Raw genomic sequence first — 114,676 nt, forward strand, 5'->3', positions numbered from 1 at the left:
GTCGGCGGCATTCGTGACGACATGGGGCCGCGGGTTCTCGTGATTCCCGACCAGATCATCGATTACACCCACGGTCGTCTGAGCAGCTTCTGCGATGTCGAAGGTGCCGAAGTGCAGCACGTGGATTTCACCGAACCGTACACGTCGGCGTTGCGCGAGGCACTGCGCGAGGGCGCTTCGCGCGCAGGAGTGACGGTGGTTGATGGCGGCTGCTACGGCGCGACACAGGGGCCCCGTCTGGAAACGCGCGCTGAAATTGCCCGCATGCGTCGCGACGGTTGTGACCTGGTCGGCATGACCGGCATGCCCGAGGCGGTATTGGCGCGGGAGCTCGAACTCCCCTATGCATGCCTGGCGCTCGTGGCGAACTGGGCGGCCGGTTGCGGCGATGCCGTTGAAATCAGCCTGGAAGAGATTTTCGCGCATCTCGATGCGGCCACGGCCCACGTTCCGAAAATACTGGCTACATTGCCGTAAATGACCGGAATAAAATGAAAATGCCCGAACAGCGATAAAGTCGATCGGATTTTTTGCCGAATACCTGCATGTTTCCCACTTGCGCCAAGTGTGGAAACGTGGTGATACTGCATAGGTGTTGCGTTCGGGGCGTGCCGGGGGGTACGTGGGACGTAGCGCTTCCGGTTCATTCGAGAGGTTCGAGCAATGCGTTTTGGTACGGTGAAATGGTTCAATGACGCCAAGGGTTTCGGCTTTATCGCACCCGAGGACGGCGGGGAGGACGTATTCGTCCATTATTCGGCGATCGCGGCAGAAGGCTTCCGAAGCCTGAAGGAAGGTCAGCGAGTCAGCTTTGAAGTGGTGGAGGGTCCCAAGGGCGCGCAGGCGTCCGGAGTCACGGAAGCGGTTTGACCGCACCGGTACAACGACACCAAATGCTTGAAACCCCGCGCATGGCGCGGGGTTTTTTTATGCCGGAGCTTGCGCCTCGGGGGCCGTAGATCAGGCGGCGAACTGCAGTCGTGCCAGTTCGGCGTATAGCCCGCCTTCGCGCAACAGGCTCTCGTGTGTGCCCTGGGCGATGATGCGCCCGCCATCCATCACCACGATGCGGTCGGCGCGTTGCACGGTCGCCAAGCGATGGGCGATGACCAGCGTGGTGCGTCCCTTTTCCAGATGCGCCAGAGCTTGCTGGATGGCCGCCTCGGACTGTGCGTCGAGCGCCGAGGTGGCTTCGTCCAGCAGCAGAATGGGCGCATCGCGGAGGATCGCGCGGGCGATGGCCACGCGTTGGCGCTGCCCGCCGGACAGGCGCACGCCGCGCTCGCCGAGTTCGGTGTCGTAGCCGTCCTCGAGTTCGCGCAGGAAGCTGTCGGCCTCGGCGGCGATAGCCGCTTCGCGCACGGCCTCGTCGCTGGCGCCGGCGCGGCCGAAGCGGATGTTCTCGGCCGCGCTTCCGCCGAAGATAACGGTTTCCTGCGGCACCAGCGCAAACGCGCCGCGCAGATCGGGCAGGGCCAGCGCGCGCAGATCCACGCCGTCCAGGGTGATACGACCGCGTTGCGGATCGTAGAAACGCAGCAGCAGCGCGAATACGGTGCTCTTGCCGGCTCCGGACGGCCCGACCAGCGCAACGGTTTCGCCGGGCTGCACCTGGAGATCGAAATCGTGCAGCGCGATGGCGTCAGGGCGGGTCGGATAGCGGAATTCGATGTCCTGCATGTGCAGCGCGCCCTGAGCGCGTGGGCTCGGTAAGGGCGTGGGGGTCGGAGGCGAACGCACTTCGGGGATTTCGTCGAAGAGTTCGCCGATGCGCTCCATGGCGCCGGAGGCGCGCATGACCTCGCCCCACACGCCGCTGACCGAACCGACCGATCCGGCGGCGAAGATCGCATACAGCACGAACTGTCCCAGCACACCGGCGTTGAGTTCGCCGGCCAACACGTCGCGCGCGCCGGCCCACAGCACCAGTGTGATGGCGCCGAACACCAGGGTGATGACGGCGGCAGTCAGCCCGGAACGCATGCCGATGCGCCTGCGGGCCGTGGTCAGGGCGCGCTGGATCGCACCGCCGTAGCGTTCGCTCTCGATCTCCTCGCGCGCGTAGGCTTTCACGGCCTGGGCAGCGTTGAGGGTCTCGTTGGCAATGGCGGCGGCGTCGGCCAGACGATCCTGGCTGTGGCGCGACAGACGTTGCACACGGCGGCCGAAAATCAGGATCGGCAACATCACCGCAGGGATCACCAGCGCGGTCAGGCCGGCCAGGCGTGGACTGGTGATGATCATGGCGACGGTTGCGCCGATCAGCATGACCACCGAACGCAGCGCAACGGAGATCACGGATCCGACCAGCGTCTGCACCAGTTCGGTGTCGGTGCCGAGGCGCGAGATCAGCTCGCCGACGCGTGATTTCTCGTAGAAACCCAGATCCAGTCGCACCAGATGGTCGTAGAGCTTGCTGCGCATGGTCGCCAGCGAGCGCTCGCTGAGCAGGGTGATGCAGTAGAAGCGCATGGCCGTCGCGATGGCGATGACCAAGGCGACGCCGAACAGCGCCATGAACGTGCGGTTGATAACCTGCGGGTCGGCTCCGTTGAAGCCGTGGTTGATCATGTGGCGCACGGCCACCGGCAGGGTCAGGTTGGAGCCGGAGGACAGGCCGAGAAAGATCAGCCATCCGACCACCAGTCGCCAATGAGGACGCATGAACGGCCACAGTCGGCGTAGCGATCCGAGATGGCCGCGTCTGGTTTTCTTCTCGTCACGATTCGGGGAGGGAGTCGTATTCATGGGGTGTCGCGATTCCTTTCGTCGAGATGCCGTACGCGGCTCTGACCGCGGCTGAGATCGGCCAGCAATACTTGCAATGCATCGAGATGGCGCGTCGCCACCTGTGCGGTCACGGTGACGCGTTCGGGGCCGAAGTCCTCGTGCTCGATGCCCAGATGCCAGTCTTGTACACGAGCCTTGAACAGCGGAAGTTCGGCATAGCCCAATTCGAATTCTACTTGTGTGGTGTCCACGATCGGCGTGCGCGAAGCCTGGCGCAGGCACTCGGCTGCGGTGCCGCCGTAGGCGCGGATCAGACCGCCGACGCCCAGCTTGATGCCACCGAACCAGCGTGTGACCACGGCGACCACGCCGTCCAGCTCCTGTCCTTCGATGGCTTGCAGGATCGGCTTGCCCGCACTGCCGCCCGGCTCGCCGTCGTCGCTGAAACGGTAGTCCTGGCCGATGTGGTACGCCCAGCAGTTGTGGTTGGCCGTCGCATCGGACACGCGTTCGATGAACGCGATGGCGGATGTCACGTCCGAGATGGGCGCGACCTGGGCAAGGAATCGGCTCTTGCGAATCTCGTCCTCGTGCCGATGCTCACTGGTCAAGGTGAAAGTGTCGCTCACTGGGGTTCGGTACCGTTGGACGGGCTGGGTGCGTACGGTACAAGATCGGACGGCAGCGGCGCTCCGGGGAAGCGTTCGGTGATGGCGCGCACCAGCTGGCGGGCGCGGCTCTTGTCGTTGCGTGCGAGGGCCAGTCGGGCCTCATCGATCAGCCGTTTCGCGGCAGGAGGCGTTGTCGCTTTTTTCGGCGATGCCGTGCCGGGCAGGATCTCAGACTGCGTCCGTCCGGCGACCTGTGGCTCGGCGGAAGCCGTGGGTGCGGGTTGTGCGATCGCAGCGGCCTGCCGCGACGTTTTGTCGGCCGGAAGAACCCGCACCGGGATGACCAGCCGCTCTTCCATCGCATCGGATGCGGCCATCGTGGACGGCGTGGGCGCGCGATCCGCAGCGTTGCTTTCACGCCCGCGTGGAACCTGGTTCGCCAAGACCTTGGCCTTGGGCGCGGCCGCTGCGGGAGGTGGAGGCGCTGCGGCCGGTGCGTGACGCTCGCCGGGCAGGATGCGAACGGCGATGACCTGACGCTTCGAATCCGCCGCGCCCGCCGCTGTCGGTGCCGCAGGTTTGGCGGCTTTCTCCTGCAAGGCGGCCGGGGCTTGCGTCCTCGTGACGGTGTCCTGGCCGTTCGAATGCATGTACCAAGTGAGTCCGGCTGCCATGACCAACGAGGCCGCGCTGCCGAATGCAACGAACAGACCGCGATAGGTCCGCCGCTGCGGCTTGGGCGCCACGGCACGACGCGCGGCATCGAGCACGCGCGCGTCCAGCGCCGCATCGGGTTCGATGGCGGGGAGTTGCCGATACAGCGAGGCCAGCTCGCGCTCTTCGCGGTCCAGCATCGGGTCGCTGTTCGGTGGCGTTGGCGTGCTCATGGTGTGACCAGTTCGCGAATGCGTTTGAGGGCATAGCGAAGGCGCGATTTTGCAGTTTCGCGCCCACAGCCCGTTATGGTGGCAATTTCCTCCAGACCAAGTCCCTTTTCCATGCGCAGCAGGAAAACCGTGCGCTGTTCGTCGGGCAGGTGTTCCAGCGCGCGTTGCAGGCGACGCCGCTGTTCGAAGGTGGACAGCGCCTGTTCCGGCTGTTCGCCCTCGTCCGCGACCTGCATCCGCAGAATCCGTTCGTTCTCCTCGCCGGAGGCCTGCGGCCGCTTGCGGCGGTAGCTGTCGATGACCAGGTTGTGCGCGATCTGGTAAAGCCAGGTCCGGAACTGCGCTTTGGGCCGGTAGCGCTCGCGTGAGGCGATGACTCGACTCCAGGTTTCCTGGAACAGTTCATCGGCCGTATGCCGCGTGTCGACGCGGTACAGGATGAAGCGATACAACCCGCCGCGATGACGTTCGTAGAGGATTCGGAATGCCTCTGCATCGCCCGCGACATAGGCTTGCATCAGTGCGTGGTCATTGTCGCGGCGTTCGTCCATGAACGCCGAGGGTACGGTATTTGCGAGCAAGCGGCATCCGCTCCTAGCGATACATGACTGCGGTTCGGACGGTTCCAGTATCCGTGTCTTGCGGCGTGGCTGCGGTGGTCTGAAGGCCTTCGGCCAGTTCGACCAGGCGCACGAAGCCGGCGCGGTCCCCGCGCGGATCGTCGCCGCGTGCGGCGCGGGCGAGGGCGGCGATGTCGTGGAGCGTGTAGCCATCGAGTTGCTTGCCGCCGCGCAGCGCATCGGCGAAGGCAGCCACGGCGGCGGCGAAGCGTAACCGTCGACTGGCCTGCCCATGCACGTCGCGGTCCGTGATCGGGCGCTCGATCAAGCGACTGCGGGTCTGTTCCGGCTGCTTGTAGCGCAGGCGGAGCCAGGCGATTTCGCGACTGCTGGCACGCGTTTCGCGATCCTGTGGCGCGTAGCGCAACGGATCGATGCGCGCGGCCACGCTCCCGGTGGGTGTGATCTCGTACAGTGCGGTGACGTTGGCTCCGGCACCAATGTCGCCGGCATCGACCTTGTCGTTGTTGAAGTCTTCGCGGCGCAGCTTGCGCTTCACGTAGCCGATCAGGCGGTACTCGGACACGCGCGCCGGGTTGAACTCGACCTGCACCTTCACGTCCTTGGCGATGGTCAGCAGCGTCTGCGCCATCTCGTCGACCAGCACGCGCCGGCCTTCGCCGAGCGAGTCGATGTAGTGGTGGCTGCCGTTGCCAGCGTCGGCCAGGCGCACGGCCATGGCATCGTTGTAGTTGCCGGTGCCGAAGCCGAGTGTGCTCAGGGCGATGCCACTGCGGCGCTTGTCGGCGATCTCGTCGGTCAGCGCCTGCACGCCGGTCCGGCCGACATTGAAGTCGCCATCGGTGGCCAGGATCACCCGGTTCACGCCGCCCTTGATGAAGCCCTGGCGCGCCTGTGCATAGGCCAGTTCGATGCCGGCCTGGCCGTTGGTCGATCCGCCCGGCTGCATGGCGTCGATGGCGGCGAGGATGCGTGCGTGCTGGTCGCCAGGCGTGGAGGGCAGAGCAATGCCCGCGCTGCCGGCATACGTGACGATGGCGACACGATCGCGATGGCGCAGCTTCGGCACGATCTGGCGCAGCGAGGCCTTCAGCAGCGGTAGCTTGTCGGGACTGGTCATCGAACCCGAGGTGTCGACCAGGAACACCAGGTTCGCGGCCGGGATGTCTTTCGCCGGCACGCGATAACCCTGCACGCCGACCAGCAGCAGCTGGCGCTCCGGGTTCCACGGGGCGGGCGCGATCTCGGTGGTCACACTGAACGGCTGGCTCCGGTTCTTCGGTGGCGTGTAGCCGTAGTCGAAGTAGTTGATGAATTCCTCGGCGCGCACGGCGTCGTGCGGAGGCAGGCGCCCCTGTTCGATCATGCGCCGCACGTTGGTGTACGAACCGGTGTCGACGTCCAGGCCGAAGGTCGAGACGGGGTGCTCGGCGACGCGCTGTACGGGGTTGTCTTCGTAGTGCGCGTAATGCTCGCGGTTCTGCATAGCGGGCGGCTGCCAGCCGTATACGGGCGGGGTAGCCATGACATTCGTTCGCAAAGCGCGTTGCGGCATCGGTACGGCGGGAGCGATGGCGTCAGCTTGCATCTCCGCCACCGGCGGCGGAGGCGGCGGCGCCACGGCATCGGCGACGTTGGCGGCGGGTGGGGTCGGCTTGAGTTGAGCCGTCTTGTCACGTTCCGCCGCGGACGGCGGGCTGGTGGTCGAGCAGCCGGTCAGCACGACCAGCAGGGCAGTCAGCAACAGGTAGAGCATCGATTTCGCGTTCATGGCGCATGGCCTCCGGTGCAGGTCATGGAGTGGAACGCACGATGCCGCGTAACGGGGTTAAGCGAGGTCGAATCGACCGAGGACGGACTGGCCGACGGATGATAGGGCGGTCCGACAGGTCATAAAAAAACCGGCGCACCGCGATGGGTGCGCCGGTCGGTGTGATGCACGTGTGTCGAACTCAGGCGTCGCGGATGACCATCAGGCGCAGTTCGCTCATGTCCTCCATGGCGTACTTGATGCCTTCGCGGCCCAGGCCGGAGCGCTTGATGCCGCCGTAGGGCATGTTGTCGACGCGGAAGCTGGGGATGTCGCCGATCACCACGCCGCCCTGTTCGAGGCGGTCCCAGGCGCGCATGGTGCGGGTCAGATCGTTGGTGAACACGCCCGCCTGCAGGCCGTAGTCGGAGTCGTTGACGCGGTCGATGGCCTTGTCGAAATCGCTGAACGGTTCGAGCAGGGCGACCGGGCCGAAGGCCTCCTCGCAGCTGACCTTGGCGTCGTGCGGGACGTTCTCCAGCACGGTGGCGTCGAGCATGCTGCCGTCGCGCTTGCCGCCGCACAGGACCTTGGCGCCATGTTCCTTGGCCTCGTTGATCCAGCCATGCAGGCGCTCGGCGGCGTCTTCGGTGATCATGGGGCCGAGGAAGGTGTCCTTCTTCTTCGGGTCGCCGGCCTTCAGTTTCCGGGTTTTGGCGACGAATTTGCGCTTGAGCTGGTCGTAGATGGATTCGTGCACGAGGATGCGCTGCACGCCGATGCAGCTCTGACCGGATTGGTAGAACGCACCGAAGATCAGCCGGTCGACGACGAAGTCGAGGCGGTCGGTCTGATCCTCGTCGACGATGCAGGCGGCATTGCCGCCCAGTTCCAGCACGACTTTCTTGCGGCCGGCCTTGGCCTTCAGGTCCCAGCCGATCTGGCCGCCGGTGAACGACAGCAGCTTCAGGCGTTCGTCCTCGACGAACGGCGCGGCCTTGTCGCCGGTCACGGGCAGTACCGAGAACGCGCCCTTGGGCAGATCGGTTTCGGCCAGCACCTCGCCGATGATGAGTGCGCCGACCGGCGTCTTCTCCGACGGCTTGAGCACGAACGGGCAGCCTGCGGCGATCGCCGGCGCGACCTTGTGCGCGACCAGGTTGAGCGGGAAGTTGAACGGCGTGATCAGCGACACCGCGCCCAGCGGCATGCGCTTGGTGAAGCCGCGGTAGCCCTTGGCGCGTTCGGAGATCTCAAGATTGATGACCTCGCCGCCGATCTGCGGCGCCAGTTCCGCGGCGATGCGGAAGGTGTCGATCAGGCGCGTGACTTCGCCCTTGGCGTCATGGATCGGCTTGCCGGCCTCGACGCACAGCGCCTTGGCCAGTTCGTCGCTGCGCTCGGTCATGCGCTTCACGCAGTGATTGAGTACGGCCTGGCGCTGATAGGGCTTGAACTCGCGCATCGGCTTTTCGGCCTTCACCGCCGCAGCGATGGCCTTCTCGATGGCCTTGTCGTCGGGCAGGGCGACGCGCGTGGCGATGCGGCCGGAGAACTTGTCGCGGACTTCCAGATCCGCGTTCGGCTGCATCGGTTTGTTGGCGAGGTAGTAGGGGTAGCGTTTCTGCATGGGGAATCTCCTTGAATGCAAAACGGGGGATGCGTTGCGGGGCGCGCGCGATGTGTGGACCGCGCGCGCTTCGATGGGATATCAGGCTTTGAGCTTGGCCGAGCGCTTCTTGATCTCTTCGTCGAGCACGGCGTGGTTGACCGAGTAGTCGATGGCCAGATCGACGACGTGCACGCCGCCCTCGCGGAAGGCGCGTTCGAGCGTCGGCGCGAATTCGTCGGCGCTGGATGGGCGATGACCCCTGGCGCCGTGGGCTTCGGCGAAGGCGACGAAATCGGGGTTGCCGAATTCCATGCCGTATTCGTCGAAACCCATGTCGGCCTGTTTCCAGCGGATCATGCCGAAGCCGTTGTCCTGCAGGATCAGGATCACCAGGTCCATCTTCAGGCGCACGGCGGTTTCCAGCTCCTGCGCGTTCATCATGAAACCGCCGTCGCCACAGATCGCCATCACGCGGCGATCCGGGTGCACCATCTTCGCGGCCATCGCCGAAGGCAGACCGGCGCCCATCGAGGCCAACGCGTTGTCCAGCAGGATGGTGTTGGACTGGCGTGCGCGGTAGTAGCGCGCGAACCAGATCTTGTACATGCCGTTGTCGAGACAGATGATGCCGTCGTCCGGCATGACCTTGCGCACATCGTCGACGATGCGCACCGGATGCACCGGGAAGCGGTCGTCCTCGCGGTGTTCGGCGAGCTGTTTGTTGAAGGCGTCGCGCACGGTGTCGAAGAAACTGAAGTCCCAGCGTTTCTGCGGCTCCAGCGCTTCGGTCAGGCGCTCGACGGTGTGCGCGATGTCGCCGACCACCTCGATCTGCGGGAAGTACACCGCATCGACCTCGGCCGAGGAAAAGTTGATGTGGATGACGGTGCGCTTGCCGCGGCGCATGAAGAACGGCGGCTTTTCCACCACGTCGTGGCCGACGTTGATGATGGTGTCGGCGGCGTCGATGGCGCGATGCACGAAGTCGCCGTCGGATAGCGCGGCGTTGCCCAGCCACAGCGGGTGTTCCTCGTCGACCACGCCCTTGCCCATCTGCGTGGTGAAGAAGGGAATGGACAGTTTGTCGATGAAGGCGCGCAGGGCCTTGGCCGTGCGCTGACGGTTTCCGCCGGCGCCGATCATCAGGACCGGATGCCTGGCCTGGGTGATGGCCTCGGCAGCCTGTACCAGCGCGGCCTCGTCGGCGGATGGACGACGTGCGTACTCGGTGGGCAGCAGGATCGGGTCTTCGATGTCGTCGCGGGCGACGTCCTCGGGAAGCTCCAGGTGCACGGCGCCGGGCCGCTCTTCCTCGGCTTGGCGGAAGGCCTCGCGAATGCGCGCCGGGATGGTCTGGCCGGACACGATCTGCGTGGTGTACTTGGTCAGCGGATGCATCATGTCGACCACGTCGACCAGCTGGAACATGCCCTGCTTGTGTTGGCGGATCGGTTTCTGGCCGGTCAGCATCAGCATCGGCATCGCGCCCAGCTGGGCGTAGGCGGCGGCGGTGACCAGGTTGGTCGCGCCGGGGCCGAGGGTGGACATGGCCACGCCAGCCTGGCCGGTCAGGCGGCCGTAGGTGGCGGCCATGAAGCCGGCGGCTTGCTCGTGGCGGGTGACCACGAGACGGATGGAGGAATCACGAAGGGATTCGACGATGTCCAGGTTCTCTTCACCGGGAACACCGAAGATGCACTGGACGCCTTCGGCTTCCAGCGCTTTGACGAATAGGTCCGAGGCTTTCACGCGCGCTCCTTTCCGGAGATATCCGGAGGACGGCGTCCGGCCCGGATCGTGCCGGGCGCCTGGTTACTTGGGGATGTGCTTCACCGGCAATATGCCGTCGCGAAGTCGAACTTCAAGTGTGGCATCCGGCGCCACACTCTGCACTGAACGCACGGTCTTGCCGTGTTCGTCGAACACGATTGCATAGCCGCGGTCGAGCGTGGCCAGCGGGCTGACGGCGTGCAGGGCGCGGCGCATGGACGCGCAGTCGCGCTGCGTGCGCTCGAGTCGATGCAGCATGCCGGCCTGCAACCGGCGATGCTGTTCGTGCAGGCGCTGTTCCAGAAGCGGAATCTGCCGGCGCGGATGCTGGGTGCGCAGACGCAGGGCGGCATGTTCGACCTGCTGTTCGGCATCGTGCAGGGAACGCTGCATGCGCTGCGTCAGGCGTGCACGCACGGCGCGCAGGCGCTCCTGTCCTTGCTCCAGACGTGCCTGCGGCCGTTGCGCCTGCATGCGCGTCATGAGCTGGTCGAGCTGCTGCGTCGCGGTCTGCAGATGTCGTGCGAACAGTAGCTGCAGGCGTTCGCGCTGCCGGTGCAATGACTGCAGCAGATCGGCTCGGTCGGGCACCAGCAGTTCGGCCGCAGCCGACGGCGTGGGGGCGCGCAGGTCGGCGACGAAGTCGGCGATGCTGAAATCCACCTCGTGTCCGACGGCGGACACCACCGGTACCGCGCTGGCATGGATGGCGCGTGCCACGGCTTCGTCGTTGAAGGCCATCAGGTCCTCCAGCGAGCCGCCGCCGCGGGTCAGCAGGACGACGTCGTAACGTTCGCTGGCGGAGGCCTTGCGCAGCATCGCCGTGATGGCCGGCGGTGCTTCGCGGCCCTGTACCGGCACCGGCAGTACGTCGACGCTGGCCAACGGGAAACGGCGTTCGAGCACGCTGAGCACGTCGTGGATGGCCGCACCGCTGGCCGAGGTGATCACGCCGATGCGGCGCGGGAAGCGGGGCAGGGCACGTTTGCGTGCCTCGGCGAACAGACCTTCGGCCTGCAGTTTCGCCTTCAGCTCCTCGAAGGCCCGGCGCAGCGCACCTTCGCCGGCTTCCTCCATGTGTTCGACGATCAGCTGATAGTCGCCGCGCGGTGCGTACAGACTGACGCGGGCGCGCAGCAGCACATGCATGCCGGCTTCCGGGCGGAACTTCAGCCAGGTGCTCTTGGGCTTGAACATGGCGCCACGAATCTGCGCGCCGGCATCCTTCAGCGTGAAGTACAGGTGGCCGGACGCGGGTCGCGCGACATTGGACAGTTCGCCCTCGATCCAGATGCGCGGCAGGGCGTCTTCCAGCAGGTCGCGCACGAGCTGATTCAGCGTCGTGGGCGTGAGTATCTCGGAAGCGGAGCCGGGGCGTTGAGTGGGCATGCGGGGGACGGCGGCGATGCGGGAACGGGGCCGCTCACCCTAGCATGGTGCGTCGTCGTCGGCGTCGATCAGTTGTTCCTTGCGCCGCTGTCGATACAGGCGATATCCGCGTGTCGCCAGGCCCAGCCCGAGCCAAAGAAGCATCAGTGCCAACGGCCACCCGAGCACGGCCGGCCAGATCAGGGATACGACACCCAGCAGCATCAGGGTTGCGGCGCCGATGATCAGCGGCGTGGCCTCGGCACTGCCCAGTACCCGGCGTTCGGTCAACGCGGCGCCGACAGTGTTGGCCAGACGCAGGCTGGCGGCGGCGGCCCGTCCAGAGCTGCCGCCGGGGCGGCGTGGCCGGCGCGGTCGTTCGGATTGCTCATGCACACGCGTGCCGCGGCGGCGGCGACGCGGGGCGAGCACGATCTCGGTGGCGTTCTCCAGATCCTTCTCGTAGCGCTCCTGCATCTGTGCGGCGAACGTCTCGTCCTCGACCGCAACGTCGATTTCGCAGTTACCCAGCCAACTGGCCAGATTGAGATTGGACGAGCCGACCCGCGCCCACTGACCGTCGGCGACGGCGGTCTTGGCGTGCAGCATCGAACCGTTCCATTCGAACACGCGCACGCCGGCCTCCAGCAGCGGGCGATAGCCGGCGCGCGAGAAACCCGCGACCAGGGGGATGTCGCTGGAGCCGGGCACAAGCAGGCGTACGTCGACGCCATCGCGTGCTGCCGCGGCGAGTTGCTGCACGTACGGTGCGATGCCGACGAAATAGGCATCGGTCAGCCACAGGGTCTCGCGGGCCATGCCGGCGATGGTCTGGTCGAGCCGGTAGACACCGGCCGTGGCCGGACGCGTCGCGATGATGCGCAAGCTGGTGTCGCCACTGCGTGCTATAGCGTCGGTGTCGCCGATCAGGGTTTCGTCCAGCGGTATGCCGAGCGTGCGCCAGTTGTCGGCGAAGGCGCGCTGAAGGGCGGCCAGCGCCGGTCCTTGCAGGGCGACGCCGGTATCGCGCCAGGGCGGCACGTTGCGTCCCGGCTTGCCCAGCCATTTCTCGCTGATGCAGACCCCGGACAGAAAGCCGATGTCGTCGTCGATGCACAGCATCTTGCGGTGGTCGCGGCTGAGCATGGCGAGCGGGCGTGTCCACTGCGGCGGCGCGTAGACGCGCACCTGGCCACCGGCCGCGATCAGCGGACGCCAGAAACCCGACCGCGATTGCCCAAGGCAGCCGAGCCAGTCGCGGATCACGTGCACGGCGACGCCGGCTTGGGCGCGTTCGATCAGCGCATCGCGCAGCATGCGGCCGATACGGTCGTCGCGGATGATGTAGTTCTCCAGCAGGATCGAGCGCCGGGCGCGTCCGATGGCCTCGATCCAGGCATCGAAATGCGCCGCGGCGTCGATCAGCAATTCGATGCGGTTGCCGTCGATGCGTTGCGCGCCGGCCGCGCGACTGAAGGCACGCTCGGCCATGTGGCGCACAGCGTTGGAGGCGGCAGTCGAAGACGTGGACATGGCAGGAGTCTACCGCGAGCGACGCGAGTGAGAGAGCGCTGTGGGGCAGACGGCGTGCGCATGCTTGAACCGTGTCGCGGCCATGCCATGATGGATGCCCCGCGAATGGATCACGTTCATGACCCAGCCCGAGACCGTCGAAAGCGTCGAGTCCTGCGTCGAGCACATCCTGCAGCGTTGCGGCATGCATTGGCGCGTGGCGGCGCCGCTGGGGCTGGGCAAGCCCAATGCGCTGCTCAATGCGCTCTACCAGCGCGCGTGCGCGGACGAGCGCCTTTCGCTGACGCTGTTCACGGCGTTGTCCCTGACCCGGCCCGATGCGGGCGATGGCCTGCAGGCGCGATTCCTGAAACCGTTTCTTTCGCGTCATTTCGGCGATGACTATGTCGACCTCGACTACGCGCTCGACATGTGCCGCGGGCGATTGCCCGGCAATGTCCGTGTGCATGAGTTCTATCTGCAGTCCGGCGCCTATCTGCGCGCGGACAGCGTGCAGCGCGAGTACATCAGCCAGAACTACACCCATGTCGCGCGGGATCTGGTGGCGCGTGACATCAATCTCGTCGTGCAGCTGGTCGCTGTGCGCGCCAGCGGCGATGGCGTGCGCGTGAGTCTGGGTAGCAATCCGGATGTCACGCTTGACCTGCTCGATCGGCTCGATGCCGCCGGCCGCCCGCGACCGATGCTGGTTGCAGTGGCGCATCCGGACATGCCGTTCACCGGCGGCGGCGCCGAAGTGCCGGCCTCCATGTTCGATCTGCTGCTGCGCGAAGAAACGCCACAGCCGTGTCTGTTCGCCTTGCCGCGCGAGCCGGTGGACGACACCGAATATGCCATCGGCATCCATGCCAGCGGGCTGGTTCGCGACGGCGGCACGTTGCAGATCGGCATCGGCTCGCTGTCCGACGCGCTGGTACAAGCACTGACGCTGCGCCAGCGCGAGAATGATCGCTACCGCGCCATGCACGCTGCGCTGGACGCTGGCGGCGAAAGCCGCGCGCTGGCGCAGTCGCTGGGTGGATTGTCGCCGTTCGAGTTCGGTCTGTACGGCGCCAGCGAGATGGTCATGGACGGCTTCATGCAGTTGCACCGGGCGGGCATTCTCGGGCGGCGTGCCTACGACGACATGGCGCTGGAGCAGGCGGTCGCCGACGGTCGTGTCGCTTCGCCGCTGCCGCCGCATGCCGCCGATGCTTTGCACGAAGCCGGCGTGCTGCCGGACCGCATCGACGAGAAACAGATGGCGCGTCTGAAGCGCTTCGGCCTGCTGCCGTTCGAGGCGCAGCTGCAGGCCGACGACGTGATGTGTCCGGATGGCCGTCGTCTGCCGCGCCGGCTCGACACGTCCGACGCGCGGGTCGTCTGGAGCCGCATGCTCGAAGGGCGGACGTTGCGAGATGGTCGTTATCTGCGCGGGGCGTTTTTCCTCGGTTCGCACGATTTCTACGCCTGGCTGCGCGCGCTGGACGGTGAGGACTGGCACGGACTGGACATGACGCGCGTGTCCGACGTCAATCAACTCTACGGCGGGCGCGAGAAATTGGATGCGCTGCAGCGACGGCATGCGCGTTTCTTCAACATCTGCATGATGGCGACGCCTTTGGGCGCGGTGGTGTCCGATGCGCTTGAGGACGGGCGCGTGGTCAGCGGCGTGGGCGGCCAGTACAACTTCGTCGCCATGGCGCACGCGCTCGACGATGGCCGTTCCGCGCTGATGCTGCGCAGCACGCGTACCGCGCACGGCCGGCTGCATGCCAACATCCGCTGGAACTACGGGCACACCACGATTCCCCGGCATCTGCGCGACCTGGTCATCACCGAATACGGCATCGCCGATCTGCGCGGACGCTCGGACGAGGAGTGTGTCCGCGCCATGCTGGCAATCAGTGACGCGCGCTTCCTGGACGGCCTGGTCGCCGAGGCGAAGGCAGCGGGCAAGCTGCCGCGGGATTTCATCGTGCCCGATGCCTGGCGGCGCAACACGCCCGAACGACTGCGCGATGCATTGCGTCCGTTCCATGCCGAGGGGCTGCTGCCGACCTTTCCGCTGGGCTGCGACTTCACCGAGGTCGAGCAGCGGCTGCTGCCGGCGCTGGGCTGGCTGCGCGATCATGCTGAAGGTTGGGGCAATCGTCTGCGTCTGCTCCGGGCGGTGCTGGCGCCGGGCAAGGCTGTGGCCGGTGAGGCCGAAGCGCTCCAGCGCATGGGCTTCATGCAGGGTGGCGGCATCGGCGAACGCCTGCAGCGGCGCTTGCTGCAGACGGCGTTGCGGCGAAGCGGCCGGGACCAGGCTTCCCGCCCTGGATGAGTCGCTGGGTTCCTGCTTGTGCAGGAATGACGGGGGGATTCTGCTCGGGAGGTGCGGTCAGGCCATGTGTGGCGAGGGTTGGGTGCGCTGCGCGATACCTGAGTTCCTGTTTAGCGCAGGCATGACGAATTGCAACCGGCGCAGTAAGCGGCACGAGGGCGTCATCCCGGCGAACGCCGGGAACCGGCGCCTGTCTGACGACATGTGCGGAGCGCGGACAGGATTTTCGGATCTGCCGCAGGTATCCGGGCGATCGGCCGCGTCGCCGCATCGGTTATCCTTGGCGTCCTCGCATACTTCGATTCCGACCATGTCCGCCGTCCCCGAGCATTCCTCCGAAATCACGCCCCGCAACGCCGAGTCCGAGCCGCGCCGTCACAGTGTCGGTGTACGCATCGGTCCAGTGCAGGTCGGCGGTGGCGCGCCGGTCGCGGTGCAGTCGATGACCAATACCGACACCGCCGATGTACAGGGCACGGCGAAGCAGGTGGCGGAGTTGGCGCGCGCCGGTTCCGAGCTGGTGCGCATTACCGTGAACAATCCCGAGGCGGCCGCTGCGGTACCACGTATCCGCGAACGCCTGGACATGATGGGCGTGTCCGTGCCGCTGGTCGGCGATTTCCACTACAACGGCCACCAGTTGCTGGAAGCCGAGCCGGCCTGCGCCGAGGCGCTGGCGAAGTACCGCATCAATCCGGGCAACGTCGGCTTCGGCAAGAAGAAGGACTCGCAGTTCGCCGCGATCATCGAGAAGGCGCTGGAATACGACAAACCGGTGCGCATCGGCGCCAACTGGGGTTCGCTGGACCAGTCCATGGTCGCCGTGCTGATGGACGAGAATCACCAGCGCGCGAAGCCGTGGGACGCCGCGCACGTGGCGCGCGAGGCACTGATCCGCTCGGCACTGGATTCGGCTGCGCGGGCCGAGGAACTCGGTCTGTCGCGCGACCGCATCATCCTCTCGGCCAAGGTGTCGGGTGTGCAGGAGCTGATCGCCGTCTACCGCGATCTGGCCGCGCGTTCGGACTATGCGCTGCACCTCGGTCTGACCGAGGCCGGCATGGGCTCGAAGGGCATCGTCGCCTCCAGCGCCGCGCTGGCGGTGCTGCTGCAGGAAGGCATCGGCGACACCATCCGCATCTCGTTGACGCCGGAACCCGGGCAGTCGCGCACGCAGGAAGTCATCGTCGCGCAGGAACTGCTGCAGACCATGGGCCTGCGCGCCTTCACGCCGCTGGTCACGGCCTGTCCGGGCTGCGGGCGCACCACCAGCACGGTGTTCCAGGAGCTGGCCAAGGCCGTGCAGGAGCATGTGCGCGCGAAGATGCCGGAATGGCGCGTGAAGTACGACGGTGTGGAGAACATGACGCTCGCTGTCATGGGCTGCGTGGTCAACGGGCCGGGCGAGTCCAAGCACGCCAATATCGGCATCTCGCTGCCGGGTACGGGCGAGGCGCCTTCGGCGCCGGTGTTCGTCGACGGCAAGAAGACCGTGACCCTGCGCGGCGAAGGCATCGCGCAGGAGTTCATCGGTATCGTCGAGGACTACATCGGCACGCATTACACCGCACGCGGCGATTGAGTCGCGGTCCGACATGGATGAGGAAACCCGCATCCGCGCGCTCTGGGACGCCAACGCGGCGGCCTGGACCCACGCGGTGCGCAGCGGCGGCATCCGCAGCCGCCGCGTGGCGACGGATGGCGCGATCCTCGACGCCGTGCTCGCGCGGCATCCCCGCACCGCGCTGGATATCGGCTGCGGCGAGGGATGGCTGGTGCGCGCACTGGCAGCCCTGGACATCGACGTGCTGGGTGTGGATGGCGCCCGCGCGCTGATCGAACAGGCACAGGCGGCCGGTCCCGGCCGGTATCGGGTGCGGACCCAGGAAGCTCTGGGCGAGCATGGGCTGGACGCGCGCTTCGACGTGGTGACGTGCAATTTCGCCTTGTTCGGCAAGACCGTGGTCGAGCGTCTGTTCGAACGCGTGCCGGAATGGCTGCAACCCGGCGGGGCGTTGATCATCCAGACACTGCATCCCGACTCGGTCTGCGACGGCGCGGAGGCCCGGGACGGCTGGCGCAGCGGGTCGTGGCAGGGTTGCGGCGACGGATTCGGCGATGCGCCGCCGTGGTACTTCCGCACACTTGCGAGCTGGACAGCGTTGATCGAGGCCAGCGGGCTGCGCGTGGTCGAGTGTCGAACGCCTCGCGACCCCGAGGGTGGCCGGGCGCTGTCGCTACTGCTGGTGGCCGAGGCGGCCTGATCGCCGCGCCGACGAGATTTCGATAGAGTGTCTTGTTGGTGTGTGTCAGGGAGATGCGCGCCGACGTCGCGGTGCGCCGCGATCGGACAAAACAACAGGGGGGAATACGGATGTTGAAGCGTGCACTTTTCGGACTGGTCGTGCTCGGGGCTTTTCTGCTCTGGCATTTCGGCAGGAACGCGACCATGCCCTCGCTGGCCGAGGAAGCTCAGATGGCTCCGCCCGCACAAGCCACGTCGGTCACATTCAAGAAGGATTCCTGGGCGTGCACCGCCGAGGAGTTCAAGCATCAGGTGCTTCAGGACAAGAGCTACTACGCCAGTCCGGTGGTGATCAAGATCGTTGGCGGCGCACCGCAGTTCTGCCGCGAGATCAACACGAGCCACGGATATACGCTGGTGAAGAGCGACGCGGCGCCCGGCCCGTGTCCCGATCACAGTTGCGTTGCTTTCAGAGCGGAGGTTCGGTTCAAGGGGCGTACCTACCCCTGGGTGCTATATGCGCCCAATAGCTTCATTGCATCGTCGAACTGAGACGTCTTCCGGGTACGGATGCGTCGCGAGCCGCCGCGATTGCCGTGCGCGCGGTCACGGGTTGGATTTCGCCGTTCGCAGCAGGTCGTCGGCGAGGCGCGGTGGAGTCGGGCGCCAGATGTCCGCAGTGAGCGGTTGCGACGCCAGCGCTTCGGCACGGGCGACGAAATCCTTGCGTGGCCATTCTTCCGCGCCGAGCGAAAGCAGGTGCGGGTTGCTCACTTGCGCGTCGAGCAACGGTGCGCCGCCTTCACGCAGCAGTGCGGCGAGCGCGCACAGCGCCATTTTCGAGCCGCCGCTCTGTGCGCTGAACATCGACTCGCCGCAGAAAAGCCGGCCCACGGCCACGCCGTATACGCCACCGACCAGGGCGTCGTCGTCCCATACTTCCATGCTGTGGGCGTGGCCGAGGCGGTGCAGGACGCTATAGGCCTGGATCATCGCAGGGCCGATCCAGGTGCCGTCCTGACCGGGGCGTGGAGCGGCGCAGGCTTCGATGACCCGGTCGAAGGCCTGGTTCACGGTGATCCGCCAGCCTTTGCCGCGGACCTGGCGCCGCAGACTGCGGTTGGGACGCAGGCGTTCGGTACGGAACACACAGCGTGGGTCCGGCGACCACCACAGAATCGGATCGCTCTCGCTGAACCAGGGAAAGATGCCGTGGCGATAGGCGGCCAGCAGGCGCTCCGGACGCAGGTCGCCGCCGACGGCGAGCAGGCCGTCGGGGTCGCGCAGTGCGCGAGAGACGGGCGGGAAACGCGGTGGCGAACCGGGTTCGATGAATGTGAGCGGAAGGCGCGTCATGACACCGTCATGGTGCCACGACGCGGAATGGTGCGCTTCAGCTACGGCGCACGAAGCTGCGCATGGTCAGTCCCTGCGTGGTGCGGAACTGCGTGGGTCGCGCCATGCCCGGATCGGCGGCGATGAACACGAAACGGTCGTCGTCCAGTTGATAGCTGGCCAGGATCGGCTGGCCGGCCTCTTCGCCGATGGCGTCGACCCAGGTGATGGACTTGGGCGTGGTCGTGGCGTCTAGCGTGAAGGTGCCGTGCAGCATGAGTGTGCCATCTGGAGAGCGAGCTTCGAAACGATGGCCGTCGATGAGGTTGATGACACCTGCGCCACCATAGGTATCCGGCGGGTCGATGACGCCATTATCCTCGACGCCGACCTGCACCCATTCGCCTTGCAGCAGGGCAAGGTCATGTTCGCTGGCATTCGAATGATCGTTTTTGTTCTCTTCGTTCATGCTCATGATGCAATCAGTCCTTGAAATGTACGGCGCATTCTATGCTTCGGCGTACGGACTGTGTGCGCGCAGCTCCTCGGCATAGACCTGCATCTCCTCGTCTTCCTCACGCAAGGCACGCGCCACGGCCGCGCGGAATCCCTCGTGGACCAGGAAATGGCGTGAGTGCGTGCGGGTGGGCATGAAGCCGCGCGCCATCTTGTGGCGGCCCTGTGCACCTGGTTCGAAACGTTGCAGTCCGTGCGCGATGGCGTGTTCGATGCCGAGGTAGTAGCACAGTTCGAAGTGCAGGCCGGGTACATCGACGCGGGTGCCCCAGTAGCGGCCGTACAGCGTGTTTTTGCCGCGAAGGAACAGCGCCATCGCGAGGATGTCGTCGCCGTGCCGCGCCAGCGCCACCTGCACGCTGTCGCCGAGCGAGGCTGCCAGATGGCGGAAGAAGTCGAGCGTCAGCGCGGCGTGGTTGCCTTTCTCGTCGAAGGTGGCTTGGTAGAGCGCGTGGATCTGCATCCATTCGGCGTCGCTGAGGCGGTTGCCGGCGACCATCGCGCAATCCAGTCCGCTGTCGGCGACCTGGCGGCGCTCATGGCGGATGTTCTTGCGCTTCTTGTGCTTGAGCGCGGCGAGGAAATCCGCAAAGTCGCCGTAGCCGCGGTTGTGCCAGTGGTACTGGATGTCGTGGCGCGGCAGCCATGCATCGTCGAAGGCGTCCAGGTCATCGTCGGTCAGGAAATTGGCGTGTGCCGACGACAGACCGTGGCGGCGCGCTTCCTCGGCGAGAGCGTCGATCAGCGCGCGGCGCAGGGCCGGCGCTTCGTCGCCGTCGGCGACCAGCAGGCGCGGCCCGGGGATGGGCGAGTAGGGCACGCCCAGCAGCAGTTTCGGGTAGTAGTCGCCACCGGCCTGTTCCCAGGCATGCGCCCAGCCCCAGTCGAACACGTATTCGCCGTGCGAGTTGCCTTTCAGGTAGACCGGGGCGGCGCCGATCAGGCGCTCGCCGTCGTGCAGGGTCAGGTGATGCGGTTGCCAGCCCCACTCGCGACGAATGCAGTCGTGGCGTTCCAGTCCGGCGAGGAAGGCGTGCGAGACAAACGGGTTCGCCGCGCCGGCTAGCGCATCCCAGGCCGAGGCCTCGATGTCGTCCAGGGAATCGTGGAAGCGGGCCGTGAGCATGCGGTCAGGATAGCGGGACCGACCGGCGCATCGTGATGCGCCGGTCGGTCGACAGACGGCGGATCAGCCGTTGAGGTTCTGCTGATCCAGCCAGCGCTCGGCGTCGAGCGCCGCCATGCAGCCGAAGCCGGCCGAGGTGACGGCTTGACGGTAGACCTGGTCAGCCACATCGCCGGCGGCGAACACGCCGGGCACCGAAGCCATCGTGGCCATGCCGGCCAGACCGCTCTTGATGGTGATATAGCCGTTCTTCATGTCCAGCTGACCGTCGAAGATGCCGGTGTTCGGGGTGTGGCCGATGGCCACGAACATGCCGGTGACTTCCAGGTCGCGGGTGCTGTCGTCCTTGGTGCTGCGCACGCGCACGCCGTTCACGCCGGAATCGTCGCCCAGCACTTCGTCGACGGTGTGTTCCCAGACCATCTCGATCTTGCCGGCGTTGACCTTCTCGAACAGCTTGTCCTGCATGATCTTTTCGGCGCGCAGCGAGTCGCGGCGGTGCACCAGGTAGACCTTGCGGCAGATGTTGGCCAGGTACAGCGCTTCCTCGACCGCAGTGTTGCCGCCACCGATGACCGCCACGTCCTGTTCGCGGAAGAAGAAGCCGTCGCAGGTGGCGCAGGCCGACACGCCCTTGCCCTTGAAGTGCTCCTCCGAGGCCAGTCCGAGGTACTTGGCGGTGGCGCCGGTGGTGATGATGAGCGCGTCGCAGGTGTACTCGCCGCTGTCGCCCTTGAGGCGGAACGGGCGCTGGGTCAGGTCGGCGGTGTGGATGTGGTCGAAGATCATCTCGGTCTTGAAGCGCTCGGCGTGCTCGGCCATGCGCTGCATGAGTTCCGGACCCTGCACTCCATTCTGGTCGCCGGGCCAGTTGTCGACGTCGGTGGTGGTCATCAGCTGGCCGCCCTGTTCGAGACCGGTGACCATTGTCGGCTTCAGGTTGGCGCGGGCGGCGTAGACCGCGGCGGTGTAGCCGGCGGGGCCGGAGCCGAGGATCAGAAGACGGCTGTGCTTGGGGGTGCTCATGTATAATCCTTGGGGTTTGGTACGGCGTATCGGGTCGTGCCCGCCAGCTCCATTCGGAGCGCTTTCCGCCATGCTTCCACGGTGCCTTCGACGGTACCGCGGCGTTGCGGGTTGGTGCTGCGGAGTGAAACAGAATGGGGAAGGCGGCGCGGCGATTCAAGACGTACCGGTCGGTGCGCAGCGCGAACCCGCGCGGCGCGTCCTTTTTCAGCAGAAGTTCTTGCGAGGTTGTTCGTCCCATGCGTATCGGCATTCCTTCCGAAACCAAGACCCTCGAGGGCCGTGTCGCCCTGGTGCCCGCCGCGGCCGGCGATCTGGTCCGTCGTGGCCACGAGGTCTTCATCCAGTCCGGCGCGGGCGAGAAGAGCGGCTTCTCGGACGAGGCCTACACCCAGGTTGGCGTGCAGATCGCGGCCGACGCCGCGGCGCTGTATGCGGCCGGCGAACTGATCGTCAAGGTCAAGGAGCCGATCGCGGGCGATCTGGAGCATCTGCAGAAGCATCATCTGCTGTTCTGCTACCTGCACCTGGCCGCCGAGCCGGCGCTGACCGAGCGTCTGCTCGAGATCGGCCTGACCGGTGTGGCCTTCGAGTCGGTGGAAGAGAACGGTTCGCTGCCGCTGCTGACGCCGATGTCGATCATCGCCGGTCGCATCGCCACCCAATGCGGCACCACCCTGCTGCACCGCCCGAACGGCGGCAAGGGCAAGCTGCTGGGCGGCCTGGCCTCGGCCGAGCGCGGCAAGGTGGTGGTGCTGGGCGCTGGTGCGGCCGGCGGTGCATCCGCTGCGCTGGCGGCGCAGGCCGGCGCCAACGTGGTGGTGTTCGATAAGCGCCAGGACCGCATGGCCGAGATGATGGCGCTGGGCCACAACGTGACTGCGCTGTATGCCTACGAGCAGGCCGTGGCCGAGCACGTGGCCGACGCCGACCTGGTCATCGGCGCGGTGCTGATCCCCAGCGCCAAGGCGCCGCGCGTGGTCACCGAAGACATGGTCAAGACCATGGAGAAGGGCAGCGTGCTGGTGGACATCTCCATCGACCAGGGCGGTTGCTTCGAGACCTCCAAACCGACCACCTGGGCCGAGCCGACCTACGACGTGCACGGTGTCACGCATTTCGCCGTCACCAACATGCCGGGTGCGGTGCAGCAGACCTCCAGTCAGGCCATTTCGGCGGCGATCCTGCCGTACGTGCAGCGCCTGGCGGCCGGCGTCAGCTGGCGTGAGCATGAACCGCTGCGTGCGGGCATCAATGTCGAAGGCGGCGAAATCGTGCATCCTGCCTTGAGGGCCGATGCGTAACGCCCGTGTCCCGCGCTGGGCCGGTGTGTCTGCCACGCGGCACCGGGTTCGGCGCGGGCGATTCGGGGCATGAACAAGTGCGCAGGACGTGCTATAACGTTTCCTGAAATTTCATGCAGTTGCCCTGATTTCTTGAGGTAGTACACCACGTGGCACGCAAGACCAGCGCCAAGGCCAAGGGGAAAGCGCAGGAACCGGAGAGCGGTCTCAACGAGGACCTGCGCCGGCGTCTGCGCGAAGCCGGCGTCCTGTTGTTGGTGCCACTGGCGGTGTATCTGCTGCTGTGTCTGGCGACCTACAGCGCACAGGACCCGAGCTGGTCGCACGCGTCCGAGGTTGACGACATTCACAATCTGGGCGGCATGGTCGGCGCGTGGATCGCCGACCTGCTGCGCTATCTGTTCGGTGTCGTCTCCTACGCCTTTCCGCTGCTGTTGCTGGCGCTGGGCCTGAAGGTTCTGCGCCGCGACGTGAACGCGGAGTCGGTGACGCCGTACGAGCCGGCGCTTCGTCTGGTCGGTTTCGTGCTGTTCTTCATCGTCGGGCCGGGGCTGGCGGCGCTGAACTTCGGTCACTACCGTGCCGCGCCGGCTGGAACCGGCGGTGTGCTCGGCGAGGCGGTCAGTCATGGTCTGGGCAGTGCCTTCGGTCAGGGCACGCCATTGTTGCTGTTCGCGCTGCTGTTGATCGCGATCACGCTGGCAACGGGCCTTTCGTGGTTCCGTGTGATGGATGTCATCGGCCGCGGTGTGCTGGCGTTCGGTGCCTGGCTGGGTGCGCGTCTGCGCAAGGCGCCGGACATGCTGGCGGCCCGTGCGGCTCGCGCCGAGCGCACGGCGGTCAAGAAGGTCGAGGCGGTGAAGCAGGCCAGGCGCGAACCGATCCGCATCGAGCCGATCGAGCCGCGCGTGGAGAAGAGCGAGCGCGCCACGCGCGAGTCGCAGATTCCATTGTTCAAGAGTTCCTCTGCGAAGGGCGAACTGCCGCCACTGTCGCTGCTGGACGAGCCGCCGCCGCAGGGGCCGGGCTACAGCGAGGAAGCGCTGGAAGTGCTTTCGCGCCAGGTCGAGCTGAAGCTGAAGGATTTCCGCATCGAGGCGCGCGTGGTCGGGGTCTATCCCGGTCCGGTCATCACCCGTTTCGAGCTGGAACCCGCGCCGGGCGTGCGCGGCAGCCAGGTGTCCAATCTGGACAAGGACATTGCACGCGGCCTGTCCGTGGTCAGCGTGCGCGTGGTCGATGTGATCCCGGGCAAGAACGTGATCGGCCTGGAGATTCCCAACACCAAGCGCGAGATCGTCTATCTCTCGGAGATCCTGCGCTCGAAGGAATACGACGCCGCCAAGAGTTCGTTGTCGCTGGCGCTGGGCAAGAATATCGGCGGTCGGCCGGTCGTGGTGGATCTGGCCAAGATGCCGCATCTGCTGGTGGCCGGCACCACCGGTTCGGGCAAGTCGGTCGCCGTCAACGCCATGGTCCTGTCGCTGCTGTACAAGGCCAGCAAGGACGACGTGCGCCTGATCATGATCGATCCGAAGATGCTGGAGCTGTCGGTCTACGAGGGCATTCCGCATCTGTTGGCGCCGGTGGTCACCGACATGAAGGAGGCCGCCAACGCGCTGCGCTGGTGCGTGGCCGAGATGGAGCGCCGTTACAAGCTGATGGCCGCGGTCGGCGTGCGCAATCTGGCCGGATTCAACAAGAAGGTCAACGAGGCCGAGAAGGCGGGGCAGCCCTTGCTGGACCCGTTGTTCAAGCCCAATCCGGAACAGCCGGAACTGACCGCCGACCCGCTGCAGCCGCAGCCGCACATCGTGGTCATCATCGACGAATTCGCCGACATGATGATGATCGTCGGCAAGAAGGTCGAAGAGCTGATTGCGCGTCTGGCGCAGAAGGCGCGTGCCGCCGGCATCCACCTGATCCTGGCCACGCAGCGCCCGTCGGTGGACGTCATCACCGGCCTGATCAAGGCCAACATTCCGACTCGCATCGCGTTCCAGGTCTCGAGCAAGATCGACTCGCGCACCATTCTCGACCAGTCCGGCGCGGAGACGTTGCTGGGCCACGGCGACATGCTGTATCTGCCGCCGGGCACGGCCACGCCCGAACGCGTGCATGGCGCCTTCGTCGACGATCACGAGGTGCATGGCGTGGTCGAGTGGCTGAAGTCGCAGGGCGAGCCCGACTACATCGAGGGCGTGCTGGAAGACGTGCAGACGCTGGGCGATGGCAAGGTCATCAGCGAGTCCGGTTTGCCGCAGGATGCCGATGAAGGCGGTGGCGGCGACGCGGCGCTGTACGACAAGGCCGTGGCCATCGTCACGCAGACGCGCCGCGCGTCGATTTCTGGTGTGCAGCGGCATCTGCGCATTGGCTACAACCGCGCCGCGCGGCTGATCGAACAAATGGAGGCCGACGGCGTGGTCAGCGCGCCGCAGCACAACGGCACCCGCGAAGTGCTGGCACCGCCGCCGCCGCGCGATTGAGGCGCTTCAGCCTCGCTTCAAATCATTTCGCTCAAGCTGAACGCATCCTTCTTGTTTCTGCAGGTTCGTCCATGAAGATTCGCTTCGCCATGCTGCTGTTGATCCTGTGCCTCGCGCCGTTCGCTGCGCAGTCCGCGCAGACCGCCCGGGCCCGTCTGGACGCCTTTGCGCACAATCTGCATGCCTTGCGCGGGGACTTCACGCAGACCCTGACCGACGCCAATGGTCGAACCGGTCAGACCAGTCGCGGCACCGTGGCGTTGCAGACGCCGCGATTGTTCCGTTGGCAGACCAAGACGCCGTATCAGCAGTTGATCGTCGCCGACGGCAGTCGCGTGTGGACCTACGACCCGGACCTTGAACAGGTCACGGTGCAGCGGCAGAGCCTGCGCGAAGCGCACAGTCCGCTGACGGTACTGACCGATCCGTCGCGCGTGGACAAGGAATTCACGGTGACCGAACTGGGCACACGCGACGGCCTGCAATGGTTGCAGCTCAGCCCGCGGGACAGCGCGCAGAATATCCAGTCGGCGCAGCTCGGTTTCGATGACAAAGGGCTTGTGGAGATGCGCTTCACGGACCGTCTGGGCGCGGAATCGGTGATTCGCTTCAGTCATTGGCAGCGCAATCCGTCGCTGCCTTCATCGTTGTTCACCTTCACCCCGCCGAAGGGCGCGGACGTGGTCGGCGACACCAGCGGCATTCCCGAAGTGCGTCCGCTGGGTGGCTCCTGACCCGGTTCCGGGACGCACGTACAGGGGAGTGCGATGATTCGCCGTCTGCCGCGCTGGGTCTGGTTCGGGGGCACGCTGCTGGCGCTGCTGGCCGGCATGGTCAATGCCGTCGGCTATCTCAGCTTCGATCACCAGGCGGTCACGCACATGACCGGCACGACGACGCTGGTCGGCGTCAGTGCGGTGGAAGGCAATCATGCCGGCCTGATTCGCTACCTGGGCGCCATGCTGGCATTTCTGACGGGCGCGGCGACCAGCGGCATGATCGTGCGCGACACATCACTGCAACTCGGACAGCGCTATGGCGTCGCACTGGTGATCGAGTCGCTGCTGCTGTTCGCCGCGGTGCCCCTGATCCATGCACACGCAAATGCGGGGTTATGGGTCGCTGCAGCGGCCTGCGGACTGCAGAACGCGATGGTCACCACGTTCAGCGGCGCCGTGGTGCGGACCACGCACGTCACCGGGATTCTCACCGACCTCGGCTTGCTGATCGGCCATCGTCTGCGCGGATTGGCGATCGACAATCGCCGGTTGCGTCTTTACCTGCTGTTGTTCGGGGGCTTTCTCAGCGGTGGTTTCGTGGGCGCGTATGCATTCGGTTTCTGGCGCGAGCGGACGCTTTTTTTGCCGGCAGTCCTCGCGGCGCTGATCGGGTTCGGTTACATCCTCCACCGTCGTCGCAGTCTTCGCGCTGCACGCAGACCGAAGATCTCCAAACGCTGAAAGCGACTCGTCAGGAGGCGGCCTTGCAGCGATTGCGGCCGCTGTCCTTGGCTGCATAGAGCGCTGCATCGGCCCGTGAAATCCACTGCTGCAGCGACTCGCCTTCGCGCAGCGCCGCGACACCGATGCTGACGGTCACGGTGATCTTGCTTCGCTGGTGGTGAATGGATGTCTGCGCCAGCGTCTCGCGTATGCGTTCGGCCATCTGCATGCTCTGTTCCAGCGAACTGTCCGGCAGACAGATCACCAGTTCTTCGCCGCCGAAGCGAGCCGCAAGATCGGTTTCGCGGCAATGTGTACGGATTACGCTGGCGACTGCGCGGATCGCGGCGTCGCCGGCAAGGTGTCCATAGGTGTCGTTGACTTGCTTGAACCGGTCCAGATCGAGCAGGACCATGCAGGCGTGTCCCGATTCGGCCTTCGCGCGCACTTCTTCGGCCAGTTCCAGGAAGCGGCGACGGTTGTACAGGCCGCTGAGTTCATCGGTGCCGGCGAGCTGGTCCAGACGGAGGTTCGCAGCTTGCAGGTCGCGGGTGCGTTCGTCGACCTGCTGCTGCAGCCGTTGCGCCTGACGGCGCAGATACAGCGTGCGCAGATGGACCAGCACGAAGATCAGGAGCAGCGCCAGCACCGCAATGGCCAGTCGGAATGGCAGCGTTTCGTACCAGAGCGGCCTGACCACGACCGGGAACGAAGTCGTTACGACATGGGGGTACATGCCGTGTGTCCGGGCGCGCAATTGCAGGGTGTACCGGCCATGAGGGAGGTTGGTGTAGATCGCGGCTGGCGGCGTTCCCTTCGGCGTGTGCGTCCAGGTTTCGTCGAACCCCTGCATGCGATAGCTGTAGGCGGTTTCGCGTGGCGCATGGTAGTCCAGCAGGGCGAATTCCGCGCGCAGGCTGCGACCACTGCGGTCCACGGTCAGGGTCTGGCCGCTGTGCGGCAGTTCGGCCGGCGGCACATCGTGTCCGTTGAGCGTGGCGGCGGTGATCGACAATCGTCCCTGTGCGCCGTCATCGGATTGCACCCGCGGGCGCACTACGCTCAACCCGCCCAGTCCGCCGAACAGCAGTCGACCATCCGCCTTGGCGGCGGCGATGTAGATGTAGCTGGCGATATGCAGTCCGTCGCGAATGCCGAGATTGCGCGCATGGCCGGTATCGGGATCAATCTTCGCCAGCCCGTTGGACATGCTGACCCAGGCCGCGCCATCGTCGTCGATCAGCACGGCGTTGATCTTGTCGCTGGCCAGGCCCTGAGCCTGATTGATGACACGGAAGTGGACCGGCGCGTTCGGCCGATAGTGATCGATGACGGCCAGACCGCCGAATGTGCTCACCCAGATCCGCCCACGCGCATCGCGTGCGATACCGCCCACGTAGTTCTGCGGCAGGCTCTCGGCGTCTCCGTCGTGGTGTCGCAATGAACGAAAGCCGGTGTCCGCTCCGGCGCTCTTCGCGATGCTGATGCCGCGCGTGGTGGCATACCAGATCTCGTCGCCCACCTGCACGATCTGACGGACTGTGTCACTGGCCAGGCTATGCGGGTCGTTCGGCTGATGCATGAAGTGTGTCAGCCGACCGTTGCGAAAATCGTAGCGGTAGACACCTTCGTAAGTGCCGATCAGCAGATAGCGGCCGGCACGCAGCAGCGTCAGTACCGGTTTGTTGTCGAGCTCCGGCAGTACGGAATCGTGCACGGCGAACGTCTTCGGATCGATGCGTGCCATGCCCTGGGAACCGACCCAGATGCTTCCATCCGGTCCCTCCGCGAAGGCCTGCACGTCGCGATGCGCCTGACTGCCTCCGAGATGCAGGTGGCGAAGATGCTCGCGGTCCGCGGGGATGAGATCGATCTTGCCCATACCCAGGCCGAGCCATACCCGGTTCTGGTTGTCGACATAGATGCCGTGGACGTTGGGGTCCGCCAGTGCACGGGGTTGAAGCGGCGACGAAAGAACCGCGAAAGCGGTGCGCGCATGTCCGTTGCTCCGCGCCACGCCGAGGTCGGTCGCGACCCAGCGATTGCCGGTCGCGTCCTCCAGCAGTCCGCGCACGGTGTTGCCAGGCAGGGAAGAGGCGCGTGCGGGGTCGTGATCGATATGCTGGCTGGTGGCCGCGCCTACGCGATAAGCGACAATGCCGGCGCCATCGGTGCCGATCCACATCGTGCCGTCGTCGGTTTCGAGCATGGCGCGTACGGTCGGGCGGCGTGCGCCGGCATCGTAGCCGCTGAAATCGGGAACGGGGTGCCAGCGTCCACTACGGTCGCGGTAGACCGCGCCGGACTGCCCGCTGCCTGCCCAGATGCGACCTTCGCGGTCCTCGGTGATCGACCAGATCTGATCGTCGAGCACGGTCGTCGAGACGGCATCGTCGTTCGCGCTTGGCCGCACGAACTTGCGCGTGCCGGCCATGCGTTCGAACAGTCCCCGGTCGTTGCCGACCCAGAGGTTTCCGGCACGGTCCTCGAATACGCTGAAGTTGCGCGGCGCCAAACGCTTGCCGAGCGGGACGTGACGAATCGTATCGGTATGGGTGTCGAGGCGGTCCACGCCGCGATCGGTGGCGATCCAGACGATGCCGTCCCGGCCCTGCGAGAGGTCGTAGATCTTGGCGTCGGAGGTGCCGTTCGGACCGATCGGGTAGGTGTGGAACGCATTGGTGGCGGGATCGAAAACGGCCAGGCCGCCGGCGTTGGTGCCGACCAGGATGCGTCCATCGGGCAGCGCGAGCAGGCTGCGCACGTAGCTGTCCGGAAGCGCCGACGCCTTCTTTCCGTCGGTATCGAAACGTTGCATCCGGTAACCGTCGTAGCGCACCAGCCCACCCATGGTGCCGATCCATATCAGTCCGTTGCGATCCTGGGCGACGGCAGTGGTCACCGAATGCGGCAGGCCCTCGTCGATGCCGATATGGGTGAACCAGGGCGTATCGAAGGCCGACCAGGACGCGGCAGGCGCCGCCATCGCCATGCCGGCACGGCACAGCAACAGCCAGCCGGTCAGGGCCAGCAGGAGAAATGTGCGCATGGGGGAATTCATGCTGCGCCCATGTGCGAACAACAGGCGCGAACGCGGGTTGTATCGGCCTTCAAGCGAATGAATCCCCGGCTTTCTTGACGAATCGAGTCCCCGCATCATACAGGGGCGAGGGCGCGCCCACACTGTCTGTGCCATGGCCTACAGGCCGTGTTGAGCGAACGCGTAAGGTGCGCTCGTCTTCGCGGCGAAGACGTCAGGGGGCTGAGCGATGACGATCAATGACATCTTCGGACACGCGGATGGTCGCGGTGCTGCGGTCGAATCTCTATGATGCCGCCATGGTGCAGCACAAAACGCCCTCGATGCCGGGCCTGTTCGCCGAGCCGGAAGGCCTCAAACCCCTGGCCGAACGCATGCGGCCGCGTTCCCTGGACGAGATCGTCGGCCAGCGTCGTCTGGTGGGCAGCGACAGCGTGCTGCGGCGAGCTCTGGAAGAGGGGCGCGTGCACTCCATGGTGCTGTGGGGGCCGCCAGGGTGTGGCAAGACCACGCTGGCGCTGCTGGTGGCGAAATACGCCGATGCCGAATTCCGCGCCATTTCCGCAGTACTTTCCGGTCTTCCGGACGTGCGCAAGGCGCTGGCCGAGGCCGAGGGCCATTTCGCGCAGGGGCGCCGGACGGTGCTGTTTGTCGACGAGGTCCATCGTTTCAACAAGGCGCAGCAGGACGCTTTCCTGCCGCATATCGAGAAGGGCGTGATCCTGTTTGTCGGCGCGACCACCGAGAATCCGTCCTTCGAGCTGAACTCGGCACTGCTGTCGCGTTGCCGCGTGCATGTGCTGGAAGCGGTCGCGCAGGACGACATCGTGCAGGCGCTTCGGCACGCGTTGGACGACGAGGAACGTGGCCTCGGCACGCAAGCGCTCGACGTCGAGGACGACGCGCTGCGGATGATCGCGCAGGCTGCGGATGGCGATGTGCGTCGCGCGCTGACCCTGCTCGAGATCGCCGCCGAACTGGCCGAGGACGGTCGCATCGGGGACGCCACGCTGAAACAGGTGCTGGCCGATCGCACGCGTCGTTTCGACAAGGGCGGCGAGCAGTTCTACGACCAGATTTCGGCGTTGCACAAATCGGTGCGCAGCTCTGACCCGGACGCGGCCGTGTACTGGCTCACGCGCATGCTCGACGGCGGCTGCGACCGCAGCTATCTGGCCCGGCGCATGACGCGCATGGCGGTCGAGGACGTCGGTCTGGCCGATCCGCGCGCCTGGCGCATGGCGCTGGATGCGTGGGATACCTACGAACGTCTGGGCACGCCGGAGGGCGAGCTGGGGCTGGCGCAACTGGCGATCTACCTGGCCATCGCGCCGAAGAGCAATGCGGCCTACAAGGCCTACAACCAGGCGCGCGCCGCGGTGGGGGAAACCGGCACGCTGGAAGTGCCGATGCATCTGCGCAACGCGCCGACCAAGCTGATGAAGGGGCTCGGTTACGGCAAGAACTATCAGTACGACCACGATGCCGAGGGCGGCGTGGCGCTGGATCAGCAGTGCCTGCCCGATGCGCTGGACGGGACGGCCTTCTATGAGCCGGTCGAGCGCGGGCTGGAAATCAAGGTCAAGGAACGGCTGGATGCGCTGCGCGAGGCGCGGCGCAAGGCGCGCGGCGGCTGACTGCCGTCACCGAAACGGTCAGGGCGCGTTTCCCGCTCGCGCCGCTGTCGATGCGTTCCGGGTGGCATCGGGGGTCAGGGTGATGTCGCCAAACCAAGCGTGCGCGTTGCCGCCGGTGTTGTCCGAATCCGCGGCCAGCGCAATGCCTGTGATGGGCGGGGCCTTGTGCCCGAACGCCGCGCGGAAGTCCGCAGCGAGGTCGCGCGTCTCGGGCTGCCAAGCCCCGGCATGGCGATTGCCGCTCTGCAGCACGATCGTGCGCACACCGCTGAAGAACGGACTGGGTGCAATGGTGCCGACGGCATGGCGGTTGTCCCACACATAGCACAGCGCGGCGGTGGGCAGTGGATGGCCCAGGACATGCTCGGCCAGGCTGAGTTTCATGCGCTGATACAGCGAGAGGCTGCTTCGCGGCACGGCGAAGAACACGTATACGCGCGCGGCGGAGTCATCGCCGGAGCGCCGCGTCATGTCGGCGGCGGCGACGCTGTGGTCGACCTTCCAGCGCCAGCTCAAAAGGGTGGAGGCGGGCAGATCGAGTTTGTGGGCGACGGCGGCGGCATTCTTGTCGGTGTCGATGCTGAGTACAGTTTTTCCGTTCTCCCGCATCAGCGTGGTCGGCGCGGCCGGACGATGCCGCGACATGGCGTAATCGCGCCATCCCGAGGGAAGCGCTGTGCCGGGTGCATCGGTGGAGAAGCGCAGGGCGGCGCCGGCATGGGGCGCGGGAGTCAGTGCGACCGACGTGCCAAGCAGCAGGGAAAACAGGATCTTCAAGCGTTTCTCCGGGAGGATGCGTGGGTTCGCGCCGAATCGTGCGGTTGGGTGACTGCCCCCTCATCGTGCCGGCTGGCGCGTGCATGCGCGGTGAATGGTAACGCGGCCATCGCCGTGACGACTTTTTGCAGCGCGCAAGGTTTGCGCGATCCCTTGGCCTGCCGCGATAATCGTCGTTCCTGCGATAGGTAAAGGATGTTCCCATGCTCGATCCGGTGCTGCTGCGCTCGCAGCTTGCCGAAACCGCTGCGCGCCTGAAGTCGCGCGGCTTCGATCTCGATACGGCTGCGGTGGAGGCCCTGGAGGCCGAACGCAAGCAGTTGCAGACGCGCACCCAGGAACTGCAGGCCGAGCGCAACACGCGTTCGAAGAGTATCGGCAAGGCCAAGGCCGCCGGCGAGGACATCGCGCCGCTGCTGGCCGAGGTGGCCGGGCTGGGCGATCAGCTCAAGGCCAACGAGCAGGCTCTGGCGGATGTGCAGGCGCGGTTGTCCGACATCGCGCTGGGCATTCCCAATCTGCCCCATGCCGCCGTGCCGGAGGGCAAGGATGAAAACGACAACGTCGAGCAGTCGCGCTGGGGCGAGCCGCGCGCGTTCGATTTCGAGGTCAAGGACCATGTCGAACTCGGTGAGCGTCACGGCTGGCTGGACGGCGAGGCCGGCGCCAAGCTCTCCGGCGCGCGTTTCACCGTGATGCGTGGCCAGCTGGCGCGCCTGCATCGCGCGCTGGCGCAGTTCATGCTCGATGTGCAGACCGAGCAGCATGGTTACCTCGAATGCAACGTGCCGGTGCTGGTGAACAGTGAGAGCATGCTGGGCACGAGCCAGTTGCCTAAGTTCGAGGAAGATCTCTTCGTCACGCAGGTCGGCGACTCCAAGCGCTACCTGATTCCCACCGCCGAAGTGCCGCTGACCAATCTGGTGCGTGACAGCATCGTCGACGCCGACGCGCTGCCGATGCGCATGACCGCGCACACGCTGTGCTTCCGTGCCGAGGCTGGCAGCTACGGCAGGGACGTGCGCGGCATGATCCGCCAGCACCAGTTCGAGAAGATCGAGATGGTGCAGGTGGCGCATCCGGCGCATTCCTACGATCAGCTCGAGGAGATGGTCGGCCATGCCGAGAAGATCCTGCAGCTGCTGGATCTTCCCTACCGCAAGATGCTGCTGTGCACGGGCGACATGGGCTTCGGCTCGGCCAAGACCTACGACCTCGAAGTCTGGCTGCCCAGTCAGCAGGCCTATCGCGAAATCTCCAGCTGCTCGAACTTCGAGGATTTCCAGGCACGCCGCATGCAGGCGCGCTGGCGCAATCCCGAGACCGGCAAACCGGAGCTGGTGCATACCCTCAATGGTTCCGGTCTGGCGGTCGGCCGCTGCCTGATCGCGGTGATGGAAAACGGGCAAAATGCCGATGGTTCGATTACCATTCCCGAGGCCCTGCGTCCGTACATGCGTGGCGCATCGACCATCACGTAAGTCAAAGAAGAAATCATGGAGACCAAGGATCGCTGGCAGCAGGGATTGGCTATTGCGGAGCTGGCGGTCATGATCGCGGGCATCCTGCTGTATTCGCAGCTCTGTGGATTCGCGCAGCCGTGGCAGTTCCTCGGTTTTCTGGTCGGCCTGGGGATTCTGGCGCTCTGGGTGCGTCTTTCGCGGGTCAAGCTTCGGCGTCAGCTCGCGGTCGTGCTGCTCCTCGCGGCATATGCATCGTTCGTGCCGATGCTGCTCGGCGGGGAAGTCTCGCGCCGGGTGTTTTTCTTCGGCATGATGCTGCCGACGACGGTGTTCGGCGCAGCGATCTACTTCGGCGCCTTGCGCAGGGTACAGCGCAAGCGCCCGCTGGGGCCGCCGAACGACTGATCGGCACAGGCCGATGTTTCGGCCCGGCATCGCATGACATATGAAGTCGTGCGATGCCTCGACAATGCAAACGGTGAGGTGGCCGAGCGGTTTAAGGCACCGGTCTTGAAAACCGGCGTGGTAGCGATACCACCGTGGGTTCGAATCCCACCCTCACCGCCATCGATGCAAGTCGCTGATTGCCTGTCTCGAAAGGAACGCATGAAAAAGCCGCGGCGGACATGGGGCCGCCACGGCGAGGCACGTGTGTTTGCAGCCAGAATCAGGCCGCGCGGCGCGTGAGGCCGTGAATGGTGTTGCGGGCCTGCTCGAGGGCCTTCTGTTTCTGTTCCGGTCCCATGGCAATGCCTTCGGCACGCACGATGTCGATGTCGGTGATACCGATGAAGCCCAGGAAGCCGCGCAGATAGTTTTCCTGGAAGTCCATGGCGGCGGCAGGGCCTTCGCTGTAGATGCCACCTCGCGAGGACGCGATGATGACGCGCTTGCCGCCGGCCAGTCCTTCGGGGCCGTTTTCGGTATAGCGAAACACCTTGCCGGGTACCGCGATGCGGTCGATCCACGCCTTGAGCTGGGTGGTGATGCCGAAGTTGTACATCGGTGCACCCATCACCACGATATCCGCGTCGAGGAATTCGTCGAGAATCTCTTCGCCCAGCGAACTCGGTTCGCGGCTGACATCCACCACTGGCTGCCAATGCGGGATCGGGTCGGCGGCCAGGTCGCGGTAGACGATGTTGGCGTCGGGATGGGTGTCGCGAAGGCTGGCCACGATGTCCGCTGTCAGTTGGCGGCTTACCGAATTTGCGCCGAGGGCGCTGGCGTCCAGATGCAGAATGTTCATGGAATGACTCCGAGAGGAAGTGGGTTCTATCTGCGAACTATTCTGGTATCTGGACAATGACTCCGGAAGAGGGCATAAACGAACATATCGTTCATCAAGGAGAACAGTCGTGGAAGACCGCGACGGTGCACTGCACGACCTCAACGACCTGTATTTCTTCGCCGCGGTCGTCGAGCATGGCGGTTTTTCGGCCGCCGGGCGCGCATTGGGGATACCCAAGTCGCGCCTGAGCAAGCGAGTGTCGCAACTGGAGGATCGGCTGGGTGTGCGTCTGCTGCAGCGGACCACCCGCCGCTTCGTGGTCACCGAGGTCGGCGAGCGCTTCCACGCGCATTGCCGCGCGGTGTTGGAAGAGGCTCAGGCGGCGCAGGACGCCATCGACGAACTGCGCAGCGAGCCGCGCGGCGTCGTGCGCGTGACCTGTCCGATCTCGCTGTCGCAGACGGTGATGGCGAAACTGCTTCCCGAATTCATGAACCAGTATCCGAAGGTCCAGGTTCGCCTGATCTCCACGGATCGCCGGGTGGACCTGATTGGCGAGGGCATCGACATTGCCGTCCGCGTGCGTGCCAAGCTGGACACTGATGCGACGCTGGTGATGCGCACGTTCGGCGAGTCGCGCATGCTGGCCGTGGCCAGCCCGAAACTGCTCGATGAGCTGGGGCGTCCGCAGCGTGCGATGGATCTGTCGAAGCTGCCCGCATTGTCGCCGTTCGAGCATGATGCGCCGCAAGTCTGGCCGTTGACGGACGGCAGCGGAGCGAGTATCGACGTGCCTATGCAGGCGCGACTGATCACCGGCGAATTCTCGGTCCTGCTCGCGGCAGCTTGCGCCGGCATGGGCGTGACCATTCTGCCGGAGTGGATCGTGGCACCGGCCATGGCTCGCGGCGAACTGGAAGCCGTGCTGCCGGGCATGGGCACCGTGCCCGGCACCATGCATTTCGTCTATTCCAGTCGACGCGGGCTGCTTCCGGGCGTGCGTGCGCTGGTCGATTATCTTGCCGAACGTCTGCCCAAGGCGGCCGAGCAGAACCACATGGACTGCCGCAAGATGCGCGCCGGATAGGGCGTACGGAGCGTCCTTCGGCATACGGGACGCATGCTAGTATCGATAGCATTTCGGTCCTTCGCAGAGACGTTCAGCGCATGCATATCGAGACCCGGTTGCCGAAGGTCGGTACCACCATCTTCAGCGTCATGAGCCAGCTGGCGCTGGAGTACAAGGCCGTGAATCTGGGGCAGGGGTTCCCCGATTTCGAGCCGCCTGATGCGCTGTGCGAGGCGCTGACGCGCGCGATGCATGAAGGCCATAATCAATACGCGCCGGGTATCGGCGTGGCTCGTCTGCGTGAGCAGATCGCGCGCAAGACCGAGCGTTCCTACGGTCGTCGGGTCAGCGCCGATACCGAAGTCACCGTGACCTCGGGCGCGACCGAGGCGATCTTCGCCGCGATTGCCGCGACGGTGCGTGCCGGCGATGAAGTGATCGTGTTCGACCCGGCCTACGACTGCTATGAGCCGGCGATCAATTTGCAGGACGCGCGCGCCGTGCATCTGCCGTTGTCGTTGCCGGATTTCTCCATCGACTGGCAGCGCGTACGCGATGCGATCACGCCGAAGACGCGCATGATTATCGTGAACACACCGCACAATCCCAGCGGCGCGATCTTCAGCGAGGCCGATCTCGACGCGCTGGCCGACGTGGTCCGCGATACCGACATCGTGGTGCTTTCCGACGAAGTCTACGAGCACATCGTGTACGACGGCGCGCTGCACCAGAGTGTGCTGCGCCATCCGGAGCTGGCTGCACGTAGCTTCGTGGTCAGTTCGTTCGGAAAGACCTGGCACTGCACCGGATGGAAGGTGGGCTACTGCGTGGCGCCCAAGCCGCTGTCAGTGGAGTTCCGCAAGGTGCATCAGTATCTGACGTTCTGCACCTTCAGTCCGGCGCAGTTCGCGTTCGCCGAGGTGCTCGAGAAGATGCCCGAGCATGCCGACCAGCTGTCGGCGTTCTATCAGGAGAAGCGCGACCGTTTCCGCGCACTTCTGGCCGGTTCTCGACTGAAGCTGCTGGACGTGCCGGGCGGCTATTTCCAGCTGGTGGACTATTCCGAGATCCGCGACAGCGACGACATCAATTTCAGCGAGTGGCTGGTGCGCGAGTGCGGTGTGGCGGGTGTTCCGCTGACGCCGTTCTACGAAACACCGCCGTCGTCGCGCTTGTTACGGCTGTGTTTTGCCAAGAACGACGCCACGATGGAAGCCGGCGCCGAGCGGCTGTGCGCGCTGTGAGCATGCAGCCGCTGCGCCTGACGCTGGTGCAGGCCGATACGCGCTGGCACGATGCCGCGTCCAATCGCGCCTACTACCGCGAGTTACTGCACCGCCATGGTGAAATCGGCGATCTGGTGGTGTTGCCGGAGATGTTTCTGACCGGTTTCACCAATGAGACCGATTCGCAGGCCGAGCCGCTGGAAGGTCCGGGGCTGGACTGGATGCGCGCGCGGGCGGCGGAATGTGACGCGGTGGTGACCGGGTCGCTGGTGATCCGCCGCGAGGACGGCCAGAGCGTGAACCGGTTGCTCTGGGTGCGGCCGGACGGCTCGTTCGCGCAGTACGACAAGCGGCATCTGTTCCGCATGGCGGGCGAACATCATCACTACGCGGCCGGCGCTTCGCCGTTGACGGTCGAGTTGCACGGCTGGCGTGTGCGGCCGCTGGTCTGCTACGACCTTCGCTTTCCGGTGTGGTCGCGCAATCGGCGCTGCGCCGGCGCGCGCGGCGGCATGGATTACGATGTGCTGCTGTACGTGGCCAACTGGCCGGCGCCGCGGCGCACGGCATGGCGCACGCTGCTGCGCGCGCGGGCGATCGAGAATCTCGGGTATTGCGTCGGCGTGAACCGGGTCGGCACGGACGGCAACGATGTTCCCTATGCCGGCGACAGCGCCGCGATCGATCCGCTGGGCGAGTCCCTTGTGGATCTCGGTGAGCAGGAGTTGGTGGTCACGGTGTCGCTGGATCCCGAGTCGCTGATGTCGCATCGCCAGCGCTTCCCGGCCTGGATGGACGCCGATACGTTTGCTCTGGGCGATCCGGTGGGAACCGACGGCGATACGACAAGCTAGTCCAGAAGCGCGAGCACGTTTTCCGGCGGCCGCCCCAGGGCGGCACGATTTTCCTTGAGCACGATCGGTCGTTCGATCAGGATCGGATGCTCGACCATGGCGGCAATCAGCGCTTTGCGATCCAGGGTCGTGTCGTCGAGCCCCTGTTCGGCATAAGCGCTCTCGCCGGTGCGCATCAGGTCGCGCGGCTGCATGTCCAGTGCGTGCAGAATGCGGTCGAGTTCGGCAGCGTCGGGCGGCGTTTCCAGATACAGGCAGACGTCGGGCTCGATGCCGTGTTCACGTAGCAGGGCCAGCGTGGCGCGGGACTTGGAGCAGCGCGGGTTGTGCAGGATGCGGACGGTCATGGCGGACTCCGGGTTCAGCGATTGCCGCTGCGGTTACCGCCGCTGCCGCCACGGCCGCGCCCGCCGCCGGGCTTGCCGCCACCGCCGCCGCCACTCTTGCGGCGTCCGGCGTTGTTGCCGGACGGCTTGCCACCACCGGGCTTGCCACCGCGCGGCTTGCCGGTCGTGCCGTTGCGGGTGTCGCCGGCGAACCAGGTGCGCACCGAGGGAAGTTCCTGCCCCGGCGCGACGCCGCGCTTGTTCTTGCTGCGGCGGTTGTTGCCGCCGGTCTTCTCGGGACGCGCCACGTTGCCGTTGACGTCGCCGCCCTTGCCGCGACGCGGGCCTCCGCGTCGGCCGCGCGAGGGCGCATCGTCGCGCACGCGATCGAAAGCGGTCAGCTCGCGAGCTTCGTTCTGGTAGTTGCCGGTCCAGGCGCGCGGCTCGGATTTGCCTTCGGGGTGGTATTCCTTCACATGGCGGCTGGCACGACGCTGATGCAGGACCGGACTCAGCGTGAGCGTCGGCTGCGGCGCACCCAGACCGACCTGCTTGCGCAGTTCCTGCACGGCGGTATCGTCCAGGGTGTCGCAATCGCCGCGGCGCAGAGCGCGCGGAAGTTCCACGCTGCCATAGCGGATGCGCTTGAGGCGGCTGACCAGGAAGCCCTGTGAATCCCACAGTCGGCGCACCTCGCGGTTGCGGCCTTCGCGGATGACGACGCGGAACCAGCTGTGGCTGCCGCCGCGGCTGATGACGGCGATGTCGTCGAAATGTGCCGGTCCGTCGTCCAGTTCCACGCCGGCCTTGAGTTTCTCGAGTGTCTCGTCCGGCACTTCGCCATGCACGCGGCACAGGTATTCGCGTTCGACGCCGCTGCTCGGATGCATCAGCGCGTTGGCCAGTTCGCCGTCGGTGGTCAGCAGAAGCAGGCCGGTGGTGTTGATGTCCAGGCGGCCGACCGCGACCCAGCGCGCGCCCTTCAGGCGGGGCAGCTGTTCGAACACGGTCGCGCGGCCGTCGGGGTCGTCACGTGTGGTGAGGACGCCCTCGGGCTTGTTGTAGATCAGCACCTCGACATCGCTGCGGTTGTCGGTGGATACCACGTATTGCTTGCCGTCCAGGACGATGCGGTCGCCCGAGCGCACGCTGGCGCCGATGGTCGCGGGCTCGCCGTTGAGCTGCACTTCGCCTTGCTGGATGCGCTGTTCGAGCATGCGGCGCGAACCGAGTCCGGCGTTGGCGAGGACCTTGTGCAGGCGCTCGCTGAGGTTGGATGTGGCGGTATCGCCGCTGTTTCGCTTGAGGGTAAGAAGGGTACGGCTTTGCGCGCTCATGCGCGGTTCTCCTCGGTATCTGTTTCGGCGGCGACCGGTTCGTCGTCCGCGTGGGCCTGCGCCTCGTCGGCGGTGGCTTGGGGTGCAGTGGATTCGTCGACGGTCTCGATCTTCTCGATGTGATCGTCGGCGGCGTCTTGTTCGGTATTGGAGGACGTGTCCTCGGTGGATTCGCCGGTTTCTTCGGCGCTCTCGTCATTTGCGGGTGCGGCGCGCTCGGAGGATTCCTCGCCGACATCGGCATCGGACTCGGTTTCCGCACCCGGTTCCGCGTCGGGCAGGGCGGCGTGCGCGGTGGCCTCCTTGTTATCAGAGTCCTTGTCGCCGTCCAGGTTCAGTTGGGGGTCGAACTCTTCCATGTCGCGGATCTCGGCCAGCGAGGGCAGCTCATCCAGCGAGCGTAGATTGAAGTAATCCAGGAATTCGCGTGTGGTGCCGTAGAGACCCGGTCGTCCGGGTACGTCGCGATGGCCGACCAGGCGGATCCATTCGCGTTCCTCCAGCGTCTTGATGATGCTGGAGGACACTGTCACGCCGCGCACCGATTCGATTTCACCGCGGGTGATCGGCTGACGGTAGGCGATCAGCGCCAGGGTCTCGAGCAGGGCGCGCGAGTAGCGGCTGGGACGCTCGGTCCACATCTTCGCGACCCATTCGTAGACGTCCTGTCGCACCTGGTAGCGGAAACCGGACGCGACTTCGACCAGCTCGACGCCGCGTCCCTCGCAGTCCTCGCGCAGAGCTTCGACGGCCTTGCCGATCTCGCTGTTGGCGATCTTCTCGTCCTCGTCGAAGAGGGCGCTCAGGCGCGCGATCGACATGGGCGTGGACGAGGCCAGCAGCGCGGCTTCCAGAATGTTCTTCAGTTGCTTGAATTCCATGAATTTACTCGTCGGAACTCGTGGCCGAACCGGCCTTCAAGTAGATGGGCGCCAGCGGCGCGTCCTGCATGATCTGGACCAGGCTTTCCTTGGCCAGTTCAAGAATGGCGAGGAAGCTGACGACGACGCCGAGGCGTCCTTCGTTGGGGTCGAACAGGCTCTCGAAGCGATGGAATGCACCGTCGCCGAGGCGGGAGAGCAGGTCGCCCATGCGCTGACGCACGCTCAGCGGCTCACGTTCGATGTTGTGACTGCCGAACAGTTCGGCGCGGTGCATCACGTCCTTCAGCGCCAGCAACAGTTCGCGCATCTCGACCGGCGGCGGCATGCGGATGACGTTGCGGTCCGTCACATGGGCGTGCGCAGTGCTGAAGTCGCGCTCCATACGCGGTAGTTCGTCGATGTCCTCGGCGGCCTGCTTGAATTGTTCGTATTCCTGCAGGCGGCGAACCAGTTCGGCGCGCGGATCTTCCTCGGCACCTTCCTCGGCAGGCGGTCGCGGAAGCAGAAGGCGCGATTTGATCTCGGCCAGGATCGCGGCCATCAGCAGATATTCGGCGGCCAGTTCCAGCCGCATCACGTCGCGCATCATCTCAATGTACTGCATGTACTGATGCGTGATTTCGGCGATGGGAATATCGAGGATGTCGATGTTCTGGCGTCGAATCAGGTACAGAAGAAGGTCCAGTGGCCCCTCGAAAGCTTCCAGGATCACTTCCAGCGCATCGGGCGGGATGTACAGATCCTGCGGCATTTCCAGCACCGGCTGGCCATGCACGAGCGCCAGGGGCATTTCCTGTTGCTGGGGTACGGCCGTGAACGGCTGCTGCGGCGGCACGGGCGTCGGATCGGCTTGAACTGGCTGGTTGGTCATCAGGGTGCTTGAACCCTTGGCAATCCGGCTGGGCCGGTTCGTTGCATGAGCTGGCCACGGCACGGCCGGGGCATGGCGTATCGATAGATCAACGCACGCCCGATGCGGGCGTCGTACCTGGTCGTGTCAGGCAGTGTGCGGTGAATTCCCATGTTCAGAGCCGCAGCGAACCCGTTCGAGGCGGCGATCCCAAACGGGTCGGTCGCGCGCACTCGGCGTCGCGTCTGCGCAATTGTTCAGTGGGAACATTGCGCGACAAGCTCTTCTATTACGAAAAACGTGTGGTCCGGTCGAGCTGTCTTGGCATGCTTCGACGCGGAATCCATTACTCACCCGTAGGACTAGAGTATAGCCTGCATAGACGCAAGTCCAGTACTCTTCTGGGGTGCCCGAATCGGGTTGACGCGTAGCGACCAACGCTGACCCGGAGGGTCGCCGTGTGTGCTGCAAGGTGGCATTAGACGATGCCTGGATTGGGTTTTTTCCCGCATTTTATGTGATTTTCGTCACAAATATGAGCAGAATTGGGTCATCGGTATCGATGAAGGCGCCCGTACAAGGATGCTGGCCTGGTTGTTGCTTGGGGACTCAGTGCCGAAGGCGTATTACCGCGCGACGTTCGGACTGTTCAATGAAGGGCTCGGGATGACTGAAAACACGAATAACGGGATGGATGCTCAAGGTCGACGTGTGCGGCATGCTCGCATGCGCATCGAGACCACGGTGCTGCTCAATCGCGGCACGGAATCGTTTCCCACCGAGCTCGAGGATATTTCGGCTACCGGTGTGCGCCTGCGCAAGCCTTCGCACTGGAACGGCGAAGTCGGTCAGACGTGGGTGGTCGACATGATCTTCGGCAGCAACTTGCATATCCATGTCGATGCGCGGGTCATGCGGATTTCCACGCAGTGGATCGGTCTGGAATACTCGCGGATTCCCGAGAACAAGCAGGAAACCCTGTGGAGCCTGCTGGGCGGTTACGCCGACAAGCTCGAGCCCTGGGAAGAAGAAAACCTCTGACGCGTCGTGTACTGGCCGTGCGTATCAGCGCGGCCAGGGCGTGCCGTCGCGATGACGGTACACGTCGTCCGTGGCATCGATGATCATGTCGATGTCCGGGTAACGGCAGATATCCTGCGCGCTGCGAGACCCCACTTCGAGACAGATTGCCGTGGCCTGCGAGCGATTGATCAGCTGGTGGCCGTCGCGCTCGCCTTTCGGGAAGGCCGCGCAGTCGCCTGCGTGCAACACGGTTTCACCCTCATCCGTGACCAGCACGACCTCGCCCCGGACGATCCAGACGAACTCGTCCTCGTCGCTGTGCCAGTGGCGCTGACTGGAATGCACGCCGGGCGGCAGTTCCAGCAGGTTGACGCCGAAATCCGTCAGGCCTCCGGCTTCGCCGAGCCGTTGACGCACACGGTCCGCGCAGGCGGCGTCATGCGGCGGCGGATAGGAAGAGCCGGTATGGGCAGGGATGCGGTCCAGGTCGAGTTTGGGCATGGAGTGTTTCAGGATGCGGCCGGTTTTTCCTCGCGCAGCTCGCGGCGCAGGATCTTGCCGACGTTGCTCTTGGGCAGTTCGTCGCGGAACTCGATGAACTTGGGCCGCTTGTAGCCGGTCAGCTCGTCATGGCAGAACTGCTTGAGCGCTTCCGCCGTCAGGTCCGGGTCCTTCTTGACCACGAACAGCTTGACCACCTCGCCGGAGTGCTCGTCGGGCACGCCGACGGCGGCGACCTCGGCCACGCCGGGGTGGTCCATGACCACGTCCTCGACCTCGTTCGGATACACGTTGAAGCCGGACACCAGGATCATGTCCTTCTTGCGGTCGACGATGTAGACGTAGCCTTTCTCGTCCATCTTGGCGATGTCGCCGGTGTGCAGCCAGCCGCTGGACTCGAGCACCTTGGCGGTTTCCTGCGGGCGCTGCCAGTAGCCCTGCATGACCTGCGGACCCTTGACCATCAGTTCGCCGACTTCGTTGAACGGTAGGCGCTCTCCCTCGTCGGACCAGATCTGCACTTCGGTGGACGGGATCGGCAGGCCGATGGAGCCGTTGTATGCGGGAATGTCGAGCGGGTTGATGCAGACGGCCGGCGAGGTCTCGGTCAGACCGTAGGCCTCGGCCAGTGTGCAACCGGTGACTTTCTTCCAGCGCTCGGCGACCGCGCGTTGCACGGCCATGCCGCCGCCCAGGGTCAGATGCAGGCGGGAGAAGTCCAGGTCCTCGAAACCGGGCGTGTTGAGCAGGCCGTTGAACAGCGTGTTGACGCCGGTCAGCGCGGTGAAACGGACCTTGCCCAGTTCCTTGACGAAGCCGGGCATGTCGCGTGGATTGGTGATCAGCACGTTGAGACCGCCCAAGCGCATGAACACCAGTCCGTTCGCCGTCAACGAGAAGATGTGATAAAGCGGCAGGGCGGTGATGATGACTTCCTCGCCCTCGGTGGCCTGGTCGCCGATCCAGGCGCTGGCCTGGAGCATGTTGGCGATCATGTTTCCATGGCTGAGCATCGCGCCCTTGGCGACGCCGGTGGTGCCGCCGGTGTACTGCAGGAAGGCGAGGTCGTCGTGGCCCAGTTCGACGCGGTCGAAGCGGCCGTCGCCGCCGCGCGAAAGCGCATCGCGGAACCGCACGGCACCCTCAATGTGGTAGTCGGGCACCATCTTCTTCACGTGCTTGAGCGCGAAGTTGATCAGCGTGCCCTTGGCCAGTCCCAGCATGTCGCCGATGCCGGTGGTGACGACGTGCTTGATCCCGGTCTCGGCGATCACTTTCTGCAGTGTCGCGGCGAAGTTGTCCAGCACCACGATGGCGGCCGCGCCGGAGTCTTCCAACTGGTGCTTGAGCTCGCGTGCCGTGTACATCGGGTTGGTGTTGACCACGGTCAGGCCCGCGCGCAGCGCGCCGAACAGGGCGATCGGATACTGCAGTACGTTAGGCATCATGATCGCGATGCGGTCGCCCTTGCGCAGACCCAGGTCCTTCTGCAGGTAGGCAGCGAACTGCGCGCTGAGGCGATCGATGTCGCCGTAGCTGAGTTCGCGGCCGAAATTGGTGAAGGCGGGGCGGTGGCGGAAGCGCTCGAAGGCTTCCTCGATCACGGCGACAACGGACGTGTACAGTTGGACGTCGATGGTTTCCGGTACGCCGGCCGGATAATGGGCCAGCCAGGGACGTTGTTCACTCATGATGCCATGCAACCCCTTTCGTAATGGACGCCGGCGTCGTGCGCGCCGGTCGGACAATGCAAACGATCGTTTGCATTGGAGCATAGCCCCCCGGAGGCGGCAACCCGCCGAACGGTGTGGGCAGGCCATAAGGCAGTACGGAAAAGGCCGGTGGCTGGCAGTATGCGTGCTGCTCGCGCTGTTGTCGGCCTGTCACCGCAGTCCGCCGGAGCAGCAGGTGCGCGCAGCCATCCAGCAAGCGGTCGAGGCCGCGCGTTCGCGTGATGCCGGCGCGCTGGACGATCTGCTGACCCCGGATTTCGTGATGCCGGACAGTCGGTTCGATCGCAGACGTCTTCTCGGTCTGCTGCGCGTGGCGAGACTACGCAATGAAAAGGTGTCGGTGCTGCTCGGTCCGGTGGATGTCGAGATGCGGGGCGAACGCATCGTGGCGACGTTCACGGTGACGCTGGGCGGCGGCGGCCGGCTGATCCCGGAACGCCTGGGTGTCTATCGCGTGGAAAGCGCCTGGCGCGAGGAGGGCGGCGATTGGCTCTGCTACAGCGCGCGCTGGAAACGCACGCTGTAGCCGGATGGGGCCGGATCCGATGCGACCGTGCAGCGTCGCATCGGATCCGGGGAAACGTCAGCGCAGTGTGACGTCGCCGCTACCGGTACTGATGCGACCACGTCCGGTGGCAGCGCCGACATCGGCGCGGAAGTAGCGGCGACCGGATTCGACGTTGCGCAGTCCCGCCCAATTGACGTCGATGTCGGAACCGCTGATGTCCAGGCGCACGGCCGGCGGTGTGCCGGTCTTGAGGGTGATGTCGCCCGATCCGCTGCGCAGGGTGAAGTCCTGCATGGCGGACAGGTCGCCGTACAGGTCGATATCGCCCGATCCGGCTTCCACGCGGGCCTTGGCGACTTTCGCCAAGTCGTTGAGTTTCACGTCGCCGGAGCCGGTCTCGACCCGCAGGTTGCCGGCCAGCTTGTCCAGCGTGACATCGCCGGAGCCGGTATGCAGTTCGACGCGCTGGCCGCCGAGGTGGCCGCCGTTGATGTCGCCGGAGCCCGTATGGACTTCGGTGCTGCCGTCGATGCGGTCGAGTTCGAGGTCACCGGAACCGGTGTGCGCCTCGACGGTGCCGTGCACATCGGCGACCTTCATGTCGCCGCTGCCCGAATGGGTCGACAACGAGCCGGTCAGGTCGGCGATGGCCATGTCGCCGGAGGCGGTCTTCAGCTCCAGGTCGTTGCGCAGGTGGCCGGCGTCGATGCGGCCGACGCGATTGTCGATCCGCGCCTTCACACCGGCGGGCAGGGCGACATCGAGGTCGACGTGCAGCGGCACGCCGTGGTCCGATCCCTGATACACCCGCACGCGCTCGTTCTGGTAGTCGAACGAGGACGAGGAGTGGTCGCCGACGCCGATGCGGAAACCGAGCACCTTGATGTCGTGATCCTTGGCGCGGGTCGGATTCGTGGGGATGTACCGGTAGCGGTCATGCTGCCCGACCGGGTAGTCGACGTGCACCAGCACGTTCCCCGATTGCTGGCTCACGTCCAGGCGGATGGTGTCGGCCAGGGCGCGCGCGGCGGCCATGTCGTCGCCGCCGGCCACCACGGTGGCCGTGATTTGCACCTGCGAACCGTCATTCGGATGGATGGCGACGTGGCCGGCAAGATTCTCGACATGCACGGCGCTACCAGTGGGCACGCTCACGGCGCGGTCGAGTTTCTTGGTGAAGGTCTGTGCCGGTGCGGCCAGCGCGGTGGCGGCCGTGCCGCCGAGTACGAGGGCGGCAAGCAGGCCGGAAAAAAGGCGGGGGTGTCCCATGGCGATCTCCTCTACGCTGCGGGGGAACATCTCTGTTCTTGTACTGCCGATGGGGGCCGCAGCGCAGTGCGGAAGGTCATGCGCTGGAGCTGAACGGCAAAAGAAAACCGCCGGCCCGTAGGCCGACGGTTCCTTGGATGCAGCGGAGCGGGAAAGGGTTTAAGCCGCTTTCTTCGCCGCCAGATCGCGCAGCACGTACTGCAGGATGCCGCCGTGGCGGTAGAAGTCGCGCTCCTTCGGCGTCAGCAGCATGACGCGGACGGTGAAGGTCTTCTCGCCGTTCTCGCCCTTGGCGACAACCTTGGCTTCCTTCGCGTTGGCGTCCTCCAGACCGGTGATCTCGAAGGTCTCGGTGCCGTCCAGGCCCAGGCTCTTGGCACTGTCGCCGTCCTTGAACTGCAGCGGCAGCACGCCCATGCCGACCAGGTTCGAGCGATGGATGCGCTCGAAGCTCTCGGCGATGACCGCCTTCACGCCCAGCAGCAGTGTGCCCTTGGCAGCCCAGTCGCGCGACGAGCCGGTGCCGTATTCCTTGCCGGCCAGCACGATCAGCGGGGTGTTCTCTTCCTTGTACTTCATGGCCGCGTCGTACATGGCCATCTGTTCGCCGCTCGGCACGTGCTTGGTGTAGCCACCCTCGACGCCGTCCAGCATCTGGTTCTTGATGCGGATGTTGGCGAAGGTGCCGCGCACCATCACGTCGTCGTTGCCGCGGCGCGAGCCGTAGGAGTTGAACTGCGCCGGCTGCACGCCGCGCTCCATCAGGAAGCGGCCGGCCGGGCTGTCCTTCTTGATCGCGCCGGCGGGCGAGATGTGATCGGTGGTGATCGAGTCGCCGAACAGACCCAGGCAGCGCGCGCCGTGGATGTCCTCGACCTTCTCCACGTCCATCGTCATGCCCTCGAAGTAGGGCGGGTTCTTGATGTAGGTGGAGGCGTCGTCCCACGCATACTGCTTGCCGTCCGGCGACTGGATGGCGTTCCAGCGCTCGTCGCCCTTGAACACGTCGGCGTAGCTCTTGGTGAACATGTCGGCGGTGACCGAGCTGGCGATCAGATCGCTGATCTCCTTGTTGGTCGGCCAGATGTCCTTCAGGAACACGTCATTGCCGTCCTGGTCCTGACCGATCGGATCCTTGTCCAGCTCGATATCGAGCGTGCCGGCGAGGGCGTAGGCGACCACCAGCGGCGGCGAGGCCAGGTAGTTCATCTTCACTTCGGGATGCACGCGGCCTTCGAAGTTGCGGTTGCCCGACAGCACCGAGGCCACGGCCAGGTCGCCCTGGTTGATGCCCTGGCTGATCTCGGCCGGCAGCGGGCCGGAGTTGCCGATGCAGGTGGTGCAGCCGTAGCCGACCAGGTAGAAGCCGACCTTCTCCAACTCGTCCATCAGGCCGGTGGCTTCCAGGTAGTCGGTGACCACCTTGGAACCCGGGCCGAGCGACGGCTTGACCCACGGCTTGGCGGTCAGGCCCTTGGCGGCGGCCTTCTTGGCGACCAGGCCTGCGCCCAGCATCACCGCCGGGTTGGAGGTGTTGGTGCAGGAGGTGATGGCGGCGATGACGACCGCGCCATCCTTCAGTTCGAAGTGCTTGCCGTCCTTTTCGACGGTGACCGAGCCTTCGCTCATGGTGCTGGCCGGATTGCCGACGGCGGTATCGCCGCCTTCGTTGGCGAAGCGCTCGGCGTCGCCGTTCTTCGGCTTGCGGTTGGCGGTCAGCGGACCGACCACTTCATGGAAGTTCTTCTTCACGTCGGTCAGCAGCACGCGGTCCTGCGGGCGCTTCGGACCGGCCATGGACGGCTTGACCTCGCCCATGTCCAGTTCCAGCGTGGCGGTGAACTCGGCGTGCGGGGTGTTGGCGTCGTGCCACAGGCCCTGGGCCTTGGCGTAGGCCTCGACCAGCGCGACCTGCTGGTCGCTGCGGCCGGACAGACGCATGTAGTTCAGCGCCTCGGCGTCGACCGGGAAGATGCCGCAGGTCGCGCCGTACTCGGGCGCCATGTTGGCGATGGTGGCGCGGTCGGCCAGCGGCAGGTGCTGGAGGCCCTCACCGAAGAATTCGACGAACTTGCCGACGACGCCGTGCTTGCGCAGCATCTGCGTCACGGTCAGCACCAGGTCGGTGGCGGTGGCGCCTTCCGGCAGTTTGCCGGTCAGCTTGAAGCCGACCACCTGCGGGATCAGCATCGACGACGGCTGGCCCAGCATCGCGGCCTCGGCCTCGATGCCGCCCACGCCCCAGCCGAGTACGCCCAGGCCGTTGATCATGGTGGTGTGCGAGTCGGTGCCGAACACGGTGTCCGGGTAGGCCCACAGCTGGCCGTCGACGTCCTGGCCCATGACCACGCGAGCCAGATGCTCCAGATTCACTTGGTGCACGATGCCGGTGCGCGGCGGCACCACCTTGAAGTTGTCCAGCGCCTTCTGGCCCCAGCGCAGGAAGCCGTAGCGTTCCTGGTTGCGCTCGAACTCGATCTTCACGTTCTCGTCGATGGCGCTCTCGCTACCGAACTTGTCGACCTGCACGGAGTGGTCGATGACCAGCTCGGCCGGCGACAGCGGGTTGATGAGTTCGGGATCGCCGCCCAGGTTCTTCATGGCGTCGCGCATGGCGGCCAGATCGACCACGCAGGGCACGCCGGTGAAGTCCTGCAGGACCACGCGGGCGGGGGTGAAGGCGATCTCGGTATCCGGCTCCTTCTTCGCGTCCCAGGTGGCGACCGCCTCGATCTCCTTGGCGGTGACGTTGGCGCCGTCCTCGTTGCGCAGCAGGTTCTCGAGCAGGATCTTCATCGAGTAGGGCAGGCGCTTGAGATCGAAGCGCTCGCCCAGCTTGGCGAGACTGGCGTAGGCGTACGACGTGCCGTTGACGTCGAGGGTGTCGCGGGTCGAGAAGGAATCGTTCATAACTGCTCCTGGCTTGAATCGGCTGCAGGTTTCCGGCACGCGAATCACGTGCCGGCGACCGGAAAAGACCTTAATTATCGCGCAAAACCCGTGAACGGCGCGAATACGAGTGCGTTCGCGTCGACCTCGGCGGGGCCGGGTGGCCGCTAAGCATGCGGTCGGCGGGCTACAATGCGATGAACTCCGCGTGCGTCGACGACGGCTGCGGAGCGCGCACAGGATGCGGCCGAACGTTGCGCCGCACAAACGGATTAGATGGCATGCAGCATGCGAAGATTTCGATGGCCCTCTCGGCCGTGTCCTTGCGCGACCTTGCGCTGGTGCAGGCGGTCGCCCGTGAGGGCAGTTTCGCGCGAGCCTCGGCGCGCATGCACATCAGTCCCTCCGGCCTGTCGCATCAGATTCAGAAGGTCGAACAGGCGCTGGGCGCCACGCTGTTCGAACGCGGCAGTCGCCATACGCTGCTGACGGCGCTGGGGCGGCGTCTTCTGGCGTATGTCGACGCCGTGCTGGATGCGGCCGAGGGCCTGGAGCGCGCTGCGCAGGACGGCGAGGCGGCCTTCGGCGGCGAACTGCGTCTGGGGGTTCCGGCCACGCTGGGGCCGTATCTGTTGCCGCATCTGATCGAGCCGTTTCCGCAGCGCTTTCCGGGCGCGCGGCTGGCGCTGTCGGAAGGCAAGCTGCGCGGATTGCTGCGGCGGCTGCGGGAAGGCGAGCTGGATGCGGTGATCGCGCCGCGAACCGTGACCGCGAACCGTGGTCTGGGTTCGTGCGAGATGTTCTTCGAGCCGTACGAACTGTTGCTCAATGCCAGTCATCCGCTGGCCGAACGGGACTGCATCGCGCTGGGGGAGCTGAATCCCGACGACGCCACCTTCATGGCCGAGGGGCACGATGCCGACGTGCAGGACGCGCTCGGTGCGCAGGACGTCGATGGTGTCGAGGAGAAGATCCAGGACGTCAGTCTGGAAAGCCTGGCGACCCTGGTGGTTCTGCGCGGCGGCTACGCGCTCGTGCCGTCGCTGGCGCATGCGAGGTTGGCTTCGATTCCCCGACTTGCGCTGGCGCGCATCGACGGTACGCCGCCCGGGCGCGAGATCCGGCTGTACTGGCGTCAGGCTTCGCCGTGGCAGGCGGATCTGGAGGCGTTCGGCGCCTTGATCCGGCACCTGGCTGCGTCGATTCCTGCGTTGCGGGTCGACGGTGACACTGCGGCGGATGCAGCACAGGCGTGAGCGAGTCGCGGGTACGCGACGATTCCGTAGACAGGCAGGAATCCGGGCATTGTGCTTGGCGCTGAACGTCAGTCCGTGGCGTCGGGACGCGCCAGTCCTGCGCGCAGCGGATCCAGGGCCGCACCGTAGCGTTCGGCGCGCGCGGTGTCGCGCCGAAGCGGCTGGCGGACTTGCGCGGCGCTGGCGGTGCGCACGCTGCGATGGGCGTTATGGAAATCCAGGCAGGCGTTGTCGAAGGGCAGGCCGCAGGCGTCCAGCAGGGTGCAGATCTGTGCCTCGGGTGCATCCAGCAGGTCTTCGTAGCGCTGTAGCACGATGCGTTCGGGTTCGTGCGCGCGCCAACGGTCCATGGCGTATTCATAGTCGCGCAGGTAGGCGGCCAGGTCGGTCAGGTCGTTGCTGAAATGCGGCAGGCGGTAGAACTGCTGCTTGAAGCACGACCAGCCGGTCTCCAGCGGGTCGCGGCGCGCGTCGATCACCACCGCGCCGGGCAGCATCGCGCGCAGCAGACCGGTGTAGAGCCAGTTCTCCGGCATCTTGTCGGTGTGCCGGGGACGTTCGGTACGCCAGCGGGCGGTGCGCGCGAGGTAGTCGCGACCCAGACGCGCCCAGTCGTCCGCATCGGCTTCGCCGAGCCACTGTGGGAATGGTTTCTTGCGGCGCGTGTTCTCGGCGGCGAGCACGGCGCCGAGGTCGGGCAGTTCGCTGGCGCCCTCGACGTGCGGATGCGCGGCGAGGATCTGTTCGACCAGTGTCGAGCCGGCGCGCGGCATGCCGACGATGAAGATCACTTCGCGGCCGCGTTCGGCGTCCTGGCTTTGCGCGATGTGCGCATCCTGCGCGACCACGCCTTCGACCAATCGGTGGAAGGCGTGGCGGTTCCATGTCGCCAGCGACTGCGATTCGCGGTTGGCCTGCGCGATGGCGTCGAAAGCCTCGGCGTAGCGTTCGCGGTCCTCGTGCAGCTTGCCCAGCGCATGACGCATGGCGATGCGGTCGGGCGGTCGCGCGGCGGGATGCTTCAGCGCCGCGTTCAGCTGCAAGGCATCGGACTCGCCGAGCGGGCGCGTCTTCATGTTGGACAAGCCGCGCCAGGCATCGCCGTTGGCCGGGTGCAGTTTCAGCGCGGCGCGGTAGCTGGCGTCGGCGTCGTCGAAGTGGCCCAGATGCACCAGCGCGTCGCCGAGCAGTACGTGCGCGGGCAGCATGTCGGGCGCCAGGCGCGTAGCTTCCCGCAGAGCCTCGATGGCTTCCTCGGTGATGCCTTCCTGCTGCAGGTTGCGTCCAAGGTTGAACCAGGCGAGCGCGAATTCCGGCCGCAGTCGGCAGGCTTCGCGCCAGTGCGCGAAGGCTTCCTGTTTGCGTTCGAGTCCGTACAGGGCCGAAGCCAGATCGCTGAGCGTGGCGCTGTCGTCGGGACGCTGAGCCCGCGCCTGCTCGAGTAGCTTGGCGGCCTCGGCGAAACGCTGCTGGCGATTGCGCAGGATGCCCAGCAGGCGGAGCGCTTCGGGGTGATTGGGCGTTCCCGCGAGCACCGCGACCAGCAACTGCTCGGCCTGGGTCGGTGCACCGTCACGGATCGCGCGCGCCGCCGCGTGCATGCGCGGTACGGCGGATGCGGGCAAGCCCTGCATCCGCGGGTCATGATCGGGCGGAGCGGAGGTGCGCGTCATGCCCTGCGTGCGCCCGTCGCGCTCAGCGCGGCAGTTCCCAGATGCGGAAGCCGCCGTGGAAGGCGTTGCCGTTCTCGCCGCGCAGCACACCGTCCGGGAGATCCTTCAGGTGCCGCACGTTGCCGCCGCCGAGCATCACGTAGTCGGGCATGAAAGCGTTGCGCATCACCTGGATCAGCTCCAGCACGTTGTCGGTCCAGGCATCCTTGTCCTCGTTGTAGAACTTGTCGCTGACGTAGTGCTCGTAGGTGTGCTTGCGCCACGGCATGTGCGAGAGCTCGGTTGGTTGCAGCACGCCGTCGATGATGAGGGCGGAGCCGAGTCCGGTGCCGAGCCCCAGGAACAGCATGCGGCCGCCCTGGTAGCTGCCCAGTGCCTGCATCGCGGCGTCGTTGACCACGCGTACCGGACAGTTGAAGGCGCGGCGGAAATCGAAGTCTTTCCAGCCCGCGCCGAGGTTGATCGGGTCGGTGCGAAGGCGGCCCTGGATCACCGGCGCGGGTACGCCGAGGGTGACGGCGTCGTAGCGCCAGTCCTCGACCAGCGGCAGCAGCTTGTCCATCATCTGCTGCGGGGTGAGGTCCGGGCCGGACTTGAAGCGGCGCATTTCGTCGCGGTCGGAGATGCGCATCTTCACGTGGGTGCCGCCGATGTCCAGCACCAGCACGGTCGGCGTGCCCGGGCCCTGGTTCTCGGCCTGCGCGCGTGCCTTGCGGTACCAGCGGATCGCGGTGTTGGTGGAATCGTCGTGGGACAGGCGCTTGCGCGGCGACTCGATTTCCTCGGCCACTTTCTTGGCCAGCACCTTGCCCAGTTCCACGCCCCACTGATCGAATGGGTTGATGTCCCAGATCGCGGCCTGCACGAACACGCTGTGCTCGTACAGTGCCACCAGCGCGCCCAGCGTGGCCGGGGTCAGGCGCTGGGCGGTCAGCAGACTGGACGGGCGGTTGCCCTCGAACACCTTGTGCGGCGCCAGCGCGGCCGGCACGCCCTCGTCGCGCACTTCCTTCAGCGTCTTGCCGAAGGCCAGCGCTTCGGCCTGGGCGATGACGTTGGCGAGCAGCAGGTCGTGATGGCGACCGCTGGGGTTCAGCGACTGACCGAAGGCGATGAAATCGCACGGAATCAGGCGCGTGCCCTGATGGATCAGCTGATAGAACGAATGCTGGCCGTTGGTGCCGGGCTCGCCCCAGAACACCGGGCCGGTGGCGACGTCCACGGCCTTGCCGCCGCGTGTGACGCGCTTGCCGTTGGACTCCATGGTCAGCTGCTGCAGATAGGCCGGGAAGCGCTTCAGGTACTGCTCGTAGGGCAGCACGGCGACGGTCTCGGCGCCAAAGAAGTCGTTGTACCAGACGCCGAGCAGACCCATGATCGCCGGCAGATTCTCTTCCAGCGGTGCGTTGCGGAAATGCTCGTCCATGGCGTGGAAGCCGTCGAGCATCTCGCCGAAGGCGCGCGGGCCGATGGCGATCATGGTGGACAGGCCGATGGCCGAATCCATCGAGTAGCGGCCGCCGACCCAGTCCTCGAAACCGAAGGTGTGCATGGCCGGAATGCCGAACTTGCGCACCGCCTCGCGGTTGGTCGACAGCGCCACGAAGTGTTTCTTCACCGCCTGCTTGCTGCCGGCGGCGGCCAGCAGCCAGTCACGCGCGGTGTGCGCGTTGGTCATCGTCTCCAGCGTGGTGAAGGTCTTGGAGGCGACGATGAACAGCGTCTCCTCCGGCTCCAGGTCGCGCACGGCTTCGGCGAAGTCGGTGTGGTCGACGTTGGAGACGAAGCGCATGCGCAGCGTGCGATCGCTGTAATGGCGCAGCGCCTCGTAGGCCATCACCGGCCCCAGGTCGGAACCGCCGATGCCGATGTTGACGATGTTGCGGATGCGCTTGCCGCTGAATCCGGTCAGGTCGCCGTTGCGCACGGCATCGGCAAACACCGCCATGCGGTCGAGCGTGGCATGCACGCCGGGCACGATGTTCTTGCCGTCGCACTCGATCACGCTGCCGGCCGGCGCGCGCAGGGCGATGTGCAGGGCGGCGCGGTGCTCGGTGTTGTTGATTTTCTCTCCAGCGAACATGGCGTCGCGTCGCGCTTCCACGTCGCACTCGCGAGCCAGCGCGAACAGATGCTGCATGGTCGCGTTGTTGATGCGGTGCTTGGAATAGTCCAGCCGCCAGCCCGCGGCTTCGGCGCTGAATTTCTTCGCGCGTTCGGAATCGCGTGCGAACAGATCACGCAGACGACGCTTGCGCATGCTCTCGTAATGGCGTTCAAGGGCCTGCCAGGCGTCTTTCTTGCGTAACGTGCTCATGGGTCTCCAGAGGGATCGTGCGTTGTGCGGGGATACAAGAGGACAAAAATGCGACAGAACGGCCCCGGGATCAACCGCTGTCCAGCGTTGCGCCGGTCAGCAGGCCGCGCGCGAGCATCGCGGCCTGCTTGCGCTTGAAGATCAATTGCCACTGTCGGCCGCCGATCTGACGCCAGAGCACGGCCGCGCGAACGGCCGCCAGCAGCGAGGCGCGGATGCGTTCGACGACGTTCTGCTGCTGCAGCAACAGCGGCGAGCCGCTGACCATCACGCGCGGGCGCAGCGTAGAGATGGTCGCGGTGTACAGGTCGGCCAGGCGCGCGGTCACTGTGGCGTGCGTGCAGCCGAAGTGGTCGGCCTGACGTTGCGCCTGGACGATGCCTTCCTGCAGTTGCTTGACCAGCCGTTGACGGCCGGACAGCGTGCGTTCGACGCGCAGCACGGTGACGGCCATGCGCGCGATGGCCAGTTCGTGGCGGGTGTCGTCGAACTGCTCGGTCAGCGTGCGTAGCCCCATACGCGCGCCGGCGATGCCGCCGAACACGTCGGGCACGCTGTCGGCGTCGATGCGGAAAATGCTGGCGAGGGAATGCTCGAGCGCGGTTTCGTCGCAGCTGCCGCGCGTCGCGAGTTGATGTGCCAGTGCGCAGCCCTGGAAGACGCCGGCCAGCGCCAGGACGCGATCCTCGTTCATGCGCGGCTCCCGGTGAAAAGCGATTGAAGCGTGGTGTGGCGCGGCAGAGGCAGCGTCATCCGGATCGTTCCTTTCATGCGTGAGTGGTGGGCGCGGACCATCCGCCGAACGCGGCATCGGTCGCTTCGATGATGCCGCCGCCGAGGCAGGCCTCGCCATCGTAGAACACGATCGACTGGCCCGGTGTCACAGCGCGCTGCGCGTCCTCGAACACGATGCGCGCCTCGTCACCGTCGAGTCGGACGCGGCAGGGCTGGTCGGTCTGGCGATAGCGTACCTTGGCGGTGCAGGCGAAGTCGTCCGCCGGCGCCGTGCCGGCGACCCAGGTCAGCGAGGAGACGCGCACGCGGTGGGACTGCAGCCAGTCGTTCTCGCCGCCCTGGGCGACATAGAGAATGTTCTGCCGTACATCCTTGCCGACCACGTACCACGGTTCGCCGGATGCGCCGCGCCGGCCGCCGATGTTCAGGCCGCTGCGCTGTCCCAGCGTGTAGTACATGACGCCGTCGTGTTCGCCGACGGTCTCGCCGTCCGGCGTCTGCATCGGGCCGGGGCGGGCCGGGATGTACTGCGCCAGGAAGCTGCGGAAGTCGCGCTCGCCGATGAAGCAGATGCCGGTGGAGTCCTTCTTCGCGTGCGTGGGCAGGTGCGCGGTCTCGGCCATGCGGCGCACGTCCGGCTTGGCCATGTCACCGATGGGGAACAGCGTGGCGGCCAGCTGCTCTTGTCCCAGCGCATGCAGGAAATAGGTCTGGTCCTTGTTCGTGTCCGCCGCGCGCAACAGACGCCATTGGCCATCGCGCTGGTCGATGCGCGCGTAGTGACCGGTGGCGATCTTCTCCGCGCCCAGGTCGCGGGCGTGTTCAAGGAAGGTGCGGAACTTGATCTCGCGGTTGCAAAGCACATCGGGATTGGGCGTGCGTCCGGCGCGGTATTCGGCGAGAAAATGCTCGAATACGCCATCCCAGTATTCGGCGGCGAAATTGCGGTTGTGGAAACGCAGGCCGAGCGCAGCGCACACGGCGACGGCGTCCTTGCGTTCCTCCTCGGCGCGGCAGGGACCGTCGCGGGTGTCTTCTTCCCAGTTCTGCATGAACAGGCATTCGACATCGTGGCCCGCTTCGCGCAGGCGCAATGCGGCAACCGAGGAGTCGACGCCGCCTGAAAGGCCGAGCATCACTTTCATGCGTGGGTCGTGTCCTGGTCGAGCAGGCTGGTCACGGCGCTCAGCGGCAGTCGCTGGCCGCCCAGCCAGGCGTCGATGCTGCGCAGCACGAGTGGACTGCGCAGACGCTCGCCCAGCGCCTCGATCTCGTCGCGGCGCAGCCATTGCGGGCCGATGATGCCGTCGTCGAGCACATGGTTGGGGCGATGCCGCAGCGCGCGGCCGGCGAAGCTGAAGCGCACGATGTGTTCGCGGTGCTGCGGGCTGTACCACTGGTGCACGCCGATCAGATGCTGAAGCTCGATGTCCCAGCCGGTTTCCTCCAGCGTTTCGCGAACGGCGGCATGGGTGAGCGCCTCGTCCGGCTCCAGGTGGCCGGCGGGCTGGTTGTAGCGGATGGCACCGCTGACCGATTCCTCGACCATCAGGAAGCGGCCGTCGTCGTCGGCGACGATGCTGGCCACCGTCACGTGCGGGCACCAGATCGCCGGCGCGGGGGCTTTGGCATCGTTCATGCTTATGGCGTTTCGTCGTAAGGGTGTGGAAAAACGCCATTGTGCCATCACTTACGCCACATGGCCCGGATCGCTTGCGCGCGTCGGGCCTGCGTATAATGGAGGCGAAACAGGACGATTCTTCAACCATGGCCCATTCTTCCGACCACGATCACGATCACGAGTACGACCACGGCGTCGCTGTCGAGTCTGCCAAGCCGAAGCTCGGCAAGCCGCCGATGTTCCAGGTGGTGCTGATCAACGACGATTACACGCCGATGGATTTCGTCATCGACGTGCTCCGCGCGTTCTTCGCGATGGATCAGGAGCGTGCGGTGCAGGTGATGTTGCACGTACATACCCGCGGCAAGGGCGTGTGCGGTGTTTTTTCTCGCGAGGTGGCCGAAACCAAGGTCACGCAGGTCAATGAGTACTCAAGGACCCATCAACATCCGTTGATGTGCACTATGGAAAAGCTCTGAGCGACCCCATTTTGAGCGTATAGCCCCGCCTGCGGGCGGGCCGCAGAGTCCAACCAGGAGACGATCCGAATGTTCAGCAAGGATCTCGAGCTCACCATTGGCCATTGCTATAAGTCGGCGCGTGAGCAGCGCCACGAGTTCATGACCGTGGAGCATCTGCTGCTGGCGCTGCTCGACAACGCCTCGGCAACCACGGTTCTGCGCGCATGCAATGTCGATCTGGGGCGCCTCGGCGAGGCACTCAGCAAGATCATCGAAGAGACCGTGCCCGTGCTGCAGGACGGCGACGAGCGCGACACGCAGCCTACGCTGGGTTTCCAGCGCGTGCTGCAGCGGGCGGTCTACCACGTGCAATCCTCCGGGCGGAAGGAGGTCACCGGCGCCAACGTGCTGGTGGCGATCTTCGGCGAGAAGGATTCGCATGCCGTGTATTTCCTGCATCAGCAGGAAGTGACGCGTCTGGACGTGGTCAACTACATCTCGCACGGCATCGCGCGCATCGGCGACGACAGCGAGGCGCCGCCCGCGGCCGAGCAGCGCGAGGGTGAGGAGGCGGCTGCCGAGAGCGGCAACAATCCGTTGCAGGAATACGCCAACAACCTCAATGAGCTGGCCGAGGAAGGTCGCATCGACCCGCTGATCGGCCGTCAGGAAGAGGTCGAGCGCACCATTCAGGTGCTGTGCCGCCGGCGCAAGAACAATCCGCTCTACGTCGGCGAGGCCGGCGTCGGCAAGACCGCGCTGGCGGAAGGTCTGGCCAAGCGTATCGTCGAGGGCGATGTGCCCGAAGTGCTGTCCGACAGCACCATCTGGGCACTGGATCTGGGCGCGCTGGTCGCCGGCACGAAGTATCGCGGCGATTTCGAGAAGCGTCTGAAGGCGGTGATCGGTCAGCTGAAGAAGGAAAAGAACGCGATCCTCTTCATCGACGAGATCCACACCATCATCGGCGCCGGTTCGGCGTCGGGCGGCACCATGGACGCCTCGAACCTGATCAAGCCCATGCTGGCCTCGGGCGAGCTGCGTTGCATCGGTTCGACCACGTTCCAGGAATTCCGCGGCATCTTCGAGAAGGACCGCGCGCTGGCGCGGCGCTTCCAGAAGATCGACATCGTCGAGCCGAGCATCGCCGAGAGCGTGGAGATCCTGCGCGGTCTGAAGGAGCGCTTCGAGAAGCATCACGCTGTCGAGTACAGCGGCGAGGCGCTGCAGGCCGCCGTGGACCTGTCGGTCAAGCACATTCCCGACCGTCTGCTTCCGGACAAGGCCATCGACGTCATCGACGAGGCCGGCGCCCGCCAGCGCCTGTTCCCGGAGAACGAGCGCAGCGACCGCATCGAGGTCGCCGACATCGAGTTCATCGTTGCGCGCATGGCGCGGATTCCGGCCAAGCAGGTTTCCGCCTCCGACCGCGACGTGCTGAAGAACCTGGAGCGCAACCTGAAGATGGTGGTGTTCGGGCAGGATCCGGCCATCGAAGCCCTTTCGGCCTCGATCAAGATGGCGCGTTCCGGTCTGGGCGACCCGAAGAAGCCCATCGGCAGCTTCCTGCTGGCCGGTCCGACCGGTGTCGGCAAGACCGAGGTCACCAAGCAGCTCGCCATGCAGCTGGGCATCGAGATGATCCGCTTCGACATGTCCGAGTACATGGAGGCGCACTCGGTGTCGCGCCTGGTTGGCGCGCCTCCGGGCTACGTCGGCTTCGATCAGGGCGGCTTGCTGACCGAGGCGGTCACCAAGCATCCGCACTGCGTGCTGCTGCTGGATGAGATCGAAAAGGCGCATCCGGACGTGTTCAACATCCTGCTGCAGGTCATGGACCGTGGCGTGCTGACGGACACCAATGGTCGCGAGGCCAATTTCAAGAACGTGATTCTGGTGATGACCACCAACGCCGGCGCGCAGCTGGCGTCGCGGCGGACCATCGGCTTCGTCGAGCAGAACCATTCGCCGGATGCCATGGAGACCATCCGCCGCACCTTCACGCCGGAATTCCGCAACCGCCTGGACGCGGTGATCCAGTTCAGCTCGCTGGACTTCGAGCACATCCTGCGCGTGGTCGACAAGTTCCTGATCGAACTGGAGACGCAGCTCAACGAGAAGCAGGTGGCTGTCGACGTCAGCGCCGAGGCGCGGCGCTGGCTGGCCGAGCGCGGTTTCGACCCGCAGATGGGGGCGCGGCCCATGGCGCGCGTGATCCAGGAGCACATCAAGCGCCCGCTGGCCGACGAACTGCTGTTCGGCAAGCTGGCCGATGGCGGCAAGGTGAAGCTCAGCGTCGCCGATGGCGAACTGTTGGTCGAGACCGAGGCCGGAGAGAAGCTGCCGGCAACGGTGAGCTGAGACGGCAAGCATCCGCATGGGTGCGCTAGGCCCGGGTGCGATCCGTCGCGCCCGGGCTTCTTTGTCTGCGGATGCGTCGTCGTCGGATCGATGGTTACGTGAGGGGCGGGCACGAGAAAAAGCCCGGGGTGCTCCCAGGCTTCGTCGTGGCTCGATTGCGTCGGCCGCGCGGACGAAAGTCCGGCGGCTTACTTCATGCGGTAGGTGATACGACCCTTGGTCAGGTCGTACGGCGTCATTTCGACGCGCACCTTGTCGCCGGTCAGGATGCGGATGTAGTGCTTGCGCATGCGACCGGAGATGTGGGCCGTGATCACGTGGCCGTTCTCCAGCTCCACGCGGAACATGGTGTTGGGCAGGGTCTCGAGGACCTTGCCTTCCATTTCGATGACGTCGTCTTTGGCCATAAATTCTTCAGCGAGCGGGCCGGTACGGCCGCGTAAGCCGTACATTTTGCCACGCGAGGCCGCTCGATCAAAGACGCAAACGCGCGGCGGGGCGGTCAGGGTGTTTTGGCGGGGCCGAAATACTCGTCCAGTTTGGCGTGAATCTCGTTCTCGATGCGCGGCTTGAGGGCCGACACCAGCATGCCCAGGCGCGCCTGCACATGCACGTCGTGGGCACTCACGGCGATGCCGCCATCGACGCCCATGTGGCTGAATCGCAGGGTGTCATCGTCCCAGCCGGTGTCCACGCCGAACTTCTCGCGCATGCGCTGCGCGACCTTGTCCACGGCGGCATGTGCCTGTTCCAGACCCAGTGAATGAGTACGGCGGATGTCGATCGAAGGCATGGCGTGTCCGTGACGTGGAAGCGGTTGATGCGGGCGCAGAGCATAGCCGATGCGGTGTGCATGTGCCGCTGGACGGGTCAGTCAGCGGCGGTTGCACGACGGTCTGCGAGCTTAGAGGTATCATGAGCATTGCAAGCAACGGGGCAACGCACGTCGGCGCCGGACGGGATCGTTTCGATATCCGTCCCATGTGCGCGCACGACGGCAACGGGTCGGCCAACATGCGCATCGAATTCGCCAATGCCGAACATCCGGGTGTCGACTGGAACCGTCGCACGTTCCGTATCGGCAGTGCCGCCGACAACGATCTGGTGATCCATGCGCCGGGCGTGGCCGCACATCATCTGCAACTGACGCACGATGCGCGCGGCATGGTGCTGACGGTGACGCCAGGCGCCGGGCGCGTGTATCTCAATGCGCGTCAGGTGCGCGAGCGTGCGCTGCTGCGGCCGGGAGACAGCCTCGGCATCGGCGATACCCGCCTTCGCCTGTGCCGGCCTGCGGCGGTTGCCGATTCGGACGTGCGCATCGGGCAGGCCAGTCTGCGCGCGGTCGCCGGTCCGCTGTCCGGACGTGCGCAGCGTATCGATGCGCGCCTGGATCTGGGTAACACGGGCCGCTGGCCGCTCGGCATCGCACAGGCTCCCGATGCTTGCGTTTCGCTGGTGCGCGAGGACGGACGCTTACTGCTGCGATGCGTGCAGTTGCCGGAATCCTGCCCCGTGAGCGTCAATGGCGAATCCGCACGCGAAGCCGTCCTGGGCGATGGCGATCAGATCTCGCTGGGGGCGCATCGCTTTGTCGTGGATGCCTGCGAGCTACGCCCCGACACGCCGGTGGAAACACCGGACGAAGACAACGTCTTGCCCGAGGACAGCGTGGGGCCGAGACGGGAAGTGTGGTGGCTGATCGTCACGGCAGCAGCCCTGGCGCTGGCCATTGCCGCGTTCCTGTTCGTGCGACTGTGACCTCCTGACCCGCATGTGACGAATGGGCATGTCGACAGGCTTGCAGCCTGCCCATCGCGAGCCATAATCGGAATGTGCGGCTGCGAGCCGCGTTTTTTTCGAAAGGCGAATTGCAAACATGACCGACCCCGTCCGACCGTGGAACTTCAGCGCCGGTCCCGCTGTGCTCGCACCCGAAGTGCTGGCGCAGGCGCAGCGCGAACTGCTGGACTGGCGAGGCACCGGCGCATCGGTCATGGAGGTGTCGCATCGCGGCCGTGATTTCATGGACATGGCCGAGGAAGCCGAACAGGACCTGCGCACCCTGATGGGCATTCCCGACCGCTATGCGGTGCTGTTTCTGCAAGGCGGCGCGACGCAGCATTTCGCGCAGCTGGCCATGAATCTTGCCGCCCCCGGGGACAGCGCCGACTACGTGGTCACCGGGCACTGGAGCCAGAAGGCCGTGCGCGAGGCCGAGCCGTACGTGCGGACGCGCGTGGCGGCCAGTACCGAAGCGGACGGCTTCCGCCGCGTGCCGTCGGTCATCGACGTCGACCCGGGCGCGGCGTATTTGCACTACACGCCCAACGAGACCATTCACGGCACCGAGTTCCATCGGATTCCGGAGAGCGGCGACGTGCCGCTGGTGGCGGACATGTCGTCGGACATCCTGTCGCGGCCGCTGGATGTGTCGCGCTTCGGCATGATCTACGCCGGGGCGCAGAAGAACATCGGGCCGTCCGGCCTGGTGCTGCTCATCATCCGCGAGGATCTGCTGCAGCGCACGGGCCGGCCGATGGCGGACATCTTCCGCTATGCCCGGCACGTCGAGCGCGACTCGATGCTCAACACGCCCAACACCTGGGGGTGGTACCTGGCCGGTCTGACCTTCAAGTGGATCGCCGCGCAGGGCGGTCTGGACGTCATCGGCGAACGCAACCGGGCCAAGGCCGAGGCGCTCTACGCGGCTATCGACGGTTCCGGTGGGTTCTACCGCAACGACATCGACCCGGACTCGCGCTCGCGCATGAACGTGCCGTTCCGCCTGCACGACGAGGCGTTGAACACGCTGTTCCTGGAGGAGTCGTCACAGGCCGGATTGCTGGCGCTGAAAGGGCATCGTGCACTGGGCGGTATGCGCGCCTCGATTTACAACGCGATGCCGATGGCGGGCGTGAAGGCCCTGATCCAATTCATGCGCGATTTTGCGCAGCGCCACGGATGAGGGGCGTGCAATGAGCAAACCGGCCACCGACAAACCGACCTTCACTCTGGTGCAGGCGCGCGAGCGTATCGACGCCATCGATCGCGACATCCAGGGCCTGATCGCCGAGCGCGCGCAATGGGCGCAGCAGGTCGGCAAGGCCAAGGGCGCGCTGAAGGCCGCCGTCGACTACTACCGGCCCGAGCGCGAGGCGCAGGTACTGCGGCGCGTGGTCGACCGCAACGACGGACCGCTCTCCAATGAGGAAATGGTGCGGCTGTTCCGCGAGATCATGTCGGCCTGCCTGGCGCAGCAGGAACCGTTGAAGATCGGCTTCCTCGGCCCGCAGGGCACCTTCAGCGAGCAGGCCGCGCGCAAGCATTTCGGCCATTCCTCGCATGGACTGCCGCTGGGCAGCATCGAGGAAGTGTTCCAGGAGGTCGAGGCCGGCAACGCCGATTTCGGCGTGGTGCCGGTGGAGAATTCCGGGCAGGGCACAATCCAGGTCACATTGGACATGTTCCTGACCTCGGAGCTGAAGATCTGCGGCGAGGTCGAGCTGCGCGTGCATCAGTATCTGCTTTCGCGCACCGGCCGCATGGAGGACATCGAGCGTGTGTACTCGCATCCGCAGTCGCTGGCGCAGTGCAAGTCGTGGCTGCGGCAACATCTGCCCCATGCCGAGCGCGTGCCGGTGTCGAGCAATGCCGAAGCCGCGCGCCGCGCGCGCAACGCGGACGACGCAGCCGCCATTGCCGGCGAGAGCGCGGGGCTGGTCTACGGGCTGAAGCCGCTGGCCGGTCCGGTCGAGGACCGGCCGGACAATACCACGCGCTTCCTGGTGCTGGGTCGCGAGCTGTTCCCGCCCTCGGGCAACGATCGCACCTCGGTGCTGGTGTTCGTGAAGGACCAACCGGGCGCGCTGGCCCACGTGCTGGGGCCGCTGGCCGCGCACGACGTGACCATGAATCGCATCGAGTCGCGACCAGCGCACGGTCGCAAGTGGCAGTACGCGTTCTTCATCGACATCAGTGGGCACGTCGAGGACGAGGCGGTGCGCGCGGCGCTGAAGGAGATGTCGCCGTTCGCCCGCGAGGTCAAGATCCTCGGCTCGTACCCGGTCGCGGTGCCGTGAGTTTCGATCCCGAGCGCCTGGCGCAGCCGGCGATCCGCCGTCTGCGTGCCTACGATCCCGGTCACGATCTCCCGCGCCTGCGCACACGTTTTGGCGCGGTGCTGGCCGAACTGGGCTCGAACGAGAATGCGCTGGGTCCCAGCCCCGCAGCGCTGGAGGCGGCGCATGCGGCGTTGAGCGAGACGTACCGCTATCCCGATCCACGCTGCGGTGCCTTGCGCGAGGCGCTGGCGCAACAGCACGGCGTGACGCCGGACCAACTGGTATTCGGCAACGGTTCGCACGAACTGCTGATGCAACTGGCGCAGATCTTCGCCGGCGCGGATGCGGCCGTGATGCACGCGCAGTTCGGTTTCGCGGTGTTCCCGATTGCCGCGGCCGCCGCGGGTGCGCCTGCCGTGTGCGTGCCGGCGTTGCCGCGTACGCACCCGACGGCGCCGCTCGGGCACGATCTGGATGCCATGGCGGATGCGTTGCGCGAGGACGTGCGCCTGATCTATCTGGCCAACCCGAACAATCCGACCGGCACCTGGTTCACGCACGCGGCGCTGGAAGCCTTCCTGCAACGCGTGCCGCGCGACACGTTGGTCGTGGTCGACGAGGCCTATGGCGAATACATGCAGGCGCCGGGACTGGATACGGCGATCGCGTTGCTCGACGCCCATCCGAACCTGATCGTGACGCGCAGCTTTTCCAAGGCGTACGCGTTGGCCGGTCTGCGCATCGGTTACTTGTTGGCGCACGCGTCGGTAGCGGCGGTGTTCGAGCGGCTACGCGAGTCCTTCAACATCAACCAGGTGGCGCAGGCCGCGGCGCGCGCGGTGCTGGACGATGCCGCGTATCTGCAGTCGGCGATCGACATCAACGCGGCCGAGCGTGCGCGGATGGAGCGTACGCTGTCTGAGCGCGGATTCGCCACGTTGCCTTCGCAGACCAATTTCCTGCTACTCGACCTGGGCGAGGATGCCCAGGTCCTGGAGCAGCGCCTGTTCGATCAGGCCGTGATCGTGCGCCCGATGGGCGGATACGGTCTGCCGCACACCCTTCGGGTCAGCGTGGGATCGCGGGCCGAGAACGACCGATTTCTGGAGACTCTGTGATGCAAGCGCGACGGGACTGGATCGCCGGTCCGGCGGGACCGGTGCACGGCACCTTCGATGTACCCGGCGACAAATCGGTTTCGCACCGCGCGGTGATGCTTGCGGGCATCGCCGAGGGCGTGTCGCACGTACGCGGTTTTCTCGAAGGCGAAGACACGCGCGCCACGGCGCGCATCATGCAGCAGTTGGGCGTGCGCATGGAGACGCCGGCGCCGGGACAGCGCATCGTGCATGGCGTCGGTCTGCATGGGCTGCGCGGCAGCGATGCGCCGCTCGACTGCGGCAACGCCGGCACCGGTATGCGTCTGCTGGCGGGACTGCTGGCCGGCCAGGCCTTCGACAGCACACTGGTCGGCGATGCTTCGCTGAGCCGGCGGCCGATGCGTCGTGTCAGCGATCCGCTGCAGCAGATGGGCGCGGTCGTGGAAACGCGCGAAGGCGGGCTGCCGCCGTTGACTCTGCGCGGCGGACATTCTTTGCATGGCATCGAGTACGCTCCGCCGATGGCCAGCGCGCAAGTGAAGTCGGCAGTGCTGCTGGCCGGGCTGTACGCGCAGGGCGAGACCGTCGTGCGCGAAGTGCGCCCGACCCGCGACTACACCGAGCGCATGCTGGCCGCCTTCGGATGGCCGGTGCAGATGGAGCCGGGCTACGTGCGGCTTCGCGGTGGAGCGACGCTGCAGGGCGGTGAGGTCGTGGTGCCGGGCGACTTCTCCTCGGCGGCGTTTCCGCTGCTGGCGGCGGTCATCACGCCCGGTTCGCACTTGCGCCTGCGCGCGGTCGGCCTGAATCCGCGCCGCACGGGTCTGCTCGAGGTGCTGCGCCGGATGGGCGCGGACATTACCGTGCACGAGGCGCGCGAGGAGGCCGGCGAGACGCTGGCCGATCTGGAGATCCGTCACGCGCCGCTGCGCGGCATCGACGTGCCGGTCGAACATGTCAGCGACATGATCGACGAATTCCCCGCGTTGTTCGTTGCCGCCGCCTGCGCCGAGGGTGTGACCCGCGTGCGCGGCGCGGCCGAGCTGCGGGTCAAGGAATCTGATCGCATCGATGCCATGGCGCGCGGTCTGCGCACGCTGGGCGTGACGGTCGAGGAAACGCCGGACGGCGCGGACATCGTCGGGCAGGGCGAAGGACGCTTCGGCGGCGGCGAGATCGACAGCCACGGCGATCACCGCATCGCGATGAGTTTCGCGGTCGCGGCTTCGCGCTCGGCCGAGGCGGTGCACATTCTCGACTGCGCAGCCGTGGACACGTCCTTCCCCGACTTCGTCGCGCAAGCGGGGCAGTGGGGTCTCGACCTGCGGGTGCGCGAGACGCGCTGAAGATTCAGCGCGCCGCGTCGAGCGTGAACGACGATTGCAGTGTGGCGGTGGAATCGCCGCCCACGTAGAGGTCGTAGGCGCCGGGTTCCGTACCCCAGGAGCCGTCGCCCCGATCGAAGGCAAGGTCGGAGGCACGCAGCGTGAAGGTGACTTCGGTCGATTGTCCCGGTGCCAGCATCACGCGCTGGAACCCTTTAAGCAGACGCAGCGGCGGGCTACGGCTGGCGACTTTGTCGTGCACGTACAGTTGCACGACATCGGCGCCGCGGCATATGCCGGTGTTGCGCACCCGTACGCGCACGTGCAGGACCCCATCGGGGCGCAGGTGGCTGCGGTCCACATGCAGATCGCTGTAGTCGAAGTGCGTGTAGCTCAAGCCGTAGCCGAATGGATACAGCGGCGAGTTCGGCACGTCGACGTAGTGGCTGCTGTAGTGCAGGGCGAGGTCGCTGCTGTCGTCGTAGGGACGGCCGGTGCGCGTGTGCGCGTAGAAGATCGGCACCTGGCCGACATCGCGCGGGAAGGTCATCGGCAGCTTGCCGGAGGGATTGATCCGGCCGAACAGCACGTCGGCCACGGCCAGACCGGTCGCGTCGCCGGGCACCCAGGCTTCGAGGATCGCGTCGGCATGATCGTGCAGCCACGGAATGGCCAGCGGTCGTCCGTTGATCAGCACGGCCACGGTGGGTGTGCCGGTCGCGATCACGGCCTTGGCCAGTTCGAGTTGGCGGCCGGGTAGGCCGATTCGCGAGCGGCTCAGTCCCTCGCCGAACAGGTCGTGGCTTTCGCCGAGCACCAGCACGGCGACGTCGGCCGCGCGCGCGGCCCGCACGGCGTCGGCGATGCCGGCATCGTTGCCGCCCAGTACGGAGACGCCCTGTGCAAAGCGGACGTTGTCCGCATGCGTGGCCTGCTGGCGAAGGCCGGCCAGGATCGGAGTTACGTCCCGCGCGCGTCCGGCGGCGGGCATCTGGCCGAGCATGGTGGTTCGGTCGCGGGCCAGCGGGCCGATGACGGCGATGCGGGCGTCGCGCCGGAGCGGCAGCAGGCCGTGGGCATTCTTCAGCAGCACCATGGATTGCGCCGCGGCCTCGCGTGCCAGGGCACGATGCGCCGGCGAGCGCGTCACGCGGCGCGCGCGCGCCGCGTCGTCATAGCGGTATGGATCGTCGAACAGGCCGAGGCGGTACTTGGCTTCCAGCACCCGGCGCACGGCGCGGTCGAGCACGCGCATCGGTATCTTGCCGCTGCGCACCAGGGCCGGCAGCTGCTTCAGGTAAGTGCCACTGTGCAGGTCGATGTCGACCCCGGCCTCGAGCGCCATGCGGGCGGCCTCGGCGTCGTTGGCGGCCACGCCGTGCAGGGTCAGTTCCGGGATGGCGTCGAAATCGGACACGATCAGGCCTTGGAAATCCCATCGCTTGCGCAGCAGACCGTTCAGCAGTGCGCCATCGGCGGTAGCGGGGATGCCGTTGAGCGTGGTCAGCGAGGGCATGATCGCGCCGACGCCGGCCTTCACCGCCGCGCGGAACGGCGGCAGGTAGACGTCCTCGAGCTGGTCTTGCGGAATGTGCGCGGCGTTGTAGTCACGTCCGCCCTGCGCGGCGCCGTAGCCGACGAAGTGCTTGGCCGTGGCCATCATGGTGTCGGATGCGGCCAGGTTTGTGCCCTGGAAACCTCGAATCTGCGCGCGCGCCATGGCCGCGCCGAGGTATGGGTCTTCGCCGGAACCCTCGACGCCGCGCCCCCAGCGCGGATCGCGGGTGATGTCGACCATGGGGCTGAAGGTCCAGTCGACGCCGACAGCCGTCGCTTCCTCGGCGGCCGCGCGGTGCACGCGTTCGACCAGCTGGGGATTCCAGGTCGAAGCCAGCGCCAGCGGCACCGGAAAGATGGTGCGGAAGCCGTGATTGACGTCGCCCATGAACCACAGCGGGATCTTCAGGCGCGACTGCATGGCCAGCTTCTGCATGCGACGTGTGTAGGCCAGAACATCGGTATCCGGCAGGACGCCGTTGGTGCCGCCGAGGCGACCATTGCGGATCAGCGTCTGCAGGTTGTCGGCTCCCTTGCCCATGATGCTGAGCTGTCCGATTTTCTCCTCCAGGGTCATGCGGGACAGCAGTTTGTCGACGAAGGCGTGCATCGCAGCGTCGTCATGACGCGGCGGCGCGGCATATGCCGGACGTGTGCCGCTGGCGAGGGCAACGAGGGCGAGCAGGGCGCTGCAGGCGAGCAGGCGCGGAGCATGTCCAGAATGCATGGTCAAACTTGGATGTGGGATGGGGAAGCCCCATCATATCGGTCCATTGATGCATGACGAGTGCGTCTGCGCACTGTCTGCGGAAATGACCGTGGCCGGACGCGCTAAGCTGGAATGAATCACTGCGGGGATCTGCATGCCTTCCGAATCCGTTCCGTTCATCGTCGCCATTCCCGCGCGCTACGCGTCCATGCGGTTGCCGGGCAAGCCGCTGCGCAGGCTCGGCGATCGTCCGCTCATTGCGCATGTGGCCGCTCGCGCGCTGGATGCCGGTGCACGTGAGGTGGTGGTGGCGACTGACGATGAACGTATCGCGGCGGCGCTGGAGACCATGCCGGTCACGGTGTGCATGACCGACGCCGACTTGGCATCCGGCAGCGATCGCATCGCGGCTTGCGCCGAGCAACGGGGCTGGGATGACGACGACATTGTGGTGAATCTGCAGGGCGACGAACCCTTCGCGCCGGTCGGCGGTCTCCGTGCGGTGGTCGACGCGCTGGCCGGGAGCGACGCGCCGATGGCCACGCTCGCGGTCGAGCTGGACGATGTCGAAGCGCTGCTCGATCCGAACTGCGTGAAGCTGGTACGGGCGGCGGACGGTCGCGCGCTGTATTTCAGCCGCGCGCCGATTCCGTGGCCGCGCGATGCGTTCGCGTCGCATCGCGAGTGTCTTCCGGCGGGCATCCCGTTTCTCCGGCATATCGGTCTGTACGCGTATCGCGCAGGCTTCCTGCGCCGTTTCGCGCGGCTGTCACCGACGCCGCTGGAGCGCGCCGAGTCCCTGGAGCAACTGCGCGCGCTCGAACACGGTCACGCCATCCAGGTAGCGCTGACGCCGGAACCGTTCCCGCCGGGTATCGACACGGAGGACGACCTGCGTCGCGCCGAACGCCATCTCCGGGAGATCGCATCGTGAGTGAAGGGCAAGGCGTCCTCTTTGTCTGTCTGGGCAACATCTGTCGCTCGCCGCTGGCCGAGGCCGTGGCGCGCCTGGAGTTCGAACGCGCGGGGCTGAACCTGCCGGTCGATTCCTGCGGCACCGGCGGCTGGCACGCCGGTGAGGGTGCCGACCCACGCTCGGTTCGCGCTGGCGCCGAAGCCGGATACGATCTCTCGCCGCATCGCGCGCGGCGACTGGAGGACGCCGATTTCACGCGCTGGCGCTGGCTGCTGGCGATGGATGCAGCCAACCTCGACGAGATGCGTACGCGCTGTCCGTCGTCGCTGCACGGCCGCCTGGGCCTGTTCCTGGATGTGGCCGGCGTCCGTGCGGAGGGCGAAGTGCCCGACCCCTACTACGGCGGGCGCGAAGATTTCCGCGCTGTGCTGAACCTGGCCCGCGACGGCGTGCAAGGATTGATCGAACGCCTACGTGTCGCCTGATGCGCAGAAGTCCTCCCATTCGATCCGATACCTAGATTCGATATCTCCGATGTCCGCTCCATCTTCCAGCACCTTCGACGGCAAGGCGTTCGTTCGCACCCTGACCACATCGCCCGGCGTCTATCGCTATTACGGCGCCGACGATGAGCTGCTGTACGTAGGCAAGGCGGCGAATCTGAAGAAGCGCGTGGGCAGCTACTTCCTGAAGCCGCGCATGGAACCGCGCATCGCCTCGATGGTGTCGCAGATCGCGCGCGCCGAGACCACCGTGACGCGTACGGAAGCCGAGGCGCTGCTGCTGGAATCCCAGCTGATCAAGGAGCTCAAGCCGCGCTACAACATCCTGCTGCGTGACGACAAGAGCTACCCGTACATCTACCTGTCGAGCACCGACGAGTATCCGCGTCTGGGCTTTCACCGTGGCGCACGCAAGGCGCCGGGTCGATACTTCGGACCGTTCCCGAGCGCCTGGGCGGTGCGTGAAAGCCTCAACGCGATGCAGAAGCTGTTCAAGGTCCGTCAGTGCGAGGACAGCTATTTCAGCAACCGCTCGCGACCATGTCTCCAGTACCAGATCGGACGCTGCAGCGCGCCGTGCGTGGAGTACGTGACACGCGAGGACTACGCGCGCGATGTGCGCCACGCCGAGATGTTCCTGGAGGGTCGCAGTAGCAGCGTCATCGAGGAGTTGAGCACGGCGATGGAGGAGGCCAGCACCGCGTTGGACTTCGAGCGCGCCGCGGCTCTGCGCGACCAGGTGGCCGTGCTGCGTCGACTGCAGGCGCAGCATCACGTGCAGGGGGCCAGTGCCGACATGGACGTGATCGCCTGCCGCATCGAGGGTGGCGTGGCGTGCGTCAGCGTGCTGTTCTTCCGCAACGGTCTGTCGCTGGGGTCGCGCGACTTCTTCCCGCGTCTGCCGCTGGACGCCAGCGAGGCCGACGTGCTGGAGCAGTTCATCGCGCAGTACTACGTCGACCGGCCGGTCCCGTCCGAGCTGGTGTTGAGCGCGACGCTCGAATCGCGCGAGGCGCTGGCCGAGGCGCTGGGGCAGCGCAGCGAGCATGCTGTCGCGATCAAGCAGGCCGTGCGCGGCGAGCGGGCGCGTTTCCGCGACCTGGCGCTACGCAACGCCACGGCGGCGCTGACCTCGCGCCTGGCGAGCCGGCAGACCCTGAGTTCGCGTTTCGAGGACTTGGCCAAGCTGCTGGAGCTGGACGCGCCCCCGCGCCGCATCGAGTGCTTCGACATCAGTCATACCCGCGGTGAGGCGACTGTGGCGTCCTGCGTGGTGTTCGGACCCGAGGGGCCGGAGAAGTCGCACTATCGGCGTTTCAACATCGCCGGCATCACGCCCGGCGACGACTACGCCGCCATGCACCAGGCGTTGACGCGCCGCTTCCGCCGGCTGGCCGAAGGCGAGGGCGCGCGGCCGGATATTCTGCTGATCGATGGCGGTAGCGGCCAGGTTGCGCAGGCGCTGGATGTGCTGGCCGAGCTGGGGCTGGGCGACATCCGCGTGGTCGGCGTGTCCAAGGGACCGGCACGGCGCGTGGGCGACGAGAACCTGATTCTGGCCGACAGCGGTCGTACGCTGCATCCGGGGTCCGCATCGCCTGCGCTGCACCTGATCGACGCCGTGCGCGACGAGTCGCACCGCTTCGCCATCAGCGGGCACCGCAAACGCCGTCAGAAGGCGCGTCAGCGCAGTGTGCTGGAAGATGTGCCCGGCGTCGGGCCGCGCCGTCGCGCGGCCTTGCTGCGGGCCTTTGGGGGGCTGGGTGGTGTCGAGGCCGCCGGGGTCGAGGAATTGATGCAGGTCGGCGGCATCCACCGCGACCTGGCCGAGCGCATCTACGCCGCCTTGCATGGCTGACCGTTCATGCAGGGGCCGATGATGCTTGCGTATGCTGTCTTGAAACAACGGGAATGATTCATCCGATGCGTATCAACCTGCCTACCTGGCTGACCCTGTTCCGCGTGATGCTGCTGCCGATCATGGTGCTGGTCTACTACTCGCACGATCTGCTTCCGTGGATTCCGTGGCGTATCGCCAATGTGACGGCGGCCGCGATCTTTCTCGCCGCGGCCATCACCGACTGGTTCGACGGTTATCTGGCGCGACGCTGGAACCAGACATCGGCGTTCGGCGCCTTTCTCGATCCGGTGGCGGACAAGCTGATGGTGACGGTGACCCTGTTCCTGCTGGTGCAGAGTCATCCGACCGCGTTGCTGGCGGTGACAGCCGCGATCATCGTCGGGCGCGAGATCGGCATCTCCGCGTTGCGCGAGTGGATGGCCGAAATCGGCATGCGCTCGCACGTGCGCGTGGCGATGCTCGGAAAGATCAAGACGGTGATGCAGATTGTCGCCATCGTGGTGCTGCTGCTGGAGCACGACAAGGACGCCGAGACGCTGCGCAACTGGTACGTCGGCGAGACGTTGCTGGTGCTGGCGGCGGTGCTCACGATCTGGTCCGGACTGGTCTATCTGCGCGCTGCATGGCCGGCGTTGCGCGGTGATTCGTCGGCGAAGTGAATGCGTGCGACGCCGCGAAAACGACGTTGTGAAAGAAAATGATCACACAAGGGTTGACACGCTTCCGCGAAACCGTAAGATACGCGGCTCCCGGGCGGGAATAGCTCAGTTGGTAGAGCACGACCTTGCCAAGGTCGGGGTCGCGAGTTCGAGTCTCGTTTCCCGCTCCAGTTCTTCTGCAAAACCTCGGTTCGCCGAGGTTTTGTTTTTTCCGACGTACGCAGCTAAGCTGCGCGCGGAGCGTCACCGGCCAGGTGGCAGAGTGGTTATGCAGCGGCCTGCAAAGCCGTGTACGCCGGTTCGATTCCGACCCTGGCCTCCAAGCTCTCGACGCGCTACTGGCGCGTCATCGAAGACCCCGCCGCGAGCGGGGTTTTTCGTATCCGGGGAAGCCGCGCCACAAGCTACGCGTCGATTGCAGTATGCTCGGCGCTTCGCGTCTCCCTCCGGGCCCGGCTGGCGAAACTGGTATACGCAAGAGACTTAAAATCTCTCGGCCGCAAGGCCATGCGGGTTCGACTCCCGCGCCGGGCACCATTTACTGTGCGGAAGATGTTCCGGGGCGCAGTGGTCAGTCGTTGGACGATCAGGGGTAGCTCGACGATGAGTCGAAGATCGACGCGGCCTCTCTAGTCCTGACTGCTCCATGCAGCAATTGCTGTAAGGACAGGAACGAGTCGCTTTACCGGGGTGTTCGCCGGATGGCAGCGCGGTTCAACGCTGAGGGCCAAGCGATGGCCGTCGCATGCCTTCGCCGTCCGGTTCCAGCGTCGAGTGCGTCCTGCGGTTGAGCGGCTCTTGGGCGCATGCGTGCTCTGGAATCGCTGCCGCATGCGGGGAGTCCAATGAAACCATGCGTTGATTTGCGTCAGGCGGGCGGGAGTACGACAGTTCTTCACGTCTACCGCCAGGCTATCCATCCAATCGGATGTACTGGTGTGCGACTTCCAGTCTGAGGCGTCGGTTGTTTGGGGAGCACGATATGCAATGGGCTAGCGCATGCATGACTGTATCGATGGCGATGTTCCTCGCATCGGCTCACGCGGCACCGCCAACGAGCGATGCGCAGATTCGTCGTGCAATCGTTCGTGCGTCCATTGCGCGTTATCCGGGGCGTTGTCCCTGTCCGTACAGCAGGGATCGGGCAGGGCGGCGCTGTGGGCGCCGTAGCGCGTATCTGCGTCCCGGCGGCTATGCGCCGCGCTGCTACCCGCAGGATGTTCCTGCGCGCGAAGTGCGTGCCTATCGCAGGAAGGCTGCGGACAAGAAGTAAGTGGGGGTGGATTCACTGTGCCGATGCGGTGGATTCGTCGCGCTGCTCGTGCATGCGGACGATGACCTTGTCACCGCTGCCGCTGCGTTCCCCGCGAGCGAGGGCCAGAGCCAGACGCACGGCGGAGATGCGATCGGCGCATTGCGCCGTGGCGACGGTATCGCGGCGGATGAGCCAGCCCCCGTCGCTGGGTTCAATCAGATAAATATGCGGTGCCATGTTGCGCGTACCCCCCAGGGAGCGCCCCGTTATCCGCGCATTATCCCTTGCGAGTGGTACCACGCCTGTCAGGCAATGCCGATACATGTTGTAAGGGCGTGCATGCGTCCAGTTCGGCTGCAGGCGTCATTTTTGCGCATATTCTGACAAATCAGTTGCTTGCGCAAGTCGTTCGAACCTGTTTCTGGCCTGAAGTTCGCGGCCGTTGTCGATGTACCGTATTCTTGTAGGCGTCGTCTTACAGCGTATGCTTGCATTGCACGGTGGCGGTCTCTACCGTTTCGCGGGATGCAGATTCCGCATCGTGCAGGGGAGGGTTCCGATCGTGATCAAGGTAGTGCTGGTCGACGACCATGAGCTGGTGCGCACAGGGTTTCGAATGATCCTGCAGCAGCAGTCCGACATGGTCATTGTCGGAGAGGCGAGCACGGCGGAAGACGGGTTGCGTCTGGTGCGCGCCGAGAAGCCGGATGTCGCCCTGGTCGACGTGCACATGCCGGGCATGAGCGGTGTCGAAATGACCGAGCGCGTGGTCCGCGCCAAGTTGTCGACGCGCATCGTGGTGTTGACAGTAGTCGAGGATGTGCGTTTTCCCCGGCGACTTCTCGAAGTGGGCGCGTTGGGATATCTGACCAAGGGCTGCAGTTCCGACGAACTGGTCGCGGCCGTTAGACAGGTTGCTCAGGGCAAGCGCTATCTGGCGCCGAACATCGCACAGCAGCTCGCGCTGGCCACGCTGGACGGCGAAGGTTCGCCGTTCGATGCATTGTCCAGTCGGGAGCTGGAAGTGGCGATGATGCTGGTTCGCGGTCTGCCGCTGACGGTCATTGCCGAACATCTCAGTCTCAGTCCCAAGACCGTCTCGACCTACAAGCAGCGCCTGCTGGACAAGTTGAAGGTCGATCACGTGATCAGTCTTGCGCATCTGATGACGGCGCACGGCATCACCGATGCGCGCGCACAGGCCGGCGTCGAGTAGGGCGTCTCGTATTTTTCCGCTTTGCCTCATTATCGAGTTTCTCTGGCAGGTCGGAATGCGACCTTGTGCGGCAGTTCGCAGAATTTTTTTGTTCAACTTGATCCGGTTTGGCGTGGCCGGTTCGTGAAAACCAATCAAGAATATAATTTAAGATGCTGAATTTATTTGTTTTTATATAAGGGTCTCGTCGTGAGATTCTTTATCTAGGCCGATGGCACGGTTGTTGCTCCCTCCCGAGGACCGGGCGTTACTCCTTTCCGAACGAAAGGAATGCGTCGGAGTCACATCGCGAGAGCAGGGGGCTACCTTTGTCCTTCGAGATCATCAACAAACGTCAGAATGAACTGCGCTACGTCGAGCAGACGTACCACATGCGCATGCTGGGACTCGCTCTGGGCCTGTTCCCGGTCGGCGCGGTGCTGTTTGCGCACCATGCTCCGGTCTGGCAGTGGGTGCTGCTGGCGGTCTATGCATTGCTCTGGCCGCAGGCGGCCTATCTGATAGCGCGCAGTTCGATCATTCCTGGAAAAACCGAATTCCGCAGCACCCTGGTCGATGCCACGATGGCCGGGCTATGGCTGGCGCTGATTCATTTCAATGCACTGCCCAGTCTGAGCATGATCATGATCATGGGCATGGCGCTGGTGTCATCGGGTGGCTGGCGACTGATGGTGCCGGGCGTATTTCTTATGGTGCTCGGCATTCTTCTCGGCATTCTGCTGGACGGGTTTCAATGGTTGCCGCACTCCAGCGACGGGATTGTACTGCTGACCATTCCCTTGCTCGTGATGTATCCGGTGGCGGTGAGTGCGGCCACCTATCGTCTTGCGCGTCATGTCGGCAGGCAGAATCAGTTGCTGAGTCAGCTGAGCCGCACCGACAGCCTGACGACATTGCCCAATCGCCATCACTGGCAGCAGGCTCTGACACTGGAGTTCCAGCGTTTCCTGCGCACGCATCGCCCGGCGACGCTGGTCATGCTGGATCTGGACGGCTTCAAGCAACTCAACGATACCTACGGTCACACGGTCGGTGACGATGTGTTGCGCCGCGTGGCCGATCTTCTGCACGAAAACAGCCGCAACATCGACACGCCCGGTCGTTTCGGCGGCGACGAATTCGGTCTGGTCATGCCGGAAACCGATCGTGATGGCGCGCGCATGCTGATGGAGCGCATCCGACGCGAGATCGAGCGCGAGGAGTTTGATGTCGATACGTCGCTGCGGGTCACGGTCAGCATCGGCTTGGCCGAGATCACGCGCGTCATGAGTGACCCGATGGACTGGATCAAGGCGGCTGACGACGCGCTGTATCTGGCCAAGGAGCAGGGCCGGAACCGGGTCTGCACTGCGCCGTATGCCGCGCCGACGGGGGCGTTGGGCTAGTGCGATATGCGGCTCGGCATGCGCGACCCGGTCGCGGTGCCGTATAGTCGGCGACTTTCCGCATAAGGCGAATGTCTGCCCATGATCGTCACCGTGCTTCTCATCGTCGCCACTTGCGTGGTTTCGTTCTACGCCTTCAAGCGTCAGGGGTTGGCGATGGAGTTGGCCATGTGGCCGCCCGGTGTGCGCGGCAAGCGGCAGTACTGGCGCTTCCTGACCTACGGCTTCGTGCATGCGGACATGCAGCATCTGCTGTTCAACATGATCACGCTGTTCTTCTTCGGGCGCGCCGTGGAAATACTGCTGGGCAGCTACATCGGTCCGTTCGGCTTCGCCTTGTTCTACTTGAGCGCCCTGGTGCTGGCGATCCTTCCCAGCTACCAGCAGCACCGCAACGACCCGCGCTACATCAGCATCGGCGCTTCGGGCGCGGTGTCGGCGGTCCTGTTCTCGTTCATCCTGTTCCAGCCGTGGTCGATGATCCTCGTGTTCTTCTTCCCGATTCCGGCCATCGTCTATGCCGTGCTCTACGTGGGCTTCACGATCTACATGGATCGCCGCGGCGGTGACAACGTGAACCACAGCGCCCATCTTTGGGGCGCGGCATACGGCGTGCTGGTCACGCTGGCGGTGGCGCCGAATGTGCTCGACACATTCCTGGCACAGTTGTTCCATCCGCACTTCGGCATCTAGGGCGATTTGCTGTCTTTCCCTGCGGGAACAGCGCTACCTGATGCGCTCGGCGAGGGTAGCGGCACGTTTCCGTATTCGGTGATCAACCGGGCGATCGCATCGATGTCGCGCGTGGCGCGCCCAGCAGTCGGACGGCCGTCGGTGTTACGTGGGCGCGCGTAATCGTTGAGCATGATCGAGAACGCCAGCGGTTGCCCATTGGCGGAACGCACATAGCCGGAGAGTGTGTAGGCGTATCGCAGCGTGCCGGTCTTGGCGTGCAGGTTGCCCGCGGCGGGCGTCCCGCGCATGCGGTAGCGCAGCGTCCCGTCGACGCCGGCGACCGGCAGCGCCTGCTTCAGGTCGTTCGCGAAACGCTGACGGTCGAGCCAGCGCAGCAGGCGCGTGGTCGCCTCGGGCGTGACGCGGTCCTTGCGCGAGAGGCCGCTGCCTTCCTCGAAGAACGCGCTGCCGGCGGCGATGCCGGCGTCACGCAGCATGGCACGCATGGCACAGATGCCCCAGTAGGCGGTCAGCGTCGGCGGATGGCGCTGACCCAGGCAGGTGCCGATCTCGGACTGGTGCTTGCCCGAGGCCATCAGCAGAAGCTGCGCGTAGAGGTTGTCCGAGTGCTTGAGCATGTGCCGGATCAGCGTGCCCAGCGGTGCCGAACGCACATCGGTGATGCGAACCAGGCCCTTGCCGTGCTCATCCTCGCCGGGGTGCGGCCAGTGCTGGGTACGGATGCGTCCGGTGAAACGGATGCCGTGCCGGGCCAGCGCATCGGCCAGCAATCCGCCGGCCAGTCGCGCCGGATCGGGGGTGGCGAGATTGAAGACGCGAGGCTTGCTGCTGGGTGGACGCGCGCCGAATACGTAAAGTCGATTGGAACCGGGAGCACGGTACAGGCCGAGCGGATCGTATTCACCGGGCGCACTGCGGTGCAGCGTGTTGAGAATGCGTACGTCGGCGGCCAGGGGGTCGACGCTGGCGGTGCAGCAGGCACCGTTGCCGCCCACGCGCAGCGTGAAGGTATTGCCCTGAACGCTCAGCGCCGACACCGGCGCGGCGAAGCCGCTGAGTAGGTCGCTGGCTTCCCAGCCGGCGCCGAACGGCGGTCCCGCGTAATAGGTGTCGTCGGCAATCAGGTCGCCGGTGATGCGTTTCACGCCGCGTGCGGCGAGTACGGTGGCCAGCTTGTCGGCCCAGTCGGTCGGGGTCTGCGTGTCGGAACCCATGCCCAGACTGGGATCGCCGCGACCGTACAGGATGAGGTTGCCGCGAAGCGTACCGTTGGCCGAGGGCGCCCGTGAGGCATACAGAGATGTGTGGAACCGGTAGCGAGGCCCCAGCGTGTGCAGGGCCAGCGCAGCGGTATAGAGCTTGGCGTTCGAGGCCGGGATGAAGAGCTTGTCGGCGTTGCGGCGATAGAGCGTGCGACCGTCGGAAAGGTCGATGACGTCGATGCCCCAGGTCGCGTGGGCGAATCGCGGCTGAGCAATGTAGGCCCCGATGGCATCGGCCATGCGCTCTCGAGCGCTGGGCATGGAGGTCGGCGCAGGCATGGCCGGCGCAGCGGCGCTTCGCGGCGACGCGGGGATACTTGCCGCGCGGGCTGGTGCGGCGGTAGTCGTCGGCGTGCTGGGTGCGGGCGGTGCAGGGCGCGGCGGTTGCCCGCTGCAGGCGGCGAGCAGCAGCGGCGTGCAGACCAGGAGTCGGCCGAGTCGTTGGATCGTGATGGGGGCGAGTGTGCGAATCATGGCGTCCGTGCGGTCTTCCATGCCGTGGGGTCAAGTGGGGGCCGCTTCGGTGTCGGGCTCGGCCAGAAAGGCGAGCGCCTCGTCGCAGCGACAGTCGAGTTTCAGTTCCAGCAGCGGATCGGCCCGGTTGCGGCCCAGGTTGACGGCGGCGATCGGCAGGCCGCGTCGCGCCGCGGCCGCAGCGAACCGGTATCCGGAATACACCATCAGGGATGAACCAATCACGAGCAGCGCATCGGCGCGTTCGAAATGCTGCATGGCCTGCTGCAGGCGGTGGCGCGGAACGTTTTCGCCGAAGAACACCACGTCGGGTTTCATTATGCCGCCGCATTGCATGCACGCGGGGATCGAAAACGTGTGGAAGTCGTCGCGTTCCAGATAGGCGTCGCCATCCGGCGCATGGGTGGCTTCGAGATCAGACCAGGCCGGGTTCTCGCGCTCCAGGCGCTGCTGGTAATCCGTGCGCGCGACTACCGCATCGCATTGCAGGCAGCGCACGCGGTCGAGCCGGCCGTGCAGATCGATCACTGCGCGGCTTCCGGCCGCCTGATGCAGGCCGTCGACATTCTGCGTCACCAGCATCTGCACGCGTCCGGTGCGCTCCAGCATGGTCAGTGCATGGTGTGTGGCGTTGGCGCGGGCGGCGCTGAAATGCCGCCAGCCGATCATGCTGCGCGCCCAGTAGCGCGCGCGACCGACCGGCTCGCCGGTGAAGACCTGGTAGGTCATCGGCGGCGGACGTTTCCAGTCCCCTTCCAGATCGCGGTAGTCGGGAATGCCCGAGTCGGTACTGCACCCGGCGCCGGTCAGGACGAACAGGCGGCGGTGGCGCTCGACGAAGCGGCGCAGGGATTCGCTGGCGGCGGACGAAGGGGAGGCGGCGACCGCATTCATGGTGCAAGCCTAACGCGTTGCCGTGTCATCGCCTACAGCTTCCTGAGGACGATTGTGTCAGGATGCGCCAAACTCGAGGAGCCGCCATGAACGACACCGTCTACGCTTTCGACGCGCGCGACATCCACGGTGCGGAGCGCCGTCTGGAAGAATGGCGCGGGCAGGTCCTGTTGATCGTCAACGTGGCGTCCAAATGCGGATTCACGCCGCAGTACAAGGGGCTCGAAGCCCTGCAGGCGCGCTACGCGGACTGCGGATTCAGCGTGCTCGGCTTTCCCTGCGACCAATTCGGGCATCAGGAACCCGGCGATGCGCAGGAGATCCTGGACTTCTGCAGTACGACCTACGATGTCAGCTTTCCCTTGTTCGAAAAGATCGAGGTCAACGGCGCCAACGCCCATCCGCTCTATGCCTGGCTCCGTGCGGAAGCGCCGGGCGTGCTGGGCAGCGCCGCGATCAAGTGGAATTTCACCAAGTTCCTGATTGACCGCGAAGGCCGGCCGCTGCGTCGCTACGCGCCGGCGACGACGCCCGAGCGTATCGAGGCGGACCTGCGCGTGCAGTTGGAGGCCTAGCCGCGCTCAGGCCCGAACCGGTCGCGTCAGCCAGCCGTCCGCAGTGCGGGCGATGCGTCGCGCGACCCAGGCCATGACGCCGCCGCGTACCAGCATGAAGGCGAGGAACGCGATCCACAGTCCGTGGTTGCCCAGCGGGTGCAAGAGCGTGGCGGCGGCCAGGAACACCAGCGCCGCGACCAGCATCGCATTGCGCATTTCCGTCGCGCGCGTCGCACCCACGAACAGGCCGTCGAGCAGATAGCCGGGAAATGCGATCAGCGGTAGCACGGCCAGATAGGGTAGGTACGTGTAGGCGATTTCGCGCACGGCAGTGATGTCAGTCTGCAGGTCGACGAACAGGTGGCCGCCTAGGGCGAAGACGGCCACGAATAGCAGGCTTCCGATCAGGGACCATCCGCCCGCCACCACCAGCGCCCGGCGCAGTGTGTCGCGCTGCCGTGCACCGATGGCGTGGCCGGTCACTGACTCGACGGCGTTGGCCAGGCCGTCCAGCGCGAAGGCTGTCAGCATCAGCCCGTTCAGCAGCAGCGCGTTGGCCGCGACCACTGAGCCTCCCAGGCGCGCGCCCAGCGTGGTCATGGCGAAGAACACGCCTTCCAGGGCGATGCTGCGCAGCAGAATGTCGCGGTTCACGCCGAGCAGCGGCCGCCAGCAGACCCAGCGCCGCAGTTCGTCCAGATGCAGATGGCCCGGGAAGCGGCGAAGCTGGCCGGCGATGCGGGTCAGGCCGAGCAGGCAGCCGCTCCATTCGCCGATGACCGAAGCCAGCGCGATGCCGCGCACGCCCCAGCCGAAGCCGAGCACGAACAGCAGGTTCAAGCCGATGTTCACCAGATTGGTCACGATCAGTATCTGTACCGTCACCCGCGCGTTCTGCGCGCCCAGGAACCAGCCCGCCAGCGCGTAGCTGGCCAGTGCAGCCGGCAGTCCGGCCAGTCGCACGTGCAGGTAGGCGGCGCCAAGGCCGCGCAGATCCGCCGACGGATCCATCAGCCGCAGTACGGGCGACAGCAGGGGAGCGGCGGCGAGCAGCAGCAGGCTCGACAGCGCCAGACTCAGCAGCAGGGTCTGCAGGAGGATCCGTCGCAGATCGTCGCCGTCCTCGCGCCCACTGGCCTGCGCGCTGAATCCGACCGTACCCATGCGCAGGAAGCCGCACAGGAACACCGGCAACTGGTAAATCGCGCCCCCCACAGCCACGGCCGCCAGCTGACTGGCGTGCGAGAGATGTCCGGCCACGGTGCTGTCGGTCAGCGTCACCAGCGGAACGGTGACGTTGGAAACGATCATGGGAGCGGCGAGCGCCCAGACACGCCGATGCGTGGGGCGATGCGCCCAGTCGGCGCGAAGGTTCGTCATGGCGGGCAGGTTCGTCGGCGAAGCGGTCATTGTTCCATCCGCAGGCGTATTCTGCCCAGCACGTTTGCAGTACCGGCCCCGATTCCCTTACGCTGGGCGGTTCTGGCCGGCGTCTGATGCGTCGGTACCATCCATTCGCATCAACGAGGTTCATCCATGCAGATTGCCGACCGTACCGTCGCATCGTTCCACTACACCCTGACCGGCGAAGACGGCCAGGTCATCGACAGCTCCCGCGAGCGCGGCGAGCCGCTGGCGTACCTGCACGGTGCCGGCAACATCGTGCCGGGCCTGGAGAAGGCCATGGCCGGCCGCAGTCAGGGCGATGCCTTCAAGGTGACCGTCGAGCCGCAGGAAGGCTACGGCGAGCGTCACGAGGAAATGATCCAGGTCGTGCCCAAGAGCGCGTTCCAGGGTGCGCCCGAGCCGAAGCCGGGCATGCAGTTCCAGGGCCAGGGTCCGCAGGGTCCGGTTATGGTCGTGGTGACCGCGGTCGAAGGCGACCAGGTGACCATCGATGGCAACCATCCGCTGGCCGGCAAGACGCTGAACTTCGACATCGAAGTGACCGAAGTGCGCGAGGCCAACGAGGAAGAGCTCAACCACGGTCACGTGCACGGCGCGGGCGGCGAGCACGAATAATCGCGCACGCACGACGCATCGTCACAAAGAAAAGGGCGGCCGTTTCGATGGCCGCCCTTTTTCGTGTCCGGCCGGGGACTGCGCCGGGGAAGGGGCCGGTCAGTACCAACCGAGCAGAGACACGCCCAGGCCCACGTAGGTCGCGCGGTGGTTGTAGTCGATCAAGCTCTCGCCGTAGCCGTTGAAGACCTGCACATAGCCGCGCAGATTGTCGTGGATGGGAAATGCCCAGGTGAATCGCAGCGCGCCATGCGAGCGTTTTCCCGTGCGCAGTGAGTGACGCGCCATCAGGGTCAGTTCGTTGGCGCCCCATTCACGCACGATCTGCACGTCGGCGCGGCCCATGTAGTCGCTGATGTCCGGGTTGTCGTCCTTGTTGCGCTGTTCGTGGATGCGCCACCAGGGACGGATCATGATGGTCCAAGGGCCGCGTTCGAAGCCGATATCGGCGATGATGCGGTTCCAGCTGCGCGAAAGCGGATTGCTGCGCCCGTTGGACTGATGGTTGATGCCGATGCCCAGCAGACGCCCGTTCCAGCCCAGCACCTTGTAGTGCGTGTCGAACACCAGCATGGCCTCGGGCTCGTAGTTGGTCTCGCGGAACGGTCGCGAGATGAGGCTGTTGTAGACCTGCCAGTGCGAGGCCTGCGTATACGCCAGCCAGAGATCGCCGCGCTGGCCGAACACGCCCTGCCAGACCTTGGTCTTCAGGCTGACCTGGAACTTCGCTTCAGTGTGATCCAGCGCCATCGGCGTATTCACGCTGTGATCGGGCGAGGGTGAATGCGGTGTGGTGTTGACGCTGGTCATGTAGAACGCGGGCAGGACGTAGACCGGCTTGTAGCCGCGGATGCCGAAGGTGCCGAGTTTGCTGTCCCGGTTCAGTTCCCAGCGGCTGTCGAGCAGCGACACGCGCGGCTTGTCCTGATCCTTCTCGGTTCGCGACGTGAACGCGGAATGCTCCGTACCGAAAAGACGCTGCAGGATCGAAGGTTTGGTGGCAGGTGTTTCAGCATGCGTTGTCGAATCTTCTGGCGAGACCGGATGATCCGTCGCAGCGGCTGTGGTGTCCTCGTCGCTGTCCTCGCTCTGTACTTCTTGTGCGGCTGCTCCGTGTACTTGCTGGCGGTGTACCGCGCGGTCGTAGCAGGCAAGACGCAAGGAGTCGCTGGCGATCCCGATGCAGGCTTTCGGGTCTTCCGGATGTGTCGTCTGTGCGTGCAGGATTGCCGGGGACAGTGCGCAGAGCGCGAACGGAAGCAGCAAGGAGAGGCGGGTCCGTGACATGGGGCAGGAATCGGCAGGATTGTGGGAGGTCCGGGCACACTCGGTCCGCATGAACCAGGGGCAATCACGCGGCTCGATTTGGCATTTGGTTCGCGGTATTCGCCGGCAGTATCGCATGAGTCCGAATTGGGCCATGCGTATGCATATTCGTGCCGTATCTATGCGGTTTGGTGTATTGCGCGGGGTCCATAGATATCGGGTATGCTACGTATCGCTGTGTCTGCGTGGTCTCGTGTGGCCCGATTCGGTTCCGGCTTCTGCCTTCCGCATCGCTCCATTTCACCTCACCTGCATACCCAGTCCATGGCCGGCGAATGGGCCGGCGCGTTTACAGGTAATTTTGGAGTTAGTCATGTCGGATCGTGAGATCGGCACCGTTAAGTGGTTTAACGACGCCAAGGGCTTCGGTTTCATCAGCCGTGAAGAAGGCCCGGACGTTTTTGTCCATTTCCGTGCCATCACCGGTACGGGCTTCCGTAGCCTGCAGGAAGGCCAGAAGGTTTCCTTCAAGGTCGTCGAGGGCCAGAAGGGTCTGCAGGCCGAGGAAGTGACCGCAGCCTGAGTCTTTCGGCGGATACCGCCGGACCTCGATCGCTGTGATGAAGGGCCGGCATGCGTCGGCCCTTCGCTTTTTCATCGGACGGATTCCGGGCATGGATGGAAACGACTACTCGATGCGTTCGCTACAGGTGCTCTCGGCGGCGGGGATCGGCAGCGATTTGTTGCTGCGCACTCCGGCTCGCAGCGACGGGGTGTGGTTGTACTGGTTGCCGGCGATGGGCGTGCCCGCGCGCAACTATGCGCCGCTGGCAGAGGCGCTGGCAGCGAGAGGAGTCGGGCTGGCCCTGCACGAGTGGCGAGGACTCGGCTCCAGCAGTGTGCGTGCGGGGCGGAACGAAAACTGGGGATACCGCGAACTTCTGACGCAGGACGTTCCGGCCGGATTGGCGATTGCGCGCAAGGCTTGTCCGGAGGCGCGATGGTTGATCGGCGGGCACAGCTTGGGCGGGCAGTTGGCCAGTCTGTTCGCGGGTCTGCAGCCTGAAACCGTGGACGGACTGGTGCTGGTCGCGAGCGGTGCGCCGTACTGGCGTTGTTTCCCGCGATGGAGCGTTCCGTTGCGGTTGGCCTACGGTCTGGCGCCCGGCATCGCGCGCTTGCGCGGGCATTTCCCGGGTCGCCGGATCGGCTTCGGCGGAAACGAGGCGCGCGGTGTCATTGCCGACTGGGCGCACAGTGGACGCCGCGGACACTATGCCGCGCGAGGGCTGTCCTGGGATCTGGATGACGCGCTGCAGGCGCAGAAGGCGCCGGTCCTCGCGCTGCGGCTGGTCGACGATGCCTTCGGCCCGCGCGCATCCTTGCAGTATCTGCTCGACAAGATGCCGCGCGCGATCAGTGAGACGCATGCGCTGGACGCCGAGGATCTGGGCAATCGCCCGGATCACTTTTCCTGGATGAAAACGCCCGATGCGGTCGCGCGGCACATCGCCGACTGGAGCGACCGCTTGCGCTGACTAGCCGTCCACCGCCGCGCTACCATGGCGGCGTATTCCTGCCTGGACGAGCACATGTCGAACGACGTTTTCACCCGCATCGAGCCGAAGACGCACGACCTCGGCGACGGTTTCATGGTGCGGCGCGTGTTGCCGCATGCGCAGGCGTGTTCGGTCGGGCCGTTTGTGTTCTTCGATCACATGGGGCCTGTCGATCTGCCTCCGGGCAAGGGCATGGATGTACGGCCGCACCCGCATATCGGGCTGGCGACCGTCACCTGGCTGTTCGACGGCTGTATTCGGCATCGTGACAGCCTGGGCAGCGATCAGGAGATCCACCCGGGTGAAGTCAACTGGATGACGGCCGGTCGTGGCATCGTGCATTCGGAGCGCACGCCGGACTGGAAGCGCGACGAGGGCGGTCGGATGCATGGCATCCAGACCTGGGTCGCCTTGCCCAAGGCGGATGAAACGGTCGCCCCGGATTTCCATCATTACGCTACGGACCAGTTTCCTGCGCTGGAATTGCCCGGTGCGCGCCTGCGCCTGATGGCCGGTAGCGGCTGGGGCGCGCAGTCGCCGGTGAAGGTGTTTGCGCCGACCTTCTTCGCCGAGGCGCATCTGCAGACCGGTGCCGAGCTCGAGCTGCCGCCCGAGCACGAGGAGCATGGGGTCTATGTCGTCGAGGGCGAGCTGCGGTTCGGCGAACAGCGTCTCGATGCATTCGACATGGGCGTGCACCGCGGTCCGGACGCCCCGAAGCTGCAGGCGGTGACGCCGAGCACGGTGATTCTGGTCGGCGGCGCGCCGCTGGATGGGCCGCGGTTCGTGTGGTGGAACTTCGTCGCCAGCGAGCGCTCGCGGATCGATCAGGCCGGTCGCGACTGGAAGGATGGCCGTTTCGACACCGTGCCCGGCGACGACGAGGAATTCATTCCGTTGCCGGAGAAATGAACATGAGCGAGTTCACCAGCTTCCGGGCGTTCTATCCGTACTACCTCTCCGAACACCGCAATCGCACCTGCCGCCGTCTGCATTTCATCGGCAGTCTGTGTGTACTGGGATTTCTTGCGTTGGCGTTGATCAGCGGGAACGCGTGGTGGCTGCTCGGCATGCCGCTGGCCGGATACGGTTTCGCATGGGTCGGCCATTTCGTCTTCGAGCACAATCGTCCGGCCACGTTCCACCATCCCTGGTACAGCCTGGCCGGAGACTGGGTGATGTTCTGGCAGCTGCTGACCGGGCGCATTCGGCTCTAGCGCCCGGCGTGTCGTTCAGCGGTAGGCTTCGTGGCAGCTCTTGCAGGTGCCGCCGATGTTGGACACGGCTTTCTGCAGGGTGGGGCAGTCGGCCGGCGCGGCCTGCAGAGCCTGTTCGATCGCGTCGTCGAGTTTCTTCGCATGCGCCTGGAAATCCGGCTTGGCGCCGACATCGTTGGCGAAAGCCGGCACAATATCGGCCTGTATCGATGCGAGGCGCCGCAAGTGCAACTGCGTGGCGTCGGCCGGGCACTTGCCCTGGCGAACCGCTTGCCCCAGCGCACCGAGATGATGCTTCATCACGTTCATCACGCCGCGCGGATAGGCGTCGCGCATGTGCATCACGTTACTGACCCTGAAGGCACCCACTGCGCCGACAACCAGACCCAGAATCAAGAGCAGAACAGATCGCATGAAAATTTCCCGGTTCAAGAACGGACGTATCGCATGAGCGCCTCATTCGAGCATGACCCGGCGTCCGTGCCAAGCACGATTTCCTCCGCGGATGACGATGCCGCCATGCGGGAGCGCGTGCGCGCGGAGCGCTTCCAGGGCGTGGACCGTCTCTACGGCCGTGGCAGTGTGGAGCGGTTGTCGGGCAAGCATGTCTGTGTCGTCGGCATCGGCGGTGTGGGTTCATGGGCGGTCGAGGCGCTGGCGCGCAGCGGCATCGGACGTCTGACCCTGATCGATGCGGACGAGGTCTGTCTCAGCAACACGAACCGGCAACTTCCAGCCCTGGACGGTCAGTACGGGCGATCGAAAGTGGCCTTGATGGCCGAGCGTGCGTGCGCCATCAATCCGTATATCGAGGTGGAAGGCATCGAGCGGTTTCTCACGCCGGGCTCGCTGGATGAATTACTCGACCGCGGCTACGACCTGGTGTTGGATGCCTGCGATGCTTTCCGTGTGAAGCTGGAAACCATCGCCTGGTGCCGTCGCCGCAAGCTGCCGCTGGTGGTGGTCGGGTCGGCCGGTGGGCGTGTGGACCCGACTCAGGTGCGGGTGCGCGATCTGTCGCGTACCGAGCATGACGCCATGCTCAGCCTTATTCGCAAAAAGTTGCGGCAAGATTTTAATTTTCCGAGAAATTCTAATCGTTATTTCGGCGTTCCTGCAGTGTATTCTCTGGAAAACGTGCGGTATCCGCAGGAGGATGGAAGCGTCTGCGGGACACGTCCGAGCGGCGACGAGGGTTTTCGCCTGGATTGCGGTGGCGGTCTGGGCGCGGCCACGCACATCACCGGCGCGTTCGCCTTTGCCGCCGTGGGGCGGGTTCTCGAACTGCTGCTGCAGGAAAAAACGAATGCGTGAACGTATCTTGCAGGCATAAAAAAACCCCCGACAGCCAGGGGAAGAGCTGTCGAGGGTTTGTTGGACCGGCGCCGATTGGGGGGAGGGGATGGAGCCGATCCCTCGATGACCGATGCGAAGCAGGCGGGTCATCTGCGGTCGCCATCACGGCGATACGGAACATTAGATGGTCCTGCATCGCGATTAGTTCAAGCCGATGTTCCGATCGGTTCAGCCGCCGTTTCTTTTTTGCCGGCGGGGCGGACTCAGCCCTGGGCCTGCTTGAGCATCTTGCGCGCGTGCGCCTCGGTCTCGCGGGTGATTTCGATGCCGCCCAGCATGCGCGCCAGCTCCCGGCTACGCTGCTTGCCGTCCAGGGACTCGATGCGGGTACGCGTGGTGTCGTCCTCGCTCTGCTTGCTGACCTTGATGTGTGCGTGGCCCTGCGCCGCGACTTGGGGGAGATGCGTCACACACAGGGTCTGGCAGCGGTCGCCGAGCGTGCGTAGCTTCTGGCCGACGACCTCCGCCACCGCGCCGCCGATGCCGCTGTCGACCTCGTCGAAGATCATGCAACCCACACTGTCCATGCCCAGCGCGGCGACTTCGACGGCGAGACTGATGCGTGCCAGTTCGCCGCCCGAGGCGACCTTGCGCAGTGCCCGCGGCGGCTGCCCTGGGTTGGCGCTGACCTCGAATTCGCAGCGTTCTGCGCCGAGTGCGTCGGGATCGTCGCCATCACGCGGCGTGAGCGAGACTTGAAAGCGGCCTCCGGCCATGCCGAGTTCCTGCATCAATGCCGTGATCTGTTCGCCCAGCGTTGCAGCGGCCTTGGCGCGGGCCTTGCTCAGCTCGGCGGCGGCCTTGGTATAGCGGCTCGCGCATTCGTCGCGCTCGCGCCGCAGGCGTTCGAGAGTCGCGCCCGCGCCTTCCAGTTCCTCGAGTTCGGTCGCCAGCGTCTCGGCTTTCTGCTGCAGCTCTTCCAGCGGCAGGCGGTGACGTCGCCCCAGATCGTGCAGGCGGGCCAGGTGCTGATCGACCTCGGCGAAGCGCTCGGGATCCATGTCCAGGTCGCTGGCGTAGTGGCCGAGGCCGTCGATGGCCTCGCCGAGCTGGATCTCGGCGTTTTCCAGTAGCGCGGCCAGTGGTTCCAGGCGACTGTCGAGTTCGGCCAGGCGGGCCAGTTCGGCCTGCGCGCGTCCGACGGCGCGGCGCGCGGCGAATTCGCTGTCGCCGTCGAGCAGCTCGCTGAGTCCGTTGGCGCCTTCCAATAGCCGGCCGGCGTTGGCCAGGCGGCGGTGGTCGGCTTCCAGCTCCTGCAGGTCCTCGGGCGCGAGGCTCCAGCGTTGCAAGGCCTCGACCTCGTGGCGCAGCAGGGCAATGCGCTCGTCGCGATCCTCGCCGCCGGTCAGTGCCTCGATGCGCCGGCCGCAGTCGCGCCAGGCGCGAGTCTGTTCGGCCACACGCTCACGCAAGGGGGCCGCCTGCGCGAACGCGTCGAGCAGGGCCAGTTGATGCGTGCGGGAGAGCAGCGCCTGGTGTTCGTGCTGACCGTGGATCTCGACAATCAGCGCCGCCAGCTCCGACAGCTGGGTCAGCGTGGCCGGCCGCCCGTTGATCCAGGCGCGGGAGCTGCCTTCGGCCTTGAGCACGCGGCGCAGATTGCAGTGCCCGTCGTCGTCCAGCTCCTGCTGGGCCAGCCAGTCCCGCGCGGCGGGCAGGGCGGACAGGTCGAATTCGGCCGAGAGCTCGGCACGGTCGCTACCGGCGCGGACCAGCGCGCTATCGGCGCGGGCGCCGGACAGCAGCATCAGCGCGTCGACAAGCAGGGACTTTCCGGCACCGGTCTCACCGGTGACCACGGTCATGCCGGGGCCGAAGCCGATCTCGGCTTCCTCGACCACGGCGAAATTGCGCACGTAAAGCGAGCTGAGCATAGACAAACCCGGACGATGACGTCGCTGATTGTAGCGATACGCGTCTCATATCTGCAGACAGCGGACGATCTTCAATCGAGGCGAGGTGGACACGAGGGGCTTGCAACGCTCGCGTTCAACCCTTATTCAGTCCACAGGTATCCACGCAAACCCGGTTTTTCATGAGCCCATCGCACGGTCCGGATCTCGACGCACGCTCCCGCCGCCTTCTGCGCGCGCTGATCGGCCAGTACCTGACCGACGGCGAGCCGGTCGGTTCGCGCACGCTGTCCAAGTCCTCGGGACTGGACGTGAGCCCGGCGACCATCCGTAACATCATGGCCGATCTGGAGGAATCCGGGCTGGTGGCGTCGCCACACACGTCCGCCGGACGCATTCCCACGCCGCGCGGGCTGCGCCTGTTCGTGGACAGCCTGCTCGAGCTGCGTCCGCTGACCGGCGAAGACCTGGCGCGCCTGCGCCAGCAGCTTCCACCGACACCGAACAGCTCGCTGGATCTGTTCAACAGCACCTCGTCGCTGCTTTCGGCGATGACCCATTTCGTCGGTCTGGTAACTGTGCCGCGACATTCGGATTTCTCCCTTCGCCACATCGACTTCGTGCCGCTGGAAGGCGCGCGTGTACTGGTCATTCTGGTGTTTGCCGACAACCAGGTGCAGAACCGCGTGGTGCAGCTGAGTGAGCCGTTGAGCGCGGGAGCGCTGGAACAGGCGGCGAATTACCTCAACAGCGAATTCGCCGGGCTGCGTCTGGACGAGATCCGCACGCGCCTGCTGGCCGAGCTGAAGGCCGCCGGCCACGAATTGAACGAATTGCTGAGCAATGCGGTGGAGCTGGCTTCGGCCTCGTTCGCGCCGCAGGCCGAGGCCGACATGGTGCTCAGCGGGCAGACCAACCTGATGGGCTATCAGGAGCTGTCCGACCTGGATCGCCTGCGCGAACTGTTCGAGGCCTTCCAGCGCAAGCGCGATCTGATGCAGTTGCTGGATGTGTGCGCGAAGGCCCCCGGCGTGCGCCTGTTCATCGGCGAGGAGTCGGGTTACGCCGCGCTCGACGGCTGCTCCGTGGTGACCGCCACCTATGGCACCGAGGGCCGCGTGCTGGGCACAGTAGGCGTGATCGGACCGACCCGCATGGCCTACGATCGCGTGATTCCCGTCGTGCAGGCGACCGCCGGATTGCTCGGCGATGCCTTGAATCGCGTCACGGCGACCCTATAACCCTCGCCAGAGCGGTCGTTTCCGCACACCAACCCAAACCGAACCGGCCTGCGGCGCTGTCGCGGGTCCTCATGAAGTTGCCTCTGGAGCCATGATGGAAGACACCAAGCCGAACGCACCGGACACGGCGCCCGATCAGGAGCCGTCCAGCACGTCGCAGGACGGCGAGACCTCGATGCAGGAGCTGGAAACCCTGACCGCCCAATTGGCCGAGGCCGAGCGCAGCGTCGCGGACATGCGCGACACCCTGCTGCGCGAGCGTGCCGAGATCGAGAATCAGCGCCGCCGCCTGCAGCGCGAGCTGGAACAGGCCCGCCGCTTCGCCAACGAGCGCGTGCTCTCGGACCTGCTGCCGGTCTGCGACAGCCTGGAGCAGGGCCTGGCCGTGCAGACCGAGGAGGTCGCGCCACTGCGCGAAGGCATGCAGCTGACGCTCAAGTCACTGTTGAAGGTCGCCGAGCAGAACGGCCTGAAGGCGATCGACCCGCTGCACAAGCCGTTCGATCCGGAACAGCACCAGGCCATGAACATGGTCGAGACCGATCAGCACGCCCCCGACACCGTCGTCGCCGTGCTGCAGAAGGGCTACGTACTCAACGACCGACTGCTGCGCCCGGCGCTGGTTGCGGTCGCCAAGGCGCCCAGCGCCTGAAAAACCGTGCCGCGCGCGTCTTGAATCGCCGCGCGGCATCCCCCACCTAGAAATCAACGGCGGCCGCGGGGGCCGCATCACAGAAATTTTCGGAGAGTGAAGACCATGGGCAAGATCATCGGTATCGACCTCGGCACCACCAATTCGTGCGTGGCGGTGATGGAGGGTTCATCCACGCGCGTCATTGAGAATTCCGAGGGTGACCGCACCACGCCTTCCATCGTCGCCTTCAGCAAGGACGGCGAAGTGCTGGTGGGCGCCTCGGCCAAGCGTCAGGCGGTGACCAATCCGGCCAACACCTTCTACGCGGTCAAGCGTCTGATCGGTCGCAAGTTCAAGGACGCCGAAGTGCAGAAGGACATCGACCTGGTGTCCTACAAGATCTTCGAGCACGACAACGGTGATGCCTGGGTGCAGACCTCCGACGGCAAGAAGATGGCGCCGCCGGAAGTGTCGGCCAAGGTGCTGATGAAGATGAAGAAGACCGCCGAGGACTTCCTGGGCGAGCCGGTCACCGAAGCCGTCATCACGGTGCCCGCGTACTTCAACGATTCGCAGCGTCAGGCGACCAAGGACGCCGGCAAGATCGCCGGTCTGGAGGTCAAGCGCATCATCAACGAGCCGACCGCGGCCGCGCTGGCCTATGGCCTGGACAAGAAGGGCGGCGACCGCAAGGTGGCCGTGTACGACCTCGGCGGCGGCACGTTCGACGTGTCGATCATCGAGATCGCGGAGGTCGACGGCGAGAAGCAGTTCGAGGTGCTGGCCACCAACGGCGACACCTTCCTCGGCGGCGAGGACTTCGACCAGCGCGTCATGGACTACCTGGTCGAGGAGTTCAACAAGGACCAGGGCATCGACCTGCGCAAGGACCCGCTGGCCCTGCAGCGCCTGAAGGACGCCGCCGAACGCGCCAAGATCGAGCTGTCCTCCAGCCACCAGACCGAGGTCAACCTGCCGTACGTGACGGCCGACGCCTCCGGTCCCAAGCACCTGAACATCAAGCTGACCCGCGCCAAGCTGGAAGCGCTGGTCGAGGACCTGGTCAAGCGCTCCATCGATCCGTGCCGCACCGCGCTGGATGACGCCGGTCTGCGTGTGTCCGACGTCGACGAGGTGATCCTGGTCGGTGGTCAGACCCGCATGCCCAAGGTGCAGGAAGCGGTCAAGGACTTCTTCGGCAAGGAGCCGCGCAAGGACGTCAATCCGGACGAGGCCGTGGCCGTGGGCGCGGCGATCCAGGGCGGCGTGCTGGGTGGCGACGTCAAGGACGTCCTGCTGCTCGACGTGACCCCGCTGAGCCTGGGCATCGAGACCATGGGCGGCGTGTTCACCAAGCTGATCGAGAAGAACACCACGATTCCGACCAAGGCGTCGCAGATCTTCTCCACCGCCGACGACAACCAGACCGCGGTCACCGTGCACGTGCTGCAGGGCGAGCGCGAGCAGGCCCAGTACAACAAGTCGCTGGCCCGCTTCGACCTGGCCGGTATCGACCCTGCGCCGCGCGGCATGCCGCAGATCGAGGTCAGCTTCGACATCGACGCCAACGGCATCCTGCACGTGCACGCCAAGGACAAGAAGACGGGCAAGGAACAGAAGGTCGAGATCAAGGCCGGCTCGGGTCTGTCCGAGGAAGAAGTCGAGCGCATGGTCGCCGACGCCGAGTCGCACCGCGAGGACGACAAGAAGTTCCAGGAACTGGTCACCACGCGCAACAAGGCCGACCAGATGGTGCATGCCACCCGCAGCGCGCTGAAGGAGCACGGTGACAAGGCCGGCGACCAGATCGGCGGCATCGAGGAGGCGCTGTCGGATCTCGAGAAGGCGATGGAAGGCGACGACAAGGACGCCATCGAGTCCAAGATGAGCAAGCTCGAGCAGGTCGCGCAGCCGCTGTTCGCGGCGGCCCAGGGCGCCGGTCAGGCCGGTCCCGAGGCGGCCGGTCAGCAGGCCCCGGGTGGCGGTTCGGCCCAGCCCGAGGACGTGGTCGACGCCGAATTCACCGAAGTGAAGGACGACGACAAGAAGAGCTGAGCGAAATCGGGCCGGACGGCGTGACCGTCCGGCCCTCTTCGTTCGTGGGGGCACGGTGAACAAGGGGCGACTGGAAGCATTCAGCGACGGCGTGCTGGCCATCGTCATCACCATCATGGTGCTGGAGATGAAAGCCCCGCATGGCACCGACCTAGCTTCGCTGCTGCCCGTGCTGCCGGCTTTTCTCAGTTACGTGCTCAGCTTCGTCTACGTCGGCATCTACTGGAACAACCATCACCATTTTCTGCAGGCCGCCCGGCATGTCAGCGGATCGGTGCTATGGGCCAATCTGCATCTGTTGTTCTGGCTGTCCCTGTTTCCGTTCGCGACCGCATGGATGGGTGAGAACCATTTCGCCACCGTACCGGTGGCGTTGTATGGTGTCGTGCTGCTGATGGCCGGCCTGGCCTGGCAGCCTTTCCAGTTCACCTTGATTCGCGCCAACGGCGGGCGCGATGGGGAGATGGCGCGAATGCTGCTGTCACGCCGTGACTGGAAAGGTATCCTTGCGCCGCTTCTTTATGCCTGTGCGATCCCGCTGGCTTTCGTCAGCGTCTGGTTCTCGGGCTTGATTTACATCCTCGTTGCCTCGATGTGGTTGGTACCCGATCGACGCATCGAAGGCTCAATGAAACATCGCTCATGAGCAAGACCTGTTACTACGAAACCCTGGGTGTCGAGCGCAGTGCCGACACGGCCACGATCAAGAAGGCATTCCGTCGCGTGGCGATGAAATGCCATCCCGACCGCTGTCCGGACGATCCCGAGGCGCAGGAGCGCTTCAAGGAGGCCAAGCAGGCCTACGAGATCCTGTCCGACGCCGACAAGCGAAGCATGTACGACCAGTACGGCCATGCGGCGTTCGAAGGCGGCATGGGCGGCGGGCACGGCGCTGGCGGATTCGGCGACATGGGCGACATCTTCGGCGATATCTTCGGCGACATCTTCGGTGGCGCCGGTCGTCGCGGCCCGCAGCGCGGTTCCGATCTGCGCTACATCCTCGAGATGGACCTGGAAGAGGCCGTGTTCGGCCTCGAGAAAGAGATCAAGGTTCCGACCCTGGTCGCCTGCGACGACTGCCAGGGCAGTGGCTCGGAGGACGGCAAGCTCGATACCTGCGGGACCTGCAACGGTCACGGTCAGGTGCGCATGCAGAACGGCATCTTCTCGATCCAGCAGCCCTGTCCGCATTGCGGCGGTAGCGGGCGTTCGATCAAGAACCCGTGCAAGACCTGCAAGGGCGAGGGGCGCTACCGCAATACCCGCACGCTGTCGGTGAACATTCCCGCCGGCGTCGACACCGGCGACCGCGTGCGCCTGACCGGGCAGGGCGAAGCCGCCCCGGCGGGCGGGCAGGCCGGTGACCTGTACGTCGAAGTGCGCGTGCGTCCGCACAAGATTTTCCAGCGCGAAGGCAACGACCTGCATTGCGAAGTGCCGATCCGCTTCACCCAGGCGGCGCTTGGTGCGACGCTGACGGTGCCGACGCTGGAGGATGACGTCGAGATCAATCTGCCGCCGGAGACCCAGACCGGGCAGACTTTCCGTCTGCGCGGCCGTGGCGTGAAGTCGCCGCGAGGCGGCCGGGTCGGCGACCTGATTTGCCAGGTGGTCGTGGAAACGCCGGTGCGCCTGACCCGCGAACAGCGCGAGTTGCTGGAATCGTTTGAGGAAACCTTCGGCGGCGAGCACAGCATGGAGCATTCCCCGCGCGCCAAGAACTGGTTCGACGGGGTCAAGGATTTCTGGTCCCGCGTGACTTCCTGAAACTGCGAATCCGGCGTTTGCGCCGCGTCCTGGACGCGTTAGGATGGCCGGATTCCGAATCGGCGCGAGCGCCAGGGTAGTCATGAATCAAGCACTTCGCATCGCCATCAGCGGCGCCTCCGGACGCATGGGGCGCGCGTTGATCGCGCGCAGCCGCAGTGATCGCCGTGTGCGCGTGCAGCGCGCCGTGATCGATGCGCGATCGGAGCTCGTTGGACATCCCCTGCAGCAGCCGGCCACACCGGAGTCGCTGCGGTACAGCAACGGCTGGGAAGGCGCTGGTGCGTTGGATGCGGTGATCGACTTCAGCACGCCGGTCGGTTTGGGCAACGCACTCGATTACTGTCTGGCCGAGGGGGTCCCCCTGGTGGTCGGCACTACCGGTTATGACGCGGCACTGCGTGATCGCCTGACGCATGCGGCCGAGCATATTGCCATCCTGCAGGCTGCCAATTTCAGTCTCGGCGTCGCCGTGCTGCAGCGTCTCCTGCGCGACGCTGCGCGGGCCTTGCCCGAGTGGGATCTGGAAATCATCGAAGCGCACCATGGCCGCAAGGAGGATGCGCCATCCGGAACGGCTATCGCTCTGGGCGAAACGGCGGCCAAGGCGCGCGGCACGACGCTGGACGAACAGGCCGTCTATGCGCGAGAGGGGCATCCCGGACCTCGCAAGTCCGGCGAAATCGGTTTTTCCGTCATCCGCGGCGGCGACATTGTCGGCGAGCACATCGCCATGCTCGCCGGAAACGGCGAGCGTCTTGAGCTTGCGCATCGCGCCACGGATCGCGGCATTTTCGCTCGCGGCGCGCTGGAAGCTGCAGTATGGCTGCCGGGTCAGCCGGCGGGCCACTACGGCATCGCCGACATGCTAGAAGGTCGCCTGCAGGGCGTCTGATTCCCGCGGTTCGACCTGCCGACGCGCCGGCTCGGGGAATCGGCGTGACCCTCTGTACGCCGTTGAAGCCATGTGACGCATGCGATGCTGCCGTATGCGTTCGCATGTTCGTGTCGACGTTTCTGTCGTGGACTCAGATTGCGATATTCGGGAAACCATTTGCGCTCGAACGGCGAGTCGGTGCGCGTATGGGTTCGGCGTCCATCGCGGATGAAGGCGCAGTCGTTTAGCGAGTCGAAGCGAAGGTGCTCTGAGGCTATCTGAAGCCCCCGCTGAACAGCAGTCCGAAGCAGGCCGCCACCAGCAGCAGTGCCACAGCCAGCAGCGAAGCCAGTCCCAGCAGAAGTCCCTGGCCGGTGCGTGGAATGCCTTTCGCATAGAACACCGCCGCGGCGACGCCGACCAACAGCTCCGGAATAGGCAGGAAGGTGGCCGCGCGAAACGGCATCAGCAGCAGGTGTCCCAGAATCATGATCAGCCACGCCAGACCGATGCCGGCGGCGATGGAGCCGCGGCGCTGCGGCGGCGAGGGCTCGCCCTGCGGTGGGACGGGAGGCGGCTCGGGAGCGGGCGGATCGAGCTCGATATCGCTCATGCGGAGACATCCTCTTCGACAAGATAGGCGCGCTCGACTTCCTCGCGCAGGTTGCGCAGGCGGTCGGCGAGATCGTCGCGATAGAACAGATTGAACGTGTCGAACGGCACGATGGTGCCGTCCGGCTGCGCGATGTGGACGCAGGACTTCTTCACCGCGCGCAGGTCGAAGCCATGGGCATCGATGAACTGCATGATGAGCACGCGGAACACATTGCGGTAGCCCAGATCGGCCGGCGCCTGCACTTGAGGCAGGCAGCACAGCAGGTCGGACAGCGAGCAGGCCTGGTCCTCGGGTGAGTGATTGGTCGCGAACAGTTCGAAGACATGCGCACGAAGGTCCTCGTCGCGCTCGACGACGATGGTGTTGCGGCCTTTTTCGACCAGCGTCTGTGGCGACACGAAGCGGGTCAGCGGCACGGTCTCGTCGCCCAATTTCAGAGCATAGGCCATGGCCAGGCAGTCCGGATTGCACGGCACCGGGATCAGGTCGTCCGATTCGAACAGCGGCGACTGTTCGAGGATGCGGCGGCGCACCTCGCTGAGCGTCAGGCGGTCGGTGGCTGGATCGTAGTGCTCCAGCCGGCCGGCGGCCTGGATCGGCTGGAAGGTCACGCCGCGCACGCAGGGCTGCTTCAGGGCAAAGTCGATGATCTCACCCAGCTCGCCGTCGTTGAGTCCTTTCTTCACCGTCACCACGAGCGTGGTGGAAATGTCGTGGCGATTGAGCTGTTCGAGCGCCTTGAGGCGAATGTCGCGCAGCTTCGCGCCGCGCAGATCCTTGTGCACGTCGTCGCGCAGCGAGTCGAACTGCAGGTACAGCTCGAAACCGGGCTGGTAGTCGGCCAGACGTGCGGCGAAATCAGGTTCCTTGGCAATGCGCAAGCCGTTGGTGTTGACCATCAGGTGACGGATCGGGCGTGCGCGTGCGGCGTCCAGAATCTCGAAGAACTGCGGGTGGAGCGTCGGTTCGCCGCCGGAGATCTGCACCACGTCCGGTTCGCCCTCGTTGGCGACCACGGCATTGAGCATGCGTTCGACGGTCGGCAGATCCCGGAACCCGGGCCGGTGCGGGCCGCTGTCGGCGTAGCAGATCGGGCAGCGCAGGTTGCAGTGATCGGTGATCTCGATCAGGGTCAGGCAGCTGTGCTGCATGTGCTCTGGACACAGGCCGCAGTCGTAGGGGCAGCCCCAGCGCTGAGGGGTGTTGAAGCGTTGCGGCAGTTCCGGGGGCTTGATGAAGACTTCGCGGCAGCGTCGGTAGTACGCCGCGTCGTCGGCGATCAGCACGCGCTCGCGGCCATGCAGCGGGCACCATTTCTCCAGGTACACGCGCTCGTCCTTGATCAGGATCTTCGCCTCGACCCGTCGCAGGCATTGCGTGCATACCGAAACGGCGCTGTCGTAGAACAGGTACGGCCTTACCTTCGCGCCCAAGTCGCTTTTCTCCCCATCACCATGGTCTGCACGATACGCGGAACGGCACGCGCGTAGTAGAGCAGTCCGGCCACGCACAGCCACTGCAGCCCGGTCAGCCCCAGCGGCCAGATATAGAACACCGGCTTGATGAACTCGACCAGCAGGCGGAACGCCAGATAGCCGATCATGAATGCGCGAAAGCGATCGCCGGGCAGGGTGAAGCGATGCCAGCGAGCGCGAATCCAGGCGTATTGCGCCAGCAGGAAGACGATTTCGTAGAGTTGGGTCGGATGCCGTGCGATGCCGTCGCCGAAGTCCACACCCCAGGGCAGGGTGGTCGCGATGCCGTAGGTGTGATCGCCCAGTCCGCCCAGGAAGCAGCCGATGCGGCCGATGCACATGCCCACGGTCAGCGGCAGCACGAAGTTGTCGCCGGTGGACTGACGCACGCCCCAGAAACGCTTGACGACCTCGACGCCGAGCAGTCCGCCGAGCAGGGCGCCGATGATCGACTTGCCTTCCAGCAGATGGCGCCAGTCGGGAAAGTGGGCGAATGCGGTCAGGGGATCGTCCAGCCAGTAGGACATCTTCGCGCCCAGCGCTGCGCCGACGATGGCGCCGACCGCCACCACGGCCATCAGGTCGCGGTCGTGCACGCTGCCGTCGACCCCGCGTCGGCGCTGCCACAGATAGGTCTGGAATCCCGCCGAGTAGGCGAGCACCTCGAATACCGTGTGCCAGACGACGGGCGTCATCGGACGGCGATATCCGACGGCGACGTCATCCGCGTGCGCCCAGTTGCGTCAGCTCCTGACGCGCCGCGCGGAGCCAGGGGCGCTCCTTGCGGCGGTAGTAGGCGGGCATCGAGCGGGCTTGCTTCAGCTGTGCCGCGAACACGTCACGCGCCTCGGCATGGCGTTCAGCGCGATGCAACAGGTGACCGTAGCGGTAGCGACCCTCCTCGCCGGGATAGCTGCGCGCCAGCACGCTGTATGCCTGCAATGCCGCAGCGGTATCGCCCAGTGCTTCGAGACAGCGGGCGTGCAGCAGATCGCCTTCGTGGGATGTGTAGTTCGGATTGGTCCGTGCGAGGGCGTCCAGGGTGTCGCGCGCGGCTGCGAAATCGTCCTGGCCGCCCTGTGCCCGAGCCAGGCCGAGCATGAAGTCAGGGTCCTCGGCATACAGTCCCTTGAGCAGGCCGCGGTAGAGTTCCTCGGCGTTGGTGTAGTCGCCGAGTTCGAGGCATTCCTCGGCCAGGTGTCGGCGATTGTCGATGGTGTCGCTCGTTTCCAGGCGTCGTTGCAAGGCGCGCCGACGGCGTGCCGGGTCGAGGGTCTGCATGGCCTTGCGAGCGGCCTTGCGGCCTCCCGGATTGCTCTGGAGATCCGGAATCACCGCAGCCAGCACGTAGATCGCGACGCCCAGATACGAGGCGATCAGCAGCAGCCAGATCCAGTACAGGGAGCGACCGCTGCGGATCACGTGGACAGCGCAGGCGATCTGCAGGGCAAGGGAAACCAGAAAAAGAGCGGGCATCGCGGATCCTTGGCGGTACAGGCTTCGCTGTCTCGCTCAGTCGCGATGCGCGGCGTTGCGGTCGCGGCCGGCGCCGAGCTTCTTGTCGAGGCCGCCGAACAGCTTCTTGAACAGGCGCGAGAACTTGCCGCGCTTGGTCTTGCGCAGCTTGGCTTCCTCGCTGACCAGCCAGGCGACCTGGATCACCCGGCGCTCGCCCTCGTATGGCAGGTGACCGTGGAAGGAGTTCTCCGAACGCTTGAAGACCGCGAACTTGCCGTACAGGGGCTGCAGTTCAGGCACCAGCATGGCGTCGATGTCGTCGATCTTCTTCAGGAATCGCAGGCAGCCGTCGCTGGTGTCGGGCCACGACTCGTTGAGGTAGAGCAGGGCGGTGGCGACCTTGGACTTGCTGTCGGTGTGGATGGTGCCGTGACGGCGGTTGAGGTGCCGGCACAGCGTGACCAGCGTGGGGTACTGGCCGAGGTTCTCGATGCCGAGCCGCGTGCCGATCGCGCTGGCGATCTCCGGTGCGGTCAGTTGCTCGATGACGGTGTTGATCGTCGGTCCGCAGTCGGCCGGGTCCCATGGAAAGAAACCGGCTTCGTCGTAGCGCGGGAAATCCCGCTCGAGCTCGCCTCGCGCCGCATCGGGAAGCTGCTCGTGCGCGATCAGGAAGGAGAACGGTTCCGAGCAGACCGTGGTGTCGGCGCGTTCGAGGCGGGCGGGATCGATCAGTGTCGTCGTCATGGGGCATGCACGCGAATCGGAAAAGGCGTGGAGAACGGGGCTAGTCGTGGCGAAGCGGCTTGTCGGTGAACAGAAATTCCTTCATCTGGTCGGAGAAGAAGCCGTCGTGACGGCGAATCCATTCCAGCACCATCGCGGCGTGTTCCTTTTCCTCGTCGCGGTTGTGCTCGAGGATGGCCTTCAGCTCCTCGTCCTTGCAGGCGCTGGCGCGCTGGTTGTACCAGTCCACGGCTTCCAGCTCTTCCATCAGGGACACGATGGCGCGGTGCATGTCGCGCACTTCGTCGCTGAGTTCCTCGATCGGTTCGTGGTACTGGTCGCTGGCCATGCGCGGCTCCTTGTGCGTGCAGTGAATTGAATTTGTCCGGACAGTCTAGCGCCAGACTCCGGTTCCACGGCAAATGCAGCGGACATTCATCCGAACAGGTGGACATCGCCGGTGCCGGCGCTTAACATTGTGGCCCGCCCGAAAACCCTTTTTTCGCGAGTCCCTCAGGCCAGTCACACCGGCCTGCGGGTTTTGCTGCACCTGCTGAAGGCGGCCCCCGATGACCCCAGCTCTGTTAGTTCTTGAAGACGGTAGTGTTTTCCGCGGCCACGCGGTCGGCGCCACCGGTTCCACCGTCGGGGAGGTGGTGTTCAACACCGCCATGACCGGCTACCAGGAAATCCTCACCGATCCCTCCTACGCTCGTCAGCTGGTCACGTTGACCTATCCGCACATCGGCAACACCGGCTGCAATGCCGCCGATGCCGAATCCGACCGCATTCAGGCTGCCGGCCTGATCGTGCGCGACGTACCGCGCCGCGCCTCGAATTGGCGCAGCGAAGAAAGTCTGTCTGCCTATCTGGAACGTTCCGGCGTGGTGGCCATTGCTGGCATCGACACGCGCCGCCTGACACGCATCCTGCGCGACAAGGGCGCGCAGGCCGGCTGCATCGTCGCCGGCGATGCCATCGACGAGGATTCGGCGCTGGCGCAGGCGCGCGCCTTCCCCGGCCTGAACGGCATGGATCTGGCCAAGGAAGTCACCACGGCGTCAAGCTACGCCTGGTCCGAAGGCGTGTACGACCTCGATCGCACGGCCTTCAATACCACCGAAGCCCGCTTCAAAGTCGTCGCCTACGATTTCGGTATCAAGCGCAACATCCTGCGTCTGCTGGCCGAGCGCGGCTGTGACCTCACGGTGGTGCCCGCGCAGACGCCGGTCGAGGACGTCCTGGCGATGCAGCCAGACGGCGTGTTTCTGTCCAACGGACCCGGCGATCCGGCGGCGTGCGAGTACGCGGTTGCCGCCGCGCGCACGCTGCTGGACAAGAAGATCCCGCTGTTCGGCATCTGCCTGGGACACCAGATCATGGCGCTGGCCGTGGGCGCGAAGACGCTGAAGATGAAGTTCGGCCACCACGGCGCCAACCATCCGGTGAAGGATCTGGACGACGGCCGCGTGCTGATCACCAGCCAGAACCACGGCTTCGCCGTCGATCCGGATTCGCTGCCCGAGCAGGCCCGTGTCACGCACCAGTCGCTGTTCGATGGCTCGCTGCAGGGCTTCGCGCTGACCGACCGGCCCGCGTTCTGCTTCCAGGGACACCCGGAAGCCAGTCCCGGCCCGCACGACATCGACTACCTCTTCGACCGTTTCGCCACCCTGATGCAGGAGGCCCGCTGATGCCCAAGCGCACCGATATCCAGAGCATCCTGATCATTGGCGCCGGCCCGATCGTCATCGGTCAGGCCTGCGAGTTCGACTACTCCGGCGCACAGGCCTGCAAGGCGCTGCGCGAGGAGGGCTATCGCGTCATTCTGGTCAACTCCAATCCGGCCACGATCATGACCGACCCGGAGATGGCCGACGCGGTCTACATCGAGCCGATCACCTGGCAGACCGTCGAGCGCATCATCGCCAAGGAGAAACCTGACGCGGTGCTGCCGACCATGGGCGGACAGACGGCGCTGAACTGCGCGCTGGAACTGGCTGACCACGGCGTGCTCGAGAAGTACGACGTGGAGCTGATCGGCGCTTCGCGCGAAGCCATCCGCATGGCCGAGGACCGCGAACTGTTCCGTAACGCCATGAACGAGATCGGCCTGGAGTCGCCGCGCTCGGAAATCGCGCGTTCGATGGAGCAGGCCTGGGAAATCCAGGAGAAGCTGGGCTTCCCGAGCATCATCCGTCCGTCTTTCACCATGGGCGGCTCCGGCGGCGGCATCGCCTACAACCGCGAGGAGTTCGAGGAGATCGTCAAGCGCGGCCTCGAACTGAGCCCGACCCACGAAGTGCTGATCGACGAATCGGTGCTGGGCTGGAAGGAATTCGAGATGGAAGTGGTCCGCGATCATGCGGACAACTGCATCATCGTGTGCTCGATCGAGAATCTCGATCCGATGGGCGTGCACACCGGCGACTCGATCACCGTGGCGCCGGCGCAGACCCTGACCGACAAGGAATACCAGCGCCTGCGCGACGCTTCGCTGGCGGTGCTGCGCAAGATCGGCGTGGACACCGGCGGCTCCAACGTGCAGTTCGGCGTCAACGCCGAGACCGGTCGCGTGGTGGTCATCGAAATGAACCCGCGTGTGTCGCGTTCGTCGGCATTGGCCTCGAAGGCGACCGGCTTCCCGATCGCCAAGGTTGCGGCGAAGCTGGCGGTTGGCTACACGCTGGACGAGCTGAAGAACGAGATCACCGGCGGCAAGACACCGGCTTCGTTCGAGCCGGCCATCGACTATGTGGTCACCAAGATCCCGCGTTTCGCCTTCGAGAAGTTCCCGGCCACCAACGCGCGCCTGACCACGCAGATGAAGTCGGTGGGCGAGGTGATGGCCATCGGCCGCAGCATGCACGAATCGCTGCAGAAGGCGCTGCGCGGACTGGAAACCGGCAAGAACGGTCTCGACCCGACCGGTCTGGACCTGAACGACGACGAGGATCTGGCCACGCTCAAGCGCGAGCTGCGTCAGCCCGGGCCGGAGCGCATCCTGTACCTGGGCGACGCCTTCCGCGCCGGCCTGTCGCTGGACGACGTGCACGCGCTGACCGCGGTCGATCCGTGGTTCCTGGCGGCGATCGAGGACATCGTCCTCGCCGAGGGCGAGCTGCGCGAGCAGGGGCTGTCGTCGCTGGACGCCGCGCGCATGCTGGAACTCAAGCGACTGGGTTTCTCCGACGCGCGCATGGCCACGCTGCTGGACACCGACGAGGCCGCCGTGCGCCACCTGCGTCGCACGCTGGACGTGCGTCCGGTCTACAAGCGGGTGGATTCGTGCGCGGCCGAGTTCGCCACCTCGACCGCCTACATGTACTCGACCTACGAGGAAGAGTGCGAGTCCGATCCCAGCGACCGCCGCAAGATCATGGTGCTGGGCGGCGGACCGAACCGCATCGGCCAGGGCATCGAGTTCGACTACTGCTGCGTGCACGCCGCGCTGGCGCTGCGCGAGGACGGGTTCGAGACCATCATGGTCAACTGCAACCCGGAAACGGTCTCGACCGACTACGACACCTCCGACCGTCTGTACTTCGAGCCGTTGACGCTGGAAGACGTGCTGGAGATCGTCGACAAGGAGAAGCCCGAGGGCGTGATCGTGCAGTACGGCGGGCAGACCCCGCTGAAGCTGGCGCGCGCGCTGGAGGCGGCCGGCGTGCCGATCATCGGCACCAGCCCGGATTCCATCGATCTGGCCGAGGACCGCGAGCGTTTCCAGCAGCTGATCGACCGGCTGAATCTGAAGCAGCCGCCCAACCGCATCGCCCGCAGCGCCGAGGAAGCGCTGACGCTGGCGCGCGAGATCGGCTATCCGCTGGTGGTGCGTCCGAGCTACGTGCTGGGCGGTCGCGCGATGGAGATCGTCTACGCCGACGCCGACCTGGAACGCTACATCCGCGAGGCAGTGCGCGTGTCCGAATCCTCGCCGGTGCTGCTGGACCGCTTCCTCGACCACGCGGTCGAGGTCGATGTCGACATCATCGCCGACGCCGAGGGCAACGTGCTGATTGGCGGCATCATGGAGCACATCGAGGAGGCCGGTGTGCATTCCGGCGATTCCTCGTGCTCGCTGCCGCCGTACTCGCTGACGCCGGCGCTGCAAGACGAATTGCGTCGCCAGGTCACGCTGCTGGCGCGCGAGCTGAAGGTCATCGGTCTGATGAATACCCAGTTCGCGGTGCAGGGCGGCGAGACCGTGTTCATTCTGGAAGTGAACCCGCGTGCCTCGCGCACCGTGCCGTTCGTGTCCAAGGCCACCGGCCAGCCGCTGGCCAAGATCGCCGCGCGCTGCATGGCCGGCCGTGATCTGATCGCACAGGATGCGACGCGCGAAGTCGTGCCCGACTACTATTCGGTGAAGGAAGCGATCTTTCCGTTCTTGAAGTTCCAGAACGTCGACCCGATTCTGGGACCCGAGATGCGCTCGACCGGCGAGGTGATGGGCGTGGGGCGCGATTTTGGCGCCGCCTTCGGTCGCGCGCACGAGGCCGCCGGCATCCGCAAGCCGCCGCTGGGCAAGGTGTTCCTGTCGGTGCGCGACGCCGACAAGGATCGCCTGCTGTCGATCGCACAGGACATCCACAAGCGCGGATACGGTCTGGTCGCCACACGCGGCACCGCGGCCTTCCTCAACGACCACGGCGTGACCTGCGAGCACATCAACAAGGTGCTGGAAGGCCGTCCGCACATCGTCGATCTGATCAAGAACGGCGAGATCGTCTATATCGTCAACACGACCGAAGGCAAGCAGGCGATCGCCGACTCGTTCTCCATTCGTCGTGAGGCGCTGCAGCAGCGCGTCACGTACTCCACCACCATCGCAGGCGCGCGCGCCCTGCTGCATTCGCTGGATTCCCGCGACGGCGGCAGCGTGCACAGCCTGCAGGAACTGCACAAGGAGCTTGAAGCATGAACCGTGCTCCCATGACCAAGAAAGGCGCCGAGCGCCTGCGCAAGGAACTGGAACGCCTCAAGGGCCAGGAACGTCCGCGCGTCATCGAAGCCATTGCCGAAGCGCGTGCGCACGGCGACCTGAAGGAAAACGCCGAGTACCATGCGGCCCGCGAGCAGCAGAGCTTCATCGAGGGCCGCATCAACGAGCTGGAAGCCACGCTGTCCACGGCACAGGTGATCGACACGAGCACGCTCAATGCCGGTGCCAAGATCGTGTTCGGCGCCATCGTCAATCTCGAGGACGAAGACAGCGGCGACGAGGTGACCTACCAGATCGTCGGCGACCTGGAAGCGGACATCAAGCAGAACCTGATTGCCGTGTCCTCGCCGATCGCGCGTGCGCTGATCGGCCGGCTGGAAGGCGACAGCATCGAGTTCGAGGCGCCCAAGGGCGTGAAGAACTACGAGATCATCGCCGTTCGCTACGAGTGAACGACGGGTCGGCCGGCGGAGCGCATAGACGGTGATCGCCTTTCGCGAATTCGGCCTGCGTCGCGGTCCGCGCGCACTGCTCGAAGGCATCGACCTGACGCTCCACGCCGGCTGGAAGGTCGGTGTGGTCGGCCGTAATGGCTGCGGAAAGTCGAGCCTGTTCGCGGCCATCCGCGGCGAGCTGGACAGCGACACCGGTTCGATGGAGATCCCCTCGGGCATCCGCATGGCCTCGGTGGCGCAGGAAACGCCGGCGCTGCCCGACGCGGCCATCGACTACGTGCTGGGCGGCGATGTCGAGCTGGCGGCGGCGCTTGATGCCGAGGCGCGCGCGCAGGAGGCTGGCGATCATGCCGCTGTGGCAACGGCGCATCAGCGCATCGAGGCGCTGAACGGCTACGACGGCCGCGCTCGCGCTGGACGACTTCTGCACGGCCTCGGCTTCGCGCCGGACACGCACGAGAAACCGGTGGCGTCGTTCTCCGGCGGCTGGCGCGTGCGTCTGAATCTGGCCCGTGCGCTGATGGCGCCGTCCGAGCTGCTGCTGCTGGACGAGCCGACCAACCATCTCGACCTCGACGCCGTACTGTGGCTGGAGAACTGGCTGCGTCACTATCCGGGCATGCTGCTGGTCATCTCGCACGACCGCGAATTCCTCGACGGCGTCGTCTCTCACGTGCTGCACCTGCACACGGGCACCGGACGCCTGTACACGGGAAACTACACCGCGTTCGAGCGCCAGCGTGCCGAGCAGCTGCGCCAGCAGCAGATCGCGCACGAGAAAGAGCAGGCCGAGCGCGCACACCTGCAGTCCTTTGTCGACCGCTTCCGCGCCAAGGCCAGCAAGGCCAAGCAGGCGCAGTCACGCATCAAGCGTCTGGAAAAGCTGGCCGGCACCGAGGCCGTGCGCGTGGAGCGGCCGTTCCATTTCCGTTTTCCCGAACCCGGACGGCTGCCGACCTCGATGCTGGGACTGGACCAGGCCGACCTTGGATATCCGTCCCGCGAGGGGCAGGGCGGCGCGGCTTGCATCCTGCGTGACACGACTCTGCGGCTCGAAGCCGGTGACCGTGTCGGGCTGCTGGGCATCAACGGTGCGGGCAAGTCCACGCTGGTGAAATCGCTGGTCGGCGACCTCGCCTTGCTGGACGGCGAGCGTAGCGCGCACAAAGACCTGCGTATCGGCTACTTCGCCCAGCACACCGTGGAGAGCCTGCGCGCCGGCGCCAGTCCGTTCGATCATCTGGCCGAACGCGCACCCGGCGTGTCGCAGCAGGAGCTGCGCGACTGGCTCGGGCAGTGGCAGTTCGCCGGTGACCGCGCATTCGAGCCGGTCGACGGATTCTCCGGCGGCGAACGAGCGCGGCTGGCACTTTCGCTGATCGCCTGGGACAAACCCAATCTTCTGCTGCTCGACGAGCCGACCAACCACCTCGACCTGGACATGCGCGAGGCGCTGGTCGATGCGCTGGAAGACTACGAAGGTGCCCTGGTGCTGGTCTCGCATGACCGCCATCTGCTGGGACTGGTCTGCGACCGTTTCTGGCGCATCGACGAAGGCGCGCTGCACCGGTTCGACGGCGACCTCGATGACTATGCCCGGTGGCTGCGCAACCGCGATACCGGAACCGACTCGTCGTCCGAGGCCTCGTCGGCGCAGCCTTCGGCGCGTGAGCGACGCCGCGCGGCAGCCCAGCAGCGCGAGCGTGCTCGCCCCTTGCTGAAGGCGGCACAGGCGGCGGAAAAGCGCATGCAGTCCATCGAACGCGAGCTGGCCGAGATCGAATCGCGCATGGCCGACCCGGCGCTCTACACCGAGCAGCCGCGCGAGGCGGCCGAACTCGGCAAGCGCCAGGGCGAACTGCGCGCCGAGCACGATACGCTGGAGACCCAGTGGCTGGAACTGCATGAGCAGATCGAGGCGCTGCAGGCCGAGCCTGCGCAGGCATGATCCTGTCTTCTGAGCGATTCCGGAACTAGCCATGCTGCATGTGTTGCTGCCCAACTTTGCCCATTGCGGTCAGGATCGTTTGCTTCGGACCTGGCTGATTCGCGGTGACCGATTGCCCGATGCCGCGCACGGCTATTCCGCAGCGCTGGGCGCGCACTTTCGCTGGCCCTCGGGTGATCTGCCGGCGGGCGCTCTGCTGCGCGAAGCCGAGCGGGGGGATGCCGAGGGAGATACCTGGCTATGCGCCGATCCGGCCTTCGTGCAGCCCGACATGACCGGAGCACGCATGCTCGCATGCGGCACGCTGGATCTGACCGCCGAGGAGGCCGAATCGCTGGCGCGGCCCCTGCGACCGCTGTTCGGCGATCGCGGCTTTCTGCTTGAACTGACTACGCCCTCGCGTTGGCATCTGCGTATGCCGAGGGATGCCCAGCCGCCAGCCTTCGCCGCGCCGGATCGAGTGCTGGGCGACGATCTGCTGACGTATCTGCCGCAGGATGCGCGTCATGCGAGCTGGCGCGAGTTGTTCAACGAGGCACAGATCCTGCTGCACCAGCATCCGCTCAACGCCGAGCGCCGCGCACGCGGCCAGATGCCGGTGAACTGCCTGTGGCTGTGGGGCGGTGGACGCCTGCCATCCTGGGTCAAGGCCGACATCGAGCGTATCCACACGCATGATGCGCTGGCTCGCGTGCTGGCCGAACGGGCCAGGGTCGCGGTCGCGGATGTGCAGGATTTCGACCCCGATGCCGCCGGCGACGTGCTGCTGGATCTGGAAGCCGGACTGCGTCCGGAGGCGCACTGGCCGTTGCTGGAGCGGGCGCTGAAGCGGCACAAGGCCATGCATCTGGATTTCGCCAGCGGCGAACGCATGCTGGTGCGCCACGCCCATCGCTGGCGCATCTGGCGGAAGGTGGCATGAGACGGACGACGCTGCGCCAGCGACATTGTCCCGATCTGCGAATCGACTGGCCCGATACGCTGCACCCGGTCCTGCGACGCGTCTATCTGGCTCGTGGCGTGGCGTCCGCGGAACAGATCGACCACGCGCTGACCGCCCTGACGCCGCCGCAGGCGCTCGGCGGACTCGATGCTGCCGTCGATGTCCTGGCGCAAGCCATCGCAGAGGGGCAGCGCATCGTCATTGCCGGCGACTACGATTGCGATGGCGCGACCGGCATGGCGGTCGCCGTGCGCGGGCTGCGCATGCTCGGCGCAACCCGCGTCGGATTCGTGGTGCCCAATCGATTCGAGCATGGCTACGGTCTCAGCCCGGCGCTGGTGGGTTCGCTAGGCGAGAGGCCGGACGTGCTGGTCACGGTCGACAACGGCATCGCCAGCGTCGCCGGCGTGGCCGCGGCGCGCGAGCGCGGTATCCGAGTGGTCGTGACCGACCATCACCTGCCGGGTCCGCAGTTGCCGGAGGCCGACGCCATCGTCAATCCGAACCTGCCCGGCGACGCCTTTCCCAGCAAGGCGCTGGCCGGCGTCGGCGTAATGTTCTATCTGCTGCTGGCACTGCGCGCTCGGCTGGAACGTGAAGGCCGGTTCGCGGCCGGCGCGCGGCCGAATCTGGCCGCGCTGCTGGACCTGGTCGCGCTGGGCACGGTCGCCGACGTGGTGCCGCTGGACCGCAACAATCGCGTGCTGGTCGAAAACGGTCTGCGTCGCATCCGCGCCGGTCGCGGCTGCGCGGGCATCCAGGCGCTGGTCGAAGCCTCCGGGCGCAGCATTGCCACCCTGACGGCTTCGGACATGGGGTTCTCCGTGGGGCCGCGCCTGAACGCAGCCGGCCGGCTGGAAGACATGACCCTGGGCGTGGAATGCCTGCTCACCGACGATGCGGCGCGCGCGCGCGAGCTGGCGGAACTGCTGTCGTCGATCAATGCCGAGCGCCGTCAACTGCAGGCCGGCATGGTGGCCGAGGCCGAGCGCATGGTCGAGCGCACCGATGTGCCGGATGCGACCGGCGTCGCACTCTACGACGAGGGGTGGCATCCGGGCGTGGTCGGCCTTGTGGCCTCGCGCCTGAAAGAACGGCTGCATCGCCCGGTCGTGGCGTTCGCGCCGTCCGATGTCGGCAGCGACACGCTGCGCGGTTCAGCGCGCTCGATTCCGGGCTTCCATGTTCGCGATGCGCTGGCCGAGGTCGACGCCCGGCATCCCGACTTGATGGGCCCGTTCGGCGGCCATGCCATGGCGGCCGGACTCAGTCTGGCCGCGGATCGCTTCGACGCCTTCGCGCAGGCCTTCGACGATGTCGTCCGCGACCGCATGCAGCCCGAATGGCTGGAGTCCGTGCTGTGGACCGATGGCGAGCTGGGGGCGGGTGAGATGAATCTGGAACTGGCGCGCGTCCTGCGACTGGCCGGTCCGTGGGGACAGGCGTTTCCGGAGCCGCTGTTCGAGAACACCTTCGAATGCCTGCGGCGCCGGCCCATGGGCAGCACCGGTGCGCATGCGCGCTTCCATCTCCGCGATCCGCGAGACGGCAGCATGATCGACGCGGTGATGTTCAATATCGATCCCGAACTTCCCGACGTGCCAAACCTTCGCGCGGCCTACAGTCTGGTCGTCAACGACTGGCAGGGCCGGGAAACACCTCGTCTGCTATTGCGCCACATCGAGCCGGCGTAGGCACACCTGCCGACAGGAATCCCGCTGGCTTGCGCCAGAAGCCAGCGACCTGGCCGTGCGGGATCGGACATAGGTTCCATTGCGCGAAGCAGGGCTTGTCCGCATGCTGGATCGGCGATTCGTTGCGATGGAGGCTTCTGTCATGAACACGCCAGACGTTCAACCCACGCATGTCGCGCGTTGCTTTTGCGGCGCGGTCGAACTCGAACTTCGCGGTGAACCCGCCGACGCCGGGTACTGCCACTGCGAATCCTGTCGACACTGGTCGGCGGGGCCGGTCAATGCCTTCAGCCTATGGCCGAAGGAGGCAGTGCATGTGCGCCAGGGCGAGGACCGGTTGGCGCATTACGCCAAGCATCCGCGCAGTGTCCGTCATTGGTGCTCGAACTGCGGTGGTCATTTGTTCACCGAACACCCGGAGTGGGGACTGATCGATGTGTTCGCCGCCGTGATCGAGGATTTCGATTTCGTGCCGTCCGTGCATGCGAACTATCAGGAAACCGTGCTGCCGATGCACGACGGTCTGACCAAGTTCCGCGATTTTCCCGAACCCCTCGGTGGCAGCGGGGAGATCATCGCGGAGTAGCGCGGGTCCACGCACGAAAGCGGCGCTGGCAACGCCCGGCCGGGGCGGCGTGCACTAGGCCGGGCGGAGTCACGCGGTCACTTCGCGTGCCTTTTCACGCTGTGCTTCTTCCTCGGGCGGGAAGTGATACCAGTCGACGTGCGGTGAAACCTTTTTGCAAACAAGGCATTGGGTGGTTTCCCAGTGGTGTCCGCAGCCGGGGCAGCAGCCGCCGGTCCAGAAGGTGTTCCAGCGGGTGCCGCAGCCGCCTTTCGAGCGTGCGCAGATCCAGCGGCTGTCGCCGCGTGGGTGCCACTGGCAGGCGGGGCAGTAGATTTCGGGTTCGCGTGTCATGGTGATGCGGTGCTGGGCTGACTGCACCATGATGCAGTCTGTTGGGGGCTTCAAGAGCGTTCCGTCTGGCTGGCGCCGGCCGGGTTCATTTTCTTGCTTGCCCACGAAAACGACCGAAGGGAGTGCCCGTGGTGCGAACCAAAAGAAGGGCACCCCGCGTCCGCGCTCTCCGGAGCTTCGCTCCTCCAGGTCCGCTCCGGGTTCCGGGAGTGTTTCGACAGCACATCCTGTGCTGACGAAACACTGGCGCACATCCTTGTGCGCCACCCTTCGGGCCTGATCCTCCACCCTCCGCCACTACCGAAGGGGAGGGGCGCAGGCTGGGTTCTTCGGCAGCGATTAATTGCCTCTGCCTCTATATTCACCCTTGCTCCGGCGCGGCTTGCTGTAGCGCTTGCCTGGAGTTCCTGTGTATTGGTCAACGGACTTTCGACCATCTGAGGTCTCTACGGTTACTGCGAAATGCCGACCCAGGATTGGATCAGTGCCAAATCGAGCGGACATGGTTTTGATTTCAGACACCTCAATACCATGCTCCTTCGCCAACTTCGGAAGCCGTTCCGAAAAGCGCACAATTGCTTGGCGGAGGTTCGAGGAAACAGGGCTGCCTGACGTTGATCCACATAGGAAGTCAACGATGATGTGACCCTCCGGGGAGGCGGAGGCCTCGCCAAACACATCGACGCAGTAGGTGCCCGCCATGAAGCAAATTCCGCTCGCAAGCGAATCTGCGACATTGTGTCCGAACGATGTGAGTTCACCGATTTTCATGATTAGACTTATGACGGAATATATTTGTGCTATCTAACGCTCAGTTTAAGGTGCGCGGCTTTGCCGCGTCGCACTTGAGGCCGCCGTTAGGCGGCCGCAAGGCGGCCAAAATCTTTGTTGCGAATTTTAGGCTATGCGCGCGGCTCGACTCGTTGCTTCGGCCTAAACCCATCGTTTCGGTGCCGAGGTGCTCTAGATGAGCTGCCAAAGTCTCGACCGTGCAGTTGCTCTTCACCATTGAGGCAATGTGCGGAGCGTAACTATCGTACTCATCGGCTGGTGCCAAAGCGCCTGGCTCGACTCCGATTGGATCCCATTGGCGAAGGATATCTTCGACAAGACGAATATCCTTTATCGCTGCATCTTTAAGTTTAGCTTTGTCAGGTTTTGACATTGCCATTCCGTCTAGAGCCCCTGTTCAGTTGCATTTGAGGCGGCGTCGAAAATAAAAATTGTCAGGGGCAATTTCTTGGTTGTGGGTCAGGGCCGCAAAGCGGTTGCGGTTTAATTTAGTTTTTTGCCATCTAAATTGTTGCGAAAGTTTAATTGTCTCCGGTGCCATTATTTGTTAGGGGTGGGGTAGTTAAGTTCCAGGATTCTTTTCACGCGGGGGCTGCCTTGGTTCTTGCGCATCGCATCTATGGAATTAATTCCCTCCGTCCCCTATTCTGAGTGCTGACGTCACCGTATCGACCAGGCGCGCCGCATTTCGCGCACTTGATGACGTCAGAGTCTTTGGGATTCTCCGGCATTTCAAATTTGTTACTGCCGCACGAGCAAGTGATATCAACATTCGTTGTTGTCATCGTGGCTACCTCAGCCATACACGCAACCGACTGTTGCCGTTGTATTGGCAGCACAGCGTTGTCTCATATGCCGAGACTCCCCCATGCTCAAGTCATGCTGCAAAGCGGCGCCGGCTTGGACAAATTGTTAGCCGCCATCCGAGCTGATAACGGTTCCAAATGCACTTACGAATGTTTTAAGTGTGCCTGGAACCGTTTTTTTGGGTGAGTAGGAGCTTGTCCGTGTTGCCTAACGCTTCCATAAACGGCGCGAGTTTACGAGCGTTCGGCGACCGAAGGGTGCGTATTTGATGGCCTTGTTAAACATTTACTGCAACAACTTCTTTGCAAGATCGGTCAGAATTTCCCTGCCTTCCTTAGACTTCAATATTCCTTTCATTACTGTCAGTAGTTTTGTGCCGGCTGTTTTGTACCAAACCCCTTTTGGATACACCTTTAGATCAGATTTGCCTTTCTCAATTGCTTTTTCTATTTTCCTCGTTTCTTCAGGTGTAAAGCCGAGCTTCTCTTCTAGCTCAGAAACCCTTTTATGAAGTTCATCCAATTTAGACTTGATGGCATCTTCTTCATGGCTTTCAAAGTAAGATTCCGGATCGTCAATATTTTCATCGATGCTTTTTTGAAAGTTATCAGTTAATTCATCAATGGTTGAGCACAACGTCGCTCTTGAGTTGATCAAGTCATCTCTGATGCTGCGAACCCAGTCAGATACTCTGCTGATGGCGGAATCAATATCTTCATGTTTTCTTGTTTCATTATTCTTGTATGTTCCTGGCTTTTCGATAGTTCTAATGATTTTTTTCGCGTTACCCTGACCCATAACAGCTAGGGTGGCGCCAATAGAGCCAGTCGAATATGTTTCATCTAAAACGAAGGTGTATTTTGGCAGCGCTTTGAAAGTAATCCGTGCAAGCACGGTTGAATTATCTGGAAACTGAGAATCAAAGTCCTCAACACAAAAATCCCCGTGCTCTAGATAATTTATTATTTTATTAATGACTGAGTTTCTAAGCGTTGGCATGAGGCACCTAAGTCCTTTAGTTGTTTAACGCTTGAGCTAAGACGCCAACCGTTGGCGTAGCCAGTGGGCGGTCGACTTGAATGAGTTGTTAGGCGCTGCCTTAAATGTTGTGCCTTGGATACCAGACACCCTTTACAACGATTGGCCCTGCGTTTGGAACCACATGCCTTTTATCGAGGGCGGCGAACTCAATGCCAGCAATGACGCCAGTGATCTCGGCTCCGCGCGGCGGATAGCCATGCTTGCGTAAAAGTCCCTCAGCCACAGCCTGGGACTCGGCGGTTACGCCAAACCCGAGGCCGCTGCTTGTGTTGAACCAAAACGCAGTGAGCATGTCTTTGCCTAACGCTTGAGGTAACCAGCGCGAATCCGCGCAGCGGGTGAGCGTCCGGTTGACCGATTAGTTAGCCTTTTACGCCACATGTTGAACCTTGGAGTTGATGTAGTGAAATAAGGTATGAGTAACGTTGACGACCAACAAAGCCTCCGCATCCCCTAGCAACTTTTCATTTGGATGAGCGACGGAGCCGTGGTTTCTTATAGTGTTGACGGAATCTATGACATTGGACAAGGAATTTAGAATGCGGACGATGTCTTTATCTTGATTGCCGAGATGTTGAAGCATCGGGTGGTCTGCGCGAAGCAGCTTGAACAGTTTAGTTATCGAAGCATTGGCATCAATGGTAAGACCGCATTGTGAGCATAGATCCTTTAGGTAGCCATGAAGAGCGGTGTGGAGCCTGTCGATACAGCTTACCGGTCCGTTTTTGACAAGCAAATGCTCTGAGTCGGCAAGCGCACGCTCCACCACCTGTGAAGAACTTATGTTTCGCACAACAACGGCCGGTACATGCGAACCCAACAGCCCCAAATCCGTCATGATTTCAGGCGCATCGTTCTCCAAAGCAACACGAATCTTCTTGTTGTTTAGAAAAGCTTCTATGA

Annotated in this window: 102 protein-coding genes and 4 tRNA genes (2 of these 106 cut by a window edge); 57 read left to right on the forward strand and 49 right to left on the reverse strand. The window is 65.2% G+C overall.

The genetic code is table 11. The features are described 5' to 3' along the window. Positions 1-477, forward strand: the 3' portion of a protein-coding gene (locus HF690_RS09460) for an S-methyl-5'-thioinosine phosphorylase (protein ID WP_168609249.1). It extends 270 nt beyond the left edge of the window; the window shows 477 of its 747 coding nt (coding positions 271-747); the start codon falls outside the window, past its left edge; it ends in the stop codon at positions 475-477. 186 nt (positions 478-663) lie between these two features. After that, the gene (locus HF690_RS09465; protein WP_113064811.1) at positions 664-870 is read left to right on the forward strand and encodes a cold-shock protein; all 207 of its coding nucleotides are present in this window, start codon (positions 664-666) and stop codon (positions 868-870) included. Between the two features lie 90 nt (positions 871-960). Here HF690_RS09465 and HF690_RS09470 read toward each other — a convergent pair whose 3' ends face one another. From HF690_RS09470 to HF690_RS09510, 9 genes are all read right to left on the reverse strand, one after another. Beyond that, positions 961-2,748, reverse strand: a complete 1,788-nt coding sequence (locus tag HF690_RS09470; RefSeq protein WP_168609250.1) for an ABC transporter transmembrane domain-containing protein — start codon at positions 2,746-2,748, stop codon at positions 961-963. Further along, positions 2,745-3,359, reverse strand: a complete 615-nt coding sequence (locus HF690_RS09475; RefSeq protein ID WP_168609251.1) for a YigZ family protein — start codon at positions 3,357-3,359, stop codon at positions 2,745-2,747. Before HF690_RS09475 ends, HF690_RS09470 begins: the two co-directional genes overlap by 4 nt. Next, positions 3,356-4,228, reverse strand: coding sequence for a hypothetical protein (locus tag HF690_RS09480; protein ID WP_168609252.1), 873 nt, complete (start codon positions 4,226-4,228; stop codon positions 3,356-3,358). The genes HF690_RS09475 and HF690_RS09480 overlap by 4 nt, the downstream gene beginning before the upstream one ends. Next, a complete protein-coding gene (locus HF690_RS09485) occupies positions 4,225-4,809 on the reverse strand; it encodes an RNA polymerase sigma factor (protein ID WP_425495907.1) in 585 nt (194 codons plus the stop codon). The genes HF690_RS09480 and HF690_RS09485 overlap by 4 nt, the downstream gene beginning before the upstream one ends. Before the next feature lie 13 nt (positions 4,810-4,822). After that, complete coding sequence (locus HF690_RS09490) at positions 4,823-6,580, reverse strand: vWA domain-containing protein (RefSeq protein WP_168609253.1); 1,758 nt, start codon at positions 6,578-6,580, stop codon at positions 4,823-4,825. A 181-nt stretch (positions 6,581-6,761) separates the two neighbouring features. Beyond that, positions 6,762-8,189 (reverse strand): aldehyde dehydrogenase family protein, encoded by a 1,428-nt coding sequence (locus tag HF690_RS09495; RefSeq protein ID WP_168609254.1) that lies wholly within the window; start codon positions 8,187-8,189, stop codon positions 6,762-6,764. Positions 8,190-8,270: 81 nt separating this feature from the next. Beyond that, a complete protein-coding gene (locus HF690_RS09500) occupies positions 8,271-9,920 on the reverse strand; it encodes an acetolactate synthase large subunit (protein WP_168609255.1) in 1,650 nt (549 codons plus the stop codon). Between the two features lie 63 nt (positions 9,921-9,983). After that, positions 9,984-11,330, reverse strand: coding sequence for an exodeoxyribonuclease VII large subunit (xseA, locus tag HF690_RS09505; protein ID WP_113064819.1), 1,347 nt, complete (start codon positions 11,328-11,330; stop codon positions 9,984-9,986). Positions 11,331-11,369: 39 nt separating this feature from the next. Continuing rightward, entirely contained in the window at positions 11,370-12,842 is a 1,473-nt protein-coding gene (locus HF690_RS09510) for a phospholipase D-like domain-containing protein (protein ID WP_168609256.1), read from the reverse strand. A gap of 118 nt (positions 12,843-12,960) precedes the next feature. Here HF690_RS09510 and HF690_RS09515 point away from each other — a divergent pair, with 118 nt between their 5' ends. The 4 genes from HF690_RS09515 (at position 12,961) to HF690_RS09530 (ending at position 17,947) form a co-directional block, all read left to right on the forward strand. Then, on the forward strand, positions 12,961-15,150 hold the full coding sequence (locus HF690_RS09515; protein WP_240151696.1) for an acetyl-CoA hydrolase/transferase C-terminal domain-containing protein: 2,190 nt from the start codon (positions 12,961-12,963) through the stop codon (positions 15,148-15,150). Positions 15,151-15,460: 310 nt separating this feature from the next. Beyond that, positions 15,461-16,732, forward strand: coding sequence for a flavodoxin-dependent (E)-4-hydroxy-3-methylbut-2-enyl-diphosphate synthase (ispG, locus tag HF690_RS09520; protein WP_113064821.1), 1,272 nt, complete (start codon positions 15,461-15,463; stop codon positions 16,730-16,732). A 13-nt stretch (positions 16,733-16,745) separates the two neighbouring features. Next, entirely contained in the window at positions 16,746-17,414 is a 669-nt protein-coding gene (locus HF690_RS09525) for a class I SAM-dependent methyltransferase (protein WP_168609257.1), read from the forward strand. Between the two features lie 53 nt (positions 17,415-17,467). After that, entirely contained in the window at positions 17,468-17,947 is a 480-nt protein-coding gene (locus HF690_RS09530) for a hypothetical protein (RefSeq protein ID WP_168609258.1), read from the forward strand. 54 nt (positions 17,948-18,001) lie between these two features. Here the strand turns inward: HF690_RS09530 and aat are convergent, their stop codons facing one another. From aat to trxB, 4 genes are all read right to left on the reverse strand, one after another. Continuing rightward, entirely contained in the window at positions 18,002-18,751 is a 750-nt protein-coding gene (gene aat / locus HF690_RS09535) for a leucyl/phenylalanyl-tRNA--protein transferase (RefSeq protein ID WP_168609259.1), read from the reverse strand. Between the two features lie 37 nt (positions 18,752-18,788). Next, positions 18,789-19,205 (reverse strand): TIGR03067 domain-containing protein, encoded by a 417-nt coding sequence (locus tag HF690_RS09540; protein WP_240151697.1) that lies wholly within the window; start codon positions 19,203-19,205, stop codon positions 18,789-18,791. Positions 19,206-19,238: 33 nt separating this feature from the next. Beyond that, positions 19,239-20,372, reverse strand: coding sequence for a GNAT family N-acetyltransferase (locus HF690_RS09545; RefSeq protein ID WP_168609260.1), 1,134 nt, complete (start codon positions 20,370-20,372; stop codon positions 19,239-19,241). A gap of 63 nt (positions 20,373-20,435) precedes the next feature. Then, positions 20,436-21,398, reverse strand: coding sequence for a thioredoxin-disulfide reductase (gene trxB, locus HF690_RS09550; RefSeq protein ID WP_113064826.1), 963 nt, complete (start codon positions 21,396-21,398; stop codon positions 20,436-20,438). A gap of 239 nt (positions 21,399-21,637) precedes the next feature. On the opposite strand from trxB, the gene HF690_RS09555 reads away from it, so the two are divergent. The 4 genes from HF690_RS09555 (at position 21,638) to HF690_RS09570 (ending at position 26,651) form a co-directional block, all read left to right on the forward strand. Then, positions 21,638-22,702 carry an alanine dehydrogenase gene (locus tag HF690_RS09555; RefSeq protein WP_113064827.1) on the forward strand — a complete coding sequence of 355 codons (1,065 nt, stop codon included), beginning with the start codon at positions 21,638-21,640 and terminating at the stop codon, positions 22,700-22,702. A gap of 149 nt (positions 22,703-22,851) precedes the next feature. After that, positions 22,852-25,191 carry a DNA translocase FtsK gene (locus HF690_RS09560; protein WP_425495908.1) on the forward strand — a complete coding sequence of 780 codons (2,340 nt, stop codon included), beginning with the start codon at positions 22,852-22,854 and terminating at the stop codon, positions 25,189-25,191. Positions 25,192-25,262: 71 nt separating this feature from the next. Then, complete coding sequence (gene lolA / locus HF690_RS09565) at positions 25,263-25,925, forward strand: outer membrane lipoprotein periplasmic chaperone LolA (RefSeq protein ID WP_168609261.1); 663 nt, start codon at positions 25,263-25,265, stop codon at positions 25,923-25,925. Between the two features lie 33 nt (positions 25,926-25,958). Continuing rightward, a complete protein-coding gene (locus HF690_RS09570) occupies positions 25,959-26,651 on the forward strand; it encodes a YoaK family protein (protein WP_113064829.1) in 693 nt (230 codons plus the stop codon). A 10-nt stretch (positions 26,652-26,661) separates the two neighbouring features. Here the strand turns inward: HF690_RS09570 and HF690_RS09575 are convergent, their stop codons facing one another. Next, positions 26,662-29,682, reverse strand: coding sequence for a diguanylate cyclase (locus HF690_RS09575; RefSeq protein ID WP_240151698.1), 3,021 nt, complete (start codon positions 29,680-29,682; stop codon positions 26,662-26,664). Between the two features lie 290 nt (positions 29,683-29,972). Between HF690_RS09575 and HF690_RS09580 the strand changes: the two genes are divergently transcribed. Beyond that, on the forward strand, positions 29,973-31,310 hold the full coding sequence (locus tag HF690_RS09580) for a replication-associated recombination protein A (RefSeq protein ID WP_168609262.1): 1,338 nt from the start codon (positions 29,973-29,975) through the stop codon (positions 31,308-31,310). 18 nt (positions 31,311-31,328) lie between these two features. Here the strand turns inward: HF690_RS09580 and HF690_RS09585 are convergent, their stop codons facing one another. Next, positions 31,329-32,087: a DUF3047 domain-containing protein gene (locus HF690_RS09585; RefSeq protein ID WP_193568439.1), complete on the reverse strand. Its 759-nt coding sequence runs from the start codon at positions 32,085-32,087 to the stop codon at positions 31,329-31,331. A 203-nt stretch (positions 32,088-32,290) separates the two neighbouring features. Here HF690_RS09585 and serS point away from each other — a divergent pair, with 203 nt between their 5' ends. The 3 genes from serS to HF690_RS09600 all read left to right on the forward strand — a co-directional run bounded on the left by serS (position 32,291) and on the right by HF690_RS09600 (position 34,117). After that, positions 32,291-33,568, forward strand: a complete 1,278-nt coding sequence (gene serS / locus HF690_RS09590; RefSeq protein ID WP_168609263.1) for a serine--tRNA ligase — start codon at positions 32,291-32,293, stop codon at positions 33,566-33,568. 15 nt (positions 33,569-33,583) lie between these two features. Beyond that, positions 33,584-33,955, forward strand: coding sequence for a hypothetical protein (locus HF690_RS09595; RefSeq protein WP_168609264.1), 372 nt, complete (start codon positions 33,584-33,586; stop codon positions 33,953-33,955). Positions 33,956-34,027: 72 nt separating this feature from the next. After that, positions 34,028-34,117, forward strand: a tRNA-Ser gene (locus tag HF690_RS09600). Between the two features lie 100 nt (positions 34,118-34,217). On the opposite strand, the gene HF690_RS09605 is transcribed toward HF690_RS09600, so the two are convergent. Then, complete coding sequence (locus HF690_RS09605; protein ID WP_168609265.1) at positions 34,218-34,799, reverse strand: FMN-dependent NADH-azoreductase; 582 nt, start codon at positions 34,797-34,799, stop codon at positions 34,218-34,220. A 109-nt stretch (positions 34,800-34,908) separates the two neighbouring features. Here HF690_RS09605 and HF690_RS09610 point away from each other — a divergent pair, with 109 nt between their 5' ends. The 3 genes from HF690_RS09610 (at position 34,909) to HF690_RS09620 (ending at position 37,930) form a co-directional block, all read left to right on the forward strand. Next, the gene (locus HF690_RS09610) at positions 34,909-35,868 is read left to right on the forward strand and encodes a LysR substrate-binding domain-containing protein (protein WP_240601777.1); all 960 of its coding nucleotides are present in this window, start codon (positions 34,909-34,911) and stop codon (positions 35,866-35,868) included. A gap of 80 nt (positions 35,869-35,948) precedes the next feature. Further along, positions 35,949-37,094 (forward strand): pyridoxal phosphate-dependent aminotransferase, encoded by a 1,146-nt coding sequence (locus HF690_RS09615; protein WP_113064835.1) that lies wholly within the window; start codon positions 35,949-35,951, stop codon positions 37,092-37,094. A gap of 2 nt (positions 37,095-37,096) precedes the next feature. Further along, positions 37,097-37,930, forward strand: a complete 834-nt coding sequence (locus HF690_RS09620) for an amidohydrolase (RefSeq protein ID WP_168609266.1) — start codon at positions 37,097-37,099, stop codon at positions 37,928-37,930. Here the strand turns inward: HF690_RS09620 and arsC are convergent. Genes arsC through HF690_RS09640 form a run of 4 tightly spaced genes read right to left on the reverse strand, consistent with a single transcriptional unit; the run spans position 37,927 to position 41,348 of the window. Further along, positions 37,927-38,277, reverse strand: a complete 351-nt coding sequence (gene arsC, locus HF690_RS09625; RefSeq protein WP_168609267.1) for an arsenate reductase (glutaredoxin) — start codon at positions 38,275-38,277, stop codon at positions 37,927-37,929. The two genes, HF690_RS09620 and arsC, sit on opposite strands and share 4 nt — an antisense overlap. A 14-nt stretch (positions 38,278-38,291) precedes the next feature. Further along, complete coding sequence (locus HF690_RS09630; RefSeq protein WP_168609268.1) at positions 38,292-39,593, reverse strand: pseudouridine synthase; 1,302 nt, start codon at positions 39,591-39,593, stop codon at positions 38,292-38,294. Next, a complete protein-coding gene (gene scpB, locus HF690_RS09635; protein ID WP_113064839.1) occupies positions 39,590-40,474 on the reverse strand; it encodes an SMC-Scp complex subunit ScpB in 885 nt (294 codons plus the stop codon). Before scpB ends, HF690_RS09630 begins: the two co-directional genes overlap by 4 nt. Before the next feature lie 4 nt (positions 40,475-40,478). Further along, positions 40,479-41,348, reverse strand: coding sequence for a segregation and condensation protein A (locus HF690_RS09640; RefSeq protein ID WP_113064840.1), 870 nt, complete (start codon positions 41,346-41,348; stop codon positions 40,479-40,481). Positions 41,349-41,789: 441 nt separating this feature from the next. Here HF690_RS09640 and HF690_RS15225 point away from each other — a divergent pair, with 441 nt between their 5' ends. Continuing rightward, positions 41,790-42,368 carry a PilZ domain-containing protein gene (locus HF690_RS15225; protein ID WP_338042898.1) on the forward strand — a complete coding sequence of 193 codons (579 nt, stop codon included), beginning with the start codon at positions 41,790-41,792 and terminating at the stop codon, positions 42,366-42,368. Positions 42,369-42,392: 24 nt separating this feature from the next. Here HF690_RS15225 and HF690_RS09650 read toward each other — a convergent pair whose 3' ends face one another. After that, positions 42,393-42,851 carry a cupin domain-containing protein gene (locus HF690_RS09650; protein WP_168609269.1) on the reverse strand — a complete coding sequence of 153 codons (459 nt, stop codon included), beginning with the start codon at positions 42,849-42,851 and terminating at the stop codon, positions 42,393-42,395. Positions 42,852-42,859: 8 nt separating this feature from the next. Further along, positions 42,860-44,542 carry an AMP-binding protein gene (locus HF690_RS09655; RefSeq protein ID WP_168609270.1) on the reverse strand — a complete coding sequence of 561 codons (1,683 nt, stop codon included), beginning with the start codon at positions 44,540-44,542 and terminating at the stop codon, positions 42,860-42,862. A gap of 166 nt (positions 44,543-44,708) precedes the next feature. Here HF690_RS09655 and HF690_RS09660 point away from each other — a divergent pair, with 166 nt between their 5' ends. Next, entirely contained in the window at positions 44,709-45,110 is a 402-nt protein-coding gene (locus HF690_RS09660; RefSeq protein WP_338042899.1) for a hypothetical protein, read from the forward strand. 57 nt (positions 45,111-45,167) lie between these two features. Here the strand turns inward: HF690_RS09660 and HF690_RS09665 are convergent, their stop codons facing one another. Together HF690_RS09665 and acnA are read right to left on the reverse strand one after the other, a co-directional pair. Next, positions 45,168-46,361 carry a DUF4097 family beta strand repeat-containing protein gene (locus tag HF690_RS09665; protein WP_168609271.1) on the reverse strand — a complete coding sequence of 398 codons (1,194 nt, stop codon included), beginning with the start codon at positions 46,359-46,361 and terminating at the stop codon, positions 45,168-45,170. Positions 46,362-46,520: 159 nt separating this feature from the next. Continuing rightward, positions 46,521-49,271, reverse strand: a complete 2,751-nt coding sequence (acnA, locus tag HF690_RS09670) for an aconitate hydratase AcnA (RefSeq protein WP_168609272.1) — start codon at positions 49,269-49,271, stop codon at positions 46,521-46,523. Positions 49,272-49,531: 260 nt separating this feature from the next. Here acnA and HF690_RS09675 point away from each other — a divergent pair, with 260 nt between their 5' ends. Further along, positions 49,532-50,506: a LysR family transcriptional regulator gene (locus HF690_RS09675; protein ID WP_168609273.1), complete on the forward strand. Its 975-nt coding sequence runs from the start codon at positions 49,532-49,534 to the stop codon at positions 50,504-50,506. A gap of 68 nt (positions 50,507-50,574) precedes the next feature. Here the strand turns inward: HF690_RS09675 and HF690_RS09680 are convergent, their stop codons facing one another. From HF690_RS09680 to HF690_RS09700, 5 genes are all read right to left on the reverse strand, one after another. Further along, a complete protein-coding gene (locus tag HF690_RS09680; RefSeq protein ID WP_168609349.1) occupies positions 50,575-52,140 on the reverse strand; it encodes a tetratricopeptide repeat-containing sulfotransferase family protein in 1,566 nt (521 codons plus the stop codon). 61 nt (positions 52,141-52,201) lie between these two features. Continuing rightward, entirely contained in the window at positions 52,202-54,496 is a 2,295-nt protein-coding gene (gene pgi, locus HF690_RS09685; protein ID WP_168609274.1) for a glucose-6-phosphate isomerase, read from the reverse strand. A 70-nt stretch (positions 54,497-54,566) separates the two neighbouring features. Then, the gene (gene hflD, locus HF690_RS09690) at positions 54,567-55,190 is read right to left on the reverse strand and encodes a high frequency lysogenization protein HflD (protein ID WP_113064847.1); all 624 of its coding nucleotides are present in this window, start codon (positions 55,188-55,190) and stop codon (positions 54,567-54,569) included. Positions 55,191-55,263: 73 nt separating this feature from the next. Continuing rightward, a complete protein-coding gene (gene mnmA, locus HF690_RS09695; protein WP_168609275.1) occupies positions 55,264-56,376 on the reverse strand; it encodes a tRNA 2-thiouridine(34) synthase MnmA in 1,113 nt (370 codons plus the stop codon). Further along, on the reverse strand, positions 56,373-56,870 hold the full coding sequence (locus tag HF690_RS09700; RefSeq protein WP_168609276.1) for an NUDIX hydrolase: 498 nt from the start codon (positions 56,868-56,870) through the stop codon (positions 56,373-56,375). Before HF690_RS09700 ends, mnmA begins: the two co-directional genes overlap by 4 nt. A gap of 128 nt (positions 56,871-56,998) precedes the next feature. On the opposite strand from HF690_RS09700, the gene clpS reads away from it, so the two are divergent. Both clpS and clpA read left to right on the forward strand, forming a co-directional pair. Further along, positions 56,999-57,331: an ATP-dependent Clp protease adapter ClpS gene (gene clpS / locus HF690_RS09705; RefSeq protein WP_168609277.1), complete on the forward strand. Its 333-nt coding sequence runs from the start codon at positions 56,999-57,001 to the stop codon at positions 57,329-57,331. 69 nt (positions 57,332-57,400) lie between these two features. Then, positions 57,401-59,674: an ATP-dependent Clp protease ATP-binding subunit ClpA gene (gene clpA / locus HF690_RS09710; RefSeq protein ID WP_113064851.1), complete on the forward strand. Its 2,274-nt coding sequence runs from the start codon at positions 57,401-57,403 to the stop codon at positions 59,672-59,674. Positions 59,675-59,862: 188 nt separating this feature from the next. On the opposite strand, the gene infA is transcribed toward clpA, so the two are convergent. Beyond that, positions 59,863-60,081 (reverse strand): translation initiation factor IF-1, encoded by a 219-nt coding sequence (gene infA, locus HF690_RS09715; RefSeq protein ID WP_043101035.1) that lies wholly within the window; start codon positions 60,079-60,081, stop codon positions 59,863-59,865. A 95-nt stretch (positions 60,082-60,176) separates the two neighbouring features. After that, positions 60,177-60,467 (reverse strand): polyhydroxyalkanoic acid system family protein, encoded by a 291-nt coding sequence (locus HF690_RS09720; RefSeq protein ID WP_168609278.1) that lies wholly within the window; start codon positions 60,465-60,467, stop codon positions 60,177-60,179. A gap of 122 nt (positions 60,468-60,589) precedes the next feature. On the opposite strand from HF690_RS09720, the gene HF690_RS09725 reads away from it, so the two are divergent. From HF690_RS09725 to aroA, 5 genes are all read left to right on the forward strand, one after another. After that, a complete protein-coding gene (locus HF690_RS09725) occupies positions 60,590-61,435 on the forward strand; it encodes an FHA domain-containing protein (protein ID WP_168609279.1) in 846 nt (281 codons plus the stop codon). Positions 61,436-61,553: 118 nt separating this feature from the next. Then, positions 61,554-62,642: a 3-phosphoserine/phosphohydroxythreonine transaminase gene (gene serC, locus HF690_RS09730; protein ID WP_168609280.1), complete on the forward strand. Its 1,089-nt coding sequence runs from the start codon at positions 61,554-61,556 to the stop codon at positions 62,640-62,642. A gap of 10 nt (positions 62,643-62,652) precedes the next feature. After that, a complete protein-coding gene (pheA, locus tag HF690_RS09735) occupies positions 62,653-63,756 on the forward strand; it encodes a prephenate dehydratase (RefSeq protein WP_113064855.1) in 1,104 nt (367 codons plus the stop codon). Continuing rightward, complete coding sequence (gene hisC / locus HF690_RS09740) at positions 63,753-64,856, forward strand: histidinol-phosphate transaminase (protein ID WP_168609281.1); 1,104 nt, start codon at positions 63,753-63,755, stop codon at positions 64,854-64,856. The genes pheA and hisC overlap by 4 nt, the downstream gene beginning before the upstream one ends. Then, positions 64,856-66,184, forward strand: a complete 1,329-nt coding sequence (gene aroA / locus HF690_RS09745; protein ID WP_168609282.1) for a 3-phosphoshikimate 1-carboxyvinyltransferase — start codon at positions 64,856-64,858, stop codon at positions 66,182-66,184. The genes hisC and aroA overlap by 1 nt, the downstream gene beginning before the upstream one ends. 4 nt (positions 66,185-66,188) lie before the next feature. Here aroA and bglX read toward each other — a convergent pair whose 3' ends face one another. Continuing rightward, positions 66,189-68,447, reverse strand: a complete 2,259-nt coding sequence (bglX, locus tag HF690_RS09750) for a beta-glucosidase BglX (protein ID WP_168609283.1) — start codon at positions 68,445-68,447, stop codon at positions 66,189-66,191. 136 nt (positions 68,448-68,583) lie between these two features. Here bglX and kdsB point away from each other — a divergent pair, with 136 nt between their 5' ends. The 7 genes from kdsB (at position 68,584) to HF690_RS09785 (ending at position 72,905) form a co-directional block, all read left to right on the forward strand. Continuing rightward, positions 68,584-69,363, forward strand: coding sequence for a 3-deoxy-manno-octulosonate cytidylyltransferase (gene kdsB / locus HF690_RS09755; RefSeq protein WP_168609284.1), 780 nt, complete (start codon positions 68,584-68,586; stop codon positions 69,361-69,363). Then, complete coding sequence (locus tag HF690_RS09760; protein WP_240601779.1) at positions 69,360-69,830, forward strand: low molecular weight protein-tyrosine-phosphatase; 471 nt, start codon at positions 69,360-69,362, stop codon at positions 69,828-69,830. The genes kdsB and HF690_RS09760 overlap by 4 nt, the downstream gene beginning before the upstream one ends. 49 nt (positions 69,831-69,879) lie before the next feature. After that, positions 69,880-71,706: an excinuclease ABC subunit UvrC gene (gene uvrC, locus HF690_RS09765; protein WP_113064860.1), complete on the forward strand. Its 1,827-nt coding sequence runs from the start codon at positions 69,880-69,882 to the stop codon at positions 71,704-71,706. Between the two features lie 65 nt (positions 71,707-71,771). Then, positions 71,772-72,368, forward strand: coding sequence for a CDP-diacylglycerol--glycerol-3-phosphate 3-phosphatidyltransferase (pgsA, locus tag HF690_RS09770; protein ID WP_113065098.1), 597 nt, complete (start codon positions 71,772-71,774; stop codon positions 72,366-72,368). 94 nt (positions 72,369-72,462) lie between these two features. Next, a tRNA-Gly gene (locus tag HF690_RS09775) sits at positions 72,463-72,538 on the forward strand. A 78-nt stretch (positions 72,539-72,616) separates the two neighbouring features. Beyond that, a tRNA-Cys gene (locus HF690_RS09780) sits at positions 72,617-72,690 on the forward strand. Positions 72,691-72,818: 128 nt separating this feature from the next. After that, positions 72,819-72,905 (forward strand) — tRNA-Leu (locus tag HF690_RS09785). Between the two features lie 748 nt (positions 72,906-73,653). Here HF690_RS09785 and HF690_RS09790 read toward each other — a convergent pair. Then, positions 73,654-73,860: a hypothetical protein gene (locus tag HF690_RS09790; protein ID WP_113064861.1), complete on the reverse strand. Its 207-nt coding sequence runs from the start codon at positions 73,858-73,860 to the stop codon at positions 73,654-73,656. Positions 73,861-74,185: 325 nt separating this feature from the next. On the opposite strand from HF690_RS09790, the gene HF690_RS09795 reads away from it, so the two are divergent. From HF690_RS09795 to HF690_RS09805, 3 genes are all read left to right on the forward strand, one after another. Beyond that, a complete protein-coding gene (locus HF690_RS09795) occupies positions 74,186-74,839 on the forward strand; it encodes a response regulator (RefSeq protein ID WP_168609285.1) in 654 nt (217 codons plus the stop codon). Positions 74,840-75,147: 308 nt separating this feature from the next. Continuing rightward, a complete protein-coding gene (locus HF690_RS09800) occupies positions 75,148-76,224 on the forward strand; it encodes a diguanylate cyclase (protein ID WP_168609286.1) in 1,077 nt (358 codons plus the stop codon). An 81-nt stretch (positions 76,225-76,305) separates the two neighbouring features. After that, complete coding sequence (locus tag HF690_RS09805) at positions 76,306-76,917, forward strand: rhomboid family intramembrane serine protease (RefSeq protein WP_113064863.1); 612 nt, start codon at positions 76,306-76,308, stop codon at positions 76,915-76,917. Here the strand turns inward: HF690_RS09805 and dacB are convergent. Beyond that, complete coding sequence (gene dacB / locus HF690_RS09810) at positions 76,914-78,422, reverse strand: D-alanyl-D-alanine carboxypeptidase/D-alanyl-D-alanine endopeptidase (RefSeq protein WP_205300822.1); 1,509 nt, start codon at positions 78,420-78,422, stop codon at positions 76,914-76,916. The genes HF690_RS09805 and dacB overlap by 4 nt on opposite strands. 264 nt (positions 78,423-78,686) lie before the next feature. Continuing rightward, positions 78,687-79,550, reverse strand: a complete 864-nt coding sequence (locus HF690_RS09815; RefSeq protein ID WP_168609288.1) for an NAD-dependent protein deacetylase — start codon at positions 79,548-79,550, stop codon at positions 78,687-78,689. Positions 79,551-79,636: 86 nt separating this feature from the next. Between HF690_RS09815 and HF690_RS09820 the strand changes: the two genes are divergently transcribed. Next, positions 79,637-80,125: a glutathione peroxidase gene (locus tag HF690_RS09820; RefSeq protein ID WP_113064866.1), complete on the forward strand. Its 489-nt coding sequence runs from the start codon at positions 79,637-79,639 to the stop codon at positions 80,123-80,125. 6 nt (positions 80,126-80,131) lie between these two features. Here HF690_RS09820 and HF690_RS09825 read toward each other — a convergent pair whose 3' ends face one another. Beyond that, positions 80,132-81,487 (reverse strand): MATE family efflux transporter, encoded by a 1,356-nt coding sequence (locus HF690_RS09825; protein WP_168609289.1) that lies wholly within the window; start codon positions 81,485-81,487, stop codon positions 80,132-80,134. 156 nt (positions 81,488-81,643) lie between these two features. Here HF690_RS09825 and HF690_RS09830 point away from each other — a divergent pair, with 156 nt between their 5' ends. After that, complete coding sequence (locus tag HF690_RS09830) at positions 81,644-82,129, forward strand: FKBP-type peptidyl-prolyl cis-trans isomerase (RefSeq protein WP_168609290.1); 486 nt, start codon at positions 81,644-81,646, stop codon at positions 82,127-82,129. Positions 82,130-82,228: 99 nt separating this feature from the next. Here HF690_RS09830 and HF690_RS09835 read toward each other — a convergent pair whose 3' ends face one another. After that, positions 82,229-83,416, reverse strand: coding sequence for a phospholipase A (locus HF690_RS09835; RefSeq protein ID WP_168609291.1), 1,188 nt, complete (start codon positions 83,414-83,416; stop codon positions 82,229-82,231). A gap of 352 nt (positions 83,417-83,768) precedes the next feature. Here HF690_RS09835 and HF690_RS09840 point away from each other — a divergent pair, with 352 nt between their 5' ends. The 4 genes from HF690_RS09840 to HF690_RS09855 all read left to right on the forward strand — a co-directional run bounded on the left by HF690_RS09840 (position 83,769) and on the right by HF690_RS09855 (position 86,171). Next, complete coding sequence (locus HF690_RS09840) at positions 83,769-83,978, forward strand: cold-shock protein (RefSeq protein WP_113064869.1); 210 nt, start codon at positions 83,769-83,771, stop codon at positions 83,976-83,978. Between the two features lie 91 nt (positions 83,979-84,069). After that, a complete protein-coding gene (locus tag HF690_RS09845; protein WP_168609292.1) occupies positions 84,070-84,933 on the forward strand; it encodes an alpha/beta hydrolase family protein in 864 nt (287 codons plus the stop codon). Positions 84,934-84,987: 54 nt separating this feature from the next. After that, positions 84,988-85,866, forward strand: a complete 879-nt coding sequence (locus tag HF690_RS09850) for a pirin family protein (protein ID WP_168609293.1) — start codon at positions 84,988-84,990, stop codon at positions 85,864-85,866. A gap of 2 nt (positions 85,867-85,868) precedes the next feature. Further along, the gene (locus tag HF690_RS09855) at positions 85,869-86,171 is read left to right on the forward strand and encodes an Mpo1-like protein (protein ID WP_168609294.1); all 303 of its coding nucleotides are present in this window, start codon (positions 85,869-85,871) and stop codon (positions 86,169-86,171) included. Between the two features lie 15 nt (positions 86,172-86,186). Here the strand turns inward: HF690_RS09855 and HF690_RS09860 are convergent, their stop codons facing one another. Then, positions 86,187-86,507, reverse strand: a complete 321-nt coding sequence (locus HF690_RS09860) for a cytochrome c (protein ID WP_168609295.1) — start codon at positions 86,505-86,507, stop codon at positions 86,187-86,189. 183 nt (positions 86,508-86,690) lie between these two features. Between HF690_RS09860 and HF690_RS09865 the strand changes: the two genes are divergently transcribed. Continuing rightward, on the forward strand, positions 86,691-87,485 hold the full coding sequence (locus tag HF690_RS09865) for a tRNA threonylcarbamoyladenosine dehydratase (protein ID WP_113065103.1): 795 nt from the start codon (positions 86,691-86,693) through the stop codon (positions 87,483-87,485). Between the two features lie 245 nt (positions 87,486-87,730). On the opposite strand, the gene recN is transcribed toward HF690_RS09865, so the two are convergent. After that, positions 87,731-89,401 carry a DNA repair protein RecN gene (gene recN, locus HF690_RS09870; protein ID WP_168609296.1) on the reverse strand — a complete coding sequence of 557 codons (1,671 nt, stop codon included), beginning with the start codon at positions 89,399-89,401 and terminating at the stop codon, positions 87,731-87,733. Between the two features lie 161 nt (positions 89,402-89,562). Between recN and hrcA the strand changes: the two genes are divergently transcribed. The 6 genes from hrcA to dapB all read left to right on the forward strand — a co-directional run bounded on the left by hrcA (position 89,563) and on the right by dapB (position 95,972). Further along, positions 89,563-90,621: a heat-inducible transcriptional repressor HrcA gene (gene hrcA / locus HF690_RS09875; protein ID WP_113064873.1), complete on the forward strand. Its 1,059-nt coding sequence runs from the start codon at positions 89,563-89,565 to the stop codon at positions 90,619-90,621. A 94-nt stretch (positions 90,622-90,715) separates the two neighbouring features. Beyond that, complete coding sequence (grpE, locus tag HF690_RS09880) at positions 90,716-91,273, forward strand: nucleotide exchange factor GrpE (protein WP_113065104.1); 558 nt, start codon at positions 90,716-90,718, stop codon at positions 91,271-91,273. Positions 91,274-91,378: 105 nt separating this feature from the next. Continuing rightward, a complete protein-coding gene (gene dnaK, locus HF690_RS09885; protein ID WP_168609297.1) occupies positions 91,379-93,310 on the forward strand; it encodes a molecular chaperone DnaK in 1,932 nt (643 codons plus the stop codon). Between the two features lie 55 nt (positions 93,311-93,365). Further along, the gene (locus HF690_RS09890) at positions 93,366-93,956 is read left to right on the forward strand and encodes a TMEM175 family protein (protein WP_168609298.1); all 591 of its coding nucleotides are present in this window, start codon (positions 93,366-93,368) and stop codon (positions 93,954-93,956) included. Further along, entirely contained in the window at positions 93,953-95,077 is a 1,125-nt protein-coding gene (gene dnaJ, locus HF690_RS09895; protein ID WP_113064876.1) for a molecular chaperone DnaJ, read from the forward strand. The genes HF690_RS09890 and dnaJ overlap by 4 nt, the downstream gene beginning before the upstream one ends. 82 nt (positions 95,078-95,159) lie before the next feature. After that, positions 95,160-95,972 carry a 4-hydroxy-tetrahydrodipicolinate reductase gene (gene dapB, locus HF690_RS09900; protein WP_168609299.1) on the forward strand — a complete coding sequence of 271 codons (813 nt, stop codon included), beginning with the start codon at positions 95,160-95,162 and terminating at the stop codon, positions 95,970-95,972. Positions 95,973-96,228: 256 nt separating this feature from the next. Here dapB and HF690_RS09905 read toward each other — a convergent pair whose 3' ends face one another. The 6 genes from HF690_RS09905 to HF690_RS09930 are packed head-to-tail and all read right to left on the reverse strand — an operon-like array spanning position 96,229 to position 100,578. Next, positions 96,229-96,567, reverse strand: coding sequence for a hypothetical protein (locus HF690_RS09905; RefSeq protein ID WP_168609300.1), 339 nt, complete (start codon positions 96,565-96,567; stop codon positions 96,229-96,231). Continuing rightward, entirely contained in the window at positions 96,564-98,003 is a 1,440-nt protein-coding gene (locus HF690_RS09910) for a radical SAM protein (RefSeq protein ID WP_168609301.1), read from the reverse strand. Before HF690_RS09910 ends, HF690_RS09905 begins: the two co-directional genes overlap by 4 nt. Further along, positions 97,988-98,740, reverse strand: a complete 753-nt coding sequence (locus tag HF690_RS09915) for a prolipoprotein diacylglyceryl transferase (RefSeq protein WP_168609302.1) — start codon at positions 98,738-98,740, stop codon at positions 97,988-97,990. The genes HF690_RS09910 and HF690_RS09915 overlap by 16 nt, the downstream gene beginning before the upstream one ends. 25 nt (positions 98,741-98,765) lie before the next feature. Then, entirely contained in the window at positions 98,766-99,521 is a 756-nt protein-coding gene (locus HF690_RS09920; RefSeq protein ID WP_113064881.1) for a tetratricopeptide repeat protein, read from the reverse strand. Positions 99,522-99,557: 36 nt separating this feature from the next. After that, complete coding sequence (locus tag HF690_RS09925; RefSeq protein WP_113064882.1) at positions 99,558-100,250, reverse strand: 2OG-Fe(II) oxygenase; 693 nt, start codon at positions 100,248-100,250, stop codon at positions 99,558-99,560. Between the two features lie 40 nt (positions 100,251-100,290). Beyond that, on the reverse strand, positions 100,291-100,578 hold the full coding sequence (locus tag HF690_RS09930; RefSeq protein WP_113064883.1) for an encapsulin-associated ferritin-like protein: 288 nt from the start codon (positions 100,576-100,578) through the stop codon (positions 100,291-100,293). Between the two features lie 220 nt (positions 100,579-100,798). Between HF690_RS09930 and carA the strand changes: the two genes are divergently transcribed. The 7 genes from carA to HF690_RS09965 all read left to right on the forward strand — a co-directional run bounded on the left by carA (position 100,799) and on the right by HF690_RS09965 (position 110,800). Next, entirely contained in the window at positions 100,799-101,923 is a 1,125-nt protein-coding gene (carA, locus tag HF690_RS09935; protein WP_168609303.1) for a glutamine-hydrolyzing carbamoyl-phosphate synthase small subunit, read from the forward strand. Beyond that, on the forward strand, positions 101,923-105,153 hold the full coding sequence (gene carB / locus HF690_RS09940) for a carbamoyl-phosphate synthase large subunit (RefSeq protein WP_113064885.1): 3,231 nt from the start codon (positions 101,923-101,925) through the stop codon (positions 105,151-105,153). The genes carA and carB overlap by 1 nt, the downstream gene beginning before the upstream one ends. Continuing rightward, on the forward strand, positions 105,150-105,626 hold the full coding sequence (gene greA / locus HF690_RS09945) for a transcription elongation factor GreA (RefSeq protein WP_113064886.1): 477 nt from the start codon (positions 105,150-105,152) through the stop codon (positions 105,624-105,626). Before carB ends, greA begins: the two co-directional genes overlap by 4 nt. Before the next feature lie 31 nt (positions 105,627-105,657). Then, the gene (locus HF690_RS09950; RefSeq protein WP_168609304.1) at positions 105,658-107,577 is read left to right on the forward strand and encodes an ATP-binding cassette domain-containing protein; all 1,920 of its coding nucleotides are present in this window, start codon (positions 105,658-105,660) and stop codon (positions 107,575-107,577) included. Between the two features lie 31 nt (positions 107,578-107,608). Continuing rightward, a complete protein-coding gene (locus HF690_RS09955) occupies positions 107,609-108,499 on the forward strand; it encodes a phosphoglycerate mutase (protein ID WP_168609305.1) in 891 nt (296 codons plus the stop codon). Next, complete coding sequence (gene recJ / locus HF690_RS09960) at positions 108,496-110,214, forward strand: single-stranded-DNA-specific exonuclease RecJ (protein WP_168609306.1); 1,719 nt, start codon at positions 108,496-108,498, stop codon at positions 110,212-110,214. Before HF690_RS09955 ends, recJ begins: the two co-directional genes overlap by 4 nt. 142 nt (positions 110,215-110,356) lie before the next feature. Further along, positions 110,357-110,800, forward strand: a complete 444-nt coding sequence (locus HF690_RS09965; protein WP_113064890.1) for a GFA family protein — start codon at positions 110,357-110,359, stop codon at positions 110,798-110,800. Between the two features lie 69 nt (positions 110,801-110,869). On the opposite strand, the gene HF690_RS09970 is transcribed toward HF690_RS09965, so the two are convergent. The 4 genes from HF690_RS09970 to HF690_RS09985 all read right to left on the reverse strand — a co-directional run. Further along, a complete protein-coding gene (locus HF690_RS09970) occupies positions 110,870-111,238 on the reverse strand; it encodes a hypothetical protein (protein WP_240151699.1) in 369 nt (122 codons plus the stop codon). A gap of 706 nt (positions 111,239-111,944) precedes the next feature. After that, the gene (locus tag HF690_RS09975) at positions 111,945-112,298 is read right to left on the reverse strand and encodes a hypothetical protein (RefSeq protein ID WP_168609307.1); all 354 of its coding nucleotides are present in this window, start codon (positions 112,296-112,298) and stop codon (positions 111,945-111,947) included. Positions 112,299-113,017: 719 nt separating this feature from the next. Continuing rightward, positions 113,018-113,731 carry a hypothetical protein gene (locus HF690_RS09980; protein ID WP_168609308.1) on the reverse strand — a complete coding sequence of 238 codons (714 nt, stop codon included), beginning with the start codon at positions 113,729-113,731 and terminating at the stop codon, positions 113,018-113,020. Between the two features lie 412 nt (positions 113,732-114,143). After that, positions 114,144-114,676, reverse strand: the 3' portion of a protein-coding gene (locus HF690_RS09985; RefSeq protein WP_193568441.1) for an abortive infection family protein. 241 nt of this gene lie beyond the right edge of the window; the window shows 533 of its 774 coding nt (coding positions 242-774); its start codon lies off the right edge, out of view; it ends in the stop codon at positions 114,144-114,146.

Source organism: Oleiagrimonas citrea, assembly GCF_012395255.1.
Taxonomy (GTDB): Bacteria; Pseudomonadota; Gammaproteobacteria; order Xanthomonadales; family Rhodanobacteraceae; genus Oleiagrimonas; species Oleiagrimonas citrea.

Coding starts and splice junctions, on each gene's coding strand:
- clpA (WP_113064851.1), top strand. CDS start 57,401: ATGTTCAGCAAGGATCTCGAGCTCACCATTGGCCATTGCTATAAGTCG.
- HF690_RS09865 (WP_113065103.1), top strand. CDS start 86,691: ATGCGGGAGCGCGTGCGCGCGGAGCGCTTCCAGGGCGTGGACCGTCTC.
- pgi (WP_168609274.1), bottom strand. CDS start 54,496: ATGAGCACGTTACGCAAGAAAGACGCCTGGCAGGCCCTTGAACGCCAT.
- aroA (WP_168609282.1), top strand. CDS start 64,856: ATGCAAGCGCGACGGGACTGGATCGCCGGTCCGGCGGGACCGGTGCAC.
- HF690_RS09510 (WP_168609256.1), bottom strand. CDS start 12,842: ATGTCCACGTCTTCGACTGCCGCCTCCAACGCTGTGCGCCACATGGCC.
- mnmA (WP_168609275.1), bottom strand. CDS start 56,376: ATGAAAGTGATGCTCGGCCTTTCAGGCGGCGTCGACTCCTCGGTTGCC.
- HF690_RS09725 (WP_168609279.1), top strand. CDS start 60,590: ATGAGCATTGCAAGCAACGGGGCAACGCACGTCGGCGCCGGACGGGAT.
- aat (WP_168609259.1), bottom strand. CDS start 18,751: ATGACGCGCCTTCCGCTCACATTCATCGAACCCGGTTCGCCACCGCGT.
- HF690_RS09470 (WP_168609250.1), bottom strand. CDS start 2,748: ATGAATACGACTCCCTCCCCGAATCGTGACGAGAAGAAAACCAGACGC.
- serC (WP_168609280.1), top strand. CDS start 61,554: ATGACCGACCCCGTCCGACCGTGGAACTTCAGCGCCGGTCCCGCTGTG.
- HF690_RS09845 (WP_168609292.1), top strand. CDS start 84,070: ATGGATGGAAACGACTACTCGATGCGTTCGCTACAGGTGCTCTCGGCG.
- greA (WP_113064886.1), top strand. CDS start 105,150: ATGAACCGTGCTCCCATGACCAAGAAAGGCGCCGAGCGCCTGCGCAAG.
- HF690_RS09650 (WP_168609269.1), bottom strand. CDS start 42,851: ATGCCCAAACTCGACCTGGACCGCATCCCTGCCCATACCGGCTCTTCC.
- HF690_RS09570 (WP_113064829.1), top strand. CDS start 25,959: ATGATTCGCCGTCTGCCGCGCTGGGTCTGGTTCGGGGGCACGCTGCTG.
- HF690_RS09620 (WP_168609266.1), top strand. CDS start 37,097: ATGCAGCCGCTGCGCCTGACGCTGGTGCAGGCCGATACGCGCTGGCAC.
- HF690_RS09605 (WP_168609265.1), bottom strand. CDS start 34,799: ATGAACATTCTGCATCTGGACGCCAGCGCCCTCGGCGCAAATTCGGTA.
- dnaJ (WP_113064876.1), top strand. CDS start 93,953: ATGAGCAAGACCTGTTACTACGAAACCCTGGGTGTCGAGCGCAGTGCC.
- HF690_RS09835 (WP_168609291.1), bottom strand. CDS start 83,416: ATGTCACGGACCCGCCTCTCCTTGCTGCTTCCGTTCGCGCTCTGCGCA.
- HF690_RS09700 (WP_168609276.1), bottom strand. CDS start 56,870: ATGAACGATGCCAAAGCCCCCGCGCCGGCGATCTGGTGCCCGCACGTG.
- HF690_RS09540 (WP_240151697.1), bottom strand. CDS start 19,205: ATGAGCATGAACGAAGAGAACAAAAACGATCATTCGAATGCCAGCGAA.
- HF690_RS09545 (WP_168609260.1), bottom strand. CDS start 20,372: ATGCTCACGGCCCGCTTCCACGATTCCCTGGACGACATCGAGGCCTCG.
- HF690_RS09930 (WP_113064883.1), bottom strand. CDS start 100,578: ATGGCCAGCGACCAGTACCACGAACCGATCGAGGAACTCAGCGACGAA.
- pheA (WP_113064855.1), top strand. CDS start 62,653: ATGAGCAAACCGGCCACCGACAAACCGACCTTCACTCTGGTGCAGGCG.
- pgsA (WP_113065098.1), top strand. CDS start 71,772: ATGCGTATCAACCTGCCTACCTGGCTGACCCTGTTCCGCGTGATGCTG.
- HF690_RS09815 (WP_168609288.1), bottom strand. CDS start 79,550: ATGAATGCGGTCGCCGCCTCCCCTTCGTCCGCCGCCAGCGAATCCCTG.
- HF690_RS09915 (WP_168609302.1), bottom strand. CDS start 98,740: ATGACGCCCGTCGTCTGGCACACGGTATTCGAGGTGCTCGCCTACTCG.
- HF690_RS09525 (WP_168609257.1), top strand. CDS start 16,746: ATGGATGAGGAAACCCGCATCCGCGCGCTCTGGGACGCCAACGCGGCG.
- HF690_RS09855 (WP_168609294.1), top strand. CDS start 85,869: ATGAGCGAGTTCACCAGCTTCCGGGCGTTCTATCCGTACTACCTCTCC.
- dnaK (WP_168609297.1), top strand. CDS start 91,379: ATGGGCAAGATCATCGGTATCGACCTCGGCACCACCAATTCGTGCGTG.
- lolA (WP_168609261.1), top strand. CDS start 25,263: ATGAAGATTCGCTTCGCCATGCTGCTGTTGATCCTGTGCCTCGCGCCG.
- uvrC (WP_113064860.1), top strand. CDS start 69,880: ATGTCCGCTCCATCTTCCAGCACCTTCGACGGCAAGGCGTTCGTTCGC.
- HF690_RS09675 (WP_168609273.1), top strand. CDS start 49,532: ATGCAGCATGCGAAGATTTCGATGGCCCTCTCGGCCGTGTCCTTGCGC.
- clpS (WP_168609277.1), top strand. CDS start 56,999: ATGGCCCATTCTTCCGACCACGATCACGATCACGAGTACGACCACGGC.
- acnA (WP_168609272.1), bottom strand. CDS start 49,271: ATGAACGATTCCTTCTCGACCCGCGACACCCTCGACGTCAACGGCACG.
- HF690_RS09920 (WP_113064881.1), bottom strand. CDS start 99,521: ATGCCCGCTCTTTTTCTGGTTTCCCTTGCCCTGCAGATCGCCTGCGCT.
- HF690_RS09830 (WP_168609290.1), top strand. CDS start 81,644: ATGCAGATTGCCGACCGTACCGTCGCATCGTTCCACTACACCCTGACC.
- HF690_RS09840 (WP_113064869.1), top strand. CDS start 83,769: ATGTCGGATCGTGAGATCGGCACCGTTAAGTGGTTTAACGACGCCAAG.
- infA (WP_043101035.1), bottom strand. CDS start 60,081: ATGGCCAAAGACGACGTCATCGAAATGGAAGGCAAGGTCCTCGAGACC.
- HF690_RS09790 (WP_113064861.1), bottom strand. CDS start 73,860: ATGGCACCGCATATTTATCTGATTGAACCCAGCGACGGGGGCTGGCTC.
- HF690_RS09825 (WP_168609289.1), bottom strand. CDS start 81,487: ATGACGAACCTTCGCGCCGACTGGGCGCATCGCCCCACGCATCGGCGT.
- HF690_RS09515 (WP_240151696.1), top strand. CDS start 12,961: ATGACCCAGCCCGAGACCGTCGAAAGCGTCGAGTCCTGCGTCGAGCAC.
- HF690_RS09975 (WP_168609307.1), bottom strand. CDS start 112,298: ATGTCAAAACCTGACAAAGCTAAACTTAAAGATGCAGCGATAAAGGAT.
- kdsB (WP_168609284.1), top strand. CDS start 68,584: ATGCCTTCCGAATCCGTTCCGTTCATCGTCGCCATTCCCGCGCGCTAC.
- hrcA (WP_113064873.1), top strand. CDS start 89,563: ATGAGCCCATCGCACGGTCCGGATCTCGACGCACGCTCCCGCCGCCTT.
- HF690_RS09490 (WP_168609253.1), bottom strand. CDS start 6,580: ATGAACGCGAAATCGATGCTCTACCTGTTGCTGACTGCCCTGCTGGTC.
- HF690_RS09820 (WP_113064866.1), top strand. CDS start 79,637: ATGAACGACACCGTCTACGCTTTCGACGCGCGCGACATCCACGGTGCG.
- HF690_RS09465 (WP_113064811.1), top strand. CDS start 664: ATGCGTTTTGGTACGGTGAAATGGTTCAATGACGCCAAGGGTTTCGGC.
- HF690_RS09665 (WP_168609271.1), bottom strand. CDS start 46,361: ATGGGACACCCCCGCCTTTTTTCCGGCCTGCTTGCCGCCCTCGTACTC.
- HF690_RS09850 (WP_168609293.1), top strand. CDS start 84,988: ATGTCGAACGACGTTTTCACCCGCATCGAGCCGAAGACGCACGACCTC.
- arsC (WP_168609267.1), bottom strand. CDS start 38,277: ATGACCGTCCGCATCCTGCACAACCCGCGCTGCTCCAAGTCCCGCGCC.
- HF690_RS09980 (WP_168609308.1), bottom strand. CDS start 113,731: ATGCCAACGCTTAGAAACTCAGTCATTAATAAAATAATAAATTATCTA.
- dapB (WP_168609299.1), top strand. CDS start 95,160: ATGAATCAAGCACTTCGCATCGCCATCAGCGGCGCCTCCGGACGCATG.
- HF690_RS09680 (WP_168609349.1), bottom strand. CDS start 52,140: ATGCAGGGCTTGCCCGCATCCGCCGTACCGCGCATGCACGCGGCGGCG.
- HF690_RS09955 (WP_168609305.1), top strand. CDS start 107,609: ATGCTGCATGTGTTGCTGCCCAACTTTGCCCATTGCGGTCAGGATCGT.
- HF690_RS09925 (WP_113064882.1), bottom strand. CDS start 100,250: ATGACGACGACACTGATCGATCCCGCCCGCCTCGAACGCGCCGACACC.
- HF690_RS09530 (WP_168609258.1), top strand. CDS start 17,468: ATGCGCGCCGACGTCGCGGTGCGCCGCGATCGGACAAAACAACAGGGG.
- HF690_RS09630 (WP_168609268.1), bottom strand. CDS start 39,593: ATGAGCGCGCAAAGCCGTACCCTTCTTACCCTCAAGCGAAACAGCGGC.
- HF690_RS09640 (WP_113064840.1), bottom strand. CDS start 41,348: ATGACCAACCAGCCAGTTCAAGCCGATCCGACGCCCGTGCCGCCGCAG.
- HF690_RS09480 (WP_168609252.1), bottom strand. CDS start 4,228: ATGAGCACGCCAACGCCACCGAACAGCGACCCGATGCTGGACCGCGAA.
- HF690_RS09615 (WP_113064835.1), top strand. CDS start 35,949: ATGCATATCGAGACCCGGTTGCCGAAGGTCGGTACCACCATCTTCAGC.
- recN (WP_168609296.1), bottom strand. CDS start 89,401: ATGCTCAGCTCGCTTTACGTGCGCAATTTCGCCGTGGTCGAGGAAGCC.
- HF690_RS09580 (WP_168609262.1), top strand. CDS start 29,973: ATGGTGCAGCACAAAACGCCCTCGATGCCGGGCCTGTTCGCCGAGCCG.
- HF690_RS09495 (WP_168609254.1), bottom strand. CDS start 8,189: ATGCAGAAACGCTACCCCTACTACCTCGCCAACAAACCGATGCAGCCG.
- HF690_RS09555 (WP_113064827.1), top strand. CDS start 21,638: ATGCGTATCGGCATTCCTTCCGAAACCAAGACCCTCGAGGGCCGTGTC.
- grpE (WP_113065104.1), top strand. CDS start 90,716: ATGGAAGACACCAAGCCGAACGCACCGGACACGGCGCCCGATCAGGAG.
- scpB (WP_113064839.1), bottom strand. CDS start 40,474: ATGGAATTCAAGCAACTGAAGAACATTCTGGAAGCCGCGCTGCTGGCC.
- hflD (WP_113064847.1), bottom strand. CDS start 55,190: ATGAACGAGGATCGCGTCCTGGCGCTGGCCGGCGTCTTCCAGGGCTGC.
- serS (WP_168609263.1), top strand. CDS start 32,291: ATGCTCGATCCGGTGCTGCTGCGCTCGCAGCTTGCCGAAACCGCTGCG.
- carB (WP_113064885.1), top strand. CDS start 101,923: ATGCCCAAGCGCACCGATATCCAGAGCATCCTGATCATTGGCGCCGGC.
- xseA (WP_113064819.1), bottom strand. CDS start 11,330: ATGCCCACTCAACGCCCCGGCTCCGCTTCCGAGATACTCACGCCCACG.
- HF690_RS09595 (WP_168609264.1), top strand. CDS start 33,584: ATGGAGACCAAGGATCGCTGGCAGCAGGGATTGGCTATTGCGGAGCTG.
- HF690_RS09805 (WP_113064863.1), top strand. CDS start 76,306: ATGATCGTCACCGTGCTTCTCATCGTCGCCACTTGCGTGGTTTCGTTC.
- HF690_RS09720 (WP_168609278.1), bottom strand. CDS start 60,467: ATGCCTTCGATCGACATCCGCCGTACTCATTCACTGGGTCTGGAACAG.
- carA (WP_168609303.1), top strand. CDS start 100,799: ATGACCCCAGCTCTGTTAGTTCTTGAAGACGGTAGTGTTTTCCGCGGC.
- recJ (WP_168609306.1), top strand. CDS start 108,496: ATGAGACGGACGACGCTGCGCCAGCGACATTGTCCCGATCTGCGAATC.
- HF690_RS09860 (WP_168609295.1), bottom strand. CDS start 86,507: ATGCGCGACGCCTATCCGCGCGGCGTGATGAACGTGATGAAGCATCAT.
- bglX (WP_168609283.1), bottom strand. CDS start 68,447: ATGCATTCTGGACATGCTCCGCGCCTGCTCGCCTGCAGCGCCCTGCTC.
- trxB (WP_113064826.1), bottom strand. CDS start 21,398: ATGAGCACCCCCAAGCACAGCCGTCTTCTGATCCTCGGCTCCGGCCCC.
- ispG (WP_113064821.1), top strand. CDS start 15,461: ATGTCCGCCGTCCCCGAGCATTCCTCCGAAATCACGCCCCGCAACGCC.
- HF690_RS09905 (WP_168609300.1), bottom strand. CDS start 96,567: ATGAGCGATATCGAGCTCGATCCGCCCGCTCCCGAGCCGCCTCCCGTC.
- HF690_RS09965 (WP_113064890.1), top strand. CDS start 110,357: ATGAACACGCCAGACGTTCAACCCACGCATGTCGCGCGTTGCTTTTGC.
- HF690_RS09655 (WP_168609270.1), bottom strand. CDS start 44,542: ATGAGTGAACAACGTCCCTGGCTGGCCCATTATCCGGCCGGCGTACCG.
- dacB (WP_205300822.1), bottom strand. CDS start 78,422: ATGGCCGATGCCATCGGGGCCTACATTGCTCAGCCGCGATTCGCCCAC.
- HF690_RS09575 (WP_240151698.1), bottom strand. CDS start 29,682: ATGCGCACATTTCTCCTGCTGGCCCTGACCGGCTGGCTGTTGCTGTGC.